Genomic DNA, 98129 nt, shown 5'->3' on the forward strand with positions numbered 1-98129 from the left:
AAAGTTGCACACGTGTCATGGAACACGGTCTACCGGATCAGGCCGTACCGCGAGGACAACTTCCCAGAATGATCACAACCGAATACGCACCCTAGGGGCTGTCGTCGAACTCCCGCGTCGCCCGGAGGGCGGGCCTGCGGCGTCCGGTGCGTGCTCTCGGCGTGCCGGGCTGGGTGGTACCTGGGCTTCCGTCCGGCGCGGCGAGAGTGCGTGCCAGGCGTCGTGGGGCAGGCGGGAGTCTGACCACAGGCCCTAGGTCCACTGGGCCGGACGGGGCATCCTCGGGACTCGTTCGAGTGCAGACCGTGTCCCGCGCGGGGGTGCCCGTTCCCGCGTGTCACGCTCCGTCACCGAACCGGGTTCAGGAGGAGGAAGCGGCATGCTGAACAGAGCGCGACGACATCTGGCCGGAGTGACCACGGCCGGCCTGATCTCCGGTCTGCTGACCGGCCTGCTGCTCACCCCGCCCCCTGCCACGGCGGCGCCCCCCGTTCCGCTGGGTCTCACCGTCACGGTCAGCATGGACTGGTTCGAACGGTTCGAGGTGCCGGACGGCGGGATCGACGAGGAGGGCGAGTTCTACCCGGAGGTCGTCATCGGCGACGGCCCCGTGCAGAAGGGGGCGATCGTCTCCGACGACGCCTTCCACCCGAGCAGCGTCCGCGAGCACTGGGTGTTCAGCCGGCACGTCGACCTCCCGGTCGGCCAGACCTCGCTCAGCCTCACCGTCGGCATCAAGGACGAGGACGGCGGCCTCGGCTTCGGCGACGACCGGATGGACATCAGCCCCGTCAACCAGGACGTCGAACTCGACCTCACCTACAACGTGCTCACCGACACCTGGTTCGGCGACACCATCGGACACGGTCCCGGCCTGGACGCGCCGTGCACCGACCGCGACGGCAGACCATCGGGCCAGACCTGTGCGGTGGGCGACGGCGACCCCAACTTCCCGGAGGACGGCGACGGCAAGCGGGCCGAGCTCGGCCTGACGATCACCAGCAGCGAGCACAGCGACGCCGACCAGGACGGCATCGCCGACCGGGACGAGGGCTACGGCATCCGCAACCCCGACAACTCCGTCGCAGTCGACCTCCCGGCGTTCGGCGCCGACCCGCTGCACAAGGACCTGTTCGTCGAACTCGACTACACCCCCGGCACGGCACCGACCCACGAGTCGCTGGAGTCGGTGAAGCGCGCCTTCGAGCTCGCGCCACTGCCCAACCCGAAGGGCGGCAACGGCATCAGACTGCACGTCGACTCCGGCGGCCGGTACGACCGGGGCGCGATGGAGGGGCCGCCGAAGGGCACCTGCAACGACGGCGTCGACAACGACGGCTTCGACGGCATCGACGGCGCGGACCCGAACTGCGCCGACCGCGACCTCGGGGTGGAGGACTTCCGGGCCACCTGCGACAACGGCCTCGACGACGACGGGGACGGCCTGGTCGACGCCGTCGACCCGGACTGCCTGGCGGGCGAGAACCTCGGCGGCGGCACCGCCGTCCCGGCCCTGGACAACTGCGGCCTCGACGCCACCTTCCTGCAGACCCGGCAGGACCGGCACGCCGCTCTCCGGCAGCGCGCGTTCAACTACGTGGTCTACACGACGAGTCACGTCGACTCCGACGGGACCGGGCCGGACGTGGACTGCGGTATCGGCGGGCAGGGCGGCGGGACGAACATCGTGCTCTACCGCGACGACGCCGGCACACTGATGCACGAACTCGGCCACAACCTCGGCCTCGCCCACGGCGGTGACGAGACGCACAACTGCAAGCCCAACTACGTCAGCGTGATGAACTACGACGTCCAGTCGGGCATCCCGCGCACCGGCGGTGGGGTGATCGTCGACTTCTCGCCCGCGCGGATCGCCCTGGACGGCTCCCGACGCGGCCGGGCCCCGCTGGACCTCCTGACGGAGAACGACCTCCACGAGAACCGCGCCCTCGACCTGACCGACGGCGTCAACAACTTCGTCTTCATGGACGACGCGGGGGTCAAGCGCCGAACCCCGCTGGACCAGTTCCCGGACTGGAACGGCGACAACCCCACCGGCTACGGCGACGACGGCGCCACCACGATGTCCGTCAACATCGACGCCGCGGGCCCGGACGACTGCAAGAACACCACCAAGGACAGCTCCCTGCACGGGTTCGACGACTGGAAGCTCGTGCAGACCCACCTGCCGAACCGCTTCCCGAAGCCGGGCAGCGCGGCGCCGGAGACCGAGTCCCCGACCCTGCCGACCAAGGAGCAGGCGGCCCGCATCCGGGCCGCGTACAACACCACCGACCTGTCCGTCACGCTCACCGACGCGCCCGACCCGGTGGTCGCGGGCCGGAGCCTGACCTGGACCGTCACCGTGTCCAACCACGGTCCCAACCCGTCCACCTCGACCCAGGTCACCACCACGCTCCCGGCCGAGGTCACCAACGCCGTCGCCGGCGTGCCCTGCACCACCGCCGGGTCCACCGTCACCTGCAACCTGTCCGAGGTGGGGCTCGGGGCGACCAGGCAGTACACCATCACGGCCGACGTCCCGGCCGACCTGGTGCACCGCAACGGCGGCCCGAAGACCCTCACCGCGAGCTCGACCGTCGCCAACCTGGCCGGTCCTGACGTCCGCACCGCCGACAACACCGCCAGCACCGACACCAAGGTGGTCGCGGTCGCGGACCTCGCCCTGACCGACCTCGCCGTCCGGCAGCCGCCCACCCAGATCGTGATCGGCCAGGCGATCGACGTGACGCTGCGCGCCACGGTGGCCAACCTCGGTCCTTCGAGCCCGATGGACGCCTCGGTGCGCACCGAGGCGTCCTCGGACGCGGGCGGCTCGGTCACCCCGGGGACGGTCACCACGACCGCCCCCGCCCTGGCGGTCGGCAGCCCGCAGACCACCGACCACACCTTCACCGTCGGCTGCGCCCAACCCGGTGCGCACACCTACCGGTTCACCGGCGCCGTCGCGCCGGCCCGGCCCGACGACACCGACCCGGGCGCGGACAACAACGGGCGTTCGACGGAGTTCACCCTGGACTGTGTCGTCCCGGTGGCCGTCGTGATCGAACCCGAGCGCGCGGTGAACCCGATCCTGGTGCCGCACGGCATCACCGTCACCGCGATCCTCACCACCAGGGCGGGGGAGTACGGGCTCCCGCTGGCGTTCGACGCCACCGCCGTCCAGCCGCTCACCGCCCGTTTCGGCCCCCGCGACCTGGTCTACAGCGGGTCGGGCGGCAGCACCGAGTGGCACCGCGAGGGGCACTTCGCGAACGTGGCCGAGCGGACCGAGAACGTCTTCGAGGCGTTCCGGGACGACGACACCGACCTGCTGCTGCACTTCGACGTCGAGCGCTCGGGTCTGCGGCCGGGGGACACCGAGGCCTGCGTGAAGGGTTCCTACACCGATCGGGCGAGCGGGCGGACCTACCGGTTCTTCGGCTGCGACGCGGTGCGGGTCCGCCCCTTCGCGGCGCCCCGGAGCTGAGTGCCCGGGCCGGTGATCGGACGCGGCCGTCCGATCACCGGCCGGGGTCGGCCGGCGGGTCCACCCGGACCAGGCCGGACCGGTAGGCGATGGCGACCAGTTGGGCGCGGTGGCGGGCGCCGAGCTTGGTCATGGTGCGTTGCACGTGGGTGCGGACGGTCAGCGGGCTGACGTACATCCGCTCGGCGATCTCGTCGTTCGACAGGCCCTCGGCCACCTGGGTCATCACCTCGCGCTCACGGGCGGTGAGTACGTCGAGGGCGGGCGGCGGGGTGGCGGGGTCGGTCTCGGGGTGGGCCAGGAAGCGGTCGATCAGGGCCCGGGTGGCGGTGGGGGAGAGCAGGGTGTCCCCGGCGGCCACCGTGCGGATGGCGCCGAGGAGTTCCTCGGGGCCGACGTCCTTGCCGAGGAAGCCGCTGGCGCCCGCGCGCAGGGCCCGGGCCACGTACGCGTCGATCTCGAAGGTGGTCAGGATCAGCACCCGGGTGCCGGTGAGGGCCGGGTCGCGGCAGATCTCCTCGGTGGCGGCCAGGCCGTCCAGCACCGGCATCCGGATGTCCATCACCACCACGTCGGGACGGGTCTCCCGGGCCAGTTCGACCGCCGCCCGGCCGTCGCCCGCGACGCCGACCACCGCCATGTCGGCGCAGGACTCGATCAGCAGCCGGAAGGTCCCGGCCAGCAGGGCCTGGTCGTCGGCCAGCAGTACCCGGATGGTCACCGTGCGGTCCTCTCCTCGTGCTCCCCGTCGCCCGGGCCGGGCTCGGACTCGCCGGTCTCCAGTGGCAGTTCGGTGGTGACCTCGAAGCCGCCGTCCGAGCTGCGGCCGGCCAGCAGGCGGCCGCCGACCGACTGGGCCCGCTCCCGCATGCCGATCAGACCGTAACCCGGGGTGCCGGCCGGCGCGGCCGGGCGGCCGTCGTCGGCGACGGTCACGGTCAGCAGCCGCCGGGTGTAGGCCAGCCGGACCGAGGCGGTCGAGGTGCCCGCGTGCTTGGTCACGTTGGTCAGCGCCTCCTGGACGATCCGATAGGCCGTCAGGTCCACGCCGGGGGAGAGCGGGCGCTGCTCGCCCGACCTGTGCACCGCCACGGTCAGCCCGGCACCCTCGAACGCGGCCAGCAGATCCGGGAGTTGGGCCAGCCCGGGAGCGGGCTCCAAGGGGGCCTCGGGGTCGTCCGAGCGCCGCAGCAGGCCGACCGTGGCCTTGAGCTCGCGCAGCGCGGCTGAGGTGGTGCCGGCCAGGCCGTCCAGCATCTGCTGGGCCTGTTCGGGCTTGCTGCGCAGCAGGTAGGCGGCGGTGGCCGCCTGGGCGTGGGCCAGCGCGATGTGGTGCGCGACGATGTCGTGCAGCTCGCGGGCGATCCGCATCCGCTCCTCGCCGACCCGGCGCTGGGCCTCGTCCTCCCGGGTGCGCTCGGCGAGTTCGGCCCGGGCCTCGACGGCGGCCACGTAGTCGCGCCGGCTGCGGACCGAGTCGGCGATGGCGCCGGAGAGCAGGATCCAGGCGACCAGCCCGATCCGGTTGGCGGTCAGGATCGAGCCGGAGCCGGGGAGCACGGAGGCGGCGAACAGGAGGCCGGCCACCGCGACGGTGTACAGCATGGCCGTCCGGCGGTCGGTCCGCATCGCCATCGAGTAGAGGGCGGCCAGTGCGGCGCCGGAGGTGAACGGCGAGGGCTGGAAGCCGATCGGGTCGGCGAGCACGCTGATCGCGCCACCGCAGGCGGTGGTCGCCGCCACCACGGCGTGCGGGTGGGTGCGGTGCCAGAGCAGGGTGACCGAGGCGGCGGCGGCGATCAGGGCGACGGCGGGCGACGGGGCCCGGACGATCCGGGGCTCGGCGACCGCCATGCTGCTGGCCAGCAGGGCCAGGCCCCAGAGCACCACGGCCAGCGTCACGTCGACGGTGCGGGGGTGCCGGCGGAGCCACGGGCGCCAGGCGATGATCATGCGGTCTCCCTCCCGGTCGGTTGCGTCCATGATCGCCGACCCGGGGTCCCGGGTCGGACAGCGACATCGGGAGGCCGCCGCCGGGTTCGGCGGCGGCCTCCCACGGGCCGTCAGACGTGGACGGCCGGACGTTCGGCCGGGACGGGCGCCGGGGTCGGCGCGGGTGCGGCGCCGCTCAGCGACTCGCCCTCCACGTCCACCCGGGGAATGACCCGGTCCAGCCACTTCGGCAGCCACCAGGCCCGGCCGCCGAGCAGTGCGAGCACCGCCGGGACGATGGTCATCCGGACCACGAAGGCGTCCAGGAAGACGGCCGAGGCCAGGCCGAGCCCCATCATCTTGATCATCGACTCGCTCATCCCGATGAAGCCGGAGAACACCGCGATCATGATGACGGCGGCGGCCACCACCACCCGGGCGCTGTGCCGGAAGCCGGTGACGATCGCCTGGGTGGGCCGCTCGCCGTGCACGTACGCCTCGCGCATCCGGGTCACCAGGAAGACCTCGTAGTCCATCGCCAGGCCGAACACCACGCCGATCAGGAAGATCGGCATCATGCTCATCACCGGCCCGGTCTGCTCGACCCCCAGCAGGCCGGCCAGCCAGCCCCACTGGAAGACCGCGACGATCACGCCGAAGGCCGCCGCGACCGAGAGCAGGAAGCCGAGCGCCGCCTTGAGCGGGACCAGCACCGAGCGGAACACCACCATCAGCAGCAGCACGGCCAGGCCGACCACCAGCGCCAGGTAGGGCAGCAGCGCGTCGGAGACCTTCTGCGAGATGTCGATGTTCACCGCGGTGGTGCCGGTGACCAGGACGGTCGCGCCGGTGTCGGCGCGCAGCCCGGCGGCCTCGCCCCGGATGGTGTGCACCAGGTCCTTGGTGTCGGTGGTGCTCGGGCCGGTGGCGGGCACGGCGGTGAGCAGCGCGGTGTCCCCGGCGGGGTTGAAGGCGGCCGGTGAGACGGACACCACGCCCTCGGTGGCGGCCAGCTGCCGGGCCGCCTCGGCGACGGCGCCCTTCGGGTCGGCGGCGCCCTTGGCGTCCACCACCACGGTGAGCGGCCCGTTGAAGCCGGGGCCGAAGCCGTCTGCCAGGGCGTCGTAGGCCCGGCGCTGGGTGGAGGAGGTGGGCTGCGACTCGGCGCCCGGCATCCCGAGGTCGAGCGAGAGCGCCGGTACGGCGAGCACGCCGAGCCCGAGCACGCCGAACACCAGGACCGCGACCGGACGGCGCGTCACGAACCGGGCCCAGCGGGTGCCGCCGTTCGGCTTGGCGGTGGTGGTGGCGGGGGTGCCGGCCCGGGGGGCCGTGGAGCGGCGGGCGGCCCGGGGCAGGACGGCCTTCCGGAAGAAGCCGAGCAGTGCGGGCAGCAGGGTCAGCGCGATCACCACGGCGACCAGGACGGTGCCCGCTGCCGCCATGCCCATGCTGGTCAGGGCCGGGATGCCGACCACCGAGAGCCCGGCCAGCGCGATGAAGACGGTCAGGCCGGCGAAGACCACCGCCGAGCCGGCCGTACCGACGGCCCGGCCGACCGCCTCCTCCGGTTGGTGGCCGTCGGCCCGTTCGGTCCGGTAGCGGGAGACGATGAAGAGCGCGTAGTCGATGCCGACCGCGAGGCCGAGCATCAGCGCCAGCGTGGTGGTGGTGCTGGACATGCCGATCGCGACGATCGCGGTGACGCCGACGCCGATGCCGATCAGCGCGGTGAGCAGCGGCAGCCCGGCGGCCGCCAGCGAGCCGAAGGTGATCAGCAGCACGACCGCGGCGGCGGCGATGCCGACCAGTTCGGTGACGCCGCCCGCCTCGGGCCCGGCCTGCAGCGCCGTGCCGCCGAGCTCGACGGTCAGGCCCGCGTCCTGGCCGCTCCTGACGGCGTCCTTGAGGGTGTCGGTGGTGCTCCCGGCGAGTTCGGTGCTCTTCGCGTCGTAGGAGACGGTGGCGTAGGCGGTGCTGCCGTCCTTGCTGACGGCGTGCGTGACGAACGGGTCGAGCACGCTCTTGACCTGCGCGCTGCCGGTCAGCCGGCCGACCACCTGCTCGACCGCGGCCTTGTTGGCGGTCGCGGTGATCTGCTGGCCCTGGGGGGCGACGAACACGATCCTGGCGTCGGCGCCGTCCGAACTGGCCCCGGGGAAGCGCTCGTTGAGCAGGTCGAAAGCCTGCTGCGACTGGGTGCCCGGCATCGCGAAGCCGTCGTCCTCGGCGGCGGGGGCCTTGGCCGCGGCGAACGCGAAGGCGGCCAGCAGCGCCACCCAGAGCAGGACGACGAACCGTCGCCGCCGGAACGAGAACCGGCCGAGCCGGTAGAGAAAGGTGGCCACGGAGAAGGGCGCTCCAGTCTGGATCGGCAGTGGGCGGCGGGGGTGCCGCAGGATGCCTCAATCCTTCGTGCTGGAGCGGCTCACGTCGTCCTCCGCCGGCAGACAGTTGGGCGTACTGCCGCTGCAGTACGTGCCCCGGCCGGCTACCGCGCCGGCAGCAGGCCCGGTCCGGTCGCCGCCGTCACTCCGGGCGCGGCGCGGCGGTGCTCTCCCGGACGGTCAGCCGGGGGGTGGGGTTCTTCAGGTCGTGCACCGCGCCGGGGTCGGCGATGGCCGCCAGCATGGTCCGGGCGACCTGCTCGCCGAGGGCGAAGGTGTCCCGGGACAGCGCGGTGAGCGGCGGGTGGACGATCCGGGTGAGGGTCGAGTCGTCGAAGGAGACGATCGACAGCTCACCGGGCACCGCCACCCCCATCTCGGTCGCGACGCCGAGCCCGGCCACCGCCATCACGTCGCTGTCGTAGATGATCGCGGTGGGCCGGCGGCTGCGGGTGAGCAGTGCCCGGGTGGCCGCCGCGCCCTCGGCGTCGCTGAAGTCGGTGGGCACCGAGAGGGCCTCGGTCAGGCCGAGTCGCTTCGCGCTGTCGCGCAGGGCGCGGATCCGGCGCTGGGTGTGCTGGAAGGCGGGCAGGCCGGCCAGGTGGGCGATCCGCCGGTGGCCGAGCGCGGCCAGGTAGTCGACGGTGGAGACCATCGCCTCCCGGTCGTCGGCCCAGACGCTCGGCAGGGTGCCGTGCCGGCCGGGGCCGCCGAGCACCAGCGCGGGCACACCGAGCTGCTCCAGCACCGGGACCCGGGGGTCGCGGACCTGGAGGTCGACCACCACGAAGCCGTCCACCCGGTGTTCGGAGGACCAGCGCCGGTAGACCTCGATCTCGGCGGCGGTGTCCTCGACCACCATCAGCTGGAGGGCGGTGGAGCTGGCGGACAGTCCCGCCTGGAGACCGGAGAGCAGTTGGGCGAAGAACGGTTCGACGCCGATGGTGCGGGCCGGGCGGGCCAGCACCAGGCCGACCGCCCCGGCCTTGGCGCCGCCGAGCGCGCGGGCGGCGCTGTGCGGACGCCAGTTCATCTCCTCGGCGATCCGCAGGATCCGCCGGCGGGTCTCCTCGCTGACCCCGGGCCGCCCGTTGAGGGCGAACGAGACGGCGCCCTTGGACACCCCGGCCTGCCGGGCGATGTCCGCGATGGTCGGTCTTGCCATGGGGCGCCCCCCTCTCCTACGACCCGTCGAAAACCTGGTCGGAGCATAGTGCACGCCCGATCGACCGGTTTACCGATCCCGCTGGTCAGAACACTTGCTGAGAGCACGTCAGATGGAGCGCGGGAGCGGTCACCCGAACGGTCTCTTGACACCCTAACTAAATCGGTTTAGGTTCGCCGTGCCGATGCCCGGCCACCGGGCCCGAGCCCGAGTCCGTCGGCCGTACCCAGCACCGCAGTCGCCCCCGGCAAGATCCGCAGGAGGGAACCCCGTGCCGGTCACCGTCACCGCCGTCGAGAGCACCGACCTGTTCACCGGCAGCGAGGCCGAACCCCGGCAGGTCCTGCGGGTCACCCTGGCCGGGCCGCCGACCGCGATCACCGTCAGCGGCCCGGGAGTCCGGGGCGAGGCGGCTGGCACCGGCACCGTCGAGGTCCCGCTCCGGGTCACCGACCCCGTCCCCGGCGAGCGCCGCCCGGTCACCGTCCGCGCGGGCCGGGCCGAGGTGGCGGCCGAGCTGCTGGTCGCCGAGCCCGGCTGGACGATGTACCTGGTCTCGCACTTCCACTACGACCCGGTCTGGTGGAACACCCAGGCCGCCTACACCTCGCCCTGGGAACTGCTCTCCGGCGACGCCACCACCCGGCCGCTCTGGGAGCGGAACGGCTTCGCCCTGGTGGACGCCCACCTGGAGCTGGCGCTGCGCGACCCGGTGTACCGGTTCGTGCTGGCCGAGGTCGACTACCTCAAGCCCTACTTCGACCAGCACCCGGAGCGGCGGGCCCAGTTGCGGGCGCTGCTGGAGCGCGGGCAGGTCGAGCTGGTCGGCGGCACCTACAACGAGCCGAACACCAACCTGACCGGCGCCGAGACCACCATCCGCAACATCGTCCACGGTATCGGGTACCAGCGCGACATCCTCGGCGGCGACCCGCGAACCGCCTGGCAGCTGGACGTGTTCGGCCACGACCCGCAGTTCCCCGGCCACCTGGCCGACGCCGGGCTGACCGGCAGCGCCTGGGCCCGGGGGCCGTTCCACCAGTGGGGCCCGATCCAGAAGAACTTCCGGGCGGGCAAGGACGACGCCACCGTGATGCAGTTCCCGAGCGAGTTCGAGTGGATCGCGCCCTCGGGCCGGGGCGTGCTGACCCACTTCATGCCGCACCACTACTCGGCCGGCTGGTGGATGGACTCCGCGCCCGACCTGGCCGCCGCCGAGCAGGCGGTGTACGAGCTGTACCGCAAGCTCAAGCCGGTCGGCGCGACCAGGAACCTGCTGCTGCCGGTCGGCACCGACTACACCCCGCCGAACAAGTGGGTCACCGAGATCCACCGCTCCTGGGCCGCCAAGTACGTCTGGCCCCGGTTCGTCTGCGGCACCCCGCGCGACTTCCTCACCGCCGTCCGGGCCGAGTCCGCCGCCACCGGCCGCCGGCCCAGCCCGCAGACCCGCGACATGAACCCGGTCTACACCGGCAAGGACGTCTCGTACATCGACACCAAGCAGGCCCAACGGGCGGGCGAGGTCGCGGCGTTGGACGCCGAGAAGCTCGCCACCCTGGCCGCCCTGCAGGGGCTCGGCGGCTACCCCGGGGCGGCGCTCGACAAAGTCTGGCGCCAACTCGCCTACGGCGCCCACCACGACGCGATCACCGGCTCCGAGTCCGACCAGGTCTACCTCGACCTGCTCGGCGGCTGGCGGGAGGCGCACGACCTGGCCGCCGAGGTCCGCGACCGGGCCCTGGACGCCCTGGTCGGCACCGTCGACACCCGGGGCCCCGGCACCGCCGTGCTGGTCACCAACACGCTCTCCTTCGAGCGCTCGGGCCCGGTCGCCGTCCGGCTCCCCGGGGGTGCCCCGGCGGCGGTCCGGATCGTCGACGACACCGGCGCCCCGGTGCCCTGCGCGGTGGACCGGGGCACGCTGTACTTCCACGCGGACGCCGTGCCCGCCCTCGGTTGGCGCAGCTGGCGGGCGGTGGCCGGCACCCCCGAGGCGCTCTGGACGGCCGCCGACGGCGTCACCGCCGCCAACGGGCGCTACCGGGTCACCGCCGACCCGGCCCGGGGCGGCGCGCTGAGCAGCATTCAGGACCTCCGCTCCGGACGGGAGTTGCTGCGGCCCGGCCGGCTCGGCAACGAGCTGCGGGTCTACCAGGAGTACCCGCAGCACCCCGACTTCGGCGAAGGCCCCTGGCACCTGCTCCCCAAGGGCCCGGTGCTCGGCTCGGGCGGGGTCACGGCGGTGACCCGCCGGGAGACCGGCCCGCTCGGCGAACGGCTGGTCAGCCACGGCACGGTGGACGGCATCCGGTACGAGCAGACCGTCACCCTGTGGCACGGCCAGGACCGGATCGACTGCCGGACCAGGGTGCTGGACCACGGCTCCGCCGACCGCCTGCTGCGTCTGCGGTTCGCCCTGGACCTGCCCGGCGCCCTGCCGGTGAGCGAGGTCGCGGACGCCGTGGTCGGCCGGGGCTTCGCGCTGCCCGACGTGGACGTGGCCGAGGCGCCCTGGACGCTCGACAACCCCGCCAACACCTGGTTCGGCCTGGGCTCCACCGCCCGGGTCACCCTGACCGGCCCGGACGGCACCCCGCTCGGTGACCGGGCCCTCGGCGTGGCCGAGGTGGTGGTCCCCGACCTCGACCGGGCGGCCGACGCCCGCGAGCTGGTGGTGGCACTGGCCCGGGTGGGCGTCACCGCGACCACCGCGAGCGCCGACTGGTCCCGCTACGGCTGGCTCGACGTGGACTCCAACCTGCCGGACTTCCGGGTCCTGCTCGGCGGTCCCGAAGTCAACGACGCCACCCGGCAGTTGCTGGCCGAGGCGGGCGAGGAGTACGCGGCCGTACTGAAGGCGCACGGCCGGGTCTGGATCCCCGCCGACCGCCCGCTGCGCGAGGTCTGGGGGCCGGACGCCGACCTGCGCGGGCTGCGCACCCTCCCCGCGCTGGTGGTCACCGACCCCGAGGCGCTGACGGCGGACCTGGCGGACGCCCGCGTCGGCGCCGTCTGCCTGGGTGAGCCGCCCGCGAGCGAGCGGCTCACCGACCACACCGCCGCCCTGCTCACCTACGGCCTGCCCGGCTTCGCGGTGGACCCGGGCGGCGCCCTGCACCTCTCGCTGCTGCGGTCCTGCACCGGCTGGCCGTCCGGCGTCTGGATCGACCCGCCCCGGCGCACCGCCCCCGACGGCTCCTCCTTCCAACTCCAGCACTGGACCCACGACTTCAGCTACGCCCTGGTCAGCGGCGACGGCGACTGGCGGGCGCTCGCGCTGCCCTCGCAGGGGCAGGAGTTCAACCACCCGCTGCTCACCAGGCTCGCCCCCGCGCAGGACGGCCCGCTGCCCGCCCGGCACTCCTGGCTGCGGGTCAGCCCCGAACGCGAGGTCCGGCTGAGCACCCTCAAACCGACCGGCAACCCGATCGCGCACGGCTCGGCCGCCGCCACCGACCCGGCCGCCGGAGTCACCCTGCGGCTGGTCGAGTCCACCGGCCTGGGCCGGACGGCCACGCTGGACGGTGCCCTCCGGCTCACGGCCCTGCACCGGGCCGACCTGCTGGAACGGCCGCTGGAACCGACGGGGGATCAGATCCCGCTGGACGGCGCGGGGATCGTCACCCTGACCGCCCGTCCGGTGGAGGCCCGCGCCGGCGGCGCGCCGCTCGGCCCGGTCGCCGAGGCGGCCCAGCCCGTGCACGCCCGCTACTGGCTGCACAACCGGGGCCCCGCGCCGATGGGTTACCTGCCGGTCTCGGTCGGCCTGGCCCCCGGCCTGCTGCGCACCGACGGCGCGCCGGTCGAGCTGTCCGCCGTGCTCGCCTCGCACCTGGTGGACGCCGAGGTGGAGGGGACCGCCGAGATCCTGCCGCCCGACGGCTGGCAGGTCGACCTGCGCCGCCGACCGTACCGGCTGCTGCCCGGCGGGCACCTCCGGTTCCCGGTCACGCTCGCCCCGCCCGCCGGGGCCGGGCCCGGTCTGTACTTCGTCGCGGTCCGGACCGGGTACCTCGGCCAGCAGGTCGAGGACGTGGCCACCGTCGCGCTCGGCGCGCTGCCCGAGCTGCTCCCGGTGCCGGGCCCGGTCCCGGAGGACTGGCCGCAGGCCCAGGGCACCAAGGCCGACACCGGCCGGCCCACCGGGCTCACCGTCGCGACGGCGGCGACCACGATCAGGGTCGAGCCCGGCGGCCGGGCCGTGCTCCCGCTGCTGCTCGGCAACCGGACCAGGGGCGAGATCCACGGCGAGCTCCAGGCCGTCTCCCCGTGGGGGAGCTGGGAGACCGTCCGGACGCCGGTGCGCGGCTTTCGGGTGGCGGCGGGGGCGAGTGAGCGGGTGCTGTTCGAACTGGCGCCGCCGGCCGATCTCGACCCGGGCCGGTACTGGCTGGTCGCCAAGGTGATGTGGTTCGGCCGCTGCCAGTACGCGCCGACCGTCGAGCTGGTGGTGGAGCCGTGACGGCCGGTCAGCCGGGCGCCCTGCTCGGCCTGTTGGACGGCCGGCCGCTGCCGCGGACCGAGCTGGACCGGCGACTGGCCGCCCTGCGGGCCGGGCCCCGGGCCACCGCGCTGCCGAGCCCCGGCAGCGCCGAGGACCGTCAACTCACCCGCTGGGTGGCGCAGGTGGTGCTGACCGAGGAGCTGTGCGCCGCCGAGGCGGCGGCCCGGGGCCTGGACCCGGGCGCCGCGCCGCCGGTGCGGCTGGACCAGCGGGCGGCCGTCGAGCTGGGGTCGATCGCCGCCGCCGCGTTCGAGGGCAGTGCGGCCGTCCGGGCGGTGTACCGGGCGGTCACGGCGGCGGTGACCGCGCCCGACCCCGGCCCCGGCCCGGTGCTCGGGCGGCCGGTGGCCGAGTGCTGGCAACTGACCGGCCCGGACGGTGACTTCGAAGCCGACCCGGCCACCCTGCCCGCCGGGTTGGTCCGGGCCCTCCGGGCCGCCGGGCCGGGCCGGACGGTCACGGTCGGCCCCTGGACGGCGGCGCTGGCCGGGCGTCGGCCCGCGCCGCCGGCACCGGACCGGAGCGCCGAACTGCTGGACTGCGCACGGCGGATCGCCTTCGTCCGCTGGCTCGACGGAGCCCGGGCCGGACGGCTGACCCTGGTGCCGGGCCTGGAACACCCGGGGGACCCGGCACAGCCCGACAACCACCACCGGCACTGAGCCAGGCCGGCTCGGCTCAGCCGCGCGGCACCCGCTGCGGCGGCAGCAGCTCGTTGGGCTGGACGATCACGTACCCCTGGCCGGTGAAGGACAGCTCCCAGCCCTCGGTCGCGGTGCCCCGGCGGCGCCAGGCCTCGGTGTTGCTGCTCTGCGCCTGGAGCTGGACCTCGAGCCCGGAGGACCAGCCGACCACCGCGTCCGCGTCGCCGTAGACGTACTGGCCGGGCTCCACCGGCAGCACCAGCGGGCGGCCGGAGGTCATCAGCACCAGGCTGCCGGTGCCGGAGAACTCCAGGGCGCGCGAGCCGACCCCGGCGATCCGGTCGCCGTTCTCGACGGCCACCGCGTGCCAGTTCAGCGTGGCGTCGAGCGCGAGCACGTAGGTGTTGGTGATCACCATCTTCTCGCCGTTCAACGCCAGCACGTGCAGGTGCTGGGCCAGGTTGGCGAGATAGGCGGTGCCGGTGCCCGAGCAGTGCATCAGGTCGAGCACGTCGGCCTCGCGCCGCCGGCTCCGCCGGTTGCCGGACGGCGGCGTCCAGGCGGCGTAGGCGATCCTGCCGACGTGCGCGACCATCGCGCCGCTGCGCGCCAGCACTTCGGAGGTGCCGTCCAGCACCACCCGCAGCAGCTGCGGGTTCTGCAGACCGAAACGGTCGGTGCTGGTGCCGGCGGTGTGCGCCAGGAGGGGGCTCTGCACGGAAGGGCTCCTCGAACTCGGTTCTCAGCCGCGGATCTTGAGACGGTCGGCGGTGTCCTCGCTGGGCTGCACGACGACGAAGCCCGCGCCCTGGAAACCCAGCTGCACGGCCTCACCGCTGCCCCGGCCGACCAGGGCACCGAGCTTCATGGACCGGCGGGCCCGCACGTCGAGACCGGTGGTCCAGGCGACCAGCGCGTCCGGGTCGACGTAGGTGTCGGCCTCGGCGCAGTCGAGCACCACCGGGACGCCGCGGGAGGTGACCGAGACCCAGCCGGTGCCGGTGACCTTGACGTTGTACAGGCCGGTGCCGGCCAGCGCGGCCACGCCCTTCACCTTCTCCACCGTGCACTGCAGGGTGGCGTCCAGGGCGAGCAGGTGGGAGCCGTTCACCGACAGGCTCTCGTTGTCCAGGTGCAGGTTGAGCACGTCCGCGCCCATGTCGGCGAGGTAGAGCGCACCGTCGCCGGACCAGCGCAGCAGCGGGCTGCGCTCACCCGACGCCCACTCACCGAGCGCCCGGCGGAAGGTCTGCGACACCGCCTCGTACTGGAGGAAGCCGTCGTAGGCCACCATCGCGCCCGCCTTGGCGTACACGTCGGTGGTGGCGGTCACCGCGACCCGGCAGATCGCCTTGCCGTGGTTGGTCATCCGGGTCGCGGTGTCGGCCGGCCGGTGGCCGCCGAGCCCGTTGCCCGCGAGGAACTGTGCCTGCATGACTCCCCCTCGGTCCTCAGACCTCGAACGGCTGGACGACGACGAAGTTCCCCGGCGCACCGCGGAACTGGAGACTGTGCGATTCGGCCGCGTGCCCGACGTACGCGGAGCGGCGGATCCGCACCGGCGCGGTGGTGATCACCTGCGCGCCCCGGGACCAGGCCACCAGGGCCTGGATGTCGACGAAGGTCTCCGGCGCGGGGGTGACCGGCAGCACCACCGGGATGCCGTTGGTCTTCACCACCACCATCCCGTGCCCGCTGAGCTGGAGGGTGAAGAAGCCCCCGTTCGGCAGGCCCTCGCCCTCGATCCGGCGCACCTCGTACTCCAGGCCCGCGTCGAAGGCCAGCAGCCGGTCCGAGCCGACGCAGAGCGAGTCGCCCTCCAGCCGGACCAGGTGCAGGTCGCAGGCCTCGTCGGCGAGGAAGACCTGCCCCTCGCCGGAGACCCGCATCAGCTTGAGCGGCTGGCCGGTCAGGTTGCCGACCAGCTTCTTCAGGGCACCGGACGCCTCGTACGCGAAGTCGGCCTTGCCCTGGTAGGCGACCATGCTGCCCTGGAGCGCGAGCACGTCCTGACCCTTGGTCAGGGTGACCCGCACCAGGTTGTCGTTCTGCTGCACCCAACCCGAGCTCTCCGGCAGCTCGGTGTACTTGGTCAGCGAGACCTTGACGCCGACCGGGACGGGCTCGGCGACCCGGTCCTGCGGGACGGGGGCCGGGACCGGCACCGCGACCAGGGTGGCGTCCGGCGCCGGGGCCTGCGCGGGAACGGGAACGGGGGTGGGTGCGGCTACGGCCGGGGGCGGCTCGGGGTCGTCGAGGACCTCGCCGCCGAAGTTCTCCAGCAGCGCCTGCAGCCCCCCGTCGAAGCCCTGCCCGACGGCGGCGAACCGCCACTCGCCGCCCCGCCGGTAGACGTCGGCGAGCATCACGGCCCGCTCGGTGGAGAACTCCCGGCCGGTGAAGCTGTACCGGCCGACCTCCGCGCCGTCGGCCACGATCCGGACGTAGCCCGAGGCCACCTGGGACATCTGCCCGGCGCCGTCGATGGTGGCCGTCAGCGCCAACTTGTGGACGCTCTCCGGCACCTGGGGCAGCGCCACCGCGAAGGACTCGGAGTCGCCCTCCCGCGCACCGAGCAGCCGGATCGACTGCTCGGGGCTGTTCGGCTGGTTGAAGAAGACGAAGTAGCGGTCGTCGCTCAGCCGTTCCTCGGCGTCGAGCCCGAAGCAGCTGATGTCGAAGGTGAGCCCGGGCCCGGCGATGTGCACACCGAGGTAGAGGTCGGTACTCGAGGTGAGCTCACTGACCCGTACCCGGGACGCCTTGGCGAGTTCTCTGGACACGGCGCGGACCGGCCCCCTTCCGGACGGCTTGCTGATCTCCGGACCCTATCCCAGCCGGACCACCGGGAGCAGCCCTGGGTGAGGGCGGTTTGCCCCGGGGAGCGGAGCTGGCTTTGATGGTCCCCGACCGCGGATCGACGGTGCGGGTGAGTGGTGAGGGAGCGTCCGGCATGGGGCAGGGTCACCGGTTGGGTCACCTGCTCGGCGGTCGGCTGGGGTGGCGGTTCGGGTGGTTCTGGGGCGCGTACGGGACCAGCGCGCTCGGTACCTGGCTCGCCTTCGGCGCGTTCCCGCTGATCGCCGTGCTGGTGCTGCACGCCGGACCGGCCGAGGTCGCCGCGCTCTCCTCGGTGGGGGCCGCGGTGGGTGCGGTGGTGGCGGTGCCGCTCGGCCCCTGGGTGGAGTTCCGCAGCAAGCGGCCGGTGCTGGTCGCGACGGACCTGGTGCGGTGCGCGGCGCTGCTGACGATCCCCGCCGCGTTCGCGCTCGGCGTGCTGACCTTCCTTCAGCTCCTGCTGGTCTCGGTGGTCGTCGCGGCGGCCGACATCACCTTCCGGGCCGCCTCCGGCGCGTACCTGAAGACCCTGCTGCCGGCCGGGGACCTGCTCACCGCCAACGCCAGGTTCGAGTCGACGGCCTGGACCACCACGATCGTCGGACCGCCGCTGGGCGGCGCGATGATCGGGCTGCTCGGCCCGGTGGCGACGGTGGCGGCCGACGCGGCGAGCTACCTGCTGTCGGCCCTCGGCGTCCGCGCGACGGGCGGGCCCGAGCCGCGCCCCGAGCGGCCGCCCGCCGCCCGGCTGCGGGCCCGGGACCTGCTCGACGGCTGGCGCCACATCCTCGCCGACCCGACCCTGCGGCCGCTGTTCCTGAACACCGCGCTGTTCAACGGCCTGGTGATGGCCGCCGAGCCGCTGCTGGCCGTCCTGCTGCTCGGCCGGCTCGGCTTCGCGCCCTGGCAGTACGGGCTCGTCTTCGCCGCGCCGGCGATCGGCGGGCTGCTCGGTGCGCGGCTGGCCCGACCGCTGGCCGGCCGGTTCGGGCCGCACCGGATCCTGGTGGTGTTCGGGACACTGCGGGCGTTCTGGCCGCTCGGCCTGGCCTTTCCGGGGCGGGGCACCGGGGGCCTGCTGCTGGTGATGGCCGTCGAGCTCGGGCTGATCTTCTGCTGTGCGGTCTTCAACCCCGTCCAGGCCACCTACCGCCTCCAGCGCACCGCGACCGACCGGGTCACCCGCACGCTGTCGGCCTGGGCGGTGACGACCAAGCTCGCGACCGCGCTGCTGACGGCGCTGTGGGGCGTGCTGGGCGCGGTGCTCGGCCTTCGGACGGCCATCGGCCTGGCCGGCCTGCTCCTGCTGGCGACCCCGCTGCTGCTCCCGCGCCGTGCGGCGGAGCCGCTCCCCGAGCCGGTGCCGGCACCGTCGGCCTGACCCACGGCGGACCGTTCGCCCCGTGACCACCCGGCTGCCGGGATCCCCCGACTCCTTCACCGAGGCCCAGCAGGCTACGCGTCCGCCGACAGCTGGCGGGCCGACGACGACCCCCGATGGTCCGACCCGCAGCCCTCCGCGCCGTAACTCGCCACCGCCCGGGCGGACGTGGCCTGCAAGCTCGGCAGCCGGGTGCCGAGGAGGGACCGCTACGTGAACAGCGGTGGCTGGTCGGCCGCGTGCTGCCCGGCCAGCGCCGCCTCCAGGTCGAGCTGGTCCTGGAACACCTGCGCCTCGCTCAGCGGCAGCTGGGTCATGCTGCCCGGGCAGAGCACCAGTTCGCGGCTGTGCACCTTGTGGTCGTGCACGACGCCGTATCCGGCGCGGCCGGCCAGCGGCGCGAGTGCCACGGGGCGACCACAACTCGGGCAGTGCACGCGGGGCCTCTTCATGGGACCAGGATGCCGCACGGATCCGACAGTGAGGACGAGCGGGTGCGCCCCGGTGCCCGCGCGGGGGCGGGCACCGGGGCGTGGGGGTCAGGGGCCCCAGGCCTCGAACTCGTAGATGCGGGTGGCCGGATCGGTGGTCTGGGTGGGCCTGGTGACCACCAGGCGGACGTAACGGGCGCTCAGGGCGACCGGATGGTTGGTGGTGGCGGCGGTGTTCCCGGTGACCGTGGCGGCGGTGGTCCAGGCGTCGGTGGTGGAGTTGCGGACCTGGACGGTGAAGTCGCGGGTGTTCCACGAGGCGCTCTCGCCGCCCGCCGCCGCGTGCCTGACGGTGAAGCGGGTGAGCGGGCGGACCGAGCCGAGGTCGACCTCCAGGGCCGGGCCGCTGGTCAGCGCACACCACTTGTCACTGTTGCCGCCCGAGACGCTGCCGTTGACGGCCTTGGCGGCGCCCTCGTTGGCGTTGCACTGGGCGGAGGCGGTGGCCGGCCGGTTCAGGGCGAGGTCGGACTCGGTGACGGTGGACCAGCCGACCGTCGTGCTCGCGGCGGTGGAGCGGCCGAGCTCGGTGGAGACCGCCTCGACGTCCAGCGTGGTGGCGCTCTCGGTGCCGGCCCGGTCCAGCTGCGGGACGAAGTACGCGTCGTTCGGGGTGGCGCCGAGGAAGGTGCGGGTGCCGTCGGCGTTGCGGCGGTACACCTCGTAGTGGTGCACCGCGCCGGTGGCGGAGGCCGCCCAGCTCAGCCGCAGGGACCTGCGGGTCGGCGAGACGTCCGTGCTGCCCAGTACGGTCAGCGCCGTCGGTGCCGCGGCGGTGTCCACCGCGCCGTCGTAGACCCGGAGTTGGCCGACCTTCAGGTCGAAGGAAGGCGTGCTGCCGACGGTCTGCAGGCCGATCTGGGCGATCGTCCGGCCCGCGTAGGCGGACAGGTCCAGCGTCCTGGTCTCCCAGCCGGACCCGGTGGTCGAGCCCAGGTCGAGGGTGCTGAAGCTGGTCGGGGCGTCGGTGAAGGCGACCGCCGCCCGGAGGTTGGTGGCGCGGGCGGTCGGGGTCTTCAGGGTCAGCGCGAGCTTGGTGTCGGCGGCCACCGGCAGCTGGGTCTGGTACAGCCGGACGGTGTTCGTGGCGTCCAGGGTGCCGGTGAGCCGGAGCGAGGAGCCGCCCTCGTAGGCGTCGGTGAAGTCGACGGACGGGGTCAGCCGGCTGCCTGTGGAGCTGACCGACCAGCGGTAGGTCGGCGGCACGTCCTGGAGCGAGAGGTTGTTCCAGCCGGTCGAACCGACGCGTACCCCAACGGAGTTGTAGAAGTCTCCCTGGCCGGTGTTGAAGGAGGTGACGAACGGCTTGGCGGTGATCGGGGAGGATTCGGCGACGTAGGTGGAGAGGCCCTTCCAGGCCGAGCCGGTGGAGGTGTTGCCCGGGTCGGCGTTGGCACCGACCCAGTAGCGGGAGTCCTTGGCGTAGAAATCGGCCCGGTCGGTGGCGGACTTCCAGGTCCACTCCGGCCGGTAGAGGCCGAGCGAGCTGGTGTGCGGCTGGCCGGCCGGGAAGAGGGCGCCCCAGGAGACCGAGGTGTTGTAGCCGTTCGCCTCGGTGTCGATGCCCGAGTACAGCTCGTACTCGCTGCGGCCGAGCGAACGGGCCAGTGTGCGGGAGGAGTTCAGGCCGGAGCCGGTCCAGCCGAAGTTGACGAACATCGAGTCCGAGGTGCGCTTGGCCGACTCCTGCAGGAAGGCGTCGTTGGCCGAGGTCAGCGCGTTCTGCCAACTCACCGACCCGGACTCGGTCATGGCGTCGTACCACATGAACTCCACCGGCCCGAGCGAGCGGGCGTAGCGCAGCTCGTTGCGCAGCTCGGTGGCCAGGGCCGGGTCGCCGCCGTCGGTCTCCTGGTTGATGAACCAGCCGTCGAAGCCGTAGTACTGGGCGGCCTGGGCGAGTCTGTCGGCGACGGGGTAGCTGCTGCCGGACTTCTGGGCGAAGTCGCGGACCCATTGGAGCCGGCCGCCGTACGCGGTGGGCGGGAAGAACACCGTGCCGTAGACCTTCACACCGTTGCGGTGCGCGGCGTCGATCACGGTCGGGTTGGGGGCGAGGATCAGGCCCTCGCCGGCCGAACCGCCCCAGAACACCAGCTTGTCGACGTACTGCCAGTAGCCGAAGGCGTAGTAGTTCGGGTCGGCCGACCCCTGGGACGGGTTGTTCGAGGTCGGGCCGAAGGAGACCAGGGAGGCGATCTTCCCCTCGCCGGCCCGGGCGTCGGCGTTGGCCTTGAGGGCGGGGTCGGAGACCCGGGGGCGGAGCGGGACCCGGGAGCGGTTGAACCTGGCGTCCGGGTCGGTGGCCGGGTCCCAGTTCAGGATGCTGTTCGGGTACCAGTAGGAGGCGAACGGCTGGGTGCCGGCCGCCGTGACCCCGGCTGCGGCCGCGACCCCGGGCGGGGCGGCGGTGTCGGAGGCTGCGGCGCCCGAGACGGGGGCGAGGCCGAGCACGGTGGCGGTGAGCGCCGTGGTCAGCAGGAGGGGGAGATGTGGTCTCATCCGATGCTCCGGTCCAAGCGAAGAGGGTGGATTGCGCTCGGGTTGGCATGCCGCCCCGGAGGCTAAATTGCTTTAGCTGGTGGCGTCAAGGGTGCCCGGCCCACCAGAGCCGTCGTCACGCCGCCGTAGTCCCTTGTCCGTGGGTGTAGTTGGGACGGCATGCCGGTGCACGCACCCTTGACGGCGGATCGGATCACCGGCATAGTCCCCGATCACTAGAGCGGTTTAGTCAGGACCACCCTCGTCTGGACACACCAGGAGCCCCTCTGATGCGAAGAAGCCTCCGGCTGCGGCTGACCGTCACCGCGCTCGCCCTGTCGACCCTCGCCGGCTGCGGCCTCGGCGACAACTCCGGCACCGCCGCCGACGGTGCGGCCGTCACCGGCGAGGTGAAGGGCAAGGTCACGATCCAGACCTGGGCCCTGAAGCCGAAGTTCACCGCTTACCTGGACGGCGTGATCGCCGCCTTCGAGCAGAAGTACCCCGGCACCGAGGTCGAGTGGCTGGACCAGCCCGGCGACGGCTACTCCGACAAGGTGCTCAGCCAGGCGGCCGGCGGCTCGCTGCCCGACGTGGTCAACCTCCCACCGGACTTCGCACTGCCGCTGGCCAAGCAGAACATGCTGCTGGACGTGGCCGGGGCGGATCCGAAGCTGACCGAGGACTACGTCAAGGGCGGCATCGACGCCTACCGCTTCGCCGGGCGCGGCGGGGCGTACGGCTACCCCTGGTACCTCAACACCGACGTGAACTACTGGAACTCGGAGCTGCTCACCCGCTACGGCCTGGACCCGAAGAGGGTGCCGACCGGCCTGGACGAGCTGATCGCGCAGGCCAGGACGGTCAAGGAGAAGTCGGGCGGGGCGGCCTACCTGATGAGCCGCAAGCCCGGTCTCGGCGACCTGGCCAACGCGGGCGTGCCGATCATGGCCGAGGACGGCCGGAGCTTCACCTTCAACACCCCCGAGGCCGCCGCCCTGCTGGACAAGTACGTGGCCGCCTTCAAGGAGGGCCTGCTCCCCAAGGACGTGCTGACCGAGACCTACGCCGGGAACGCCAAGCTGTTCAACGCCGGTACGGTCGCCTGGACCACGGGCGGCGCCAACTACATCACCAGCCTGGCCACCGACAACCCGACCCTGGCGCCGAAGGTGGTCCCGTCCGCCGCGATGGGCACGCCGCCGCTCTACGTCCAGGGCCTCTCGGTCGCCAGGAGCAGCAAGAACCCGGCGACCGCCGTCGCCCTGGCCCGCTGGGTCACCAACGCCGAGAACCAGGCCGCGTTCGCCCGTCTGACCAGCATCTTCCCCTCCACCAAGGCCTCGGCCGGGGACGCCTTCTTCAGCAAGGGCGACGGCACCAACGCCGGTGACGCCAAGGTGATCGCCTTCGACTCGCTGGCCAAGGCCCGGATGCTGCAACCCGTCCAGGTCAACGACGCGATGAGCACGATCGTCAACCAGCAGATCGCGCTCGCCATCAGCGGTCAGGCCGGCTCGAAGCAGGCGCTGGACACGGCGGTCGAGCGCTGCAACCAACTGCTCAAGGACTGAGACCCCGGAAAGGCGTGCGATGACCCACCGGCGCTGGTTCACCCCGTGGCTGCTGGCCGCACCGGCCGTGGTCTGGCTGGCCGTCTTCAACCTGTGGCCCGCGCTGAACACCGTGGTGCTGTCGTTCACCAACGCCAAGTCGCTCGGCGGCGGCCGGTTCACCGGTCTGGCGAACTACGAACGCGCCTTCAGCGACGAGCAGTTGGCCGACGCGCTGCTGAACAGCATCGTCTACCTGCTGATCTGCCTGCCGCTGCTCACCCTGCTCCCGCTGCTGCTGGCCCTGCTGGTGGAGAAGCGGTTGCCCGGTATCACCTTCTTCCGGACCGCCTTCTACACCCCGGTGATCGCCTCGGCCGTGGTGGTCGCGCTGATCTGGGGCTGGGTGCTCGACGACCGGGGCCTGGTGAACGGGCTGCTCGGCCAACTCGGCCTGGCCGAGCAGCCGGTGTCCTTCCTCACCGACCGCTGGCTGCTGCTGTTCAGCGCGATCGGGCTGACGGTCTGGAAGGGCCTCGGGTACTACATGGTGATCTACCTGTCGGCGCTCGGGAACGTCGGCCGCGAGCTGCACGAGGCGGCCGCGGTCGACGGGGCCTCGGCGGCCCGCCGGTTCTGGCACGTCACGCTGCCCGGGGTGCGGCCCACCATGATGCTGGTCTCGGTGCTGATCTCGGTCTCCGCGCTGCGGGTGTTCTCCGAGCTGTACGTGCTCTCGAACGGCACCGGCGGACCGGGCGGGCGGGACATGTCGGTGGTGATGCTGATCCAGATGTACAGCCGGGGCTTCACCGGGCACATCGGCTACGCCTCGGCGCTCAGCCTGCTGCTCTTCCTGATCACCGTCGGCCCGATGCTGCTGCTGGCACGGCTGAACCGAAAGGCGGCCTGAGGATGGGACCGGCAAGGACCCGGGGCCGGGGCTTCCACACCCCGTCACCCGTCGAACGGACGGTGCGCTACCTGCTGCTGGCACTGGTGCTGCTGCTGACCGTCGGCCCGTTCCTGTGGCAGCTGTCCACCTCGCTCAAGGGCCCGGGCGAGGACGTCTGGTCCCGGACGCCCGGCTTCTGGCCGCAGGACCTGACCTTCGCCAACTACGGCAAGGTGGCCGACACCATCCCGGTCTGGACCTATGCCGCCAACTCGCTGGTGGTGGCCGGGATCGCGGTGGTCGGCAACGCGGTGGGCGCCACGCTGGCCGGGTTCGCGCTGGCCCGGCTGCGGTTCCGGGGCGCCCGGCTGGTGCTCGGCCTGTTCCTGGCCACCCTGGTGCTGCCCGGCGAGGTCACCATCGTCTCCCAGTACGTCACGGTGCGCAGCCTCGGCCTGACCGACACGCTGGCCGGGGTGGCGCTGCCCGGGGCGGTCTCGATGCTGAACGTGCTGCTGATGCGCACCGCCTTCCAGGCCGTCCCGCCGGACCTGGACGCGGCGGCCCTGGTGGACGGCGCCAACGTCTGGCAGCGCCTGGTGCACGTCGGTCTGCCGAACGTCCGGGGGATGCTCAGCGTGGTGGTCATCTTCACCTTCATCGGCGCCTGGGACGACTTCCTCTGGCCGCTGATCGTGCTGAACGACCCCGGCAAGTACACCCTGACCGTCGGCCTGCAGTACCTGAACGGCACGTTCAGCGCCAACCCCCGGCTGATCGCGGCCGGCACCATGATCGCCTTCCTGCCGATCGTGGTGGTCTTCGCCACCCTGCAACGGTTCTTCTTCCGGGGTGTCGAGGAGGGCGCGGTCAAAGGCTGAGCAGTGCCCCGGCCCGCACCCCAAGGAGAGTTGTCCCCGGTATGACCATCCGTCAGCAGTTCGACCCGGCACCACGGTTCGGCGTCAACTACACGCCGAGCCAGGGGTGGTTCCACCACTGGCTCGACTTCGACCTGGACCAGATCCGGGCCGACCTGGACTCGATCGCCGGGCTCGGCCTCGACCACCTCCGGGTCTTCCCGCTCTGGCCGCTGTTCCAGCCGAACCGCACACTGATCCGGCCCCGGGCGGTCGAGCACCTGGTGCAGCTGGTCGACGCGGCGGCCGAGCGCGGTCTCGACGTCGCGGTGGACGGGTTGCAGGGCCACCTGTCCAGCTTCGACTTCCTGCCCGCCTGGACGGCCACCTGGCACCGGCGGAACATCTTCACCGACCCCGAGGTGCTGGACGGCCAGGAGCGCTATCTGCGCACGCTGGCCTCGGCGTTGGCGGAGCGGGCCAACTTCCTCGGGATGACGGTCGGCAACGAGATCAACCAGTTCTCCGGCGATCCGCACCCCGACCCGGACCGGATCACCCCCGAGCAGGCGGACGCCTGGCTGCGCCGGATGCTGGCCGCCTGCGAGCAGGGCGCCCCGGGACGGCTGCACCTGCACGCCGAGTACGACGCCTGCTGGTACCAGGACGACCACCCCTTCACCCCCGCGCAGGCCGCCGGGATCGGCGCGGCGACGGCGGTGCACTCGTGGGTCTTCAACGGCACCGCCCAGCGGCACGGCGCCGGTTCGGTCGCGGTCGGGCAGCACGCCGCCTACCTGATCGAGCTCTCCAAGGCCTGGGCCGAGGACCCGGCCCGGCCGGTCTGGCTCCAGGAGGTCGGCGCCCCGGAGCCGCACATCCCGCCCGGGCAGGCCGCCGACTTCGTCCGGACCACGGTGGCCGCCGCGCTGGACTGCCCCGACCTGTGGGGCGTCACCTGGTGGTGTTCGCACGACGTGGCCCGCTCGCTCGCCGACTTCCCCGAACTGGAGTACAGCCTCGGGCTGTTGACCAATGACCGGCGGGTCAAGCCAACCGGCCGGGCGATCGCCCGGGCGATCGAGGAGGTCCGCGCGCACTGGCACCGGCCGCCGCCGCGCGGCACCGCCCTGGTGCTGGACCTGCCGGAGGCGGCGGCCAAGCGCTCGACCTGCGCCCCCGGCGGAGCGTTCTTCGAGGCGTTCATGCGGCTGAGCGCCCAGGGCGCCAGGCCGAGCGTGGTGCTGGCCGGCCGGGCCACCGACCCCGCGCACCTGGCGGCCCGCGGCATCACCGCGCTGGTCACCGTCGAGGATGTCGAGCAGAGCTGAAGTCCCCCTTGTCGCCGAGTACTTCACGGAGTGTCTGTCATGCATGATGACCGGAGTCTGGTCGAGTCCCGGCTCAAGCGGGTGCTCGCGGAGCGGATCCGCCCGGCGGTCTACCCCGAGTCGGTGCCGCTGGAGGTGGGGATCTGGACGGCGCCGGACGAGCCGGTGCCGGTGGCCGAGGGCATCGCCGCCCCACGCACCCCGATCGCGGCCGGGCAGCGCTGGGGCGCCCCCTGGGGCACCAGCTGGCTGACCGTCAGCGGGACGGTGCCCCAGGCATGGGCGGGGCGGACGGTCGAGGCGCTGATCGACCTCGGCTTCGACGCCAACATGCCCGGCTTCCAGTGCGAGGGCCTGGTCTACCGGCCCGACGGCACACCGGTGAAGGGCCTCAACCCGCGCAACCAGTGGGTGCGGATCGCCGCCCCGGCGGTCGGCGGGGAGCAGGTGCTGCTGCACGTCGAGGCCGCGTCCAACCCGGTGATCCTGGACTACCACCCCTTCCTGCCCACGCGGCTGGGCGAGAAGGAGACCGCCGGGAGCGAGCCGCAGTACCGGCTGGAGCGGGTCGACCTGGCGGTGCTGGACGAGACGGTGTGGCAGCTGGTGATCGACCTGGAGGTGCTCGGCGAGCTGATGGCCGAGCTGCCGGTGGACGGCGCCCGCCGCTGGGACCTGCTGCGGGCGGTGGAGCGGGCGCTGGACGCGATCGACCTCCAGGACGTGAACGGGACGGCGGCCGCCGCCCGGGAGCAGCTGGCCGGGGTGCTCGCCACCCCCGCCGAGCCCTCGGCGCACCGGATCAGCGCGGTCGGCCACGCGCACATCGACTCGGCCTGGCTGTGGCCGCTGCGCGAGACGGTCCGCAAGGTGGCCAGGACCACCGCCAACATGACGGCGCTGCTGGAGGACGAGCCGGACTTCGTCTACACCATGTCGCAGGCGCAGCAGTACGCCTGGATCAAGGAGCACCGCCCCGAGGTGTACGCCCGGGTGAAGAAGGCGGTCGCGGACGGCCGGTTCGTGCCGGCCGGCGGCATGTGGGTGGAGTCGGACACCAACATGCCGGGCTCGGAGGCGATGGCCCGTCAGTTCGTCCACGGCAAGCGGTTCTTCCTGGACGAGTTCGGGATCGAGAACGAGGAGGCCTGGCTGCCGGACACCTTCGGCTTCGCGGGCGGGCTGCCGCAGATCATCAAGGCGGCCGGGGCGAAGTGGCTGCTCACCCAGAAGATCTCCTGGAGCCAGGTCAACAAGTTCCCGCACCACACCTTCTGGTGGGAGGGCATCGACGGGACCAGGATCTTCACCCACTTCCCGCCGGTGGACACCTACAACTGCTCGATGGACGGCCGCGAGATCGCCCACGCCGCCCGGAACTTCAAGGACAAGGGGGTGGCCAGGCACTCGATCGCGCCGACCGGCTGGGGCGACGGCGGTGGCGGCACCACCCGCGAGATGATCGCCAAGGCGGCCCGGCTGCGCGACCTGGAGGGTTCGGCCCGGGTCAGCTGGGAGCGGCCCGCCGAGTTCTTCGCCAAGGCGCAGGCCGAGTACCCGAACCCGCCGGTCTGGGTCGGCGAGCTCTACCTGGAGCTGCACCGGGCCACGCTGACCAGCCAGGCCAGGACCAAGCAGGGCAACCGGGCGGCGGAGAACCTGCTCCGGGAGGCCGAGCTGTGGGCCGCCACGGCGGCGGTCCGGGTCGGACTCCCCTACCCGTACCAGGAGTTGGACCGGATCTGGAAGACCGTCCTGCTGCACCAGTTCCACGACATCCTGCCCGGCTCCTCGATCGCCTGGGTGCACCGGGAGGCCGAGCGGACGTACGCGGCGGTGGCCGCCGAGCTGACCGGGATCACCGAGCGGGCCCAGCGCGCACTGGCCGGGGACCCGGCGGGTGGGGGAGAGGTGGTCTTCAACGCGGCGCCGCACGCGCGCGGCGGGGTGCCCGCCGGTGGCGGCCGGGTGGCCGGGGAGCCGGCGGGCGGCTGCACCATGACGGCCCGTCCGGACGGCGGGTTCCGACTCGGGAACGGCCTGCTCCAGGTGGAGGTGGACGGGCGCGGCCTGGTGGTGTCGGTGCTCGACCTCGCCACCGGGATGGAGACGGTCGCCCCCGGGGCCGCCGCCAACCTGCTCCAGCTGCACCCGGACTTCCCGAACATGTGGGACGCCTGGGACGTGGACCAGTTCTACCGGAACACCGTCACCGACCTGACCGGGGTCGACGAGATCGCGCCGGCCGCCGACTCACCGGGGACCGTGGCCGTCCGGGTGTCCCGCTCGTTCGGGGCGTCCAAGGCGGTGCAGACGATCGCCCTGACGGCGGGGGCCCGGCGGCTGGAGCTCGACACCGAGGTGGACTGGCAGGAGACCGAGAAGTTCCTCAAGGCCGCCTTCCCGCTCGACCTGCACACCGACCGGTACGCCGCCGAGACCCAGTTCGGCCACCTGTACCGCCCCACCCACACCAACACCAGCTGGGAGGCGGCCAGGTTCGAGTCCTGCAACCACCGCTTCGTCCACCTGGCCGAACCCGGCTGGGGCGTCGCCCTGGTGACCGCCTCCACCTACGGCCACGACGTCACCCGGACCGTCCGGGCGGAGGACCACGGCACCACCACCACGGTGCGGTGCTCGCTGCTGCGCGCCCCGCGCTTCCCCGACCCGCACACCGACCAGGGCCGGCACCACTTCCGGCACGCCCTGGTGCCGGGCGCGGAGATCGGCGACGCGGTCCGGGAGGGCTACCTGATCAACCTGCCCGAGCGCCGGGTGGCCGGCGACACGGAGGTCCGTCCGCTGGTCGAGCTGGACTTGGCGGCGGTGACGGTCAGCGCGGTGAAACTCGCCGACGACGGGAGCGGCGACGTGGTGGTCCGCCTGTACGAGAGCACGGGCGGCCGGGCCGACGCGCTCCTCACCGCCGGGTTCGACTTCACCGCCGTACGGGTCTGCGACCTGTTGGAGCGTCAACTGCCGGACCGCAGCGCGGAGCCGGCCGGCGGCGGGGTGCGACTCCGGCTGCGCCCGTTCGAGCTGGTCACGCTGCGGTTCACCCGGGCCTGACGGCGGGCCCGGCGCGGGTCAGCCGCGCTGGTGGGCGGCGGCGCGGCGTTGGCGCTTGGCGAGTGGGGGCTGGGTGAGGTCGGCGGACTTGGAGCGGAGGCCCTTGAAGGGGTAGCCGCGCCCGGTGAGCCACTGCTCGGCGGCGGCCTCGGCGCGGGTGGTGGCGGCCACGATGTCCTCCTCGGCCGTACCGGATTCCAGGAAGCGGAAGGTGAATCCGGTCCGGCCGGGGAGATCGTAGGCGAGGTGGCCCTCGGGGGTGAACGCCGCGTGCAGGACGTCGTGCTCCGCCGCCCGCGCGATCAGCTCGGTGAGCTGGTCGGAGTCGAGACCGTCGAAGAAGCCGGAGACGGTGATGCGGAAGATGCGTGCGCTCATCCCGCGACCGTAGGCAGCGGGAGCACCGCAGGTCCACCGGTTTTCGGCCGGCCGCCCGCCAGCCGGTCGGCTACTGCTTCTTGAACGACCGGATCTGGTAGTTGCCCTGGAGGTTGCCCTCACCGCCGGACGGGGTGGAGCCGACCCGGGAGTGGTAGTTGGTCTGGGTGTAGTACTGCACCCGGTGGTCGGTGTTGTTCCGCACCGAGCGGACGTTCTGCTCGCGCTGGATGAACGAGCAGTTGTCGGCGGTGTTGGCCTTGCTCTCGTCGGACCACTGGCACCTGGTCCCGCCGCCGTTCCAGTCGCTGTAGAGGCAGAAGTAGCCCGGCGAGCACGAGTAGGCCCGCACCGCGGACGGCGCGGCGGCGGCGTCGGTGGCCGGGACGATGCCGAGGGCGACGATCGCGGCGGCGGAGGCGAGCGCGAGCGAACGGAGACGAAGCATGGCGAACTCCCTTTCGGTGCAGGCGCAAAGCGGCACGGGCCAACAGCCGGTGCCGAAATGGATCCTTTGCGTGACTTATGGTGCCATTGCCGCGCTTTCCTCCCCGGGCACACCGGGCCCGGGACCGGGGGGCGCCTGAAGCGCACCCGCGCACACCTGGACAGCCGCACGCCCCTCAGGACACCGGCAGCGGCGGGCGGTCCTGGAGTTCGGTGCGGTAGCGGCCCGGGGTGGTGCCGAACTCGCGGTTGAAGGCGTGCGAGAAGGCGTACGGCCCGGCGTACCCGACCTGGTGGGCGATGGTGGCCAGCGGGTCGGCGGTGTCGCGGAGCAGGGTGGCGGCGTAGGTGAGACGCCACCAGGTGAGGTAGGCCATCGGGGGCCGGCCGACCAGGGTGGTGAAGCGACGGGCCAGGGTGGGGCGGGAGACCCCGGCCTCGGCGGCCAGCCGGTCGTTGGTCCAGGGGGCGGCCGGGTCGGAGTGCAGGGCACGCAGCGCGGCGGCGGTGACCGGGTCGCCCAGCGCGGCCGGCCAGGCCCCGGTGCTGGCCCCGGCCAGCCAGGCCCGGACCAGGTAGACCAGCAGGAGGTCGAGCAGGCTGGGCACGGCCAGACAGGCGCCCGGCCTGGCCTGTTCCAGCTCGCGCCCCAACAGGTCGATGGCGAAACGGAGTTCCGGATTGCTGCCGACCCGGTTGGGCAGCAGGACGACGTCCGGGAGCTCGGCCAGCAAGGGGTGCACGCGGCTGCGGTCCAGCCGGTACTTCCCGCACAGCAACTCCGTGCCACCCGGCGACGTGCTCCCGGCGTACTGCTCGAAGGGCACCGCGCGCGCCACGGTGGCCGGGCCGGCGGGCGAGTCGGCGATCACGTGGCCGGTGCCGTGCGGCAGCAGCACCGCGTCGCCCGGGCCCAGCGTGACCGGGTCGCCGCCGCCGTCCGGCAGCAGCCAGCAGCTGCCCTCCAGCACGACGTGGAAGCCCGCGCCGTCGTACGGGGCCAGCCTGGTGCACCAACTCCCCGCGACGCGCAGCCGGTTGGAGGAGGGGCGGCCGAGCCGGACGGCGGAGATCGCGTCGCTCACTACATCCATCGGGCCAGCATACGGTTCCTCGTGGGTGAGACGGACGCGTATTTCCTTGAGCACAGAAGGTATTGAGCTGCTCATCCGCTGCTCGATAGGGTCGTGATCATGGAGAACGAGAGCGTGCAGCGGATGATGCTGGGGGACGTCGAGGTCATCCGGCTGGTGGAGTGGCGGGGGACGTTCCTGCCGGCCGGTGACTTCGTGCCGGGGGCCGGGGCGGAGGTGTGGCGGGAGAACCGGGACTGGCTGACACCGGACCACTGGGAGGGCGAGGACGGCCGGGTCGCGGCCGCGTTGCAGACCTGGGTGCTGCGCAGCGGCGGCCGGACGGTGGTGGTCGACACCGGGGTGGGCAACGGGCGCGAGCGGCCGGGATCGGCGCTGTTCCACCGGTGGCAGGGGGACTTCCCGGGCCTGCTGGCCCGGGCCGGGATCGCCCCGGAGGAGGTCGACGTGGTGGTCAACACCCACCTGCACGTCGACCACGTGGGCTGGAACACCACGGCGGTGGACGGCGGTTGGGCCCCGACCTTCCCGAACGCCAGGTACCTGCTGCCGGCCGCCGACGACGCCTGGTTCGGCCCCGGCAACGGCTATGCCAGGGGTGGCCGGGTCGACGACCGGCTGCTCTACGAGGACAGCATCGCCCCGGTCCACCAGGCCGGACAGGCCGTGCTCTGGGAGGGCACCCACCGGATCGACGAACACCTCACCCTGGAGTCCGCCCCCGGGCACACCCCCGGCTCGGCGGTGCTGCGGCTGGCCTCGGGCGGCGACCGGGCGGTCTTCGTCGGGGACCTGGTGCACAGCCCGGTGCAGATCCTCCGGCCGGACTGCAGCAGCTGCTTCTGCCTGGACCCGGCCCAGGCGGCGGCCAGCCGCCGCCGGATCCTCGAACGGGCGGCGGACGAACGCGAGTTGGTGATCCCGGCGCACTTCGGCGGTGCGGGGGCGGTGGAGGTCAGGAAGGAGGGCGACGGATTCGCGCTCGGCCCTTGGGCGGCCTACCGCTGACGGGGCGCCAGGTCCGGGGCGTGAACGGCGTATCGCGCCCCTGCGGGGTGGGTACCTCCCGGGGATGACTGTGACATTCGAGGAGACCGTCCGGGCCCGGCTCCGAGCTCCCCACATCTGGTACGTCGGCACCGTGTTCGCCGACGGCGCCCCGCAGGTCAGCCCGATGTGGGTGGACCTGGAAGGGGAGGACGAGCTGATGTTCAACACCTCGGTGGGCCGGGTGAAGGAGGAGAACCTGCGCCGGGACCCGCGGGTCTACCTCTCGCACGCGGACTCCGCCGACCCCTACGACCGGGTGCAGATCAGCGGTGTGGTGAGCCGTTTCGTCGCGGGCGAGGAGGCACGGGAGCTGATGGACCGGCTGGCCCGCAAGTACCTGGGCAACGAGCGCTACGAGTGGATGCTGCCGGGTGAGCAGCGGATCGCGGTGATCGTCCGCCCGGTGAAGGTGCGTCACATCGTCGGGGTGGAGCGGTTCCGGCCCGGCGGGCCGGTGAGTTGACCGGGGGCGGGCCGGTCCGGGCGGCCGCCCGGACCGGCCCGGTCCGGGTCAGTGCCCGCGGGCCAACCACTCGGCGAGGTGCGGAGCCTCGGTGCCGATGGCGGTGGAGCCGCCGTGGCCGGTGCGCACGATGGTGTCCGGCGGGAGGGTGAGCAGCCGGGCGGTGATCGAGTCGACGATGGTGGGGAAGTCGGAGAAGGACCGGCCGGTGGCTCCCGGGCCGCCGGCGAACAGGGTGTCGCCGGTGAAGACGGTGCCCAGGCCGGGGGCGTACAGGCAGACGGCGCCGGGGGCGTGGCCGGGGGTGTGCAGGACCGTCAGTTCGGTGCCGGCCACGGTCAGCCGGTGGCCGTCGGGGAGCGGGCCGTCGGGGGCGCGGTCGGGGTGGGTCCGGTCCCAGAGCGGTCGGTCGGCCTCGTTCAGCAGGATCGGGGCGCCGGTCTTCGCGGCCAGCTCGGGGGCGGCGTTGACATGGTCGTCGTGGGCGTGGGTGCAGACGATGGCGACCACCCGGCGGTCGCCGACCGCGGCCGCGATGGCCTCGGCGTCGTGGGCGGCGTCGATCACCAGCACCTCGTGGTCGTCGCCGACCAGCCAGACGTTGTTGTCGACCTCCCAGGTGCCGCCGTCCAGCGAGAAGGTGCCGGCGGTGACCAGGTGCTCGATCCGGGGCGAGGGCTGAGCGGTCATCAGAACACCACCACCGAGCGGAGCACGTCGCCGCCGTGCATCCGGGCGAAGGCCTGCTCGACGCCGTCCAGCGGGATGGTCTCGGTGACGAAGGCGTCCAGGTCCAGCCGCCCCTGCCGGTAGAGGTCGATCAGCAGCGGGAAGTCCCGGCTGGGCAGGCAGTCCCCGTACCAGCTCGACTTGAGCGAGCCGCCCCGGCCGAAGACGTCCAGCAGCGGCAGTTCGAGCTTCATCTCCGGCGTGGGCACGCCGACCAGGACGACGGTGCCCGCCAGGTCGCGGGCGTAGAACGCCTGCTGGTACGTCTCCGGGCGGCCGACGGCGTCGATCACCACGTCCGCCCCGAAGCCGCCGGTCAGCTCGCGGATCGCCTCGACGGCTTCCGCCTGCCGGGAGTTGACGGTGTGGGTGGCGCCGAGGCCCCGGGCCAGCTCCAGCTTGCGGTCGTCGATGTCCACCGCGATGATCCGGGCCGCCCCGGCCAGCCGGGAGCCCGCGATCGCGGCGCCGCCGACCCCGCCGCAGCCGATCACCGCGACGCTGTCGCCCCGGCCGACCGCGCCGGTGTTCAGCGCGGCGCCCAGACCGGCCATCACGCCGCAGCCGAGCAGCCCGGCGGCGGCGGGGGAGGCGGCCGGGTCGACCTTGGTGCACTGCCCGGCCGCGACCAGGGTCTTCTCGGCGAACGCGCCGATGCCCAGCGCGGGGGAGAGCTCGGTGCCGTCCAGCAGCGTCATCCGCTGGGTCGCGTTGTGGGTGGCGAAGCAGTACCAGGGCCGGCCGCGCCGGCAGGCCCGGCACTGGCCGCAGACCGCACGCCAGTTGAGGATCACGAAGTCACCCGGGGCGACCTCGGTGACGCCCTCGCCGACCGACTCCACCAGGCCGGCCGCCTCGTGGCCGAGCAGGAACGGGAACTCGTCGTTGATCCCGCCCTCACGGTAGTGCAGATCGGTGTGGCAGACCCCGCAGGCCTGCACCTTCACCACCGCCTCGCCCGGGCCCGGATCGGGCACCACGATGGTCTCCACCCGGACGGGCTCGCCCTTCGCTCGGGCGATGACACCCTGGACCTGCTGGGACATGGCTGGAAACCCCTTCGTCGGCCGGCCGGGGAACCCACGGCTCCCTCCCGTCGGCAAGGTTACGCAACCGCCACCCGTCCGGCCCCGCGGCTGGCTGGTGTCCCCGATTTCGGTGCGGATCCCCCCTTGTGCGAGCGCCGTCACCCCTGGAAGATTCCTGGCAGCCGGCACCGAGGAGGGCAAGTGGCCGCACGGCGGTACTGGTTCGTGCTCGTGCTGTTCGGCGTGCTGCTCGCGGTCTCGCTGCCGCTGTACCGGCTGCCCGGCACCCGCTGCGGACGGGCGGCCGACACCGTCTGCGGCGTGCCGGCGCACGCGACCGGCGGCATCCTCGGCACCGGGGAGCTGGCCCACCCGGGCCGGCTGGCGGCGTTCTGGGCCGTCGCGCTGCTGCTCGCGCTCTGGCTGACGTTCCGTCGGTACCGCCGGGCCGGCCGGCTGCGGCGGGCGCTGCCCGCGCTGCTGGCGATGGTGCTGCTCGGCGGTGCGGCGGCCGCGCTGACGGTGACCGACTGGCACGGCTTCCGCTCGCCGAACGCCGCCCTCGGCTCGGCCCAGCTGCTGATCTTCCACGGCGCCACCCCGCTGCTGGTCTCGGCCGCCGCGCTGTTCCTGCTGGCGGCGGCCGAACGCAGCAGCTGGCTGCTGCTGTTCTCGCTCGGGTACGCGGCACTGGCCTACGGCCTCGCCACCTACGACGCGTTCCACCTGCTGGAGCTGGTCCGCCTGCCGGTGGACGAGACCGCCGACCGGTGGGGCGTCCGGCAGTGCCTGGCGCTCGCGATCCCGGCCGGGGTGCTGCTGGTGGGCGGTGCGGTGGCCGCGCTGGCCGGGCGCAGCTCACGCCCGACGGGCCGGCACGCCCGGGGCGGGGTGGCGGCGGTGGCCCCGCGCGGGGTGCCGCAGCGCTGACGCCCGGCCGGCCGGAAATCCGGCGGGGCACGCTGCGAGAAGTCCCGACGGTCCCGGCTGACCCACGATGGCTGCGGTGCCTGCCCGGACCTGTGGGCCGGAGGTGACCGTCGCTGCGCCGCCCGGCCGCCGGACTCCGGCCCGCCGGGACGGCCGCGCCGCTCGCCGGGCCGTCGAGAGGAGTTCTCATGCTGGTCTGCGTGACGGGGGGCACCGGCTTCGTCGGGGCCCATTCGGTGGCAGCCGTGCTGCGCGCCGGGTGCCGGGTCCGGCTGCTGGTCCGTGATCCGGCCGCCGTGGAGCGGTCGTTGGCGCCGCTCGGGGTCGATCCGGCCGGTCTTGAGCTGGTGGTCGGCGACGTCACCGACGAGGGGGCGGTGGCCGAGGCGGTCAAGGGTGCGGAGGTGGTGCTGCACGCCGCCTCGGTGTACTCCTTCGACAGCCGGCGCCGGAGCGAGCTGCGGCGCACCAACGTGCGGGGCACCGAACTCGTGCTGGCCGCCGGGCGGGCGAGCGGTGCCCGGCGGGTGGTCCACGTGTCGAGCGTCGGCGCGCTGTTCCCGGCCGCCGGGCCGGTCATCCGGACCGACTCGCCGGTGGGGCGGCCCCGGGAGGCGTACCTGGCGACCAAGGCGGCGGCCGAGCAGGTGGCCCGCCGGCACCAGCAGGAGGGCGCGCCGGTGGTGATCAGCTACCCGCCCGCACTGCTCGGGCCGGACGACCCGTACCTGGGGGACCAGAACGCCCGGCTGCGCAACGAGTTGCGGGGTCTGATGCCGCTCTGGCCGGGTGGCGGTCTCCCGCTGGGGGACGTCCGGGACACCGCGGCCCTGCACGCGGCGCTGGTGACCGGGACGGCCGGTCCAGCGACCCGGCAGTTCGGCCCGCAGCACTTCCTGACCACCCGTCGGTACGTCGAGACGGTCCGGGAGGTCACCGGGCGGCAGCTGCCCGCGATGTACCTGCCGGCCCGGGCGATGCTGCCGTTCGGCCTGCTGACCGGGGTGGTGCAGCGGGTCTGGCCCTGGCACATCCCGGCCGAGTACGGCGCCGTCTACACCTGCGCGGTGGCCGCACCGGCCGAGGGCGGCACCGAACACGGCATCGCCGCCCGGCCGTTGGCGGAGACGATGGCCGACACCATCGCCTGGCTGCACGCCCGGGGCCGGCTGAGCCGGGCCCAGGCAGGCCGGGCGGCGGACCGGCCGACGGCGGTGCGCGGATGACCGCCACCGGCGTCGCCCCGGGCGGCTGGGAGCGGCTGCCGGCCCGCCTCGGCTACGACCGGATCCGGCAGAACGTAATCGAACTGGTCAGTGAGAGGTCGGAGTTGGCGACCGTCACCGTCCCGGCCTGCCACGGGTGGACGGTCCGCGATCTGGTCGACCACCTGGTGGACGTCTGCCGGCAGGTCACCCTGGGGATCCAGGTGCTGCCGCTGCGGCACCCCGAGCCGGACGGTGCGGCCGGGGTGCCGGAGCTGCTGGAGCGGTGGACGGAGCTGTCCGAGCTGCTGCCGCCGCTCACCGAGGGGCTGCGCGGTCCGATCATGACGATGGACGCCCTGACCCACGAACTCGACCTGCGGCGGGCGATCGGCGCGCCGGTGCCGCTCGACCATCCCGCCTACCCGGGCTCGCTGGACCTGGTGGCGCTCGGCATGGGCCTCACGGTGGCCGAACTCGGCCTGCCCGCCATGCGGGTGCGGTCGGGCGGTCAGGAGTGGCGGGTCGGCCCGGGGGAGCCCGGGGTGACGGTGAGCGGGCACCACCACGACGTGTTCCGCTCGCTCACCGGGCGGCGGACCCTCGACCAGATCGGCGCGCTGTCCTGGAGCGGCCCCGCCGAGCGCTGGCTGCCGGCCTTCACCTGGTGGCCGTTCAGCCCGCCCGCCGAGCCCACCGAGCAGGCCGTGCAAGCGCGTTGAGAGGGCCGGGAACCAAGAGCGGGCACGTCAGGAGAAGTCCGGGGGGCCGCGGGAGCTGAGTATCTGTAGGGCCGTCCTGATGCAGTCGGCGCCGAGCACAGCTGACGAGGGGAGAGCCTCATGGGTGACGCGGGCACGGATCGGATCGGCCTCGGCCGGCGGGGGATGCGGATCGGCTGGGTGGCGCTGCGGCACACCGCCGCCGCGCTGGGCGGGGCGGCGTTCCGGCGGGGTCGGGGCGGGTCGGTGGCCGGCCGGCTGGCGCGGCAGGCTCCGGCGATGCTGACCGAGTTGGGCCCGTTCTATGTCAAGGTGGGCCAACTGCTCAGTACTCGCCGGGACTTGCTGCCTGAGCAGTGGTGCGACGAGCTGGGCCGGCTGACCGACACGGTGCCGCCGCCGACGCGGGCGGAGCTGGCGGCGGTGCTGGCCGAGGAGTTCGGGCCGGAGGCCGAGTGGCCGTTCGACACGTTCGACTGGGAGCCGGTCGGCAGCGGCAGCATCGCGACCGTGCACCGCGCGGTGCTGACCGACGGCCGGGTGGTGGCGGTGAAGATCCGGCGGCCCGGGATCGTGCCGCTGATGAGCAGTGACTTCCGGCTGGCCGGTGCGTTCGCCCGGGCGGCAGGCCGGCTGCCCGGCCTGCGCCGGCTGCCGGCCGAGGAGATGCTCGGGCAGATCGGGACCGCCGTACTGGCCCAGGCCGACCTGGCTGCGGAACGGGAGTCGCTGGCCCGGCTGCGCGGCAACCTGGCCGCGGTGAAGGGCGTACGGCTGCCCGAGCCGATCGAGGGGTTCGGCGGCGACCGGGTGCTGGTGATGGAGTTCCTGGACGACCTGCGGGAGTTCCGCCCGGAGCCGTATCTGCCGGAACAGCGCCGGGACGCGATGCAGCGGGTGCTGCGGGCGGTCTACCAGATGCTCTTCCTGGACGGGCTGGTGCACTGCGACCTGCACCCGGGGAACCTGCGGCTGGACGGGGCGGGCGAGGTGGTGCTGCTGGACGCCGGGTTCGTGGTCCGGCTGCCCGACCGGGTGCGCAGGCACTTCGGGGAGTTCTTCCTGCGGATGGCGCTCGGCGAGGGCCGCCGGTGCGCGGACATCGTGATCGAGAGTGCCGCCCGGGTGCCGGTGGACTGCGACCTGGAGGCGTTCCGGACCGAGGTGGAGAAGCTGGTCGGGGACGCGTCGGCGGTGGTGGCGGCGGAGTTCAACCTCGCGGCGTTCGCGCCGCGGCTGTTCAAGCTGCAGCGGCGGTTCGGGATCTTCGCCGCCGCGGAGTTCGCGTTCCCGCTGCTGTCCCTGCTGGTGCTGGAGGGCATGATCCACAGCTTCGATCCTGGGGTGGACTTCCAGGGGGAGGCGGTCCCGGTGCTGATGCTGGCCTTCGGTGCGGCAGAGGGCTGAGTCGACAGCCAACGGCGGGCGGTGCGCGCCGACGCCGTTCGCTGAGCGGGGACGGTCCGGCCCACCGCCCCGGTGCTGCGGTCCGGTGTCAGCCGGATCTTCTGACGCCGGGTGCGCGGGCGAGCTGCACCGCCCGCTGGGCCGGCCGCAGGACGTTCAGCGGCTGCCGGCCGTCGAGTTCGGGCAGCGCCAGCAGGATCGGGATGTCCAGCTTGCCGAGCGGGCGGGTCATCACGTCGGCCTCCACCGTCCCACCGCCGGAGATCACCACCGGAAGGTGCGAGGAGCCGACGAAGAGCGGCTGACGCACCCAGGGGCGGGGTTCGAGCGGGGCCCGGGAGACCACGGCGGCCCGGACGTACCACTGGCCGTCGGGCAACCCGGTGAGCCGGTACGGGCCGGTCTTGTCGAGGACGTCGCAGGCCTTCGGCTGACCCTCGGGGATCGACTCCTTGAAGGCGGCCACGTAGATCCGGATCGGCAGCTCGGTCTCGGGGACGTACAACTCGCCCTGGACGGTGCCGCTGTGTCCGGTGGGCCGCCCCGGGCGCAGTGCGCTCGGGGTGCCGTCCATGCCGAGCTCGGACAGCATCCGGAACCTGGCCGGCGGGACGCCGACGCTGCGGGTGAAGCGGCTGGTGAACGTGCCGAGACTGTTGTACCCGACCATGAAGGAGATGTCGGTGACACTGGCCGACGTCTCCAACAGTAACTTCTTCGCCATACAGAGCCGAATGGCGGCCAGAAAGCGGCTGGGTGAGGTTCCGGTGAGTGTGCGGAACACCCGGGAGAAGTAGAACTTGCTCAATATCGCGCTGTCCGCGATATCGGTGAGGGTGAGGGGTTCGTCAAAGCGTTCCCACATCGTGGCGATGGCCCGTTCGACAGCGTCATGCAAGGAATCTCTCCATTCCCGATGGGTGGATGTCCTATTTGTGCTGCTGCATTGGGGGCCGAGCCTAGCGATGAGGTGTCATGTCCGCAATGGTGCCTGCGGGTCAACTCCCGGTGCACAGTTGAGAATTCGCCACCCACTGGGTGTGAAGTCCGTGCGGCACCCGGACCGGCAGCGGGACGACGGCCACCGGCGGCCCGCTGAAGCGGGTCGAGTCGAGGACGATCAGTTCGCCGCGGTCGGTGGCGGTGTCGTGCACCAGGCTGAGCAGCCAGCCGTCGCCCTCGGGGGCGTGGGCGCCGCGCGGCACGAAGACCGCCTCGCCGGCCTCCCGGCCGGGCCCGACCCGGTGCACCTCGGTGTGCCCGGTGAGCAGGTCGTGGCGGAGGAGCTCGGGCCCGGCCAGCGCGCCGGCCCGCTCCGGGTGCAGGCCGACGGTGACGGCCCAGCGGTTCGGCGAGCCGGCGTAGCGGTCGTCGATCCGGGGGAACTCCTGGGCGCGGCCGTCGAGTCGGCGCTCCAGCACGGTGCCGTGCCGGTGGTCGACGGTCCACCGCCACAGGGCCGGGGTCGACTCGCCGGGGTGCAGCGGGTCGCGGTCGAAGACCCGCTCGTGCCGGATCACGTCGATCACCGTGCGGCCGCCCTGCTCGTAGGCGTTCACCGGGTGGAAGACGAAGCAGGGGTCGATCTCCAGCCAGCGGACGTCCGCGTCCCGGCCGCCGCGCGGCAGGATGCCGAGCCGGGCGCCGTGGCCCTCGTCCCAGGTGTAGGGGACCCGGGAGCCGGCCGCGGCCGCGCTCGGGTCGAAGGTGACCGGCAGGTCGTAGATGATCGCGTGCCGGTCGGTCAGCGAGAAGGCGTGCACCATCGGGGCGCCCTTGACGGTGATCGGCTCGGCCCGGCTGACCCGGCCGCGCGCGTCCACGGTCAGGTAGGTCAGTTGCGGCTGGCCGAACTGGTGGGCCACCGCGTGCAGTTCACCGGTCAGCGGGTCGGCCACCGGGTGCGCGGCGAAGCCGGCCGGCAGGGTGCCGTCGAAGTCGTGCCGGGCCAGCGTCTCCAACTGCTCGCCCAGCCGGAACGGGAGCGCGCCGCCGTCGCCGAGCGCCAGGGTGCGGCCCGCGTGCCGGACCAGCCCGGCGTTGGTGTTGTCGCACAGCCCGGCGGCCGGGCCCGGGGTGGGGAGTTCGCCCAGGGAGCGGGTGACCCGGTCGGTGCGCAGCCAGCGGTTGCGGTACCACTCGGCGCGGCCGTCGCGCAGCCGCAGGCCGTGCACCATCGCGTCGCCCGCGAAGGCGTGGTCGGTGGCCGGGTCGTGGGCGCCGAGCGGGTTGGCGCCGATCCGCAGCAGGGTGCCGTCGAGGCCGGCCGGGAGCCGTCCGAGCACCGGCAGGCCGTGCTCGGTGACCTCCTCGGCGACCGGGCGGTAGGCGCCGGCCAGCAGGTGGGTGGTGCCGTGGGTGCGACGGGCGGTCATCTGGTGCCCCCTTGCATATCGGCGTTATATAACTCTGTTCTGTAAAGGTTCCTGCTGTCGTGAGAGGATGTCAAGAGTGAGCCCCCGTCAGATCGACCCCACCCTGGCCCCCCAACTCCTGCGGGCCGCAGCCAAGTTGCTCGCCGAGGAGGGGCCCAAGGCGCTGTCGACCCGGCGGCTGGCGGCCGAGGTGGGCACCTCCACGATGGCCGTCTACACCCACTTCGGCGGCAAGGGCGACCTGGTCAGGGCGATGGTGCGGGAGGGCTTCAGCTACCTCAACCGCAGCCTCACCGAGGTGGCCGAGACGGCCGACCCGGTGGCCGACATCGGCGCGCTCGGCTGGGCGTACCGGCGCAACGCGCGGGAGCACTGGCACCTCTACAGCGTGATGTTCGGCGGATCGGTGCTCAGTGGCTTCTCGCTCACCGACGACGACCGGCAGCACGGGCGCTACACGCTGGAGACCCTGGTCGGTGCGGTGGCCCGGTGCATGACGGCCGGCCGGCTGTCGCCCGGCGACCCGCAGGCGGTGGCACACCAGCTGTGGATCGCCCTGCACGGCCTGGTCACCCTGGAGTTCGGCGGCTACCTGGTGCCCCCGTACGACGCGGACAGCTGCTTCGAGGCCCAGGTGGCCGGGCTGCTGATGGGCGCGGGCGGTGAGCCCGGGGCCACCCTGGCCTCGATGGTGCGGGCACGCGAACGGCGGGCCTGAGCGCGGTCGCGCCCGGGCCCGCCGTCGGCCGGTCGGTGGTCAGTTGTTCCAGGGGGCGGTGGGGAACCAGAGGTAGTCGAGCCGGCCGAGCACCCGGACGTCCCAGTAGACCAGGGTGAAGACGCCGGCCACGAGGAAGGCGGCCGCCGTCACCGCCGCCACCCGGCCGGGCGAGGCGCTCAACCACCGTTGCAGCGGGCCGCCCAGGGCGTACGTCAGGACCAGCACCAGCAGCGACATCACCACGATGTTGCCGAGCGACTGGAGGGTGAAGGCGGCCGCGCCGTACAGCGGGTTGTGGGTGCTCGCCGCGTGCCGGAACAGGTCCCGGAACAGCGGGTAGGGGCGGCCGATCAGGAAGCCGCCGACCAAGGCGCCGAGCAGCACCATCGGGGCGTTCGGGAACCGCCGGGAGAGCGGGCCGAGCGGGTCCTTGAGCAGGCCGGCGGCGGCCAGGCCGAGCACGGTCATCACCAGGCCGATCAGGCCGAAGGTGATCATGGACTGCAGGCTGCGGGCCGACAGCGTGCCGGCCGGGCTGCTCGCGGTGGAGAACTGCGGCATCCGGGTGCCGACCAGGCCGACCAGCGCGCCGTACGCGGCGGAGACCGGGATCATCCCGGCCGCCATCCAGCCCAGCGGGCGGACGGTGTGCAGGAACCGGTCCCGACGGCTGGTCAGTTCGCCCAGCATCGGGCCGACCGCGCCGAAGACCGCGATGTTGCAGGCGGTGAAGGAGCCGGCCAGGCCGGTGACGAAGGCGAACACCACCCCGGTGGCGATCCCGGCGATCGGCGTCTTGTGGGCGTCGTGGCCGAGCAGCGCGTTGGCGGTGGTGGTGCCGATCTCGGTGTCCACGAACTTCGCGGACCAGGCGTAGGAGAGGAACAGGCCGAAGCCGACGCTGAGGAGCACCACCAGCATCCGGCGGCGCGGGAAGGTGCCGTTGACGAAGAGTGAGGTTCGGGAGGTCCCTGTGGCGGGTGTCGAAACGACGCGGAGATCGCTCACGTTTGCTGCTCTTCCGGTGGGGTTTTCAGGACAGGACGGCTTGATTCTGGGTGTCCCGGTGCGGCCCGGCTTCTTCGCACGTGCCCTTGCCAGGGCACGTTCGGAGTAGGCGGAAAACCCGTCAGGCGACCAGGATTTCGGTTGGACAGCTGTGACCGTTCGGCAGCCCGATTCCTCGGAGGGAACCATGGCGGGTTCTTGGCGTGCGCTCAGGCGCAGAATTCTGACCCCTGATCATTCGGAGACGAAGCTCTCCGAGCGGGGATTCCACGAGAAGAGCGTGCAATCCCGGGAGTTGCTCGAGACGGTCGGCTCGACCTTCCTCACCGGCTACGGCTACGTGATGGAATCGCGCACCGTCGCCGAGGCCGAACTCCGGCTGGAGGGCGTGCCGGACCAGTTCCGCGGCTTCGCCTACGAAGGTGCGGCGATGGGTGCCGCGATGCTGGACGGGCTGCCGTTCGGCAACGGCCGCAAGGTGGCCGAGCTGCTGGCCGGTCGCGGCCGGCAGCACAGCTACATGGCCTACGTCGGGGTCGGCTGGGCGATGGCCAGGCTGCCCCGGTTCCGCTGGGCCGCGATCACCCCGCCGGACCCGCTGCTGCGCTGGCTGGTGCTGGACGGCTACGGGTTCCACCAGGCGTACTTCCACACCCGGAAGTACGTCCACGAGCACTACCAGGAGCCGGACTTCCCGTGGCCGGTGGACGGTTCGGCCGACTACCGGAACCGGGCGATCGACCAGGGCATCGGCCGCGCCGCCTGGTTCGTGGCGGGCACCGCGCCGGACGTGGTGGCCGACCTGCTGGACCGCTTCCCGGCGCACCGGCGGCCCGACCTCTACAGCGGCGCGGGGCTGGCCGCCACCTACGCGGGCGGCGGGGACCAGGGCGAGCTGGCGGTGTTCTGGGAGCGGGCGGCCGGGTACCGTCCGCAGGTCGCGCAGGCGTCCGCGTTCGCCGCCACCGCCCGGGTGGAGGCGGGTCTGGTCACGCCGCACACCGAGCTGGCGGCCCGGTTCTTCTGCGACCTGACGCCCCGTGAGGCGGCCGCGCTGTGCGACAAGGCTCGGCCGGAGCCCGGTCCGGACGGCGCGGTGCCGGCCTACGAGCTGTGGCGGCAGCGGATCGCGGCGGAGCTGGCCGAGCACCGTGACGTGACCGCGTGACCGCGCCCGCGCGGGCCAGGCGGCTGCCGCCGGGGCCGCCCGCCTCCCGGACCGTCGGGCTGCTGGCCAGGATGGCCAGGGACCGGCTCTCGGTGATGACCTCGGCGGCGCTGACCTACGGCGACGCCGTCCGGCTGCCGCTCGGCCCGAAGACGCTGTTCTTCTTCAACCACCCCGACCACGCCAAGCGGGTGCTGGCGGACAACGCCGCCAACTACCACAAGGGCATCGGCCTGGTGCACGCCCGGCGGGCCCTCGGGGACGGGCTGCTGACCAGCGAGGGTGAGCTCTGGCGGGCCCAACGCAAGGTGATCCAGCCGGTGTTCCAGCCCCGGCGGATCTCCCGGCAGACCGGGGTGATCGCCGAGGAGGCGGCCAAGCTGGTGGCCCGGCTGCGCTCGCTGGCGGGCACAGGGCCGGTGGACATCCGGGCGGAGATGACCGGGCTCACCCTCGGCATCCTCGGCCGCACCCTGCTGGACGCCGACCTCGGTGTGTACGAGTCGATCGGTGAGTCCTTCGAGGTGGTCCAGGACCAGGCGATCTTCGAGATGATGTCGCTGAGCGCCGTCCCGTCCTGGCTGCCGCTGCCGCAGCAGCGCCGGTTCCGGCGGGCCCGGGCCGATCTGGAGCGGATCACCGGCCAGTTGGCCGCCGAGCGGGCCGCGCACCCGAGCGCGGACGGCGACGACGTGCTGTCCCGGCTGATCGAGGCGACCGCCGCCGAGCCGGACGAGGCGGTCCGGCGGCAGCGGATGCGGGACGAGCTGGTCACCCTGCTGCTGGCCGGGCACGAGACCACCGCCTCGACGCTGAGCTGGACCTTCCTGCTGCTCGACCAGCACCCGCTGGTCTGGGAGAAGGTCCGGGCCGAGGTGGTCGAAGTGCTCGGCGACCGCCCGCCGGAGGCCGAGGACCTGCACCGGCTCAGCTACACCTCGATGGTGCTGGAGGAGGTGATGCGGCTCTACCCGCCGGTCTGGATCCTGCCCAGGAAGGCCCAGCAGGAGGACGAGATCGGCGGCTTCCACGTCCCGGCCGGCGCGGAGGTGCTGGTCTGCCCGTACACCCTGCACCGGCACCCCGAGTTCTGGGACGCGCCGGACCGCTTCGACCCGGAGCGGTTCGCGCCGGGCCGGGCGGCCGGGCGGCACCGCTACAGCTACATCCCGTTCGGGGCCGGGCCGCGCTACTGCGTCGGCAGCAGCCTGGGCATGCTGGAGGCGACCGTGGTGCTCGCCGCGGTGGTCCGCGAACTCCGGCTGGCCAAGGCCCCGGGCTACGTGCCCAAGCCGGAGCCGATGCTCACCCTGCGGGTTCAGGGCGGGCTGCCGATGACCGTCCACCCGGTCGACTGACCCGTACCCAGCACGGAGCGCCCGGCCGGAGTCCCCGGCCGGGCGCTCCGTGCTGGGTACGGTGACGGGCCGGCACGCCGGAAGCCGGTGTCTCCCCGGGTGGGGAGGCACCGGCTTCCCGGGGCGACCGCGGTCAGTCGGGCAGGCGGTGGAAGCCGCCGGCGAAGAACAGCAGCGGGTCGTCCGCGGGCGGGCGCCCGATGTCCAGCACCGAGCCGAGGAAGATCGAGTGGTCGCCGCCGTCGTACTCGGCGGTCAGCTCGCACTCCAGCCAGGCCTGCGCGCCGACCAGCACCGGGGCCCCGGTGAAGCGACCAGGCGTGGTCTCGACGGCGTCGAACTCCTGGGCGCCGCGCGGGCGGTGGCGGTCGGCGAAGTGCCGGGCCGCCTTCTCCTGCGAGCCGGAGAGCACCGAGACCGCGAACGCCCGCTCGGCCAGGATGGTCTCGTGCACGGCGGCCGTGCGGACCACGCAGACCAGGATCACCGCCGGATCGAGCGAGACCGAGGCGAAGGAGTTCGCCGTCATCCCCCGGGGCTCCGCCCGGCCGGCCGTCAGCACCGTCACGCCGGTGGCGAACCGGCCCAGCACGCCGCGCAGTTCGGTCCGGTCCTGGACCGGCCGGACCGCAGTGGGCCGGCCGCCGGGCAGTCTGTCGATGGACGTCATCGGCTACACCTCGCTCGGGACGAGGACGGGCCTGACGGCCCGTCCGGCGGGGCCGCCGGGCGCGACGGCGTACGGTTCGAGCGCCTTGCGCAGCGCCTCCGGCACCCGGGTCGGCCGGGTGTCGTTGTTCGGGCCGCGCATGCACGCCACCCGCTGCCGGCCCCGGGCGACCAGCAGCTCGCCACCCGCCTCGGGCAGTTTCACGTAGTCGAAGGTGAAGCCGACCTGGGTCTGCGTCAGGTCCTCCAGCCGCATCCGGATCGACAGCTCGTCGAAGGCGGTGATCTCGGCGAAGAACTCGCAGTCCACCTTGAGGGTGAACAGCTTCAGGTCGGCGCGGATGTCCTCCAGCACCTCGGGGGCCATCTCCCGCAGGAACATCTCCCGGCAACGCCCCTGCCAGCGCAGGTAGTTGACGTAGTAGACATTGCCCACCAGGTTGGTCTCCTCGAAGCCGACCAGGTGGCGGTACTCGTAGAACGGCTGCACGGTCACTCCTCGGATTCCGTCGACAGGGCGAACATCACCGGCAGCTCCACCCCGTGCAGGGCGGTCGGGAAGGTCGCCACCAGGGCATCGCCGGAGCGCAGCACCACCCAGCGGTCCGGGGTGTCCGGCAGCTCGGCCAGGGTCAGCGCGACCTGGGCCCGGCCGGTCTTGCGCAGGCACTCGGTGGCGCCCCAGACCCGGGCCGCCGCCTGGGAGAGCGGCTCGCCCGACTCGCCGGCCACCAGCTCGGCCAGCGTGAAGCCGTCCGGGCCGAGCAGTGCGGCCCAGTCGGCCGGGGCGCGGTCCGCCACCGGCTCGACGTCACAGCCCACCGGCAGGTCGCCGAGCACCGCGAAGGTGACCCCGCCGCCGTGCGAGGAGCTGACCCGGGTGCCGCCGTCGATCTCCGGCCGGCCGTCCGGGCGGTAGCGCACCGCGGTCTCCCGGCCGAGCGCCCAGCCGACCGCCCTGGCGGTCCGCTCGCGGCGCATCGCCACGCCCCGCACGGCCAGTTCGCCGTCGGGCAGCACGATCCCGCGCACCGGGGAGCCGAGCAGCAGCTCGGCCCGCCGCTCCAGGTAGCCGCCGAGCAGCGCGGGCTGCCAGGGGCCGGTGCCGTCCAGCTTGCGCACCGCCTGCAGCTTCAGCCCCTCCCAGCGCTCGACCAGCACACCGTCCTGGTCGCGCACGTCGAGGTCGTACAGGTAGGTGTCGCCGACCTTGGAGCGCTCGACGGCGTGCAGGGTGACCTGCTTCTCGGTCCGGACCGCCGTCGGGTCGGCCAGGTGCAGCCGCTCGACGCTGACCGGAAGCAGGGTGGCGTCCGGCACGCAGCACTGGATCGAGTGCATCAGCGCGTCCCGGGTGCCAGGGTCGGCGAGCACCAGCTCGTGCGGCAGGTAGCCGGCGAACCAGTTCGCGGTGGCGGCGTTGGAGATCTCCGCGACGCAGCCCTTGGCCGCCAACGCGCGGTAGCCGAGCAGGCGTTGGAACCGTCCGCCCTGGAAGAGCACCGGTCCGTAGAGATCCCGGGCCGGGTCCAGCGGGACCTGCGGGGCGTCCTCGGCGAGCGGCCGGGGCGCACCGTCCAGCGGGGCCGGGCGGCCGTACCGCAGGGTGGCCCGGAAGTGGTCCGCCTGGAAGCCGGTCTCGCTGCTGCGGAGCACCGCCTGCACCGTGTCGGCGTCCCTGGCCAGCACCGCGACCCGGAGCGTGACGGTACCGGTCACCGGGACCACGATCGGCCGGAGGAACTCCATGTTCTCCAGCGTCGGGGTGCCCGGCTGCCCGGAGACCGCCGAGGCGGCCTGCGCCATCGCCTCCATGCCCAGCACGGCGGGGTAGAGCAGGTCCCCGTCCAGCAGGTGGTCGGCCAGGTACGGGTCGCCCGCGGCCGACAGGTCGGCGTCGGCGACCAGTTCGATGCCCGGGTAGTACGCCTGCGGCCGCTCCAGGAAGCGCAGCAGCGGCAGTTCGCCCCGGCCGACGTCCAGGGTGGGCAGTCCGCCGGCCCGGCCCATCACGACCAGCGCGGTCGGCGCGGTGGGGTCGGCGAGCAGCTGCTTGAGCTGCGCCACCCCCTGCTCGGTCGGGATCGGTTCGATGCCCTCGCGGATCAGCGACTCCAGCACGCCGAGCCGCTCGCCCATCCCGGCCCCGGACCAGACCGACCACTCCAGGGCCAGGCAGCGGCAGTCCGGGTTCTCCTGCCCGACCTGCCGGGTCAGTTCGGTGAGCCAGTCGTTGGCGGTGGCGTAGTCCGCCTCGCCGCGCAGACCGGCCCGGCCGATGATCGAGCCGAAGGTGACCAGCAGCCGCAGGGTCGCCGGGTCGACGGCGGCCAGCACGGTCTCCAGGCCGGTGATCTTGGTGGCCAGGGTGCGCCGGAACGCGTCCTCGTCCAGGGTGGCCAGCCCGTGCGGCTCGTTGCGGCCCGCGCCGTGCAGCACGGCGGAGACCGGGCCGAGCGCGCGGCCGATCTCCTCGACCGCGTCCTTCACCTGGTCGGCCGAGGTGACGTCGGCCCGGGCGTAGTGGAAGATCACGCCCGCCTCGGTCATCCGGGCCAGGTTGGCGGCCAACTCCTGGTCCTGCGCCGGGTCCGAGCGGCCCAGCAGGCCGATCGCGGCACCCGTCTCCAGGGCCAGTTCGAGCGCGCACTCGGCGGTGATGCCCTTGCCGCCACCGGTGACCAGCAGCACGTCCGCCCCGTCCAGGGCCGGGCGGGCCGAGGCCGGGTCCGGGGCCGGCCGGGGCCGCAGCACCGGCACCCGGCGGACGTCCTCCGGGGTGTAACTCACCTCAGCGAACCCGGCGGTGCCGGCCACGTCGGCGGTGATCAGCGCGCTCAGTTCGGCCGCCCGGGCCGCCGACAGGTCGTCGGGCAGGGGCAGGGTGACCAGCGTGGTGGTGATGTCGGGGGCCTCCAGGTGCAGCGTCTTGGTCAGCCCGGCGGCGCCGCGCCGGTCGCCGACCGCGACGAACCGGCCGGTGCCCGCGCCCGCCTCGGTGAGCGCCGCCCGGGCGGCGGCCAGCATCAGCGCCGCGTGCTCGGGCCCGCAGTCCCTCGGCAGGCAGAGCAGCACGCCGCCGCCGAGACCGGCCTCGATGAGCGTCCGGTGCAGCGCGTCGGCCAGCGGGTGCCGGTCGGAGGCGAACAGCTGCCAGCGGCCGCCGGTGTCGGCGCTCCGGGAGGCGGGTGCCGGGGTCGGGACCAGCTCGACCTCGAACGCCCGGACCCAGGGCGCGACCCCCGGGGCGATCCGGGACGGCTCCGTCCCGTCCCCGCCGGTCTCTGCCAACTCGTCCAGCAAAGCGGCCAGTTCGGCCAGCGTGGAGGTGGCGAAGGCGGAGGTGACCAGCGGGGCGGTGAAGCCCATCTCCTGGGCCGCCTGGTTCATGATCTGACCCACCGTGATCGAGCTGAGGTGCAGCTCGTCCAGCGGGTTCATGTCCGGGCCGACCGCCGCGAGCGGCAGCTCGGCCCGGTCGGCGGCCAGCCGGAGCAGCACCTCCAGGCTGCTCCCGGCCGGCTCGGCGCCGGGCGCCGGCACGGCCGGGGCGGTGACGGCGGCGCCGACGGCCACGGGGGCCGCCACCGGCCGCTGGGCCGGGACGGCCGCCAGCACGAAGTCGCCCTCGGGAGAGGTCTCGCAGGGGCTGGCGAAGAAGCTGAACTCCTTGTCCAGCGGCAGCGGCCGGGTGAACCGGTCGCGGAACAGCTCCGCGTGCCTGACCGGCGCGCCGAGCGTGAACGCCGCCGCCACCGCCGCGAACAGCCCGGCCAGCGAGGTGCTGTCGGACTCCAGCGAGACGGTCGGCACGGTCGGGGCGATCTCGGCCGCCAGGCCGCGCAGCACCCGGCCCGGGCCGACCTCCACCAGCAGGTCGACCTCGGCCGCCAGTTCCCGGACCGCCTCGTCGAACCGCACCGGGTCCAGCACCTGACGGGTCAGCAGTTCCACCGGGTCCACGTCGGAGGGGAGTTCGGTCGCGGTGACGGTGGAGAACATCCGGCCGGTCAGCGGCGCGAAGGTCTCGGTCGCCAGGTGCGCCCGCAGGCCCTCGGCGGCCGGTGCGACCGCCACCGAGTGGAAGGCGTGCGAGACGTTGATCCGGGCGGTGCCGAAGCCCGCCGCGGCGGCCTTGGCGCAGACCCGCTCGACCGCGTCCACCGGCCCCGACACCACGGTCTGGGACGGGCTGTTGTACCCGGCGATCACCACCGGCTCGCCCGTCAACAGCGGGGTGACCAGTGCGGCCTCCGCCGCGATGCCCGCCATCGTGCCGTTGCCGTCACTGGCGTCCGCCATGATCCGGCCCCGGGCGGCGGCCACCCGGAGCAGGGCGGTCTCGTCCATCGCACCGGCCCAGTGCAGCGCGGTGACCTCGCCGAGGCTGTGCCCGGCCGCGCCGACGGCCTCGATGCCGAGCGCGGAGAGCACCCGCAGCCCGGCGACCGAGGCGGTGACGATCCGGGGCTGGGCCACCGCGGTGGCGACCTGGTCGCCACCGGTGGGCAGGGCGTGGGTCCGGTAGAGCTCGTCCACCGAGGCGAACCTGCGGCGGACCGCGCCGCCGTCGCCGCGCCGCCCGGCACCCTGGCCGGGGAACAGGAAGCCGATCCGCGGCGTGAGCGCCGAATTGCCCAGGTACACCCCGCCGTTCGGGTCCAGCACCGAGCGGGCGCCGGAGTCCAGCAGGGTCAGCAGCTTGGCGAAGCGCTGCTCGGCCTGCTCGGGGCTGCTCGCCACCACCGCCGCGCGGATCGGCCGGTCGGCCAGCTCCTGCTGCAGGGTGGCGGCCAGGTCACCGAGCTCGGCGAACGACAGCCGGGGGCTCAGGGCGGCCAGTCGGGCCACCCGGCCGCGCAGCTCGGCCATGCTGCCGGCGTCCACCAGCAGCAGTTCGACGTCCTGCCGGGAGGCGACCAGGCGGCGGGTGGTGCGGCCGACGTCGGTCTTCCGGACCCCGTCGGCGTGCTCCACCACCACGTGCGCGTTGATGCCGCCGAAGCCCATCGAGGAGACCCCGGCCCGGACCGGTGCGTCCGTCGGCCAGAGCTCGGCGTGGTCCGGCACCCGCAGGGCCGGGCGCTCGCCGGTCAGCTCCGGGTGCGGGTCGACGTGGCTGGTGGCGGGCGGGATGATCTGGTGCCGGACGGCCAGCACGGCCTTGAGCAGCCCGGCCACCCCGGCGGCCGCCTTGGTGTGGCCGAAGTTGCCCTTGACCGTGCTGATCGCGGCGGGCGGTGCGGTCGGGTCGGCGGCCCGGCGGGCCTCGCCGAAGGCGCGCAGCTCGATGGCGTCGCCGACCGCGGTGCCGGTGCCGTGGCCCTCGAAGTACGACACCGTCTCGATGCCGAACCCGGCCGTGGCGTAGGCGCGGTCGAGTGCCAGCCGGTGGCCGCTGGCCTCCGGGCGGGTGATGCCGCCCTTGCCGTCCGAGGAGTAGCCCCAGCCGGCGATCGAGGCGTACCTGAACCGCTGCTCGGCCTGCGCGTCCTGATCGCGCATCAGGACCATCATCCCGCAGCCCTCGCCCGGCCAGAAGCCGTTTGAGCCCTTGTCGTAGACCCGCATCTCGCCGGTGGCCAGCGCGCCGGTCTTGGCGAAGCCGATCACCTCGAACGGGTCGATCGAGAGGTCGACGCCGCCGACCACGGCCACGTCCAGCCGCCCGTCCACCAGCGCGTCGCAGGCGGTGGCGACCGACAGCAGCGAGGAGGAGCAGGCTCCGTCGACGGTGAACCCGCCGCCCTTGAAGTCGAAGTGGTTGCAGATCCGGCCGGCGATGGTGTTGGCCAGGCCGCCGGCCAGGGTGTCCTCGCCGATCGGCGGGAACGGGCTCTTGTAGCGCTCCTCGAGCCCGGCCAGGAAACCGGCCAACGCGGCGTCGTCCCAGCCCTGTTCGCGGAGCGCGGCGCCGACCGTGCGGCGCACGTACGGCCAGCGCAGCCGCATCAGGTTGGCCCGGCTGAACTCGCCGGTCAGGGTGTTGCCGATGATGACCCCGGTGTTGGAGTCGGCGAGCCCGGCGCCGAGCGGGAAGCCGGCGTCCTCCAGGGCCCGGGCGGCGGTGTCCAGCGCCAGCCAGTGGGTCATGTCGGTGGCCCGGTAGGTGGAGCCGGCCACCCGGTACTTGACCCGGTCGAACTCGAAGCCCTCGATCACCGCGGCCTTGGCCGAGTAGAACTTGTCCGGCGCGGCCGGGTCCGGGTCGTAGTAGTCCTCGGCCCGCATCCGCTCGTCCGGCAGGCGGCGGAACGCCCGGCGGCCGGTGAGCACGTTCTGCCAGAGCTGGCCCGGCGAGTCCGCGTCGGGGTAGCGGCAGGCGATGCCGACCACCGCGATCCTGGCCGGGTTGGGAGTGGAGGTCATGCGGCCACCGCCTCGGAGCCGGTCTTCTTGCCCAGCTCGGCGGCGATGCTGTCGCCGAGCCCGTTGCCGGCGGAGGACTCCGGGGCCCGGTAACGCTTGATCAGATGAGCCACCCACCAGCCGGCCCCGCGCACACCGCAGACCACGGTGACCGCGAAGAACAGCGTGTAGACGACGTTGAAGAGCATCAGCACGCCGTAGGTCATGGCGACCCAGGAGCCGAACATGAACTGGTTCTTGGCCTTCGAGGGCGTGGTGCCCGGGTCGCTGATCATGTAGTTGGTGAACAGCACGAAGGCGACCCCGCTCATCGGGCCGAGCGCCGAGAAGATCGCCACGTCCCAGATCCAGTGCCGCAGCAGCGCCTGGATCACGAAGCCGCCGAGCCAGCCGACGATCAGCGCGACCTTCTTGGTCAGCATCGCGTTGATCACGGTGCCGGAGGTGACGATGATCAGCGGGATGGCCACCCGGAAGAAGGTGTTGGCGTTCTCGGTGAACTCGTACGGCGGCGCGATGCTGACCCAGGAGCCGAAGCAGACCAGGCTCATGGTGATGCCGAAGTTGGACGGGTTCATGAAGTGCCGCATCCGGCCGGCCACCGGCGCCTGCAGCGCGTGCTTGCCGGCCACCCCGACCACGGTGCCGAAGATCACCGGCAGGATCTGGTCGTTGGCGTAGAGCAGCATGTTCACCGCGAGGGCGGTGATGTGCGAGGGCAGCAGGAACTCGTACAGGCCGCGCATCCCGTTGCCCCGGAAGCGCGCACCGCGCTTCTGCGCCCAGGCGCTGAGCACCTCGAAGGCGAGCTCGGTGGCGTACGCGGTGCCCACCGCGACGAAGGGCCACAGCCACGGCTGTTCGAAGCCGAGCAGGGTGTAGCCGAAGGCGTTGAAGATCGAGATCGAGATGGCGAAGTTCCGCAGCGCGAGGTAGCGCGGGTCCTTGGCGGCGGGGGTCGGCAGGGCGACGGCGGTACTCATCGGCTCGGAACCTCCTGGACGTCGCTGGTCAGCTGGAGCGTGTGGGTGCCGGGGGTCAACTGAACGTCCTTCATGTGCAACTGGCCGGTCGCGTCCCGCCAGCAGAGCTCGACGGTGGCCGGACCCTGGTAGTCGCCGAGACCGAAGTGCACGTCGAAGCTCCGGAAGCCGCCGTGGCCGCTGCCGCCGTCGAGCTGGGAGATCTGGGTGCCGCGGGGTGTGGTGACCTTGACGGTGGCGTTGTAGGCCGGGCTGCCGGTGTTCACCAGGCCCTGGCCGGCGCCCTCGGTGCCGGTCGGCCGGTACAGCCGCAGGTCGAGGTGGTTGCCGGGCCGGGGCGCCTGGTTGGCGTAGAACGCGGGCGGGCCCCACTGGCGGGCCACCGCGAAGTCCAGCAGGCCGCTGCCGGTGGTGTCGCCGGTGGCGATGGCCCGGGTCGGGGTGGGCACCGCGAGTCCGAGCTGCTTGCTGATGTTGGCGTAGGTGCCGCTCGGCGTCTTGGCGTAGAAGGCCAGCTCGTCGTCGCCGGCCAGGTCGTCACCGGGCTGGACGTTGGGCCACATCCGGGGGTTGGAGAGCAGGTCGTCGTTGGTCATGGCCATCTCCTGGAGCCACGGCCACCGGTCGATCTCGCCCTTCACGAAGCCGTCGGCCTGCAGGATCGCCAGGTCGCCGTCGTTGCGGAAGTCGGCCATCTTGGTGTCCCAGCCCCAGCCGGTCCAGGCCACGCCGTGCTCGCGGGCCTCCTGGGTGAACGGCGCGACGTCCCGCTGGAGGTAGTCGCGCATCTCCTCGTTGTTCTTCGCCTGGTTGATCCAGAGGAAGTTGGACTCCTCCAGGCCCCAGGCGGCGGTGATGTTGCTGACCATGATGTCGAAGCTGCCGTTGTGGTTGACGTCGGCGAAGTCGACGCCCATGCCCTTGAACGAACCCTTGCCGAGCACGAAGGACTTGGGGGTGGTGGAGTCACGCTGTCCGGTGGCCTCGGTGAACTCGATCCGGCCCGGCGTCGAGCGGTTGTGCAGCAGGTGGGCGTGGCCGAAGTCGTTGGCGATGTACAGGTCCGGCAGACCCTGCCCGGTCAGGTCGGCGCCCGCGATGGCCAGCGTCCAGCCGGTGGAGGCGTCGAACGGGATGGCGGCCCGCTCCTCGGTGAAGAAGGCGTCCGGCTCCGTCCCGGTGGTGGACTTGACCCAGCGCAGCACGTGGTCGCCACCGGCGTTGCGCGCGCTGGAGAGCGAGTCGTTCATGTGCACGTTGTTGAGGCCCTGCGGGTCCAGCACGTCCGAGTCGGGGAAGTAGTTCCCGATCACGATGTCCGGGTGGCCGTCGCCGTCCAGGTCGCCGACGTAGGCCGCGTCGGTGTTCCAGCGCGGGCCGTGGTACTTGCCGTCCAGCGACTGGGAGGGCACCACCTCGCGCGGCGTGTAGCTGTCCGCGGCCGGCCCGGTGGCGTCGGAGTTCGCCAGGAACAGGACCGGGGTGCGGCCCCAGTAGGTGGCCAGCAGGTCCATCCGGCCGTCGGCGTTGAAGTCGCCGGGGGTGCAGCCGGTCGGGGCCATCGCGGCGTCCATCGGCAGCGGGGCGGCGTTCAGCACGAACGGGGTGAACCGGTCGCCGGCCCGGGCGGTGGGCGTGTAGGTCACCACGATCTGGTCGGTCCTGGTGTCGACGATGCACATCCCGTCGGCCCGGCCGTGCCCGGTGAGGTCGTTGATGGCGATGCCGGCGCCGACCGAGGAGACCCAGGACCGGATCTTCTCGTACGACGGGTTAACCGTGCGGACGGTGTTCATCTTCTGCGACTCGTACCCGGGCGGGAAGGCGATCGGCAGCTCGGTGAACTTGTACTGCGTGGCGACCTCCTCGCCGCCGGCCACGGCGACCGAGCCCCGGACGGCGATGAAGAGTGACGCGGTCACCACCACCGTCGCCACTCCCGGAATGAGTCTACGAATTCGCTCGCGATACAAGACGTTCCCCTCTCCGTGCAGGTATCCGCACAGTAATAACAATGTGATGGACGGTCAGCCGGATTTCGCTGGTCAACCCCTTTTGTCGATGGCTTGGTTTTTGAGCATGAGTCACCCTTTGCGGTCCCGCTTCTCTCATGTTGCCCACCGCTCCGACCGGGTGGCCGGGAGGGCACGTTCGGAGAAGACAGCGGGTCGGGGCGACTGTGAAGCTCAGGGAGAGAAGACGTCCCCAATCGGATTCCGCGACCCCGAGGATGCTCCATGACAGAGGTTTATGACGACGTCGTTGTCGGATCGGGCTCGGCCGGCGCGGCGATCGCCGCCCGGCTGACCGAGGACCCGTCCCGCCGGGTGCTGCTGCTGGAGGCGGGGCCGGACTTTGCCGACGTCGGCGCCCTCCCGGCGGACATCCGGGACGGCGGCTCGATGTCGCTGAGCGCGCACGACTGGAAGTTCCGGGCCGAGATCAGCGACGGCCGGCGGATTCTCTTTCCGCGCGGGAAGGTCTCCGGCGGATCGTCCTCGGTCGGTGCCACCATCGCCCTGCGGGGCGTCCCGGAGAATTTCGACGAATGGGCCGGTCTGGGTAATTCGGAATGGTCCTGGCCGGACGTCCTGCCGTATTACCGGAAGCTGGAGGACGATCTCGATCTCGGCGGCGACGAACTGCACGGGAAGGGCGGTCCGGTCCCGGTCCGGCGGTGGCGTCCGGAGGAGCTGACGGAGGTTCAGCGGTCCTTCGTGGACGCCAGTCTGGCGGCGGGATTTCCCGAGGTGGCGGATCACAACAACCCCACGGCCACCGGAATCGGACCGATTCCGTCCAACCGCCGGGACACCGAGGTCCGGATCAGCGCCTCGCTGGCCTACCTCACCCCCGAGGTCCGCGGCCGGGCCAACCTGACCGTCCGGGCCGGGGTGCTGGTGCACCGGGTGCTGTTCGAGGGGACCCGGGCGGTCGGCCTGGAGGTGTCGGCGGGCGGGGCGGCCGAGCAGGTCCGGGCGCACCGGGTGATCCTGTCCGCCGGGGCGGTCAACTCGCCCACCATCCTGATGCGTTCGGGCATCGGGCCGGCCGAGGACCTGCGCCGGCTCGGCATCGAGGTGCTGCTGGACGCGCCCGGGGTCGGCGGCAACCTGATCGACCACCCGCGCACCGGCATCTTCATGAAGCCCGCCGCCGGGGCGATCGACCGGACCGAGCCGTTCCTGCAGACCATGGTGCGGACCACCGCGAAGGGCTCGACCGACTTCAACGACCTGCAGTACTACATGGTCAACCACTTCGACCTGACCATGTTCCCCGACCTGCAGATGCTGGCCGGCGGGAACGTGATCCTCGGCGTGATGGTGGTGGACCAGAAGCCGGAGTCCCGGGGCCGGCTGCGGCTGAACTCCACCGACCCGGCGGCCGGACCCGACATCGACCTGAACTTCCTGTCCACCGAGCGCGACCTGCAGAAGCTGGTGGACGCCGTCCGGACCTGCTGGGAGCTGGTCAGCCACCCGGGGATCAGCAGCCGGGGCGACGGCTTCATCGTGCTGAACGACCAGCTGATCGACAACGACGACATGGTCCGCCAGTACGTCCGGCTGAGCCTGGACAGCGCCTACCACCCGGTCGGCACGGCCCGGATGGGCCTGGCCACGGACGAGGGCGCCGTGGTCGACCAGTACCTGCGGGTGCACGGCACCGAGGGCCTCTACCTGGCCGACGCCTCGGTGATGCCGAGCATCGTCAACTGCAACACCAATCTGACCTCGACCATGATCGGCGAGCGCCTCGCCGACTGGCTCCGGGTCGGCTGACGGACCTGTCCGCTGCGCTGTGAGGAGACCGAGTTGATGGACCTGCCCAGGATCGCCACCCGCGAGGAGTGGCTGCAGGCACGCAAGGAACTGCTGGAGAAGGAGAAGGAGCTCACCCGGCTGCACGACGAGGTGGTGGCCGCCCGTCCCGAGCTGCCGATGGTCAAGGTGGAGAAGGAGTACGTCTTCCACGGACCGCAGGGCGAGCTCTCGCTGCCCGACCTGTTCGAGGGCCGGCGGCAGCTGATCGTGCGGCACTTCATGTTCGGACCGGACCAGGAGGAGGGCTGCATCGGCTGCTCGATGCAGGCCGACTCGGTCGGCCACCTGTCCCACATCAACGCCCGCGACACCACGTTCGTGATGGTGTCGCGGGGACAACTGCCGAAGCTGGAGGCGTTCAAGGCCCGGATGGGCTGGACCCTGCCGTGGTACTCCTCGTTCGGTTCGGACTTCAACGTGGACTACCACGTCACCACCGAGCAGGGTGAACTGCCGGGCGTGAGCGTCTTCATGACCGACGGGACGGACGTCTTCCACACCTACTCGATCTACGACCGGGGCGGTGACATCTTCAAGAACTTCTACAACTACCTCGACCTGACCCCGCTCGGCCGCCAGGAGGCCCAGCTGGCGCAGCCGTGGGACTGGTGGCGGCACCACGACAAGTACGACGACGAGAACGCCGCGACCGCGGGCGTGAACTGGTGGAACCGGACCGACAAGTTCGCCACCTGATGACCCGCCACCTCTGGCTGGTCCAGCCGCCCGCGCTGGCCGGTGCCGCACTGCTGGTGCTGGCCGGTGCGGGACTCGGCTGGCGGGCGCACCAGGTGGCGGGCGCCGGTGTGGGGGCGATGGCCGGGCTGGTGGCGGCCGGGGCGCTCGCCGTGCTGGTGGAGCGGGTCAGGTGACAGGGGCGACCTGACCCGCCCGGGGCCCGGGTGTCGTGCATCACGACACCCGGGCCCTGCCGTGTCCGGCGGCGGGTGCCGGGTCGGTGACGGGAGTTCAGCGCTCTGCGGTCAGCTGCTCGTCATGGGTGGCGGCCAGGCCGAAGGGGCGGAACAGGGCCGGGTCCAGGAACCCGGAGATCCGGGCGATCCGGTCCCCGGCGAGGGCCAGCACGGTGACCGAGTGGGCGTGGTGCCGGCCGTCCGGACCGAGCCGGTAGAGCCCGAAGGCGGGCCGGCCGTTGGCCCGGGTGGGCGTCAGCCGGTACAGGCCGGGCGCGGTGAGCACCTGCGCGGCGAAGAACCGGGCGACCGTCCGCCGGCCGCGGAACCAGGAGGGGTACGGCGGCATCTCCGCCACCGCGTCGTCGGTCAGCAGCGCCAGCAGAGCCTTGATGTCGGCGTTCTCGAAGGCCAGTTGGTAGCTGTCCAGCAGCTCGCGCTGGTCGGGGGAGACCGGGTCGGTGATGTCGTCCTCGGCGGGCGCGAGGCGCTCCAGCTGGCCCCGGGCCCGCTGGAGCGCGCTCTTCACGGCGGGCACGCTGGTGCCGAGCAGCTCGGCGACCTCGCCGGTGGGCATCGCCAGCACGTCGCGCAGGATCAGCACGGCGCGCTGACGGGGCGGCAGGCACTGGAGGGCGGCGATCAGCGCGAGCCGGAGGCTGCCCCGGGCGGCGGCCACGGCGGCCGGATCGGCGGCCGGTGCGCCCAGCAGGGCGTCGGGCGCGGGCTGGAGCCAGCCGAACTCGGGTACCGGCGGGGCCAGCGGGGTGCTCGGCCGGTCGTTCGGGCCGCCGAGGCCGGCGGGCAGCTGCCGGCGGTCACGGTGCTCCAGCGCGGTCAGGCAGGCGTTGGTGGCGATCCGGTAGAGCCAGGTGCGCAGCGAGGACCGCCCCTCGAACGCGTGGTACGAGCGCCAGGCCCGCAGATAGGTCTCCTGCACCAGGTCCTCGGCGTCGTGGATCGACCCGAGCATCCGGTAGCAGTGCGCCAGCAGTTCCGTCCGGTAGCGGTTGGAGATCCGGGCGAAGTCCTCGCCCGGCGTCATCGGTGCACCGTCCTGCCGTCCCCCAACGATCATGCCGCTCAAGATACTTGAGACCGGGCCGGCGGATGTGCGGAGTTCGCGATTCGTTTCGGGGCCGGGCCCGGTCTGTATGTCGTGGGGTGTGCTCCGTGGCACTCCGCGGAGTACGGGCCCAGCTGGCATATGCGCCTGCGCGGCGTCACCCGAATCACCGGAGCGCGGTGGTTTCGACTCCCGATCCGTTCACCGAAGAGGGCAATTTAGGAGACAGCGGGACTGCGCGACCCTGGCAGCATCGGGTTGCTCGCGAATGTCCGTCCACGGCGAAGGAGTGACTTCCATGAGTGAACAGCAGGTTCCGGCGGCACGCGTTCCGCTGATCGAGGAGGCCGACGCGACCGGAAGGACCGCCGAACTCTACGACCTGATCAAGAGCAGGACGGGCCTTCCATTCGTGCCCGATATGTTTCGGCTGGTCTCCACCCGGCCGGATCTGATGGAGGTTCTCATCACCGGCTACACCGGGGTTTTCGGCGACGGGGTGCTGCCCCGGGCCACCCGGGAGATGATCTCGGCCTGGAGCTCCAAGGTGAACGGCTGCCCGTACTGCGTGGGGACGCACAACTGGTTCCTGACCCAGTTCGGCGGCACCGAGGAGCTCACCCACGCGATCGCCACCGCCGACAAGCCGGGCGAACTCCCGCTGGACGCCAAGCACCTGGCGCTGATGGAGCTGGTCACCCAGGTCTGCACGGGTGCCTACCGGATCACCGACGAGGAGTGGGACCGGGTCGCGGCGGCCGGCTGGAACAACGACGAGATGCTGGAGGCGGTGTTCACCGCCGGGCTGTTCGCCTTCATCAACCGCCTGGTGGACGGCTACGGCCTGGGCAGCTCGATGACCCGCAGCCGGGTCGCCGGCCAGTCCGAGGCCGGCGCGGACGCGGCGGCCGGCTGATGGCGGCGTCCCGGGCGGTGCTGCTCACCGGCGCCTCCTCCGGCACCGGGATGTCCTCCGGCACCGGCCGCGCCGCCGCGCTCCGCCTGCACCGGGCGGGCTGGCCGGTGTACGCGACCGGGCGCAACCTGGACGCGCTGGCCGACCTGGCCGCCGAGGGCATCCAGGTGCTCCACCTGGACGTGACGGACGAGCGGTCCATGGTCGAGGTGGTGGACAAGATCACCGCCGAGCACGGCGCGGTCGGCACGCTGATCAACAACGCGGCCTACAGCCTGAACGGCACGATCGGCGAGACGCCGGTGGACGAGGTGCGCAAGCAGTTCGAGACCAACGTCTTCGGGCTGTCCAGGCTCACCCAGCTGGTGCTGCCCGGGATGCGGGCCCAGGGCAGTGGCCGGGTGGTCATGATGTCCTCGATCTTCGGCCAGTTCGCCACCCCCGGCCGGGGCTACTACCAGGCCACCAAACACGCGTTGGAGGCGATCGGCGACTCGCTCCGGCATGAGGTCTCCCGGTTCGGCATCAAGGTGGTGCTGATCGAGCCCTCACCGGTCCTGGGCGGATTCGTGCCGATGTCGGTGGCCGACCTCGGGATGACCGGACAGGAACGCAACGGCCTTTACGACGAGTTCTGGGAGTACTTCGTCGACTGGCACGGCGCGTACCGGGAGACCGACAAGCCGACCGGCCGCGGTCGAATGGCCGTGCGAGCGGAGACGGTCGCAAAGGTGATCGAGCAGGCGGTGAGCAGTCCCGACCCGAAGATCCGGTACCGGATCGGGATGCCCTCTCGACTGCTGCCCCGGATGCGCTGGACAATCGGCGACCGGATGTTCGAGAAGTTCGTGCGCGCCTTCTTCCCGATCCCGTGACCGGGTGACCGAAAGGGCGCTTTTCCGAGACCGTGTCCCGCCTTGCGACTCCCCGAAGGAATGGTGTGACCGAAGAGTTCGAAACCCCCGCGCTGGCCCGGGCCATGGACTACCTGCTGGGCGGCGAGGCGCACGGCCCCGCCGACCGGGCGGCCGCGGACCGGGCCTGTGCGGACTGGCCGACCGGTGACCTGAGGGCCGAGCTGCGGGCCACCCGGGCCGCCCTCGGCCGGATGGTCGGCCACCTGGTCGGCGGAGCCGGCCTGGGGCAGCTGCTGCACATCGGGGCCGGCCTGCCGACCATGCGCAACACCCATCAGGTCGCCCAGCGGGTGGCCCCGGGCACCCGGGTGGTGTACGTCAGCCGGGACCCGGGCGTGGTGGCGCACGCCCGGCGGCTGCTCCGGCAGCAGCCGAGGAGCCCAACGGCCTATGTGCACGGCGAGTTGGGCGACCCGGACCGGATTCTCCGGGACGCCGCCGGGGTACTGGACCTGTCGCGCCCGATCGGTCTGGTGCTCTTCGGCGGGCTGCACTTCGTGCCCGGGACGGACGACCCGGCCGGTCTGGTGCAGCTGCTGGTGGACGCGGTCCCGTCCGGCAGCTGGGTGGCCTTCGGTCACCTGGCCACCCATGAACGCGACCACCTGATGGACGCCGCGATGGAACGGATCGTGCCGGACTGGAGCGGCCAGATCGTCCGCCGGAGCCGGGCGGAGGCGATGGCCCTGCTGGACCGCAGTCTCGAACTGGAGGACCCGGGCATGGTGTTGTCCACCGACTGGCGCCCCGAGGCGGCGGCCGCCCCGGCCGACTCGCCGGCCATGTGGTGCGCGGTGGCGCGCAAACCCTGAACCGAACCGACCGCATCCCTGTCGAACGAGGAGCGCACCGTGCACAGAAGGCTGGTCCAGTCCTCACTGCGGGGGCTGTCGCTGCTCCAGGTACGCCACGTCAAGCCGGTCGGATTCGACGCGGCCCGCGACGGCGTCGCCCAGGTGTACCGCGAACTGGAGCGGGACTTCGGGGTGTTGGCCCCACCGATCGCCCTGCACTCGCCCGCGACCGGGCCGCTCGCCGCGAGCTGGCTGATGCTCCGGGAGACCATGCTGGTGGCGGGGGTGGCCGCGCGGACCACCAAGGAGGGCGTGGCCTCCGCGGTGTCGGTGGCGAACGAGTGCCCGTTCTGCCTCCGGATGCACTCCGCCATGCTGCACAGCCTGGCACCCGGCCGGGACGGCGAGGCGATCCGGGACGGCCGGCTCGAGCTGGTGGCCGACCCGGGGGTCCGGGCGGTGGCGGGCTGGGTCCGGGACGGCGCGGTCCGGGACACCGCCGGGAAGACCCGGTTCCCGTTCGCCGCCGAGCAGTTGCCCGAGCTGCTCGGGTCGGTGGTGATCATGCACTACCTGAACCGGATGGTGAACGTCTTCCTCGGCCCGGTGCCGCTGCCGCCCGGTGCGCCGGAGAGCTCGCTGCGGCCGGTGCTGAAGGTGCTCACCTGGCTGCTCCGTTCGGCCGCCCGGGCGGAGCCGAAGGCGGGTGGCACGCTGGGCCTGCTGCCGGCCGCGCCGCTGCCGGCGGACCTGGCCTGGGCGGCGCCCCACCCGCAGATCGCGGCGGCCTTCTCCCGGGCCGCCGCCGCCGTCGAGCTGGCCGGGCGGGCGGCGCTGCCGGACGGCGTCCGGGCCCTGGTCCGGGACACCGTGGACGGCTGGGACGGCCGGCCGCCCGGGCTCGGCCGGGGCTGGGCCGACGCACCGGTGGCGACCCGCCCGGCCGAGGAGCAACCGGCCGCCCGGCTGGCCCTGCTGACCGCGCTGGCCGCCTACACGGTGGACGCGACGGTGGTCGACGCCGCCCGCGCCGCGGGTGCGGACGACGAGGCCTTGGTCGGCATCACGGCCTGGGCGAGCCTGACCGCCGCCCGCCGGGTGGGTGCCTGGATGTACCGCCCGGAGTGACCTGAACCTCCGCCCGGCACCGTGCAGTTCGCTTCGGATTCCCCCGGACCCGCACCGAAGGAGAGATGACGTGCAAGCCGCAGTCGAGCGCGCGATCGCGACGATGTGGGACCGCTACGAGGAACCGCTCTCGTTGGACGACATCGCGGACACCGCCATCCTGAGCAAGTTCTACTTCTCCCGGGTGTTCCGGACCCTGACCGGCACCTCGCCGGGGCGGTTCCTGTCCGCGATCCGGCTGCACAAGGCGAAACACCTGCTGCTCAGAACCGAACTGAGTGTCACCGACATCTCCTACCAGGTCGGTTACAACAGCCTGGGCACCTTCACCAGCCGGTTCACCCGCAGTGTCGGGCTCTCCCCAGGGCGCTACCGCACACTCGCCAGGACCGGCATGCCGGTCGCCCCCCGGTCCTTCCGGTCGGGGGCGGCCCGGCGGACCTGCGCGGTGCGCGGTTCGGTCGGGTCGCCGGAGGTCGGCTTACCGACCCGGATCTACGTGGCGGCGTTCAGCGACCCGATCGTCCAGGGCGAGCCGGTGGCCTGCGACATCCTGGACGGGCCTGGCGAGTTCGAGCTGTCCGGGGTGCAGGAGGGCGTCTGGCACCTGCGGGCGGCGGTGGTGGCGATGCACGACGTCGAGCCGCAGCCGTGGAAGCGCAGCCCGCTGTTCATCGGCTCCAGCCGGCCGGTGACGGTGCGGGCCGACCAGCCGATCGAAGTGGACCTGGAGACCCGCGAGTTCTGCCCGTTCGACCTGCCGATCCTGCTGGCGCTGCCCGAGCTCGACTGCTGGGAGCTGCCGCAGGTCGAGCTGGCGGCCGGTGCGGTCGGTCTGACCCGGAGCTGACGTGCGGTCAGATACAGTGCTGCACAACAGAGTTGCAGCGCAACAGCTTGACAACACGCGGCCGTCGGCGGAGAGTTGGCCCGGTCATTCATAACGATGTTATGGCTCGGGCGGAGGCGTCCGGGTCCACCAGGTGACACGGAGGCTGATCCTCATGCCGCACATCGCGCTGCCGGCTCCGATCCCGGGCATCCGGGGGCTGATGGACTCCAAACCCGCGTCCGGCCGCCGGCTCAGTGAGCTGGCCGAACAACTGCTCCGGGGTGACTCCCCGCTCAGCGTCGGGGAGCGCGAGCTGATCGCCGCGTACGTCTCCGCCCGGAACGGCACCAGGTTCTGCACCGGCGCGCACGGCGCCGCAGCCGCCCACGCGTTCGGCGGCGACTACGCCTTGGTCGAGGCGGTCCGGCAGGACGTGACCACCGCACCCGTCGACGAGCGGCTGCGCGCGCTGCTGCAGCTGGCCGGCCGGGTGCAGATCGGCGGCCTGGCGGTGACGGACGCCGACATCGAGCGGGCCAGGTCGGCCGGCGCCGACGACGAGAGCATCCACGACACAGTGCTGATCGCCGCCGCCTTCTGCATGTACAACCGGTACGTCGACGGCCTGGGCGCGATCACCCCCGAGGACCCGGCGCTGTACGACGAGATGGGCGAGGGCCTGGTGGCCAAGGGCTACCTCGGGCGCTGACCCACGACGGCACGGCGGGGGGGGGGCGGCCCCCCCCCGGGGGGGGGCCCCCCGGCCCCCCCCCCCGGCCCCCGCGGCGGGCGGGCGGGGGGCGCGGGGGGCGGGAGCGGGGGGCGGGCGGGGGGGGGCGCGGGGGGGGGGGGGGGGGGCCCCCGCCGGGGGGCGGGGGGGGGGCCCCCCCCCGCGGGGGGGGGGGCCCCCCCGCCCGGGGCCCCCCCCCCCCCCCCGCCGTGCCGTACCCGGATCAGCCGAGCGGCTTCAGTCCGGCGCCGGTCAGCAGGTAGCCGGCGGCCAGCGCGGCGGCGTCCGTCCGGACCAGCTCGATCACCGCGGCACCGGCCTGCTCCGGGGTGAGCAGCGGACCCAGCTGCGCGACGTACTCCTCCTCGGGGCGGTGGTCGCGGGCCGCGTAGGCCCGGGCCGCCGCGCGGCCCAGGCCGGTCAGCGGGGTGATCCGGGGGAGCACCGTGGTGAAGCTGAGCTCCAGCCCGGCCCGGTCGGCCTCGTCCTGGGCGTAGGCCGTGATGAAGCGCTGGGTGGCCTTGGCCCCGGCGTAGCCGCCGCTGAGTGGGGAGCCGGCCAGCGCGGCCCCGCTGCTGAACACCACCACCCGGCTGCCCGGCCGGAGCGGGGTGAGCAGCGCCTCGCGCAGCCAGTGGAAGGAGATCCGCACGTCGGTCTCCCAGTTGACCGAGAAGGTCTCCCAGGTCTGCTGCTGCAACGGCCGCATGTGCGGGGTGGCGCCGGCCACCAGCACGACGGTGCCCGGCTGGTGGCGGTCGATCAGGTCGGCGACCACGGTGGGGTCCCCGGCGTCGGCGGTCTCGGTCAGGATGCCGCCCGCGCCGTTGGCCGGCTCGGGGAGGACGGTGGCGGTGCGGGACACCGCCACCACGGGGGCGCCGGCCTCGGCGAAGGCGGTGGCGATCCCCTGGCCGAGGCCGCGGCTGGCGCCGACCACGATGGTGGTCCGGCCGGACAGGTCACTCATGAGTCCTCCAAGTGGTGGAAAGCTGCTCGTTGATGACGGTACGTCACGCTGCTTGCACGGGGCCCCGGTCCGGCACCTCGGCCGGACCGGGGCCTCGCGCGGGGTCACCGGGTGGTGCAGCCCCACTCCTTCAGGGCGCGGCGCTGGATCTTGCCGACCGGCGTGCGGGGGATCTGCTCGATGAACTCGACCTGGCGGATCTTCTTGTACGGAGCGACCCGTTCGGCGACGAAGGCCATGATCTCCTCGGCGGTGGCCGGCTCCCGGGTCACCACGAAGCCCTTGGGGATCTCGCTGGCCTCCTCGTCCGGCACCCCGACCACGGCCGCGTCGGCGACCTTGGGGTGCGTCATCAGGACCGCCTCCAGCTCGACCGGGGAGACCTGTTGGCCCTTGTACTTGATCAGCTCCTTGATCCGGTCGACGATGAACAGCTCGCCGTTGCGGTCCACGTAGCCGAGGTCCCCGGTGTGCAGGAAGCCGTCCGGTTCGAGCACCTGCCGGGTGGCCTCCTCGGCGTGCAGGTAACCCTTCATCACGTGCGGGCCCCGGATCAGGATCTCGCCGTTCTGGTGCCGTCCGAGCGCCCGGCCGGTGCCGGTGTCGACGATCTTGCACTCGATGTTCGGGGAGTTCCGGCCGACCGACCCGGGAGCCACCGAGTGGTCCAGCTGCATGAACGACACCAGCGCCTCGGTGAGGCCGTACCCCTGGCCGACCCGGCAGCCCAGCCGCTCGCGGCAGAGCCGGGCCGTCTCCGGGTCGAGCGCCGCGCCGCCGGAGACGATCTCGCGGACCGAGGAGAGGTCGTAGCGGTCCACCAGCGGGCTCCTGGCGAGCAGGACGGCGATGGTCGGCACCACGTAGAGCCTGGTGATCCGGTGCTCCTGGATCGCCCGCAGGTACCCCTCGGGGTCGAACCGGGGCATGGTCACCAGCGTGGCGCCCTGGAGCAGACTGGCGTTCATCACCATGATCAGGCCGAACGCGTGGTGGAACGGCGGGACGGCGAGCACCTTCTCGTCCGCGTCCAGCGGCGCGACCGTACTGGTCTGCAGCACGTTCGCGATCATGTTCCGGTGGGTCAGCATCACCCCCTTGGGATGGCCGGTGCTGCCGCTGGAGTGCAGCAGGGCCACCACGTCCGCGGCCGGGTCCACCGCCGTCTCGGGGGCGACGCCCTGGGTCAGCAGCGCGGCGAAGGGCGTGGTGCCCGGCAACTGCGCCCCGGTCGGGCCGAGTACGATGATCTCCTCGACCAGGGTGCCGGCCAGCAGCTTCTGCGCCGTGTCCAGCTCGGCCGGCGAGATGACCAGCAGCCGGGCGCCGGCCTCGTTCAGATGGGCGGTCAGATCGTCCACCGTGTCCAGCGGGTTGAGCACCACCACGGTGCCGCCCGCCCGCGCCGCCGCGTGGAAGGCGATCGGGTACTCGGGCAGGTTCGGCGCCAGGATCGCCAGCACCTGCCCGCTGCCGAAGCCACGCGCGCGCAGCCCCTCGGCGGCCCGTTCGATCGCCGAGGCGAGCTCCCGGAAGGTGTAGGCGGTGGTGCCGGTGACGTCCACGGTCGCCACCAGGTCGGCGTGCTGCTCCGCCCGCTCCAGTACGAAGGCGGTGAACGAGGTGTCGGGCACGGGCACCGGCGGGTGCGGGCCGGTGAAGATCATGAGGTCACTTCCGCCCGACTGTAGGTGCTCAGGCCGGGCTGGTAGCTGCGCTTCTCGAACTGCTTGAGCGCAACGTTGATCCACTCGTTGCCGGTGAGCCGGGAGAGCTCCCAGAGCTTGGCCTGGTCGTAGTCGATCGCGGTCGGCAGGTCGACGGCCCGGTTGTGCTCGTAGACCTGCTTGGCGAGCGCGAGGGTGACCGGGTTCTTCTTGACCAGCTTGCGGACCAGCTTGTCGGTCTCGGCATCCAGTTGGTCGGCCGGTACGGCCCGGTTGACCAGTCCGTACTTCTCCGCCTCGGCCCCGGTCAGGGTGTCGCCGGTGAGGATGTAGTAGAGCGCCTGCTTGCGGGAGAAGTTGTGGGCGGCGGCCCAGCTGGCGCCACCGGCCGGGAAGATGCCGAAGTTGATCTCGGAAAGCCCGAACAGCGCGGTCTCGGAGGCGATCGCCAGATCGCAGATCCCGGTGACCAGAACTCCGCCTCCGAACGAGAAGCCGTTCACCTTGGCGATCGTGACGGCCGGGAACGCCTTGAGGCGCTTGAACCAGTTCAGCGCCACCAGATTGGTCCGGTAGAACAGCTGCGGGTCCTCGTACGGCTTGAGAAAGCACTCCTCCAGGTCCATGCCGGAACTGAAACTGTCACCGTTGCCGGTCACCACGACGACCTTGACGTCCCCGGCCTCCTCGATGGCGTCCAGGGCCCGGTTCATGTCCTGGTGCATCTGGGGGTTCATGGCGTTCTTCTTGTCGGGACGGTTCAGGTAAATCGTGGCGGTGGGTCCGTCGATCTCAAGGTTCACCGTGTCCAGCTCGATCATGTTCGGGCCTTCTTTCCGTTGCCGTCCGGGGGCTTTTTCTCGGTCCGTCGGTTTTACATCGTGAGTATGCGGGGAATGCCAGGTCGGCCGACTACTCCTGAATTGCCCTGCCGTTCGTCCGGGTCCGCCACCAGCGGGAAGGCAGGAGGGCACGATGGAAGATGTGTGCGGTAGTGCGTTCCCGGATGATGCACCGGAACGCGGAATAACCGGCCGCCTTCCGGCCGCCGGAATGAGACGTTCGAAAGGGCGGCGGCGAACAGTTCGGAGCGGGCCGGAGGGGGTCGGGAGTGACCGGTCCGACCTGGTGGGAGTCCGCTCGGAGTGCACCCGTGGGGAGGTATCCGGAGGCAGTGGTTAAGGTGTCCCCATGAGCACGGAGCTGATCGAACGCGCGACCCCGACCGGGGCGCTCCCGGGACGGGTCCGGCCCCTGGCGGCCGAGCCGGGTTCCGGTGCGCACCGGAGTGGCCCCGGGGGCCGGCCGCGGCCGTTCGACGCCTTCGAGCGGCGCACCGAAGAGTTCTCCGTGTGACGGACGACCAGGGCGAGGCCGCCACACCCGTCGACCACGTGTTCTCCGCACTGGCCGACCCGACCCGTCGTCAGCTGCTCGACCTGCTGGCCGCACGGGGCGAGGCCACCGCGACGGAGCTGGCCGAGCACGTGCCGGTCTCCCGGCAGGCGGTGGTGAAGCACCTGTCCCTGCTGGACGCCGCCGGGCTGGTGGCGGGCACCCGGGTCGGGCGCGAGGTGCGGTACGCCGTGAAGCCCGCGGCGCTGGACGCGACGGCGCGCTGGATGTCGGCGCTCGCGGTCGACTGGGACCGGCGGCTGGCCACGGTCAAGCGGATCGCCGAGGCGGCGGAGCGCGACGCCCGTCCGTAGTCCCGGGGGTGGTCCGAGCTGCCCGGCGACGGTACTCCGCACGATGGAAGTAGCCGACCGCCGAAGGTACTTCGGACACTAGGAGGGCGTGGGTGGGTGTCCCACGGCCGTCCCGGTCGAGGAGATCGTATGCACAGGACTTCGGAGCAGCGGTGACCGGCCAGGCCGCGTCGGCCCGGGCCGAGAGCGCCGGACCGCTGCTCTACCGGTGGCTGCGGGAGAACGACTCGCGCAGCCACGCCGAGGCGGCCCAGGCACTGGGGTTGGACGCGCGGGAGGCGGCGACGGCGTGGGCCGAGCTGCGCGCCCTGCGGCTGGTCCGGCCGGGGGCGGCGATCGGGGAGACGGACCTGGTGGAGCCGGACACCGCGCTGCTCGGCCTGCTCGGCACGCTGCGCCAGAAGCGGGCCGTGCTCAGCTCGCACTGCCAGGAGTTGACCTCGATCGTGAGCGCCACCGAGTCGCTGCTGGAGCGCTACCGGCCGGCCGCGGCCCGGCCGACCGACCAGGTCGAGGTGGAGGTGGTGACCGGGACCCGCAACCAGCAGCGGATGCTGCGGGACTTCGCCGACCTGCCCCGGGCACAGAGCCGCACCCTGCACGCCGACACGGTGCCGTCGAAGACCATGAGCCAGGCCCTGAGCAGTTTCCTGACCGAGAAGGGCCGGATGGTCCGACGCGGTGTCACGGTCCGGGCGATCTACCCGCAGGGCTTCAACTCGGCGCGCTGGCAGTGCAAGTACCTGGCCGAGGTGCAGCAGGTCGGGGTGGAGCTGAGGCTCGCCCCGCAGGTCCCGTTCAGCCTGGTGATCGGCGATCTGGACGTCGCCCTGCTGCCGCCCCGGAGCGACCGGCCCGAGGATCCGCTGATCGTGGTCCGCGGCGCGGCGCTGGTCCGGACGTACGCCGTGCTCTACGACGACTACTGGCTGCGGGCCTTCCCGTACCTGGGGCCCGCCGAGGTGGCCGCCGACGAGCGGGGGGAATGGCTGACCGAGCAGCACCGGACCTCGCTCCGGCTGCTCGCCAACGGTCTGACGGACGAACGGATCGCCCGGTCGATGGGCGTCTCCGTCCGGACCGTCAGCCGCCTGGTCTCCGAGGTGTCCCGGCACCTCGGAGCGCACAGCCGCTTCCAGGCGGGGGTGCTGGCCTGCGCCCGGGGGCTGGTCTAGGGCCGGGCGTCGAACTCCCGTCTGCCCCAAGACGTCTGGCACGCACTCTCGCCGCAGGGCCGCCCTCCGGGCGACGACGGGAGTTCGACGACAGGCCCTACGGCTTCGTCAGTGCTGGAGGGCGAGCCGGATGCCGAAGGCGATCAGCAGCGCGCCGGTGGACCGTTCGATCCGCCGGCGGACGGCCGGGCGGCGCAGGAAGGCGCCGAAGCGGTCCACCGTCACGGTGTAGAGGGTGAACCAGAGCAGGTAGAGCAGCACGAAGACGGCGGACAGCTGGAGTGCGCTGCCCAGGGTGTGCCGGGTGTCGGGCAGGAACTGCGGCAGGAAGGTGACGAAGAACAGCGCCACCTTGGGGTTGAGCGCGTTGGAGAGGAAGCCCTGCCGCAGGCACTGCGCCCGGGGGAGCGAGCGGTCGTCGTCCGGGCCCTCCTCGCCCTGGGTCCGCCTGCGGGCGCTGCGCAGGGTGGCGACGCCCATCCACACCAGGTACACCGTGCCGATCACCTTGAGCACGGTGAAGGCGGTGACCGAGGCGAGCAGCAGGGCCGAGACACCGAGCGAGGCCGCGCTGACGTGCACGCTCAGGCCCAGCATGCCGCCGGTCATGGTGAGCAGGCCGGCGGACCGGCCGCCGACCAGGGCGTTGCGGGTGATCAGCGCCTGGTCGGGGCCGGGGATCATGATCAGCAGCAGCGCCGCGATCGCGAAGGTCAGCACGCGGCGGCCTCCACCGTCCGGAGCACGGCGGCGCGTTGCCGCTCGCGGAAGTAGAAGTGCCCGCCGGGGAAGGTGCGTTGCTGCACCGGCCGGACGGTGGTGTGCTCGGCCCAGGCCGCCAGCTGCTCGGCGGAGACCACGTCCTGCTGGCCACCGAGCACGGTGATCGGCACCGGCAGCGGCGGCTTGGGCCGCCAGCGGTAGGTCTCCACGATCCGGTAGTCGGCCCGGACCGAGACCGCCGCGAGCCGCCGCAGCTCGGCGTTGCCGAGCACCTCGTCAGGGATACCGCCGTGCCGCCGGGCCACCTCGGTGAGCAGCTCCCGGTCGGGCAGCAGGTGCAGCCGGGTGCGCTCCCGGGGCAGGTGCGGCGCCGGGTAGCCGGACAGGATCAGCCGCTCGGGCAGCGGTCGCCCGGCCGCCCGCAGCGCCTGGGTGAACTCGTACGCGACCAGGGCGCCGAGGCTGTGCCCGAACAGCACGTACGGCGGGGCCGGGTCGAGCGCGGTGAGCAGGGTGCGCACCAGCTCGGCCATCGAGGTGTGCGGCGGCTCGGCCAACCGGGAGCCCCGGCCAGGCAGTTGCACGGCGCAGACCGCGACCTTGCGCAGGTCCCTGGCCCACCGGAGGTACTCGGCGGGCGAGCCGCCGCCGTGCGGCAGGCAGTAGAGCGTCCGGGCGCCCGGGTCGGCGCCGGGGGCACGGATCGTCCAGCGGGGTACGGAGGGTGCGGAGGGTGCGTCCATCGCGCTCACCCGGCCGGGGCGGGCTCGGTGGAGCCGCTGAGGTACCCGGCCAGCAGGTGGACGGTGGGGTGGTCGAAGATCTCCCCGGGCCTGGTCTCCCGCCCGGTGTACGCGGTCAGGTCGGCGCTCAGCACCAGGGTGGTGGCCGAGTCGACGCCGAGCTCCGCCAGCGGGAGGTCCGGGCCGATCTGCTCGGGGGTGACCGCGAGCAGATCCGCCAGGTACTCCCGGAGCCAGTAGGTGAGTTGCTGCCGGGTCATGCCGTCTCCTCGTCCGCTGCGGTGCCGGTGTCCGGTTGGTCGTCCAGGGGTGCGGCCGGGCCGAGCAGCGGCTCCAGCCAGCCGTCCAGGGCGGCCACGGTGGGGTGCTGCAGGATGATCCCGACCGGCACCTCGGCGCCGAAGGCGCGGAGCAGCGCCGCCGAGATCCTGGCGGCGAGCAGCGAGTCGCCGCCGGCCTCCAGGAAGTCGTCCGCGAGGTCGACCCGGCTCAGGCCGAGCACCGTGCGGTAGATCTCGACGATCTTCGACTGGCGGTCGGTCCGGGGTGGTTGGGCGGCCCGGCGGGGGCCGCCGCGCCGCGCCCCGGCCCTCGCCAGGGCGGTCCGGTCGACCTTGCCGGTGCGGCTGAGCGGCAGCCGGTCCAGGGCCAGCAGCCGGGACGGGACCATGTGCCGGGGCAGCCGCTCGGCGACGTACCCGGTGAGCGCCTCGCGGTCGAACCGGCGGGTGGTCAGCGGACCCTGGGCGGCGATCACGTCGAAGCCGACCGAGGCGGGCCCGTCGGTGGGCCTGGTCAGCACGGTGCTGCCGGCGTAGCCGGTGTCGGTGAGCAGCTCGGCCCACTGGCCGAGGTCGAGCAACGGGTGTCCCCAGCACCGGAGTTCGGTGTCCTGGTAGCCGTCGAAACCCTGCTGGAGTCCCATGGTGAGATCGAACCACGGGTGGAACGCGGTCTGTTCCACCATCAGCAGGGTGCCGCCGGGCGCCAGCACCGAGCGCAGCGTCTCCAGCCCTGGCCCGATCCGGCGGATGTCGTGCAGCACGCTCGCGGCGATCACCAGATCGGCCGTCAGCCCCTCGTGGCCCTGGAGTTCCGGCGCCTGGTCGAGGTTGAACAGGCCGGGGCGGAGGAAGTCGTAGCCGCCGAAGACCTCGCGGGCCCGGTCGGTGAAGTAGGGCGAGATGTCGGTGAACAGGTAGTCGGTGCGGTCGGCCGGCAGCAGCGGGAGCAGGTGGCGGGTCAGGGTGCCGTAGCCGCCGCCGACCTCCAGCACGCGCAGCGACCGGTCGGCGGGCCAGTCGGCCACCAGGCGGCGGACCGCCTCGGTGGCCACCGCGTAGGCGGGCCCGAACAGCCGGGCGTAGACCTCGGGGGTGCGGTCGGAGGCGTACAGCTCGGCGGAGTGCAGGGACTGGGTGAGGATGTCCGCCAGGCCGCCGGCCAGCGAGAGCATCCAGTCGATCAGGTCGTCCGGGACCTCCAGGGTGCCGCGCAGCGCTGCCCGGGCGTCGGCCGCGGCCTGATCGGTGATCAGGCCGGGGAAGGTCCGGGCCACCTCCAGTCCTTCGGGTGTCCGGCGCAGCAGCCCGTGCCCGCGGAGCACCTCGGCCGCCCGGGCCAGCCAGCGTTCGTAGCGCGGGGCGACCCCGGCGGCCAGCGCGGCGGCCGGGTCGAAGCGTTCGCCCGGGGTGTGCGGCAGGCCGAGGGCGCGGAAGGCGGTGGCCGCCGCCGCCACGTACACCTGGTCCAACGCGTCCCAGGCGGCGCGGAGTTCGGCGCTGCCGGGGCCGGGTGCGGGCAGCTCGGCGGCGGCCTTCAGGGCCTGGCGACATCGGTCGGTCTCGGCCGGGTCGGCGGTGGCGGTCAGCAGCAGCGAGCCGTCCGTGCGGTCCGGCACCACGAAGCCGAGCAGCCTGGCGCTGCCGCCCTCCTCGGCGGACTTCACCACCACGGCGGACTCCACCCCGGGGTGCCGGGCGAGCACCGCCTCGATCTCGCCGCACTCGATCCGGTGCCCGCCGATCTTGACCTGGCCGTCCCGGCGGCCGAGGAACTGGAGCACCCCGTCCGGCAGGTACCGGCCGAAGTCGCCGGTCCGGTACAGCCGTTCACCGCTGACCGGGTGCCGGACGAAGCTCGCGGCGGTCCGCTCGGGATCGCGCCAGTAGCCCCGGGCCAGCCCGCTGCCCTCGATGTACAGCTCGCCGGGCACCCAGACCGGGCAGTCCCGCAGTCCGGCGTCCAGGACGTGGAACGCCTGGTTCCGCAGCGGCCTGCCGTACGGGATGCTCGGGGCGTCCGGCGCCACCTGGTCGGCGGGGTGCCAGTTGGACCAGATCGACGCCTCGGTGGCACCGCCGAGGCCGATCACCTGGGCGTCCGGCCAGAGTGCGAGCACCCGGTCCGGCAGGTCGAGCGGGATCCAGTCGCCGCTGAGCAGCACCAGGCGGAGCGCGGGCGGGACGTGGTCGGCCTGCTCCAGGTGCTCGACCAGCATCTGCAGCTGGGCCGGTACCGAGTTCCAGACGGTGACCCCGTGACGCGCCATCAGCTCGGCCCAGTGGGCGGGCTCGCGCCGCTGGTCCTCGTCGGGCAGGACCAGCGCGGCGCCGGCCGCCGTGCTGCCGAAGAGGTCGTAGACCGAGAGGTCGAAGCCGAGGTCGGCGAGGCCGAACAGCCGGTCCTGCGGGCCGACCCGGAACCGTTCGTTGATGTCCAGGACGGTGTTCAGCGCCGCGCGGTGCTCGATCATCACGCCCTTGGGGCGGCCGGTGGAGCCGGAGGTGTAGAGCACGTAGGCGAGATCGGTGGGCTCGGCCCGGTCGGCGGGCGCCGTTCCCTGCGGGGTGCCGGGGTGCAGCCGGGGAAGGGCGTCCGGCCAGTCCAGCGACCGGTCCAGGCCCTGGTCGGTGACCACCGCCAGCGCCTCGCCGCTCTCGAACAGTTCGGCCCGGCGGCGGGTCGGCAGGGTGGGGCCGACCGGCAGATAGGCGGCCGAGGCCAGCAGCACGCCGTGCGCGGCGGCCACCTGGTCCGGGCCCTTGGGCAGGGTGACGGCGACCAGCCGGTCGCGCAGCGGCCCGGCGTCGAGCCCGGCGATCCGCCCGGCCACGGCGGTGGCCCGCTCGGCGAGTTCGGCGTAGCTGACCGCGCCGGCGCCGGACAGGACGGCGGGCCGGTCGGGGTGCTCGGCGGCGCCCCGGAACAGCGCCTCGTGCAGCAGGCCGCCGGGCGTCTCGCCGGAGGTGTCGTTGGCCCGCTCCCGGTCGGCGAGCTGCCGGGCCGGCAGCGGGACGGTCAGGCCCTCGTCCCAGGACTCCGGACGGGCCAACTGCCGCACCAGGCCGCAGTAGGCGCCGAACATGTCGTCCAGCAGGCCGTCGGGGAACAGTTCCTCGACGGCGTCCCAGGTCAGGTCGAGCGAGCCGGTGACGTCCAGCACCTGGTGGTCGAGCCAGATCTGCGGGGTCTGGCTCAGCCGGTAGGTGATGTCGCCGAAGTACGCCATCGGCCCGGAGGCGTCGGAGACCGTGCCGAGCCCGCTGGTGAACACCACCGGCATGCCCTCGAAGCCGGTCTGCAGGCCGCGCCGGCGGCGCTCCCGCAGGGTGTGCAGCGCACTCACGTAGCGGTGCCGCAGGTCCTGCTGGAGCTGGGTCTGGGTGCGGGCGGCCAGCTCGGTCAGCGGCAGGTCGCCGGTGGTGTCCATCTCCAGCAGGCAGATCGAGGTGAAGTCGCCCACCACGCGCCGCAGATGGGGGTGGACGGTGCGGTGGCCGCGTTCGTTCCCGGCCAGCAGCAGCGGCAGCCGGTTGAAGACCGTGAGGTTCAGGCTGAACCGGGGCGTGCCGCTCCAGGCGGCCAGCACCTCGGCGAAGACGGTGGCCAGCACGGCGGTCGGGGTCAGGCCGCGCTGCTCGGCGAGCTGCTGGAAGCGCTGCCACTCGGCCGGCGGCAGGTGGTACTCGCGGTGTGTGAAGCGGGGCCGGTGGATCTGCACCGGCGGTCTGGCGAGCGGGAGTTCGGGCGGCGGGGCGAGGGTCTCGGCGCGGGAGGCCCAGTAGTCCAGCGAGCGCTTGTAGCGTGGCGCGTCGGTGCCGTCCGCCAGGGCCAGCACGTAGTCCCGGAAGGTGACGTCGATCGGCGGCAGCTCCAGCGACTCGTCCCGGCAGAGCGCGCTCCACTCGGTGAACAGCAGCGTGATGCTGGCCAGGTCGACCATCAGCAGGTCCAGGCTGACGTGCAGCCGGTCGTGGTCGGCGAGCCGGCTGATCCGGATGTCGAACAGCGGCCACACCGCCGGGTCGTAGACCCGCTCGGACATCTCCGCCCGGGTGGCGGCCAACCGCTCGGCCAGCAGCGCCGGTTCGGCCGTCGACAGGTCCTCGAAGCCGACCTCGAACGGCGGCGCCTCGGGCAGCACCTGCTGCCGGCCGTCCTTGTGTACGACGGCTCTGAGCATGCCGTGCCGAGCCAGCAGGCGGCGCCAGCAGCGGGACAGCAGGGCCGGGTCGAGCCGCCGGCCCTCCAGTTCGAAGTAGGCGTGCGGGGCGACGTTCCCGAGCACGAAGTTGGGGCCGCGGCCGACCCAGTAGGCGTACTGGATCTCGGTCAGCGGGAAGGCCGCATGGGCGTCGGTGGTCATCGGGGCACGCCTCCGGGTCGGGTCAGGGCGGGGGACGGCACCAGTGAAACAACGCGGCGACGATCCGAACAACGGATCGAATCTGCCGGAACGCGCCATGTCCCCATCACGCCAACCGGAGGCGGCGGTGCAGCCGGCCCGTCCGCGCTCCCTCGCGCCCCCGGGCCGCCCCGGGCCTAGCATCGTGGGTATGGGAGAGCGACAGATCGCGCCCTTCGCGCCACAGCTGGTCCTGGAGACGGACGGCGACTCGCAGGTGATCAGCCCGAGCCGCACGTACCACGTCGGCCGGGACCCCACCGGCGAGATCGTGCTGACCGACCCCCGGGTCTCCTGGCACCACGCCGTGCTGCACGCGGACGGTGACCACTGGATCCTGGACGACACCGGCTCCACCAACGGCACCTGGGACCACGGCCACCGGGTCAGCCACCTGGACCTCGGCCCGGGCAGCACCGTCCGGTTCGGCAGCGCCGAGGACGGCCCGGCCGCCACCGTCAGCGCGCTGCCCGAGCCGCCCGCCACCGCACCGGCCCCGTCCGCGCTGACCGCCATCACCGGCTCGTTCCGGCCGCCCACCCGGGTCCGCCGGCTGCCCGCCAAGGTGACCAGGATCGGCCGGTCCGAGGACAACGACCTGGTGCTGGCCGACCTCTCGGTCTCCCGGCACCACGCCGAGCTGCGGGTCCGCCCGGACGGCCGGTACGAGATCACCGACCTGGACAGCCACAACGGGACCTACCTGAACGGCAGCCCGGTGCACACCGCGCCGGTCGGCGCCGACGACCTGGTCGGCATCGGCCACTCGATGCTCTGCCTGGTCGGCGACCAGCTGCAGGAGTTCGTCGACACCGGCGACGTCGACCTGAGCGTCGAGGGCCTGGTGGTCGAGGTCGGCGACGGCAAGGTGCTGCTCGACCAGGTCACCTTCCCGGTCGGCCAGAAGTGCCTGCTGGCCGTCGCGGGCCCGAGCGGCGCCGGCAAGTCCACCCTGCTGAACGCCCTGACCGGCCTGCGCCCCGCCGACCGGGGCACGGTCCGCTACGACGGCCGCGACCTGTACCGGGACTACGCCGAGCTGCGCCGCCGGATCGGCCTGGTGCCGCAGGACGACATCCTGCACACCCAGCTGACCGTCCGCCGCGCCCTGCGCTACGCCGCCGAACTGCGCTTCCCCGGCGACACCGAGCCCGCCGAGCGGGCCGCCCGGGTCGCCGAGGTGATCACCGAACTCGGCCTGGAACAGCGCGCCGACCAGGTGATCTCCAGCCTCTCCGGCGGCCAGCGCAAGCGGGTCAGCGTGGCCTTGGAACTGCTCACCAAACCCTCGCTGCTCTTCCTGGACGAGCCCACCTCGGGCCTGGACCCGGGGATGGACCGCTCGGTGATGCACATGCTGCGCGACCTGGCCGACGACGGACGCACCGTCATCGTGGTCACCCACAGCGTGCTCAGCCTCGACCTGTGCGACCGGCTGCTGCTGCTCGCACCCGGCGGGAGGATCGCGTTCTACGGACCGCCCGCTGAGACCCTGGACTTCGTCGGCTTCGGCCAGTGGCCGGAGGCCTTCGAGGCGTTCGAGAACGACCGGGCCCGGGACTGGGCCGGGCAGTACCGCGACTCGGACGCGTACCGCCGGTACATCGCCGACGCGATGGACCGCCCGGCCCGCGCCGGCCAGGCCGTGGTGCCCCCGGCGCCGGTCCGGCCGCCGCAGGGCTGGTGGTCCCAACTGGGCACGCTGGTACGGCGCTACGCCACCGCGCTGACCGCCGACCGGACCTTCCTGGCGGTGATGATCGCGCTGCCGTTCGTGATGGGCGCGATGGCCCGCGCACTGGCCGGCGGCAAGCTCACCCAGGAGACCGCGCTGAACGGCCTGCTGATCCTCTGCGTCGGCGGCGTGCTCACCGGCGCGGCCAACGCCGTCCGGGAGCTGGTCAAGGAGCGGACCATCTACCAGCGCGAGAGAGCCGTCGGCCTGTCCAGATCCGCCTACCTCTGGTCGAAGATCGTCGTGTTGGGCACCGTCACGGTGGCCCAGGCGGTGGTACTGACCATGGTCGGCCTGGCCGGGGTCCAGCTCAGACCGGCGGGCGGCGGTGGGGTGGTGCTGCCACCGCTGGTGGAGATCACCATCGCGGTCGCGATGCTCTCCTTCACCGCGATGATGCTCGGGCTGCTGATCTCCGCGCTGGTGAAGAAGGAGGAGGTCACGATGCCGCTGCTGGTGCTGCTCGCCATCGTCCAGGTGGTGTTCTGCGGCGCGCTGCTCCAGCTGAACGGCGTCCCGGTGCTGAACCAGCTGTCGTACCTGATCCCGTCCCGCTGGGCGCTGGCGGCGATGGCGGCCAGCGTCGACCTGCACCAGCTGGTGCCCGGCAAGCTCACCGAGGACCCGTTGTTCCGGCACGGCCTCGGGGTCTGGCTGCTCGACCTCGGTGTGCTCGCGGCGCTCTCGCTGCTGTTCGGCCTGCTGGTCGCCCGGCTGCTGCGGCGGCACGAGCCGGCCGTGATGCGCGGGTAGCGGCGATGACCAGCCCGTACGAGTTCCGGCCGACCCATGTCGTGCCCGAGGGCGGGCTGCCGACCTGGGAGAGCCCCGACCCGGCCCGGCAGTCCGCCCGGCTGGACCCGCTGCTGCCGGTGATGCTGACCGAGACCAGTGGCGACTGGGCCCGGGTGGTCTGCTCCAACGCCTGGTCCGCCTGGGTGGACGGCCGGCTGCTGGTCGCGCTGCCGCACCGCCCGCCCGGCACCGCGCAGCCGCTGGGCACCACCGCGGACCCGCGCGCGCTGCTCGCCGCGCTGGAGTCCGCGCTCGGGGCCTACCGGGCGCTGGTGGAGCAGTACGCCGACGGGCGGATCGACCTGGAGGGCTTCCGCAGCCGCAGCGCCGGACTGCGGATCGGCGCGGTGATCGACGGCCCGGCCGCCTGGCTGCTCGACCTGGACCGGGGGCGCTGGTACTACTGCGAGGGCGCCCAGCTGCAGACCTACGCCACGGTGGAGCCCGCCGACAGCGGGCGGGGCGCGCCGTGAGCCCGACCGTGCAGTCCGACCTGACCGGGCGTCAGCTGGCCGGCTACCGGCTGGGCAGGGTGATCGGGCGCGGCGGGATGGCGGTGGTGCACCAGGCGGAGGACCTGCGGCTCGGCCGGATCGTCGCGGTCAAGCTGCTCGCCCCCGAACTGGCCAGGAACGACGTGTTCCGGCAGCGGTTCGCCCGGGAGTCCAAGGTGGCCGCCGCGATCGACCACCCGCACATCGTCCCGGTCTACGAGGCCGGCGAGGCCGAGGGGGTGCTCTACATCGCGATGCGCTACGTCCAGGGCCGGGACCTGCGGGCCCTGCTCGACCGGCAGGGCCCGCTGAGCATCCGTCAGACGGTCCGGATCACCGCCCAGGTGGCGTCCGCGCTGGACGCCGCGCACGCCCACGACCTGGTGCACCGGGACGTCAAACCCGGCAACATCCTGGTCGCCGAGGGCACCGACAGCGAGCACCCCGAGCACGTCTACCTGACCGACTTCGGCCTGACCAAGAAGTCGCTCTCGCTGACCGGCCTGACCACCGTCGGCCAGTTCGTCGGCACCCTCGACTACGTCGCCCCCGAGCAGATCTCCGGCAAGCCGGTGGACGGCCGCTGCGACGTCTACAGCCTGGCCTGCGTGGTGTACGAGGAGCTGACCGGCGCGCCCCCGTTCCGCCGGGACGACGACCTCGCGCTGCTCTGGGCGCACCTGAACGACCCGGTGCCGCCGGTCACCGCGCTGCGCCCGGACCTGCCCGGCGCGGTCGACGAGGTGCTGGCCAAGGCGCTGGCCAAGACCCCGGAGCAGCGCTTCGACAGCTGTCTGGCGCTGGTGGCCGCGCTGCGGGCGGCGGGGGAGACGGCGGTGGCGCCCGCCGATGCCGTGCCGACGCCGACCGAGGTGGTCCCGGTGGTGGCGCTGCCCGAGCCGGTGCCCGCGCCACCCGCCTGGGCCTGGCCGGTGTTCGAGGCGGGCGGGCGCTGACCGGTGTCCGGCCGGGGAGGGGCTACCCGGCGGGCTGCTTGACGGGTGCCACCCGGGCCTCGGCGGGCGGGCGGGCGGTACCGCCGCTGAGGCGTCCGAGCAGCAGGGCCACCAGGACGGCGGTGACCGCGAGCGCGGCCGAGCCGCAGCGCAGTGCGAGGTGCAGGCCGTCGACGAACGCGTGGTCCACGGCGGCCTGGACCGGCCCGGGCAGGGCGCCGGCCGCCGTGCCCGCGCCGCCGCTGTGGCCGACGAAGGCGTCGGCGGTCCGGCCGGCCGCCTCGGCGGGAAGGCCGAGCCGGTCGAAGGCGGTGGTGAGACTGCCGGTGAGCCGGTTCGCCAGCAGTGCGCCCAGGACCGCGATGCCGAGCACCCCGCCGAGTTCGCGCAGGGTGTTGACGGTGGCCGCGGCCATGCCGGTGAGGTCCGCGCTGACCCACTGGAGCACGGAGATCGACACCGGGGTGAAGGTCAGGCCCATGCCGAGGCCCATGGTGCAGAGCGTCCAGAGGTACTCGGGGTAGCGCGCCTGGTCGCCGTACAGGGAGAGCCCGCCGAGGCCGGCCGCGCACAGGGCGATGCCCAGCACCACCGGGAGCCGGGGGCCGTACCGGGTGGTCAGCCGGCCGGAGAGCGGGGCCGCGAACACGATGGCGGCGGTCATCGGCAGGCCCGCCGCACCGGCGTCGGTGGGTGCCCAGCCGAGCACGCCCTGGAGCATCAGCGGCAGGAAGAACATCGCGCCGAACATCCCGAAGCTGACCATGAAGCCGCTCAGCAGTGCGCCGCAGAGCACCCGGTCGCGGAACAGCCGGAGCTCCAGCATCGGTTCGGCGAGCCGGAGTTCGAGCAGCACGAAGGCGGTCAGCAGGACGGCCGCGGCGGCCGCGCAGGCCAGGATCACGGAGTCGGTCCAGCCCCGGGCGGGGCCCTCGATCAGTCCGTAGACCAGCGCGCCCAGGCCGGTGGCGGAGAGCGCCAGGCCGGTCAGGTCGATCCGGCGGGCGCGGGGGGCCAGGTCGGGCAGGGTCCGGGCGGCCAGCACCAGGCCGAGGACGCCGACCGGGACGTTGATCCAGAACACGCTGGCCCAGCCGAAGGCGTCCACCATCGGGCCGCCGATCACCGGGCCGATCGAGAGGCCGAGCGCGGAGACCCCGGACCACAGGCCGATCGCGCGGGCGCGCTCGCGTTCGTCGGTGAAGACGTGCCGGAGGATGGCCAGGCTGCCGGGGGTGAGCAGCGCGGCGCCGACTCCCTGGAGCATCCGGGCGGCGATCAGCAGGCCGGGCGTACCGGCCAGCGCGGCGGCGGCCGAGCCGAGGGTGAACAGTGCCAGGCCGAGCCGAAACACCCGGGTCCGGCCGTAGCGGTCGCCGAGCGCGCCGCCGGTCAGCAGCAGCGCGGCGTAGACCAGGCTGTACCCCTCGGCGACCCACTGCAGGCCGCTGATGCCGGTGTGCAGGTCCTGCCCGATCCGGGGCAGCGCGATGTTGACGATGACGTTGTCCAGCATGGCCATGAACATGGTGACGCAGAGCGTCGCGAGCGCCAGCCGCTTGCGCGGCGTACTCGACCTCTCCATCGGGACCCCCTCCGGTCGATGATCCCTAACGGCGTTAGGGGCGATGGCGGCCCAGAATGCCCCTAACGGTGTTAGATTGCAAGCCCAATCCCCGGACGCACAGGAGGGGCGGTGCCCGTGCCCGCACAGGACGAACCGTCGGTACCGGCCCTGACCAGGGAGTCACTGGCCCAGGCGGCCCTGCGGGTGCTGGAGCGGGACGGTCTGGCCGGGCTGTCCATGCGCAGGGTCGCCGCCGAGGTCGGGGTCAAGGCGGCCTCGCTGTACTGGCACGTCCGGAACAAGGAAGAGCTGCTCGACCTGCTCAACGACGAGCTGATGGCGGGCGCCGAGCCGCCGCCCCGGACGGGCCACTGGCGCGAGCAGTTCCGCGAGTACGGCCTGCGGCACCGGCGGCTGCTGCTGGACAAGCGGGACGCGGCCAAGGTGGTCGCGGGCCGGCTGGCCCCCGGGCGCCACCTGCTGGGCCTGATGGAGGATCAGCTCGACCGCCTGCGTGAGGCCGGATTCTCGGCCGCCGACGCTGCCATGGCTTCGTACCTGCTCGGCGCGTACGTGCAGGGCTTCGTGCTCCAGGAGCAGTCCCCGCTCGCGGCCGCCGAGGCGCTGGGCGCGGGCCGCCGCGAGGTGGTGGTGGCCGCCGGCGAGCGCCTGCGGGCCCTGCCGCCGGAGACCTACCCCAACCTGGTCGCGATGGCCGAGGACCTGACCGACCCGGACATGGACGCCCGGTTCGAGTTCGGCCTGCAGCGCATCCTGGACGGCCTCGCGGCCCTGCTCCCGCCCGAGCGGCGCTGAGCGGCCGGGGTCGCAGGATCACCCGGAAGCCGGACGCGGAGCTGCCCGACCGGACACACTTGGCACATGCAGATGGCTGTGGATATCGTCGGCACCGACCGATCCGGTGCCGAAGTCGCTTCCCTGAAGCGGACGTTGCTGGCCGACCCCGATCTGCGGTCGGTACGGGTCGACGCGTTGGTCGGTCCGGTGGCCTCCGGCGCCATGGGGGTGCTGAGCGAGGGATTGCTGCTCGCCTTCGGCGCGGGCGGTGTCGGGGTGACCTTGGTGCAGGCGCTGTGCGGTTGGCTGGCCGGGCGTCGGCCCGGGGTCCGGCTCAGGATCACCCAGGGGGAACGGACAGTGGAGATCGACGTCACCAGGGCCCGCAACGCCGAGGAAGTCCTGGCGCTGTACCGGCAGTTGGAGACCCCGCCGGAGAACGTGCCGGGCCGTGGGGCGGGCGCGTGAGCCGGCTGCCCGATCCCGAACTGTCCAGGGCCGTGCTGATCGGGGTCTCCACCTACGCGGAGGCCGAGCGGTGGCAGCCGCTGCCCGCGGTCGAGCGGAACCTGACCGATCTCCGGGACGCCCTGACGGACCCGCAGCTCTGGGGCCTCCCGCCCGAGCACTGCACGACGATCCTCAACCCGACCGACTCGGGACCGGTGCTCGAAGCCGTCCACGCGGCGGCCAGGGCAGCGCGGGACACCCTGCTGGTGTACTACGCGGGGCACGGGTCGACGGTTGACGCCGACCTGTTGCTCACCACGGCCTCCACCACCTCGGACAACCTCCTGTTCCGGGCACTGCGGTTCAGCATCGCGCGGGACCTCATCCAGCAGCGCCGGGCCACGAACGCGGTGGTGCTGCTGGACTGTTGCTTCAGCGGGATGGCCCATCCGATGGCCGATCCGACCTCCTTCGTGGAGCGGCAGCTCGCGGCGGCGAGCGCGTACACCCTCAGCTCCTCCGCCCGGGACTCGATCTCGCTGGCACCGCCGGGCGAGCGCAACACGGCCTTCACCGGGGAGCTGCTCAAGGTGCTGACCACGGGGGTGCCGAACGCACCGGAGCTGCTCTCGCTCGGCACCGTGGCCCGGGCGGTGACGCAGCAGTTGGTGGACCGGCGGTTCCCCGCGCCGAGCCACAGTCAGACCGGTGAGGGAGATCGGCTCGCCCTGGCGCGCAACCTCCGCTGGCAGCCGCCTCGGTCCGGTGGCGGTCGCGGCGGTTCGGCACCCGCGCCGGGGTTCACCGCGCAGGATCTGGCGATCAAGGTCGTCGGTATCGGCGGCGGGGGGATCAACGCGGTCAACCGGATGATCGAGGACGGCGTGGCCGACGTCGAGTTCATCGCGATCAACACGGATGCCCAGGCCCTGCTGCTGAGCGACGCCGACATCAAGCTGGACATCGGCCGGGAGCTCGTTCGCGGCCTCGGCGCGGGAGCGAACCCCGAACTCGGCCGGATGGTCGCGGAGCTGCACCTCGGCGACATCGAAGAGGTGCTCAGCGGCTCGGAGTTGGTGTTCGTGGCCTGCGGGGAGGGTGGCGGGACGGGCACCGGAGGTGCGCCGGTGGTCGCGTCCGCCGCCCGCCGGCTGGGGGCCCTCACCATCGGCGTGGTGACCCGGCCGTTCAGCTTCGAGGGCAGACGCCGGGGGGAGCAGGCGAACGAGGGGATCGAGGCCCTCACCGCGGCGTGTGATGCCGTCATGGTGATCCCCAACGACCGTCTGCTGTCGCTGTCGGGGCACCGGGCCAGCATCGCGGACGGCTTCCGCCTCGCGGACCAGGTGCTCGTGAACGCGGTGCGGGGCCTCACCGACCTGATCACCACGCCGGGGCTGATCAGCATCGGGTACGGGGCGGTCCGCCAGATGCTGACGGGGGCCGGTCCGGCGGTCATCGCGATCGGGGAGGCGTCCGGCCCCCGCCGGGCGGCCCGGTCGGCGGCGGCCGCGATCAGCAGCCAGCTGACCGAACAGAACCTGCGGGCGGCCCGGGGCGTGATCATCTCGGTGGCCGGCAGCTCGGACCTGCGCTACGAGGAGGTCCAGGAGGTGGTCGTACTGGTGACCTTGGAGGCGGACAGGGACGCGAACGTGATCTTCGGCGCCGTCCTGGACGACTCCCTGGGGGACTCGCTCAGGACCACGGTCGTCGCGGTCGGCCCGCCGCCGGAGCGGGAGGTGGAAATGCAGCAGCAGAGGATGGACTGAGCCCGCTCCTGGCGCGCGGGCCCAGGACCGACGGCAAGCCAGGCCCAGGATGCGGACGTCGGTGTCGGGGGGCGAGCTCGGCGGCGACGTCCCGGAACAGGCGGCCCGCGGTGAAGGCGCAGTGGATCCGGACGGCCGGCCGGGGCCGAAGCGCCCGGGTCAGCTCGGCTGCCTGGGCGGCGTCCATCACCTCGGCGGCGGCGAGGTCGGCGTTGAGGTGGGCGCCGCCGAGCGCCCCGGCCGCGATGGTGGCGATGACAGGCGCGTCGTGCGATAACGGCATACGATGTTGCGCATGACGCAAGACAGTGGCGATCTGGACGGCCTGGTGCGCCAGCGGATCCGGGCCCTGCGGGTGGCCCAGGGCTGGTCCCTGGAGGAGCTGGCGGGCCGGGCGAAGGTCAGTCAGTCCACCCTGAGCCGGATCGAGAACGGGCAGCGACGGCTGGCGCTGGATCAACTCGTCATCCTGGCACGGGCCCTGGACACCTCGCTGGACCAGCTGGTGGAGACCGCCACCGACGACGTCATCACCAGTCCGGTGATCGACGCGGCGCACGCGCAGATGCGCTGGCCGGTCAGGTCGGACCCGGGCATGACGGTGATCCGGCAGCGGATGACGAGCCCGCCCCCCGAGGGCCCGGCCCGGATGCGGGCCCATCCCGGGCGCGAGTGGCTGGTGGTGCTGTCCGGGACGGCGGTCCTGCTGCTGGGTGACCGGCGGATCCGGGTGGAGACCAACCAGGCGGCGGAGTTCCCCACCATGCTGCCGCACGCGATCGGGGCCGAGGGCGGGCCGTGCGAGATCCTGGGCATCTTCGACCGGGACGCCCGGCGCAGTCACCAGCGCGGTGCCGACGGCTGAGCCCGACCGGCAGAGTCTTGCGCCTGCGGCCGTCCGGCCGGTCATCGTCTTGCGCAGACCGGGATCGATGCTGCCGGATCGGCACGGGCCGCCTAGCCTGGCCGGCATGACCCACGCTTCGCCGCACCGCGCACCCCACGGCCACCTCCACAGCGCTCCGCACCCCGCCCGGGACCCGGACGGTCAGGCGGAGATCCTCGACCTGGACGCGGAGGTGCTCGCCGAACACCTCGCGGCCGTCACCGCCGGACTGCCGGTCGAGCGGAGTCCACGGCGGATCGTGGACCTGGGCTGCGGGACGGGCGCCGGTACCTTCGCCCTGCTCACGCGTTTCCCGGAGGCGGAGGTGGCCGCCGTGGACGCGTCGCCCAGCCACCTGGACCGGCTGCGGGCCAAGGCCGAGGCGCTCGGGGTGGCCGACCGGGTGCGTCCGGTGCCGGCCGACCTCGACGGGGACTGGCCGGCGCTCGGCCGACCGGACCTGGTGTGGGCGTCGGCGTCGCTGCACCACCTGGCCGACCCCGACCGGGCTCTGCGCACGGTGCACGAACTGCTCGTGCCCGGCGGGCTGTTCGCCGTGGTGGAGCTGGCGGGCTTCCCCCGCTTCCTGCCCGCCGACGCACCGGCGGAACGGCCCGGCCTGGAGGACCGCTGTCACGGTGCGCTCACCCACCAGCACGCCGAGCGCCTGCCGCACCGGGGCGCGGACTGGGGCCCGAAGCTGACCGCCGCCGGGTTCGCGGTCGAGAGCGAACGGACGATCGCAGTCGACGTGGCCGGCGCCGACAACGCGGGAGTCGGACGCTACGCGATGAGCAGCCTGAAGCGCCTGCGGGGCAACGCCGCCCACGCCCTGGCAGCCGACGACCTTGCGGCCCTCGATCAACTCCTCGACCCCGAAAGCCCGTTGAGCATCCTGCGGCGGGACGACCTGGCGGTGCGCACCGAACGCACGGTGTGGGCCGCCAGGCGCGTCTGACCCCGCGCGGGCCCGCCCGCCCCGCCCCCGTCCGCCCGCTTCTGCCGAGACCCGCGTGGCCGCCCCGAGCCGTGCGGGTCTTCGGCATGCCCACGTCCGCAGACCGTGTCGGATCCGTTGACACTCTCGTCATCCCCCTGTAACTCTTGGGTGCCTTCGCGCAAAAAGCCAACAAAAGACAGTCATTTTCTCGACTCCCACCTCCCCCGCCTATCGAGAGACAGAGGGATGTCATGAGATCGAAGCGCATACTCCCGCGGCTGACGGCGACGTCGACCGTGGTGGGAATGCTCCTGCTCGCGGGGCCGCTGCCGCCGGTCCACGCGGCGGGTGGCCCCAACCTGGCCGCCGGGAAGGCGGTGAGCGCCAGCAGTGCCAACGGTCAGTACGTGGTCGGCAACGTCAACGACGGCAACCAGGCGAGCTACTGGGAGAGCGGCAACGGCGCACTCCCGCAGTGGGTCCAGGTCGACCTGGGCAGTGCCGCCCCGATCGACCAGGTGGCGCTCAAGCTGCCGGTCGGCTGGGGGAGCCGCTCCGAGACGCTGACCGTGCTCGGCTCCGTGGACGGGGCCGCCTTCAGCACCGTGGTCGGCTCGGCGGCCTACTCCTTCGACCAGGGCACCGGCAACACCGTCCGGATCAACTTCCCGGCCGCCACGGCCCGTTACGTACGGGTCCAGGTCGCGGCGAACGGCGCCTGGCCGGCCGCCCAGTTCTCCGAGGTCGAGGTGTACGGAGCGACCGCCGCCTCGGCCAACCTGCTCCAGGGCCGTACCCTCAGCGCGAGCAGCGCGGTCGGCGCCTACCCGGCCGGGAACGCCGCGGACGGCAGCCAGGCCAGCTACTGGGAGAGCTCGGCCAACGCCTTCCCGCAGTGGCTCCAGGGCGACCTGGGCGCGGCGGCACAGGTCAACCGGCTGGTGCTGAAGCTGCCGAGCGGCTGGGAGCAGCGCAGCCAGACCCTGAAGGTGCAGGGCTCCACCGACGGCAGTGCCTTCACCGACCTGCTGGCCGCAGCCGCCTACAGCTTCGACCCGGCCGCCGGGAACGTCGTCACGGTCTCGCTCCCCACCAGCACCACCCGCTACCTCCGGCTGCTGTTCACCGCCAACAGCGCCTGGCCGGCCGCCCAGGTGTCCGAGTTCGAGGCGTACGGGCCGGTCGGCGGTGACACCCAGGCGCCGACGGCGCCGACCGGTCTGACGTACAGCCAGCCGGAGCCCGGGAAGATCAGACTGGCCTGGGGTGCCGCCAGTGACAACGTCAAGGTGATCGGCTACGACGTTTACGCCAACGGGCAGTTGCTGGCAGGCGTGGCGGGCGACGTGCTGACGTACACCGACAGCCGCCCCGCCGGGGAGACCGTCACGTACACCGTGCGGGCCAAGGACGCGGCGGGCAACCAGTCCAACCCGAGCGCGCCGGTGACCCGGCCCGGGGAGAACCCCGGCGACACCGTCAAGCCGACCGCGCCCGGCAACCTCGCCTACACCGAGCCCGCCGCCGGGCAGATCAGGCTGACCTGGGACGCGTCCACCGACAACGTCGGTGTCACCGGCTACGACGTCTACGCGGACGGTCAGTTGAAGGCGAGCGTGGCCGCCACCGTCCGGACCTGGACCGACAGCCAGCCCGCCTCGGCGAGCGTCACGTACACCGTGCGGGCCAAGGACGCGGCCGGCAACCAGTCCGACCCGAGCAGCCCGGTCACCCGCCCCGGCGACCCCGGCACGCCGGGGACCAACCTCGCGGCGGGCAAGCCGATCGAGGCGTCCGGGCAGGCCTGGACCTTCGTTCCGGCCAACGCCAACGACAACAACGTGACCACCTACTGGGAGGGCGCCGCCGGAGCGCTGCCCAGCACCCTGACGGTCAAGCTGGGCGCGAACGCCGATCTCCAGCGGGTCGTGGTGAAGCTCAACCCCGACCCGGCGTGGGGTGCCCGGACCCAGAACATCCAGGTGCTCGGACGGGAGGACGGCGCCACCGGCTTCACCAGTCTGAAGGCGGCCGCCGACTACCGCTTCGACCCGGCGAGCGGGGCCAACACCGTGACCATCCCGGTCACTTCGCGGGTCGCCGACCTCCGGCTGAGCATCGCCGCCAACACCGGCGCGCCCGCCGGGCAGGTCGCCGAACTCCAGGTCATCGGCACCCCCGCGCCGAACCCGGACCTGACGGTCACCGACGTGTCGTGGACCCCGGTGAGCCCGAACGAGGTCACCGCCCTGATGCTGCGCGCCACCGTGAAGAACATCGGCACCCTCCCCGCCCCCGCCGACACCGTCGACTTCCTGCTCGGCGGCGCGCTCGCCGACAGCACGGCGCTGCCGGCCCTGGCCGTCGGCGAGTCGGTGACGGTGTCCAAGAACATCGGGACCCGCCCGCAGGGCACGTACCTGCCGAGCGCCCGGGTGGACGCCGACAACTCCGTCCGGGAGCGGAACGAGGACAACAACCTGCTGGCCGCCAGTTCCCCGATCACCGTCACCCAGGCGCCCGGCCCGGACCTGGAGGTGCTGGACGTCACCCCGAACCCGGCGAGCCCGGCCGCCGGTGCGCCCACCTCGTTCACCGTGCAGCTGCGCAACCGGGGCATCGACCCGGCACCCGCCGGGGTCACCCGCCTGACGGTCGGCACGGCGACGCTGAACACCGCCACCCCGGCGGTCGCGGCCGGACAGACCGTCAGCCTGCCGGTCACCGGCAGCTGGACGGCCGTCAGCGGCGGCGCGACCATCACCGTCACGGCCGACGCGACCGGCACCGCGACGGAGACCAACGAGACCAACAACGTCCTGGCCAAGCCGATCGTGGTCGGCCGGGGCGCGGCCGCGCCGTACACCTCGTACGAGGCCGAGGACGGCCAGTACCAGGGCGAGCTGCTCCAGGCGGACGCCACCCGCACCTTCGGGCACACCAACTTCGCCTCCGAGTCCTCCGGCCGCAAGTCCGTCCGGCTGACCAGCACCGGCCAGTACGTCGAGATCACCTCGACCGTGCCGACCAACTCGATCGTGGTGCGCAACTCGATCCCGGACGCGGCGGGCGGTGGTGGCGCCGACGCGACGCTGAGCCTCTACGCCAACGGCACCTTCGTGCAGAAGCTGAACCTGTCGTCCAAGCACAGCTGGCTGTACGGCACCACCGACCAGCCGGAGGGGCTCACCAACACCCCGCAGGCCGACGCCCGCCGGCTGTTCGACGAGGCGCACGCGCTGCTCGCGCAGAGCTACCCGGCCGGGACGAAGTTCCGCCTGCAGCGCGACGCCGGGGACACCGCCGCCTTCTACGCGGTCGACCTGGTCGACCTCGAGCAGGTGGCCCCGCCGACGGCCAAGCCGGCCGAGTGCACCTCGATCACCGACTTCGGCGCCGTGCCCGACGACGGTCTGGACGACACCACCGCGATCCAGGCGGCGGTGACGGCGGATCAGAACGGCAGCATCGCCTGCGTCTGGATCCCGGCGGGACAGTGGCGCCAGGAGAAGAAGATCCTCACCGACGACCCGCTGAACCGGGGCACCTACAACCAGGTCGGCATCCGGGACGTCACCATCCGCGGTGCGGGCATGTGGCACTCGCAGCTCTACACGCTCACCGAACCGCACCTGGCGACCGGTGGGATCAACCACCCGCACGAGGGCAACTTCGGCTTCGACATCGACGACAACACCCAGATCTCCGACCTCGCGATCTTCGGGTCCGGCCGGATCCGGGGCGGCCCGGACGGGTCGGAGGGCGGCGTCGGGCTGAACGGCCGGTTCGGCAAGAACACGAAGATCAGCAACGTCTGGATCGAGCACGCCAACGTCGGCGTCTGGGTGGGCCGCGACTACGACAACATCCCGGACCTGTGGAACCCGGCGGACGGGCTCCAGTTCACCGGTATGCGGGTCAGGGACACCTACGCCGACGGGATCAACTTCTCCAACGGCACCCGCAACTCCAAGGTGTTCAACTCGACCTTCCGGACCACCGGGGACGACGCGCTCGCGGTCTGGGCCAACAAGTACGTCAAGAACACCTCGGTGGACATCGGCCACGACAACAGCTTCACCAACAACACCGTCCAACTCCCTTGGCGGGCCACCGGGATCGCCGTCTACGGCGGTTACGGGAACAAGATCGAGAACAACCTGGTCCACGACACCGCCAACTACCCGGGCATCATGCTCGCCACCGACCACGACCCGCTGCCCTTCTCCGGGCAGACGCTGATCGCCAACAACGCGATCTACCGCAGCGGCGGGGCGTTCTGGAACGAGGACCAGGAGTTCGGCGCACTCACCCTGTTCGCCGCCAACCTGGACATCCCGGGTGTGGTGATCCGGGACACCGAGATCCACGACAGCACGTACGACGGCATCCAGTTCAAGACCGGCGGCGGGACCATCCCCGACGTCAAGATCTCGAACGTCAGCATCGACAAGTCCGACAACGGCGCGGGCATCCTGGCGATGTCCGGTGCCCGGGGCAGCGCGACCCTGTCGAACGTGACCGTCACCAACTCGGCCACCGGGGACATCGTCCGCCAGCCGGGCACCTCCTTCACCATCACCACCCAGTAGTCCCCGGCGGCCCCGGCCGGCGGAGATCCGTCCGCCGGCCGGGGCCGCTCCGAACGCACTTGACTCCCGGCCCACCCCGGCAACATCGTCAGGGCATGCCTTTCACCATGGAGCCGGAAGCCTTCGACCGACTGCGTCGCCTGGACGCGCTGGCGGTCCGGATCAGCCTCGACCTGGCCCACCGGATCACCCCCGAGGACTTCGCCCGGCCCACCCCCTGCGCCGCCTGGACGCTGGGCGAGCTGCTCGCCCACCTGACCGCCCAGCACCTGGGCTTCGCCGCCGCCGCACGCGGGCGGGGCGGCGAACTCGACCGGTGGGCGGTCGGGCCGGTCACCGCCGACCTGCCGAAGCGTCACGAGGCCGCCGCCGCCGAGGCGCTGGCCGCCTTCGGCGAACTCGCGGGTCCTGAACCGCTGTTCGCCCTGCCCGAGTTCAGCAGCCCGTTCCCGTTCCCGGCGGGCCAGGCCGTCGGTTTCCACCTGGTCGACGCCGTGGCGCACGGCTGGGACCTGGCCGCCTCCCTCGGGCTCGACTACCACGCCGATCCCGAACTGCTGGACACCGCCCTGGCGGTGGCGCTGGCCGTCCCCGACGGCGACTCCCGGCTGGCCCCCGGCAGCGCCTTCGAACCCGCCCTGCCCGCCGACCCGGGGTCGAGCCCGCTGGACCGGATCCTGGTCGCGCTGGGCCGCTCCCCGCAGTGGGGGCGGGCCTGACGGGTACGGCCGCTCCACGCGGCCGCCCGGCTGCGGATGATGTTGAACGCCCACGTCCCGAACCCCTCCGTTGATAGCGTCGGAGCGTGACGAGCCGACAGCAGTACGACAACACCCCTGGACTGACCCGCCGTAAGGCGCTCGCCGCACTCGGCGGCGGTGGCGCCGCCTGGCTGCTACGCGGCACCGTGGGGCCGGACCACGCGCAGGCGGTCGGCGCCGCGCCGACCGGACTGCCGGCCGGTCTGGTGCCGTACCAGCGGGTGTACGAGAACTGGGCCGGGGAGGTCCGGACCGACCCGCTCTGGGTCTGCGCGCCGGACCGCCCCCAGCAGGTCGCCGAACTCGCCGACTGGGCGCGCGGCGCGGGCTGGCGGCTGCGCCCGCAGGGCCACCGGCACGGCTGGGCACCGCTCACCGTCGCGCCGGGCACCCCGGCCTCGGCCCGGGTGCTGCTGGTCGACAGCACCCAGCACCTCACCGCGATGGCGCTGACCGGGAGTTCGGTGGCCGGCGCCCCGACCGTCCGGGTGCAGACCGGAGCCTCGATGGAGGAGCTGCTCGGCCACCTGGCCGGGCACGGCCTCGGCGTCACCGGCTGCCCGGCCCCCGGCGACCTCACCGTCGGCGGCGTGCTGGCCGTCGGGGGTCACGGCACGGCCGTCCCGGCCGTCGGCGAGACCGCGCCCGCCGGGCACGGCTACGGCTCGGTCAGCAACCAGGTCGTCGCGCTCACCGCGGTGGTCTGGGACCAGGCCCAGGGCCGTTACGTGCTGCGGGAGTTCGACCGGTCCGAGGCCGACAGCGCCGCCTTCCTGGTCCAGCTGGGCCGGGCCTTCCTGACCGAGGTGGTGCTCCGGGTCGGCGCCGACCGGAACCTGCGCTGCGTCAGCCGGACGGACGTCCCGGCCACCGAACTCTTCGCCGCACCGGGCGGATCCGGCAACCGGACGTTCGCCGACTTCGTCGACCGGGACGGCCGGGCCGAGGCGATCTGGTACGCCTTCACCTCGCACCCCTGGCTGAAGACCTGGCGAGTCACCCCCAACCGTCCGTTCGCGGCCCGCAGCGTCACCGAGCCGTACAACTATCCCTTCTCCGACAACATCCCGAAGCCGGTGGCCGAGCTCGCCGGACAACTGGTGGCGGGAGCCTGGGGGTTGGCCCCGACTTTCGGCCAGCTCCAGTTCCTGATCACCAAGATCGGCCTCACCGGCGACCTGACCGACGTGCTGCTCTCCTCCGGTCTGCTGCGCAGCCTGCTCACCGGGGACCTGCTCGGCCACCTGCTCGCGGACGGCCTGCGCTCCGACCTCTGGGGCCCTTCCAGGGCGGTGCTCCAGTACGTCCGGCCGACCACCCTGCGGGTCACCGCCAGCGGGTACGCGGTGCTGGTCCGGCGGGCCGATCTCCAGTGGGCGGTCAGCGAGTTCACCGCCGCCTACCAGCGGCTGCTGACGGAGTACCAGCAGCGCGGCGAGTACCCGGTGAACGGGGCCGTCGAGATCCGGGTGACCGGCCTGGACGACCCGGCCGGCTCCGGCGTGCCCGGTGCCCGGCCGCCGCTGCTCTCCGCCGTCCGGCCCGACCCGGCCCGCCCGGAGTGGGACACCGCGGTCTGGGTCGACATCCTCAGCCTGCCCGGCACCCCCGGGCTGCACCGGTTCTGCCGCGACCTCGAACAGGCCCTGCTGCGCAGCTTCGACGGCGGCCGGGCCGGGCTGCGGGTCGAGTGGGCCAAGGGCTGGGCCTACACCGAGGACGCCGCCTGGGCCGACCCGGACGTGCTCGGCCGGGTGATCCCGGACAGCCTCCGGGTGGGCGAGGGCCCGGGCTGGGACGAGGCGGTGGCCGTGCTGGACCGGCACGACCCGCACCGGGTCTTCGGCAACGCCTTCCTGGACGGGCTGCTCCGGTCCTGACGGCCGGCCGCCCGCCCGGGACGGTAGGGGGCCCCGCCGGCGGACCACCTCGCGGCGCCGGCGGTGCCCGGGTGACGGCGGAGCGCCGGAGGCGGTGCCGGTGAGCCGTTCCGGCCGTGGCGTTCGTAGAGTCTGAGGATCGTCTCCGGGAAGGGACCCCGCATGGTGGACCACGCACGCGACCACGCCGACCAACTGCGCGAAGCACTCGCGGTGCTGGGGATCGAATGGCGGCCGGACGAGGTGGTCGGCGACGAGGTGCGGGCGGTGATGCTGGCGACCGCGCTGCTGGGCGCCGCCGAAGCGCACCTGGTGGCGGCGGAGACCACCGCCGCGCAGGCCGGCGAGGACCTGGCGGCGCTGCGGCAGGCGTACGGGCCGGTGCGCGAGGAGGTGGTGGCGGGGGCGTCGCCGAACCTGCCCGACCACGAGCGGCTGGTGCTGATGCTGCGGACCAGCCTGCTGGTCGGTGACCTCGGCCGGGCCGCCGGTCCGGACGAGGAGCACCCGGACGTCGAGACCCTGGCCGCCGCGCGGGACGCGGCCGCCTGCGCCTCCGCCCTGCTCGGCTACCACTTCGCCCCGAGCTTCGGCAGTGCGGCCGGCCTGCCGGAGCGCAAGGAGTTCCTGGGCGCCGCCGCCGGTCTGGTCCGTCGGCTCGCCGACCGGCTGGTGACCATCGCCAGAACCGGCGGGGCGACCGGCTGAGCCAACCGCCGAGGGCGTCCGCTGGCATGTTCGCGCCCGGAAAATGCCTGGTCACAGCTCTTTCGCTGCTCTCGGCGGGGGTCTAGCATTCCGGGCACGGCGGCCCCCAGCACCCCCGAGTTGCGGGCCGCCGGGCCGGTCGGCCGGTCCTCCAGCGGTCGACCCCTCCCACGGCCGGAGCCCTGGGCAACCCCCTGCCCCCGGGCTCCGGCCGCGCTCGCCCCGCCGTTGGTCAGGGGCGCCCCTGACCAGTGAGAATGGCCCCGAAGCGCCCGCCCGGGGGCGGGACGATCGGAACAGAGCGGACAGGGGCACGGCGTGCGGGGGCGGAACGCGGAGCGGGACCGGATCGGGCAGTTGCTCGCCGACGCCCGGCAGGGGACCAGCGGTGTCCTGCTGCTGCACGGCGAGGCCGGCATCGGCAAGACCGCGTTGCTGGACTGGGCCGCCGAGCGGGCCGACGGCCTGCGGGTGCTGCGGGTCGAGGGCATCGAGTCCGAGATGGAGCTGGCCTTCGGCGGCCTGCACCAGCTGTTCCTGCCCGTCCTGGACCTGGTCGGGACGCTGCCGGAGCCGCAGGCCGCAGCGCTCCGGGCGATCTTCGGGCTGACCGCCGACGGAGTCCGGGACCGGTTCACCGTCGGCCTCGCGGTGCTCACCATGCTCTCGGAGGCCGCAGCCGACGGCCCGCTGCTCTGCCTGGTCGACGATGCGCAGTGGGTCGACCAGCCGTCGGTGGACCTGCTGACCTTCGCCGCGCGCCGGCTGCGGGCGGAGGGCGTGGTGATGCTGTTCGCGGTCCGCGACGGGGCGCCCGGCGCGGCCGTGAAGGGGCTGCCGCAGCTGCTGGTCGAGGGCCTCGACCGGGCGGCCGCCGCCGAGCTGGTGCCCGACCTGCCGCCGTACGTCGCGGACCGGGTGATCGAGGAGGCCCGGGGCAATCCGCTGGCCCTGATCGAGCTGGCCGGCGCCCTCACCCCGGCTCAACGGGCCGGTCGGCTGGGCCCGTCGGCGCTGCCGGAGGCGGCCGGGCTGCGCGGCGGCGGAGCCGGCGGGCGGCGAGCGCGCCGAGCAGGCCCGCGAGGGCGCCCCAGGCGGCGGCCAGCGGGACGGAGAGCAGCAGGCGGGGGGTGAGCGAGGCGCCGCCGCCCGCCGCGTCGAAGCCGAGCAGGGACAGGCCGACCTCGGCCGAGATCCGGGTCAGCAGGCCGATCAGCAGCATGGCGACGCCGAGTGCGGCCGCCAGCTGGGCGGCGTACCGCCGGAGCGGCAGGCCGGGCGGTGAGTGCAGGGCCGCGCCCAGACCGGTGAGCAGCAGCAGGACGGCGACCAGCACCGCGAGCAGCCAGGCCCGGCCGTCCTGGGCGGCCAGCGTACGGAGATCGAGCGTGACGTCCCGGCCGTCCTGGGTGCGCAGCACGTCGGTCAGCAGCCGGGGCACCGGCAGGCCGAGGTCACCGCCGACCGAGCCGTGCCAGGACGCGCCGAAGCCGAGCCCGAGGGCGAGCCAGGCCAGGTTGGGCAGGGCCAGCAGGACCACGGCGAGGGTCTGGCGCGGGCGGCCGTCCACGGCCGCCGAGACCAGCCCGCCGACCAGGGCGAGCGCCACCGTGCCGAGCAGCAGGGTGAGCACCGCGTGGGCGGCGGGCCGGACGGCCGCCCGGTGGCGGAGCAGGGCCGGTGGCAGCGGCGCGCTGCGGGCGGCGAGCATGGTCAGCAGCAGGACCAGGGCGAGCCAGAGCAGGCCGAGACCGACGGTCGGCAGCAGGTCGGTCCGGAAGCCGACGGTGGGTGCCGCGCCGAAGGCCGCGCCCAGGCTGTCGGCCGGCGGATCGCCGGTGCGGACGGTGAAGCTCTGGTGGGCGGGCAGCCGGAGCAGGAGCAGCAGGGCGAGCCAGAGCACCGCCGCCCGGGCCGCCCGGCCGGCCAGTTCGCCCGGGGTGGCCACCGCCCGGAGCCGGAGCGGGCGCAGGAACAGCCGGGCCAGGGTCAGCGCGCCGAGCAGGGTGACCGAGAGCGGCAGCACGGCGAGGCCGCCGTGCGCCTCGGCCAGGAAGGCGGCGCCGCCGGTGAGTTGGACCGGGACGCCGACCGCCATCAGCACGGTGGCGGCGACCACGGCGGGGAAGGCGGTGGACCCGGGCAGCTGGTCGGCGCCGGCCGCCCAGAGCCCGAGGGCGGCCAGTGCGGTCATCGCCGCCAGGGTGCCGAGGACGGCCCACAGGGCGTCCGCCCACGGGGTCCACCGGCCCGGGCGGGCCGAGTGCGCGGTCGGCTGCATGGTGCCTCCTGGCGGACCTGCGGTGCCGTGGTCCGATCACCCCAGCTTGGGCCAACCGGCGGTCTCCGGCGAGCCGCCGGGGGCGGGCGCCCGGACAATGAAGCAGCGGGGGAGACCAGGTGTGGAGGCAGGCCGTGAGTTCCCAACCGCCGTCCGATCCGCCGCCGTCCGACCCTTCGTCAGGGCGGCCGCCGCAGGAAGGACGGCCGTCGCAACCGCCGCCGTCCGAGCCGCCGTCCGGCCCGCCGACGGTGCCCCCGTCCGGCCCGGTGTCCGAGCCGGGCGGTACCGGTGGGCCGCCGACCTCGGGCGGGAGTGCGGCCGGTCCGCCGTCCGGCCCGCTCTCCGGGCCCTCGGCGGCCGAACCGCCGACCGGTGGCGGGACGGTGGCGGGCTCGAGCGGCCTCGGCTCGACCGGCCTGGCCGACGGGGGCGGGCCACCGCCCGGCGGCCGCACCCTGGTGACGGCCTCCGGTGACCGGCCGCCCCGGGCCTGGTGGCGCAGACCCCGGCTGATCGCGCTGCTGACGGCCGTGGTGGTGGCCGCCGCCGTGCTGACCGTGGTGCTGACCACCCGTGACTCGGGCGGCAAAACCGAGGCGGCCCCGCAGGTCGCCCTGCAACCGGTCGCGGCCACCGGACCCGATCCGTTCACCGGCTCGGTCGCGGTCGCGGCGACCACGGCGGCCTCGACCGCGTCGGCCGCCACCACCGCCTCGGCCACCGGCTCCGGCGCCCGTACCGTGCAGGGGTCGGACCCCGGCCTGTACGGCGGCAGCCGGCAGGTGGCCAGCTGCGACGTGCCCCGGCTGGCCGAGTTCCTGGGCGCCAACCCGGACAGGGCCAGGGCCTGGGCGGCCGTGGAGGGGATCGACCCGGGTGCGGTCGGCGACTACCTGCGTGCGCTCACCTCGGTGGTGCTGCGGGTGGACACCCGGGTGACCAACCACGGTTTCGCCAACGGTGCGGCCACGCCGTACCAGGCGGTGCTGCAGAGCGGCACCGCCGTGCTGATCGACGCCGAGGGGCTGCCCCGGGTGCGCTGCGCCTGCGGCAACCCGCTGCTGCCGCCGGTGCTGTCGGTGACCCCGCCGGCCTTCTCGGGCACGCCGTGGCCGTCGTTCCGGGAGCAGGACGTGGTGGCGGTGAGCCCGGCGCCGTCCCCGCTGAAGGACGTCGTGGTGGTCGACCCGTCGAGCGGGCAGTCGTACGCCCACCAGCTCGGTGGCTCGCCGTCGGCCCCGGTCTCGCCCTCCGGCTCCGGTACCGGTACCTCCTCGGGCTCCGGGTCGGCGTCGACGAGCAAGGGCACCTCCTCGGCACCGTCGTCCGCCGGTGGCTCGTCGGGTGGCTCGTCCGGGCCGTCCGTCGGGGCGCCCCGCAGCGGCGGTTCGGCCGGTTCGGTGACGCCGGGTCAGCCGGGCGGTGCGTCGGCCGGCAACGGCTCGGCGGGCGGCGGTCCGTCGGGCGGCGGTTCGGCCGGGTAGCACCCGGACCCCGGCTGCTCGCGGCGGCCGGGGTCCGGAGTGTGGTTACTGACCGGGGGTCAGCTGGTGGTGTTGATCGAGGTGTCGTCGATCAGGAA

Annotated in this window: 74 protein-coding genes and 3 pseudogenes; 45 read left to right on the forward strand and 32 right to left on the reverse strand. The window is 73.2% G+C overall.

The window, feature by feature from the left end; all coding sequences use genetic code 11:
• The first annotated feature begins 379 nt into the window (after nucleotides 1-379).
• Entirely contained in the window at nucleotides 380-3490 is a 3111-nt protein-coding gene (locus ACIRPK_RS26090) for a CARDB domain-containing protein (RefSeq protein ID WP_403042321.1), read from the forward strand.
• Between the two features lie 34 nt (nucleotides 3491-3524).
• Here ACIRPK_RS26090 and ACIRPK_RS26095 read toward each other — a convergent pair whose 3' ends face one another.
• The 4 genes from ACIRPK_RS26095 to ACIRPK_RS26110 form a co-directional block, all read right to left on the reverse strand.
• Entirely contained in the window at nucleotides 3525-4211 is a 687-nt protein-coding gene (locus ACIRPK_RS26095) for a response regulator (protein WP_403042322.1), read from the reverse strand.
• Entirely contained in the window at nucleotides 4208-5443 is a 1236-nt protein-coding gene (locus ACIRPK_RS26100) for a sensor histidine kinase (protein ID WP_403042325.1), read from the reverse strand. The genes ACIRPK_RS26095 and ACIRPK_RS26100 overlap by 4 nt, the downstream gene beginning before the upstream one ends.
• 110 nt (nucleotides 5444-5553) lie before the next feature.
• Nucleotides 5554-7770 carry an MMPL family transporter gene (locus ACIRPK_RS26105; RefSeq protein ID WP_403042327.1) on the reverse strand — a complete coding sequence of 739 codons (2217 nt, stop codon included), beginning with the start codon at nucleotides 7768-7770 and terminating at the stop codon, nucleotides 5554-5556.
• A 181-nt stretch (nucleotides 7771-7951) separates the two neighbouring features.
• Nucleotides 7952-8974, reverse strand: coding sequence for a LacI family DNA-binding transcriptional regulator (locus tag ACIRPK_RS26110; protein ID WP_403042329.1), 1023 nt, complete (start codon nucleotides 8972-8974; stop codon nucleotides 7952-7954).
• Nucleotides 8975-9245: 271 nt separating this feature from the next.
• Here ACIRPK_RS26110 and ACIRPK_RS26115 point away from each other — a divergent pair, with 271 nt between their 5' ends.
• Together ACIRPK_RS26115 and ACIRPK_RS26120 are read left to right on the forward strand one after the other, a co-directional pair.
• Nucleotides 9246-13439 (forward strand): NEW3 domain-containing protein, encoded by a 4194-nt coding sequence (locus ACIRPK_RS26115; RefSeq protein ID WP_403042332.1) that lies wholly within the window; start codon nucleotides 9246-9248, stop codon nucleotides 13437-13439.
• On the forward strand, nucleotides 13436-14143 hold the full coding sequence (locus ACIRPK_RS26120) for a hypothetical protein (protein ID WP_403042335.1): 708 nt from the start codon (nucleotides 13436-13438) through the stop codon (nucleotides 14141-14143). Before ACIRPK_RS26115 ends, ACIRPK_RS26120 begins: the two co-directional genes overlap by 4 nt.
• Nucleotides 14144-14159: 16 nt before the next feature.
• Here ACIRPK_RS26120 and ACIRPK_RS26125 read toward each other — a convergent pair whose 3' ends face one another.
• The 3 genes from ACIRPK_RS26125 to ACIRPK_RS26135 are packed head-to-tail and all read right to left on the reverse strand — an operon-like array spanning nucleotide 14160 to nucleotide 16908.
• Nucleotides 14160-14843: an AIM24 family protein gene (locus ACIRPK_RS26125; RefSeq protein WP_403042337.1), complete on the reverse strand. Its 684-nt coding sequence runs from the start codon at nucleotides 14841-14843 to the stop codon at nucleotides 14160-14162.
• Nucleotides 14844-14867: 24 nt separating this feature from the next.
• Nucleotides 14868-15560 carry an AIM24 family protein gene (locus ACIRPK_RS26130; protein WP_403042339.1) on the reverse strand — a complete coding sequence of 231 codons (693 nt, stop codon included), beginning with the start codon at nucleotides 15558-15560 and terminating at the stop codon, nucleotides 14868-14870.
• Nucleotides 15561-15576: 16 nt separating this feature from the next.
• Entirely contained in the window at nucleotides 15577-16908 is a 1332-nt protein-coding gene (locus tag ACIRPK_RS26135; RefSeq protein ID WP_403042342.1) for a TerD family protein, read from the reverse strand.
• Nucleotides 16909-17078: 170 nt separating this feature from the next.
• On the opposite strand from ACIRPK_RS26135, the gene ACIRPK_RS26140 reads away from it, so the two are divergent.
• Entirely contained in the window at nucleotides 17079-18344 is a 1266-nt protein-coding gene (locus ACIRPK_RS26140) for an MFS transporter (RefSeq protein ID WP_403042344.1), read from the forward strand.
• A gap of 209 nt (nucleotides 18345-18553) precedes the next feature.
• On the opposite strand, the gene ACIRPK_RS26145 is transcribed toward ACIRPK_RS26140, so the two are convergent.
• Nucleotides 18554-18754 carry a hypothetical protein gene (locus ACIRPK_RS26145; protein ID WP_403042346.1) on the reverse strand — a complete coding sequence of 67 codons (201 nt, stop codon included), beginning with the start codon at nucleotides 18752-18754 and terminating at the stop codon, nucleotides 18554-18556.
• 129 nt (nucleotides 18755-18883) lie between these two features.
• The gene (locus ACIRPK_RS26150; protein WP_403042349.1) at nucleotides 18884-21337 is read right to left on the reverse strand and encodes a discoidin domain-containing protein; all 2454 of its coding nucleotides are present in this window, start codon (nucleotides 21335-21337) and stop codon (nucleotides 18884-18886) included.
• Between the two features lie 269 nt (nucleotides 21338-21606).
• Here ACIRPK_RS26150 and ACIRPK_RS26155 point away from each other — a divergent pair, with 269 nt between their 5' ends.
• From ACIRPK_RS26155 to ACIRPK_RS26175, 5 genes are read left to right on the forward strand one after another with little or no spacing between them, the layout of a single operon-like run.
• The gene (locus ACIRPK_RS26155; RefSeq protein ID WP_403042351.1) at nucleotides 21607-22890 is read left to right on the forward strand and encodes an ABC transporter substrate-binding protein; all 1284 of its coding nucleotides are present in this window, start codon (nucleotides 21607-21609) and stop codon (nucleotides 22888-22890) included.
• 19 nt (nucleotides 22891-22909) lie between these two features.
• Nucleotides 22910-23782: a carbohydrate ABC transporter permease gene (locus ACIRPK_RS26160; RefSeq protein ID WP_403042354.1), complete on the forward strand. Its 873-nt coding sequence runs from the start codon at nucleotides 22910-22912 to the stop codon at nucleotides 23780-23782.
• Between the two features lie 2 nt (nucleotides 23783-23784).
• On the forward strand, nucleotides 23785-24645 hold the full coding sequence (locus tag ACIRPK_RS26165; RefSeq protein ID WP_403042357.1) for a carbohydrate ABC transporter permease: 861 nt from the start codon (nucleotides 23785-23787) through the stop codon (nucleotides 24643-24645).
• A gap of 41 nt (nucleotides 24646-24686) precedes the next feature.
• The gene (locus ACIRPK_RS26170) at nucleotides 24687-25955 is read left to right on the forward strand and encodes a glycosyl hydrolase (RefSeq protein ID WP_403042360.1); all 1269 of its coding nucleotides are present in this window, start codon (nucleotides 24687-24689) and stop codon (nucleotides 25953-25955) included.
• A gap of 39 nt (nucleotides 25956-25994) precedes the next feature.
• Nucleotides 25995-29027: an alpha-mannosidase gene (locus ACIRPK_RS26175; protein ID WP_403042363.1), complete on the forward strand. Its 3033-nt coding sequence runs from the start codon at nucleotides 25995-25997 to the stop codon at nucleotides 29025-29027.
• Between the two features lie 18 nt (nucleotides 29028-29045).
• Here ACIRPK_RS26175 and ACIRPK_RS26180 read toward each other — a convergent pair whose 3' ends face one another.
• From ACIRPK_RS26180 to ACIRPK_RS26190, 3 genes are all read right to left on the reverse strand, one after another.
• Entirely contained in the window at nucleotides 29046-29405 is a 360-nt protein-coding gene (locus tag ACIRPK_RS26180; protein ID WP_403042366.1) for a DUF6204 family protein, read from the reverse strand.
• A gap of 70 nt (nucleotides 29406-29475) precedes the next feature.
• The gene (locus ACIRPK_RS26185; RefSeq protein ID WP_403042369.1) at nucleotides 29476-29853 is read right to left on the reverse strand and encodes a peptidase inhibitor family I36 protein; all 378 of its coding nucleotides are present in this window, start codon (nucleotides 29851-29853) and stop codon (nucleotides 29476-29478) included.
• A 175-nt stretch (nucleotides 29854-30028) separates the two neighbouring features.
• Nucleotides 30029-30946 carry an AraC family transcriptional regulator gene (locus tag ACIRPK_RS26190; protein ID WP_403042371.1) on the reverse strand — a complete coding sequence of 306 codons (918 nt, stop codon included), beginning with the start codon at nucleotides 30944-30946 and terminating at the stop codon, nucleotides 30029-30031.
• 99 nt (nucleotides 30947-31045) lie between these two features.
• On the opposite strand from ACIRPK_RS26190, the gene ACIRPK_RS26195 reads away from it, so the two are divergent.
• Together ACIRPK_RS26195 and ACIRPK_RS26200 are read left to right on the forward strand one after the other, a co-directional pair.
• Complete coding sequence (locus ACIRPK_RS26195) at nucleotides 31046-31954, forward strand: MBL fold metallo-hydrolase (RefSeq protein WP_403042374.1); 909 nt, start codon at nucleotides 31046-31048, stop codon at nucleotides 31952-31954.
• A gap of 64 nt (nucleotides 31955-32018) precedes the next feature.
• Nucleotides 32019-32459, forward strand: coding sequence for a PPOX class F420-dependent oxidoreductase (locus tag ACIRPK_RS26200; RefSeq protein ID WP_403042376.1), 441 nt, complete (start codon nucleotides 32019-32021; stop codon nucleotides 32457-32459).
• A gap of 48 nt (nucleotides 32460-32507) precedes the next feature.
• On the opposite strand, the gene ACIRPK_RS26205 is transcribed toward ACIRPK_RS26200, so the two are convergent.
• Together ACIRPK_RS26205 and ACIRPK_RS26210 are read right to left on the reverse strand one after the other, a co-directional pair.
• Nucleotides 32508-33149, reverse strand: coding sequence for an MBL fold metallo-hydrolase (locus ACIRPK_RS26205; RefSeq protein WP_403042379.1), 642 nt, complete (start codon nucleotides 33147-33149; stop codon nucleotides 32508-32510).
• Nucleotides 33149-34234, reverse strand: coding sequence for an S-(hydroxymethyl)mycothiol dehydrogenase (locus tag ACIRPK_RS26210; protein ID WP_403042382.1), 1086 nt, complete (start codon nucleotides 34232-34234; stop codon nucleotides 33149-33151). The genes ACIRPK_RS26205 and ACIRPK_RS26210 overlap by 1 nt, the downstream gene beginning before the upstream one ends.
• Nucleotides 34235-34417: 183 nt before the next feature.
• Between ACIRPK_RS26210 and ACIRPK_RS26215 the strand changes: the two genes are divergently transcribed.
• The 4 genes from ACIRPK_RS26215 (at nucleotide 34418) to ACIRPK_RS26230 (ending at nucleotide 38480) form a co-directional block, all read left to right on the forward strand.
• Nucleotides 34418-35146 (forward strand): hypothetical protein, encoded by a 729-nt coding sequence (locus ACIRPK_RS26215; RefSeq protein WP_403042384.1) that lies wholly within the window; start codon nucleotides 34418-34420, stop codon nucleotides 35144-35146.
• Between the two features lie 200 nt (nucleotides 35147-35346).
• Entirely contained in the window at nucleotides 35347-36372 is a 1026-nt protein-coding gene (locus ACIRPK_RS26220; protein WP_403042386.1) for an NAD-dependent epimerase/dehydratase family protein, read from the forward strand.
• On the forward strand, nucleotides 36369-37073 hold the full coding sequence (locus ACIRPK_RS26225; protein WP_403042388.1) for a maleylpyruvate isomerase family mycothiol-dependent enzyme: 705 nt from the start codon (nucleotides 36369-36371) through the stop codon (nucleotides 37071-37073). Before ACIRPK_RS26220 ends, ACIRPK_RS26225 begins: the two co-directional genes overlap by 4 nt.
• A 120-nt stretch (nucleotides 37074-37193) precedes the next feature.
• Nucleotides 37194-38480, forward strand: a complete 1287-nt coding sequence (locus tag ACIRPK_RS26230) for an ABC1 kinase family protein (RefSeq protein ID WP_403042391.1) — start codon at nucleotides 37194-37196, stop codon at nucleotides 38478-38480.
• Between the two features lie 88 nt (nucleotides 38481-38568).
• On the opposite strand, the gene ACIRPK_RS26235 is transcribed toward ACIRPK_RS26230, so the two are convergent.
• Entirely contained in the window at nucleotides 38569-39345 is a 777-nt protein-coding gene (locus ACIRPK_RS26235) for a helix-turn-helix transcriptional regulator (protein WP_403042496.1), read from the reverse strand.
• A 133-nt stretch (nucleotides 39346-39478) separates the two neighbouring features.
• Complete coding sequence (locus ACIRPK_RS26240) at nucleotides 39479-40855, reverse strand: carotenoid oxygenase family protein (RefSeq protein WP_403042394.1); 1377 nt, start codon at nucleotides 40853-40855, stop codon at nucleotides 39479-39481.
• 76 nt (nucleotides 40856-40931) lie between these two features.
• Here ACIRPK_RS26240 and ACIRPK_RS26245 point away from each other — a divergent pair, with 76 nt between their 5' ends.
• On the forward strand, nucleotides 40932-41573 hold the full coding sequence (locus ACIRPK_RS26245) for a TetR/AcrR family transcriptional regulator (RefSeq protein WP_403042397.1): 642 nt from the start codon (nucleotides 40932-40934) through the stop codon (nucleotides 41571-41573).
• A gap of 39 nt (nucleotides 41574-41612) precedes the next feature.
• On the opposite strand, the gene ACIRPK_RS26250 is transcribed toward ACIRPK_RS26245, so the two are convergent.
• Nucleotides 41613-42584, reverse strand: a complete 972-nt coding sequence (locus tag ACIRPK_RS26250; protein ID WP_403042399.1) for a hypothetical protein — start codon at nucleotides 42582-42584, stop codon at nucleotides 41613-41615.
• Between the two features lie 187 nt (nucleotides 42585-42771).
• Here ACIRPK_RS26250 and ACIRPK_RS26255 point away from each other — a divergent pair, with 187 nt between their 5' ends.
• The gene (locus ACIRPK_RS26255; protein ID WP_403042402.1) at nucleotides 42772-43752 is read left to right on the forward strand and encodes a DUF1702 family protein; all 981 of its coding nucleotides are present in this window, start codon (nucleotides 42772-42774) and stop codon (nucleotides 43750-43752) included.
• Nucleotides 43749-45110 carry a cytochrome P450 gene (locus tag ACIRPK_RS26260; protein ID WP_403042404.1) on the forward strand — a complete coding sequence of 454 codons (1362 nt, stop codon included), beginning with the start codon at nucleotides 43749-43751 and terminating at the stop codon, nucleotides 45108-45110. Before ACIRPK_RS26255 ends, ACIRPK_RS26260 begins: the two co-directional genes overlap by 4 nt.
• 133 nt (nucleotides 45111-45243) lie before the next feature.
• On the opposite strand, the gene ACIRPK_RS26265 is transcribed toward ACIRPK_RS26260, so the two are convergent.
• Genes ACIRPK_RS26265 through ACIRPK_RS26285 form a run of 5 tightly spaced genes read right to left on the reverse strand, consistent with a single transcriptional unit; the run spans nucleotide 45244 to nucleotide 55053 of the window.
• The gene (locus tag ACIRPK_RS26265) at nucleotides 45244-45780 is read right to left on the reverse strand and encodes a flavin reductase family protein (protein ID WP_403042407.1); all 537 of its coding nucleotides are present in this window, start codon (nucleotides 45778-45780) and stop codon (nucleotides 45244-45246) included.
• A gap of 3 nt (nucleotides 45781-45783) precedes the next feature.
• Nucleotides 45784-46269, reverse strand: a complete 486-nt coding sequence (locus ACIRPK_RS26270; protein WP_403042409.1) for an acyl-CoA thioesterase — start codon at nucleotides 46267-46269, stop codon at nucleotides 45784-45786.
• 2 nt (nucleotides 46270-46271) lie between these two features.
• Nucleotides 46272-52148 (reverse strand): SDR family NAD(P)-dependent oxidoreductase, encoded by a 5877-nt coding sequence (locus tag ACIRPK_RS26275; RefSeq protein ID WP_403042411.1) that lies wholly within the window; start codon nucleotides 52146-52148, stop codon nucleotides 46272-46274.
• The gene (locus tag ACIRPK_RS26280; RefSeq protein WP_403042414.1) at nucleotides 52145-53131 is read right to left on the reverse strand and encodes an enediyne biosynthesis protein; all 987 of its coding nucleotides are present in this window, start codon (nucleotides 53129-53131) and stop codon (nucleotides 52145-52147) included. The genes ACIRPK_RS26275 and ACIRPK_RS26280 overlap by 4 nt, the downstream gene beginning before the upstream one ends.
• The gene (locus ACIRPK_RS26285) at nucleotides 53128-55053 is read right to left on the reverse strand and encodes a CRTAC1 family protein (RefSeq protein ID WP_403042417.1); all 1926 of its coding nucleotides are present in this window, start codon (nucleotides 55051-55053) and stop codon (nucleotides 53128-53130) included. The genes ACIRPK_RS26280 and ACIRPK_RS26285 overlap by 4 nt, the downstream gene beginning before the upstream one ends.
• Nucleotides 55054-55368: 315 nt before the next feature.
• Between ACIRPK_RS26285 and ACIRPK_RS26290 the strand changes: the two genes are divergently transcribed.
• The 3 genes from ACIRPK_RS26290 to ACIRPK_RS26300 are packed head-to-tail and all read left to right on the forward strand — an operon-like array spanning nucleotide 55369 to nucleotide 57830.
• Nucleotides 55369-56916: a GMC family oxidoreductase gene (locus tag ACIRPK_RS26290; protein ID WP_403042419.1), complete on the forward strand. Its 1548-nt coding sequence runs from the start codon at nucleotides 55369-55371 to the stop codon at nucleotides 56914-56916.
• A gap of 36 nt (nucleotides 56917-56952) precedes the next feature.
• Entirely contained in the window at nucleotides 56953-57654 is a 702-nt protein-coding gene (locus tag ACIRPK_RS26295; protein WP_403042420.1) for a DUF899 domain-containing protein, read from the forward strand.
• Nucleotides 57654-57830 (forward strand): hypothetical protein, encoded by a 177-nt coding sequence (locus ACIRPK_RS26300; RefSeq protein ID WP_403042423.1) that lies wholly within the window; start codon nucleotides 57654-57656, stop codon nucleotides 57828-57830. Before ACIRPK_RS26295 ends, ACIRPK_RS26300 begins: the two co-directional genes overlap by 1 nt.
• Nucleotides 57831-57927: 97 nt before the next feature.
• Here ACIRPK_RS26300 and ACIRPK_RS26305 read toward each other — a convergent pair whose 3' ends face one another.
• On the reverse strand, nucleotides 57928-58950 hold the full coding sequence (locus tag ACIRPK_RS26305; RefSeq protein WP_403042426.1) for a sigma-70 family RNA polymerase sigma factor: 1023 nt from the start codon (nucleotides 58948-58950) through the stop codon (nucleotides 57928-57930).
• A 286-nt stretch (nucleotides 58951-59236) separates the two neighbouring features.
• Here ACIRPK_RS26305 and ACIRPK_RS26310 point away from each other — a divergent pair, with 286 nt between their 5' ends.
• From ACIRPK_RS26310 to ACIRPK_RS26335, 6 genes are all read left to right on the forward strand, one after another.
• Nucleotides 59237-59854, forward strand: coding sequence for a carboxymuconolactone decarboxylase family protein (locus ACIRPK_RS26310; protein WP_403042428.1), 618 nt, complete (start codon nucleotides 59237-59239; stop codon nucleotides 59852-59854).
• Complete coding sequence (locus tag ACIRPK_RS26315) at nucleotides 59854-60729, forward strand: SDR family NAD(P)-dependent oxidoreductase (RefSeq protein ID WP_403042429.1); 876 nt, start codon at nucleotides 59854-59856, stop codon at nucleotides 60727-60729. Before ACIRPK_RS26310 ends, ACIRPK_RS26315 begins: the two co-directional genes overlap by 1 nt.
• 65 nt (nucleotides 60730-60794) lie before the next feature.
• Entirely contained in the window at nucleotides 60795-61583 is a 789-nt protein-coding gene (locus ACIRPK_RS26320) for an SAM-dependent methyltransferase (protein ID WP_403042431.1), read from the forward strand.
• 39 nt (nucleotides 61584-61622) lie between these two features.
• The gene (locus ACIRPK_RS26325; protein WP_403042433.1) at nucleotides 61623-62693 is read left to right on the forward strand and encodes a carboxymuconolactone decarboxylase; all 1071 of its coding nucleotides are present in this window, start codon (nucleotides 61623-61625) and stop codon (nucleotides 62691-62693) included.
• A 70-nt stretch (nucleotides 62694-62763) separates the two neighbouring features.
• Nucleotides 62764-63543 (forward strand): helix-turn-helix transcriptional regulator, encoded by a 780-nt coding sequence (locus ACIRPK_RS26330; RefSeq protein ID WP_403042435.1) that lies wholly within the window; start codon nucleotides 62764-62766, stop codon nucleotides 63541-63543.
• Nucleotides 63544-63697: 154 nt separating this feature from the next.
• The gene (locus tag ACIRPK_RS26335; RefSeq protein ID WP_403042437.1) at nucleotides 63698-64234 is read left to right on the forward strand and encodes a carboxymuconolactone decarboxylase family protein; all 537 of its coding nucleotides are present in this window, start codon (nucleotides 63698-63700) and stop codon (nucleotides 64232-64234) included.
• A gap of 244 nt (nucleotides 64235-64478) precedes the next feature.
• Here ACIRPK_RS26335 and ACIRPK_RS26340 read toward each other — a convergent pair whose 3' ends face one another.
• From ACIRPK_RS26340 to ACIRPK_RS26350, 3 genes are all read right to left on the reverse strand, one after another.
• Nucleotides 64479-65225: an SDR family NAD(P)-dependent oxidoreductase gene (locus ACIRPK_RS26340; protein ID WP_403042440.1), complete on the reverse strand. Its 747-nt coding sequence runs from the start codon at nucleotides 65223-65225 to the stop codon at nucleotides 64479-64481.
• A gap of 104 nt (nucleotides 65226-65329) precedes the next feature.
• Nucleotides 65330-66892: an AMP-binding protein gene (locus ACIRPK_RS26345; RefSeq protein WP_403042443.1), complete on the reverse strand. Its 1563-nt coding sequence runs from the start codon at nucleotides 66890-66892 to the stop codon at nucleotides 65330-65332.
• A complete protein-coding gene (locus tag ACIRPK_RS26350) occupies nucleotides 66889-67713 on the reverse strand; it encodes a p-hydroxycinnamoyl CoA hydratase/lyase (protein ID WP_403042446.1) in 825 nt (274 codons plus the stop codon). The genes ACIRPK_RS26345 and ACIRPK_RS26350 overlap by 4 nt, the downstream gene beginning before the upstream one ends.
• Nucleotides 67714-68083: 370 nt before the next feature.
• Between ACIRPK_RS26350 and ACIRPK_RS26355 the strand changes: the two genes are divergently transcribed.
• From ACIRPK_RS26355 to ACIRPK_RS26365, 3 genes are all read left to right on the forward strand, one after another.
• On the forward strand, nucleotides 68084-68248 hold the full coding sequence (locus tag ACIRPK_RS26355) for a hypothetical protein (RefSeq protein WP_403042449.1): 165 nt from the start codon (nucleotides 68084-68086) through the stop codon (nucleotides 68246-68248).
• Complete coding sequence (locus ACIRPK_RS26360; RefSeq protein WP_403042451.1) at nucleotides 68245-68601, forward strand: ArsR/SmtB family transcription factor; 357 nt, start codon at nucleotides 68245-68247, stop codon at nucleotides 68599-68601. The genes ACIRPK_RS26355 and ACIRPK_RS26360 overlap by 4 nt, the downstream gene beginning before the upstream one ends.
• A gap of 152 nt (nucleotides 68602-68753) precedes the next feature.
• Complete coding sequence (locus ACIRPK_RS26365) at nucleotides 68754-69776, forward strand: LuxR C-terminal-related transcriptional regulator (protein ID WP_403042454.1); 1023 nt, start codon at nucleotides 68754-68756, stop codon at nucleotides 69774-69776.
• A gap of 108 nt (nucleotides 69777-69884) precedes the next feature.
• Here the strand turns inward: ACIRPK_RS26365 and ACIRPK_RS26370 are convergent, their stop codons facing one another.
• From ACIRPK_RS26370 to ACIRPK_RS26385, 4 genes are read right to left on the reverse strand one after another with little or no spacing between them, the layout of a single operon-like run.
• Entirely contained in the window at nucleotides 69885-70496 is a 612-nt protein-coding gene (locus ACIRPK_RS26370; protein ID WP_403042456.1) for a LysE family translocator, read from the reverse strand.
• Complete coding sequence (locus tag ACIRPK_RS26375) at nucleotides 70490-71242, reverse strand: thioesterase II family protein (RefSeq protein WP_403042459.1); 753 nt, start codon at nucleotides 71240-71242, stop codon at nucleotides 70490-70492. The genes ACIRPK_RS26370 and ACIRPK_RS26375 overlap by 7 nt, the downstream gene beginning before the upstream one ends.
• 5 nt (nucleotides 71243-71247) lie before the next feature.
• Complete coding sequence (locus ACIRPK_RS26380) at nucleotides 71248-71502, reverse strand: acyl carrier protein (RefSeq protein ID WP_403042461.1); 255 nt, start codon at nucleotides 71500-71502, stop codon at nucleotides 71248-71250.
• On the reverse strand, nucleotides 71499-75890 hold the full coding sequence (locus tag ACIRPK_RS26385) for an amino acid adenylation domain-containing protein (RefSeq protein WP_403042463.1): 4392 nt from the start codon (nucleotides 75888-75890) through the stop codon (nucleotides 71499-71501). The genes ACIRPK_RS26380 and ACIRPK_RS26385 overlap by 4 nt, the downstream gene beginning before the upstream one ends.
• A gap of 190 nt (nucleotides 75891-76080) precedes the next feature.
• On the opposite strand from ACIRPK_RS26385, the gene ACIRPK_RS26390 reads away from it, so the two are divergent.
• From ACIRPK_RS26390 to ACIRPK_RS26400, 3 genes are read left to right on the forward strand one after another with little or no spacing between them, the layout of a single operon-like run.
• Entirely contained in the window at nucleotides 76081-78417 is a 2337-nt protein-coding gene (locus ACIRPK_RS26390) for an FHA domain-containing protein (protein WP_403042466.1), read from the forward strand.
• A 5-nt stretch (nucleotides 78418-78422) separates the two neighbouring features.
• Nucleotides 78423-78932 (forward strand): hypothetical protein, encoded by a 510-nt coding sequence (locus ACIRPK_RS26395; protein ID WP_403042468.1) that lies wholly within the window; start codon nucleotides 78423-78425, stop codon nucleotides 78930-78932.
• On the forward strand, nucleotides 78929-79909 hold the full coding sequence (locus ACIRPK_RS26400) for a serine/threonine-protein kinase (protein WP_403042470.1): 981 nt from the start codon (nucleotides 78929-78931) through the stop codon (nucleotides 79907-79909). The genes ACIRPK_RS26395 and ACIRPK_RS26400 overlap by 4 nt, the downstream gene beginning before the upstream one ends.
• Before the next feature lie 22 nt (nucleotides 79910-79931).
• Here ACIRPK_RS26400 and ACIRPK_RS26405 read toward each other — a convergent pair whose 3' ends face one another.
• Nucleotides 79932-81494, reverse strand: a complete 1563-nt coding sequence (locus ACIRPK_RS26405) for an MFS transporter (protein ID WP_403042471.1) — start codon at nucleotides 81492-81494, stop codon at nucleotides 79932-79934.
• Between the two features lie 111 nt (nucleotides 81495-81605).
• On the opposite strand from ACIRPK_RS26405, the gene ACIRPK_RS26410 reads away from it, so the two are divergent.
• From ACIRPK_RS26410 to ACIRPK_RS26460, 11 genes and pseudogenes are all read left to right on the forward strand, one after another.
• Entirely contained in the window at nucleotides 81606-82292 is a 687-nt protein-coding gene (locus ACIRPK_RS26410) for a TetR/AcrR family transcriptional regulator (protein WP_403042474.1), read from the forward strand.
• Between the two features lie 66 nt (nucleotides 82293-82358).
• Nucleotides 82359-82742: a hypothetical protein gene (locus ACIRPK_RS26415; protein ID WP_403042476.1), complete on the forward strand. Its 384-nt coding sequence runs from the start codon at nucleotides 82359-82361 to the stop codon at nucleotides 82740-82742.
• Between the two features lie 32 nt (nucleotides 82743-82774).
• Nucleotides 82775-83380 (forward strand): annotated as a pseudogene (locus ACIRPK_RS26420) (caspase domain-containing protein); the annotation flags it as partial.
• 159 nt (nucleotides 83381-83539) lie between these two features.
• Nucleotides 83540-84773 (forward strand): annotated as a pseudogene (gene ftsZ / locus ACIRPK_RS26425) (cell division protein FtsZ).
• Nucleotides 84774-84782: 9 nt separating this feature from the next.
• Nucleotides 84783-85361 carry a helix-turn-helix domain-containing protein gene (locus tag ACIRPK_RS26430; RefSeq protein ID WP_403042478.1) on the forward strand — a complete coding sequence of 193 codons (579 nt, stop codon included), beginning with the start codon at nucleotides 84783-84785 and terminating at the stop codon, nucleotides 85359-85361.
• 106 nt (nucleotides 85362-85467) lie between these two features.
• On the forward strand, nucleotides 85468-86340 hold the full coding sequence (locus tag ACIRPK_RS26435) for a class I SAM-dependent methyltransferase (RefSeq protein WP_403042480.1): 873 nt from the start codon (nucleotides 85468-85470) through the stop codon (nucleotides 86338-86340).
• 233 nt (nucleotides 86341-86573) lie between these two features.
• The gene (locus ACIRPK_RS26440) at nucleotides 86574-90914 is read left to right on the forward strand and encodes a discoidin domain-containing protein (RefSeq protein ID WP_403042482.1); all 4341 of its coding nucleotides are present in this window, start codon (nucleotides 86574-86576) and stop codon (nucleotides 90912-90914) included.
• Between the two features lie 95 nt (nucleotides 90915-91009).
• On the forward strand, nucleotides 91010-91633 hold the full coding sequence (locus ACIRPK_RS26445; protein WP_403042485.1) for a TIGR03086 family metal-binding protein: 624 nt from the start codon (nucleotides 91010-91012) through the stop codon (nucleotides 91631-91633).
• Nucleotides 91634-91719: 86 nt separating this feature from the next.
• On the forward strand, nucleotides 91720-93555 hold the full coding sequence (locus ACIRPK_RS26450; RefSeq protein ID WP_403042487.1) for a cholesterol oxidase substrate-binding domain-containing protein: 1836 nt from the start codon (nucleotides 91720-91722) through the stop codon (nucleotides 93553-93555).
• 162 nt (nucleotides 93556-93717) lie between these two features.
• The gene (locus tag ACIRPK_RS26455) at nucleotides 93718-94263 is read left to right on the forward strand and encodes a hypothetical protein (protein ID WP_403042489.1); all 546 of its coding nucleotides are present in this window, start codon (nucleotides 93718-93720) and stop codon (nucleotides 94261-94263) included.
• A 318-nt stretch (nucleotides 94264-94581) separates the two neighbouring features.
• Nucleotides 94582-95034: pseudogene (locus ACIRPK_RS26460) on the forward strand (AAA family ATPase); the annotation flags it as partial.
• Nucleotides 95035-95236: 202 nt separating this feature from the next.
• Here the strand turns inward: ACIRPK_RS26460 and ACIRPK_RS26465 are convergent.
• Nucleotides 95237-96544: a streptophobe family protein gene (locus tag ACIRPK_RS26465; protein WP_403042491.1), complete on the reverse strand. Its 1308-nt coding sequence runs from the start codon at nucleotides 96542-96544 to the stop codon at nucleotides 95237-95239.
• Nucleotides 96545-96813: 269 nt separating this feature from the next.
• On the opposite strand from ACIRPK_RS26465, the gene ACIRPK_RS26470 reads away from it, so the two are divergent.
• Nucleotides 96814-98031, forward strand: a complete 1218-nt coding sequence (locus tag ACIRPK_RS26470) for a DUF6777 domain-containing protein (RefSeq protein ID WP_403042494.1) — start codon at nucleotides 96814-96816, stop codon at nucleotides 98029-98031.
• Nucleotides 98032-98129: the final 98 nt, after the last annotated feature.

The sequence above is a fragment of the Kitasatospora sp. NPDC101801 genome (genome assembly GCF_044766665.1).
In the GTDB taxonomy this organism is placed as follows: Bacteria; Actinomycetota; Actinomycetes; order Streptomycetales; family Streptomycetaceae; genus Kitasatospora.

Coding starts and splice junctions, on each gene's coding strand:
- ACIRPK_RS26090 (WP_403042321.1), top strand. CDS start 380: ATGCTGAACAGAGCGCGACGACATCTGGCCGGAGTGACCACGGCCGGC.
- ACIRPK_RS26100 (WP_403042325.1), bottom strand. CDS start 5,443: ATGATCATCGCCTGGCGCCCGTGGCTCCGCCGGCACCCCCGCACCGTC.
- ACIRPK_RS26110 (WP_403042329.1), bottom strand. CDS start 8,974: ATGGCAAGACCGACCATCGCGGACATCGCCCGGCAGGCCGGGGTGTCC.
- ACIRPK_RS26130 (WP_403042339.1), bottom strand. CDS start 15,560: ATGCAGGCACAGTTCCTCGCGGGCAACGGGCTCGGCGGCCACCGGCCG.
- ACIRPK_RS26140 (WP_403042344.1), top strand. CDS start 17,079: ATGGGGCAGGGTCACCGGTTGGGTCACCTGCTCGGCGGTCGGCTGGGG.
- ACIRPK_RS26150 (WP_403042349.1), bottom strand. CDS start 21,337: ATGAGACCACATCTCCCCCTCCTGCTGACCACGGCGCTCACCGCCACC.
- ACIRPK_RS26155 (WP_403042351.1), top strand. CDS start 21,607: ATGCGAAGAAGCCTCCGGCTGCGGCTGACCGTCACCGCGCTCGCCCTG.
- ACIRPK_RS26160 (WP_403042354.1), top strand. CDS start 22,910: ATGACCCACCGGCGCTGGTTCACCCCGTGGCTGCTGGCCGCACCGGCC.
- ACIRPK_RS26165 (WP_403042357.1), top strand. CDS start 23,785: ATGGGACCGGCAAGGACCCGGGGCCGGGGCTTCCACACCCCGTCACCC.
- ACIRPK_RS26170 (WP_403042360.1), top strand. CDS start 24,687: ATGACCATCCGTCAGCAGTTCGACCCGGCACCACGGTTCGGCGTCAAC.
- ACIRPK_RS26175 (WP_403042363.1), top strand. CDS start 25,995: ATGCATGATGACCGGAGTCTGGTCGAGTCCCGGCTCAAGCGGGTGCTC.
- ACIRPK_RS26180 (WP_403042366.1), bottom strand. CDS start 29,405: ATGAGCGCACGCATCTTCCGCATCACCGTCTCCGGCTTCTTCGACGGT.
- ACIRPK_RS26185 (WP_403042369.1), bottom strand. CDS start 29,853: ATGCTTCGTCTCCGTTCGCTCGCGCTCGCCTCCGCCGCCGCGATCGTC.
- ACIRPK_RS26190 (WP_403042371.1), bottom strand. CDS start 30,946: ATGGATGTAGTGAGCGACGCGATCTCCGCCGTCCGGCTCGGCCGCCCC.
- ACIRPK_RS26195 (WP_403042374.1), top strand. CDS start 31,046: ATGGAGAACGAGAGCGTGCAGCGGATGATGCTGGGGGACGTCGAGGTC.
- ACIRPK_RS26200 (WP_403042376.1), top strand. CDS start 32,019: ATGACTGTGACATTCGAGGAGACCGTCCGGGCCCGGCTCCGAGCTCCC.
- ACIRPK_RS26205 (WP_403042379.1), bottom strand. CDS start 33,149: ATGACCGCTCAGCCCTCGCCCCGGATCGAGCACCTGGTCACCGCCGGC.
- ACIRPK_RS26210 (WP_403042382.1), bottom strand. CDS start 34,234: ATGTCCCAGCAGGTCCAGGGTGTCATCGCCCGAGCGAAGGGCGAGCCC.
- ACIRPK_RS26225 (WP_403042388.1), top strand. CDS start 36,369: ATGACCGCCACCGGCGTCGCCCCGGGCGGCTGGGAGCGGCTGCCGGCC.
- ACIRPK_RS26230 (WP_403042391.1), top strand. CDS start 37,194: ATGGGTGACGCGGGCACGGATCGGATCGGCCTCGGCCGGCGGGGGATG.
- ACIRPK_RS26235 (WP_403042496.1), bottom strand. CDS start 39,345: ATGTGGGAACGCTTTGACGAACCCCTCACCCTCACCGATATCGCGGAC.
- ACIRPK_RS26240 (WP_403042394.1), bottom strand. CDS start 40,855: ATGACCGCCCGTCGCACCCACGGCACCACCCACCTGCTGGCCGGCGCC.
- ACIRPK_RS26255 (WP_403042402.1), top strand. CDS start 42,772: ATGGCGGGTTCTTGGCGTGCGCTCAGGCGCAGAATTCTGACCCCTGAT.
- ACIRPK_RS26265 (WP_403042407.1), bottom strand. CDS start 45,780: ATGACGTCCATCGACAGACTGCCCGGCGGCCGGCCCACTGCGGTCCGG.
- ACIRPK_RS26275 (WP_403042411.1), bottom strand. CDS start 52,148: ATGACCTCCACTCCCAACCCGGCCAGGATCGCGGTGGTCGGCATCGCC.
- ACIRPK_RS26280 (WP_403042414.1), bottom strand. CDS start 53,131: ATGAGTACCGCCGTCGCCCTGCCGACCCCCGCCGCCAAGGACCCGCGC.
- ACIRPK_RS26290 (WP_403042419.1), top strand. CDS start 55,369: ATGACAGAGGTTTATGACGACGTCGTTGTCGGATCGGGCTCGGCCGGC.
- ACIRPK_RS26295 (WP_403042420.1), top strand. CDS start 56,953: ATGGACCTGCCCAGGATCGCCACCCGCGAGGAGTGGCTGCAGGCACGC.
- ACIRPK_RS26300 (WP_403042423.1), top strand. CDS start 57,654: ATGACCCGCCACCTCTGGCTGGTCCAGCCGCCCGCGCTGGCCGGTGCC.
- ACIRPK_RS26305 (WP_403042426.1), bottom strand. CDS start 58,950: ATGATCGTTGGGGGACGGCAGGACGGTGCACCGATGACGCCGGGCGAG.
- ACIRPK_RS26310 (WP_403042428.1), top strand. CDS start 59,237: ATGAGTGAACAGCAGGTTCCGGCGGCACGCGTTCCGCTGATCGAGGAG.
- ACIRPK_RS26315 (WP_403042429.1), top strand. CDS start 59,854: ATGGCGGCGTCCCGGGCGGTGCTGCTCACCGGCGCCTCCTCCGGCACC.
- ACIRPK_RS26335 (WP_403042437.1), top strand. CDS start 63,698: ATGCCGCACATCGCGCTGCCGGCTCCGATCCCGGGCATCCGGGGGCTG.
- ACIRPK_RS26340 (WP_403042440.1), bottom strand. CDS start 65,225: ATGAGTGACCTGTCCGGCCGGACCACCATCGTGGTCGGCGCCAGCCGC.
- ACIRPK_RS26345 (WP_403042443.1), bottom strand. CDS start 66,892: ATGATCTTCACCGGCCCGCACCCGCCGGTGCCCGTGCCCGACACCTCG.
- ACIRPK_RS26350 (WP_403042446.1), bottom strand. CDS start 67,713: ATGATCGAGCTGGACACGGTGAACCTTGAGATCGACGGACCCACCGCC.
- ACIRPK_RS26355 (WP_403042449.1), top strand. CDS start 68,084: ATGAGCACGGAGCTGATCGAACGCGCGACCCCGACCGGGGCGCTCCCG.
- ACIRPK_RS26375 (WP_403042459.1), bottom strand. CDS start 71,242: ATGGACGCACCCTCCGCACCCTCCGTACCCCGCTGGACGATCCGTGCC.
- ACIRPK_RS26380 (WP_403042461.1), bottom strand. CDS start 71,502: ATGACCCGGCAGCAACTCACCTACTGGCTCCGGGAGTACCTGGCGGAT.
- ACIRPK_RS26385 (WP_403042463.1), bottom strand. CDS start 75,890: ATGACCACCGACGCCCATGCGGCCTTCCCGCTGACCGAGATCCAGTAC.
- ACIRPK_RS26390 (WP_403042466.1), top strand. CDS start 76,081: ATGGGAGAGCGACAGATCGCGCCCTTCGCGCCACAGCTGGTCCTGGAG.
- ACIRPK_RS26395 (WP_403042468.1), top strand. CDS start 78,423: ATGACCAGCCCGTACGAGTTCCGGCCGACCCATGTCGTGCCCGAGGGC.
- ACIRPK_RS26405 (WP_403042471.1), bottom strand. CDS start 81,494: ATGGAGAGGTCGAGTACGCCGCGCAAGCGGCTGGCGCTCGCGACGCTC.
- ACIRPK_RS26415 (WP_403042476.1), top strand. CDS start 82,359: ATGCAGATGGCTGTGGATATCGTCGGCACCGACCGATCCGGTGCCGAA.
- ACIRPK_RS26430 (WP_403042478.1), top strand. CDS start 84,783: ATGTTGCGCATGACGCAAGACAGTGGCGATCTGGACGGCCTGGTGCGC.
- ACIRPK_RS26435 (WP_403042480.1), top strand. CDS start 85,468: ATGACCCACGCTTCGCCGCACCGCGCACCCCACGGCCACCTCCACAGC.
- ACIRPK_RS26440 (WP_403042482.1), top strand. CDS start 86,574: ATGAGATCGAAGCGCATACTCCCGCGGCTGACGGCGACGTCGACCGTG.
- ACIRPK_RS26445 (WP_403042485.1), top strand. CDS start 91,010: ATGCCTTTCACCATGGAGCCGGAAGCCTTCGACCGACTGCGTCGCCTG.
- ACIRPK_RS26455 (WP_403042489.1), top strand. CDS start 93,718: ATGGTGGACCACGCACGCGACCACGCCGACCAACTGCGCGAAGCACTC.
- ACIRPK_RS26465 (WP_403042491.1), bottom strand. CDS start 96,544: ATGCAGCCGACCGCGCACTCGGCCCGCCCGGGCCGGTGGACCCCGTGG.